The organism is Olivibacter sp. CPCC 100613, from assembly GCF_036959255.1.
Taxonomy (GTDB): Bacteria; Bacteroidota; Bacteroidia; order Sphingobacteriales; family Sphingobacteriaceae; genus Olivibacter.
On record NZ_JAWMTI010000010.1, the window covers coordinates 57,672 to 173,014 of the forward strand.

General features: G+C 39.2%; 100 protein-coding genes, 2 tRNA genes and 1 riboswitch (1 of these 103 only partly in view). Of the genes, 39 read left to right on the plus strand and 63 right to left on the minus strand.

Annotated features, from left to right (window positions below):
• Positions 1-50: 50 nt before the first annotated feature.
• The 4 genes from RYH73_RS23000 to RYH73_RS23015 all read right to left on the minus strand — a co-directional run bounded on the left by RYH73_RS23000 (position 51) and on the right by RYH73_RS23015 (position 5,953).
• Positions 51-3,329 carry a S41 family peptidase gene (locus tag RYH73_RS23000; RefSeq protein ID WP_335315839.1) on the minus strand — a complete coding sequence of 1,093 codons (3,279 nt, stop codon included), beginning with the start codon at positions 3,327-3,329 and terminating at the stop codon, positions 51-53.
• A 100-nt stretch (positions 3,330-3,429) separates the two neighbouring features.
• Positions 3,430-4,194 (minus strand): class I SAM-dependent methyltransferase, encoded by a 765-nt coding sequence (locus RYH73_RS23005; protein WP_335315840.1) that lies wholly within the window; start codon positions 4,192-4,194, stop codon positions 3,430-3,432.
• Positions 4,195-4,293: 99 nt separating this feature from the next.
• Entirely contained in the window at positions 4,294-5,379 is a 1,086-nt protein-coding gene (locus RYH73_RS23010) for a S1C family serine protease (RefSeq protein ID WP_335315841.1), read from the minus strand.
• A gap of 13 nt (positions 5,380-5,392) precedes the next feature.
• Positions 5,393-5,953, minus strand: coding sequence for an RNA polymerase sigma factor (locus tag RYH73_RS23015; RefSeq protein WP_335315842.1), 561 nt, complete (start codon positions 5,951-5,953; stop codon positions 5,393-5,395).
• Positions 5,954-6,256: 303 nt separating this feature from the next.
• Between RYH73_RS23015 and RYH73_RS23020 the strand changes: the two genes are divergently transcribed.
• From RYH73_RS23020 to RYH73_RS23030, 3 genes are all read left to right on the plus strand, one after another.
• Positions 6,257-6,514: a hypothetical protein gene (locus RYH73_RS23020; RefSeq protein WP_335315843.1), complete on the plus strand. Its 258-nt coding sequence runs from the start codon at positions 6,257-6,259 to the stop codon at positions 6,512-6,514.
• A gap of 199 nt (positions 6,515-6,713) precedes the next feature.
• Positions 6,714-8,051, plus strand: coding sequence for an adenylosuccinate lyase (purB, locus tag RYH73_RS23025; RefSeq protein ID WP_335315844.1), 1,338 nt, complete (start codon positions 6,714-6,716; stop codon positions 8,049-8,051).
• A gap of 99 nt (positions 8,052-8,150) precedes the next feature.
• A complete protein-coding gene (locus RYH73_RS23030) occupies positions 8,151-8,705 on the plus strand; it encodes a NifU family protein (RefSeq protein WP_335315845.1) in 555 nt (184 codons plus the stop codon).
• A 58-nt stretch (positions 8,706-8,763) separates the two neighbouring features.
• Here RYH73_RS23030 and RYH73_RS23035 read toward each other — a convergent pair whose 3' ends face one another.
• Together RYH73_RS23035 and RYH73_RS23040 are read right to left on the minus strand one after the other, a co-directional pair.
• On the minus strand, positions 8,764-9,558 hold the full coding sequence (locus tag RYH73_RS23035; RefSeq protein ID WP_335315846.1) for an inositol monophosphatase family protein: 795 nt from the start codon (positions 9,556-9,558) through the stop codon (positions 8,764-8,766).
• Positions 9,551-10,729, minus strand: coding sequence for a prolipoprotein diacylglyceryl transferase (locus RYH73_RS23040; RefSeq protein WP_335315847.1), 1,179 nt, complete (start codon positions 10,727-10,729; stop codon positions 9,551-9,553). The genes RYH73_RS23035 and RYH73_RS23040 overlap by 8 nt, the downstream gene beginning before the upstream one ends.
• Positions 10,730-10,841: 112 nt before the next feature.
• Here RYH73_RS23040 and RYH73_RS23045 point away from each other — a divergent pair, with 112 nt between their 5' ends.
• Positions 10,842-11,060 carry a hypothetical protein gene (locus RYH73_RS23045; protein WP_335315848.1) on the plus strand — a complete coding sequence of 73 codons (219 nt, stop codon included), beginning with the start codon at positions 10,842-10,844 and terminating at the stop codon, positions 11,058-11,060.
• A gap of 51 nt (positions 11,061-11,111) precedes the next feature.
• On the opposite strand, the gene RYH73_RS23050 is transcribed toward RYH73_RS23045, so the two are convergent.
• Together RYH73_RS23050 and RYH73_RS23055 are read right to left on the minus strand one after the other, a co-directional pair.
• Positions 11,112-12,398, minus strand: coding sequence for a citrate synthase (locus RYH73_RS23050; RefSeq protein ID WP_335315849.1), 1,287 nt, complete (start codon positions 12,396-12,398; stop codon positions 11,112-11,114).
• A gap of 120 nt (positions 12,399-12,518) precedes the next feature.
• Positions 12,519-13,049, minus strand: a complete 531-nt coding sequence (locus tag RYH73_RS23055; protein WP_335315850.1) for a DUF3347 domain-containing protein — start codon at positions 13,047-13,049, stop codon at positions 12,519-12,521.
• 196 nt (positions 13,050-13,245) lie between these two features.
• On the opposite strand from RYH73_RS23055, the gene RYH73_RS23060 reads away from it, so the two are divergent.
• The 7 genes from RYH73_RS23060 (at position 13,246) to RYH73_RS23090 (ending at position 22,558) form a co-directional block, all read left to right on the plus strand.
• Entirely contained in the window at positions 13,246-13,611 is a 366-nt protein-coding gene (locus RYH73_RS23060) for a BlaI/MecI/CopY family transcriptional regulator (protein WP_335315851.1), read from the plus strand.
• A gap of 191 nt (positions 13,612-13,802) precedes the next feature.
• Positions 13,803-15,077, plus strand: coding sequence for a M56 family metallopeptidase (locus tag RYH73_RS23065; protein WP_335315852.1), 1,275 nt, complete (start codon positions 13,803-13,805; stop codon positions 15,075-15,077).
• Positions 15,078-15,334: 257 nt separating this feature from the next.
• Entirely contained in the window at positions 15,335-16,123 is a 789-nt protein-coding gene (locus RYH73_RS23070) for an enoyl-CoA hydratase/isomerase family protein (RefSeq protein WP_335315853.1), read from the plus strand.
• 114 nt (positions 16,124-16,237) lie between these two features.
• Positions 16,238-16,810, plus strand: a complete 573-nt coding sequence (locus RYH73_RS23075) for a TetR/AcrR family transcriptional regulator (RefSeq protein WP_335315854.1) — start codon at positions 16,238-16,240, stop codon at positions 16,808-16,810.
• 32 nt (positions 16,811-16,842) lie between these two features.
• Positions 16,843-18,174, plus strand: coding sequence for a TolC family protein (locus RYH73_RS23080; protein ID WP_335315855.1), 1,332 nt, complete (start codon positions 16,843-16,845; stop codon positions 18,172-18,174).
• Between the two features lie 17 nt (positions 18,175-18,191).
• Positions 18,192-19,364, plus strand: a complete 1,173-nt coding sequence (locus RYH73_RS23085; RefSeq protein WP_335315856.1) for an efflux RND transporter periplasmic adaptor subunit — start codon at positions 18,192-18,194, stop codon at positions 19,362-19,364.
• Between the two features lie 17 nt (positions 19,365-19,381).
• Entirely contained in the window at positions 19,382-22,558 is a 3,177-nt protein-coding gene (locus RYH73_RS23090) for an efflux RND transporter permease subunit (protein ID WP_335315857.1), read from the plus strand.
• Between the two features lie 69 nt (positions 22,559-22,627).
• Here the strand turns inward: RYH73_RS23090 and RYH73_RS23095 are convergent, their stop codons facing one another.
• Positions 22,628-23,059 (minus strand): DUF2147 domain-containing protein, encoded by a 432-nt coding sequence (locus tag RYH73_RS23095; protein WP_335315858.1) that lies wholly within the window; start codon positions 23,057-23,059, stop codon positions 22,628-22,630.
• A 214-nt stretch (positions 23,060-23,273) separates the two neighbouring features.
• Between RYH73_RS23095 and RYH73_RS23100 the strand changes: the two genes are divergently transcribed.
• Together RYH73_RS23100 and RYH73_RS23105 are read left to right on the plus strand one after the other, a co-directional pair.
• A tRNA-Leu gene (locus tag RYH73_RS23100) sits at positions 23,274-23,359 on the plus strand.
• A gap of 22 nt (positions 23,360-23,381) precedes the next feature.
• Positions 23,382-23,464, plus strand: a tRNA-Leu gene (locus tag RYH73_RS23105).
• 81 nt (positions 23,465-23,545) lie between these two features.
• On the opposite strand, the gene RYH73_RS23110 is transcribed toward RYH73_RS23105, so the two are convergent.
• The 8 genes from RYH73_RS23110 to guaB form a co-directional block, all read right to left on the minus strand.
• Positions 23,546-23,935, minus strand: coding sequence for a RidA family protein (locus RYH73_RS23110; protein WP_335315859.1), 390 nt, complete (start codon positions 23,933-23,935; stop codon positions 23,546-23,548).
• A 225-nt stretch (positions 23,936-24,160) separates the two neighbouring features.
• Positions 24,161-24,676, minus strand: coding sequence for an isopentenyl-diphosphate Delta-isomerase (idi, locus tag RYH73_RS23115; protein WP_335315860.1), 516 nt, complete (start codon positions 24,674-24,676; stop codon positions 24,161-24,163).
• A gap of 7 nt (positions 24,677-24,683) precedes the next feature.
• Positions 24,684-25,430: a tRNA1(Val) (adenine(37)-N6)-methyltransferase gene (locus RYH73_RS23120; protein WP_335315861.1), complete on the minus strand. Its 747-nt coding sequence runs from the start codon at positions 25,428-25,430 to the stop codon at positions 24,684-24,686.
• 161 nt (positions 25,431-25,591) lie between these two features.
• Complete coding sequence (locus RYH73_RS23125; RefSeq protein WP_335315862.1) at positions 25,592-26,161, minus strand: gluconate 2-dehydrogenase subunit 3 family protein; 570 nt, start codon at positions 26,159-26,161, stop codon at positions 25,592-25,594.
• A gap of 29 nt (positions 26,162-26,190) precedes the next feature.
• On the minus strand, positions 26,191-27,648 hold the full coding sequence (locus RYH73_RS23130; RefSeq protein WP_335315863.1) for a Gfo/Idh/MocA family protein: 1,458 nt from the start codon (positions 27,646-27,648) through the stop codon (positions 26,191-26,193).
• Positions 27,649-27,669: 21 nt separating this feature from the next.
• Positions 27,670-29,349 (minus strand): GMC family oxidoreductase, encoded by a 1,680-nt coding sequence (locus RYH73_RS23135; RefSeq protein WP_335315864.1) that lies wholly within the window; start codon positions 29,347-29,349, stop codon positions 27,670-27,672.
• Between the two features lie 80 nt (positions 29,350-29,429).
• Positions 29,430-30,668 carry a nucleoside permease gene (locus RYH73_RS23140; protein WP_335315865.1) on the minus strand — a complete coding sequence of 413 codons (1,239 nt, stop codon included), beginning with the start codon at positions 30,666-30,668 and terminating at the stop codon, positions 29,430-29,432.
• Between the two features lie 414 nt (positions 30,669-31,082).
• Positions 31,083-32,558, minus strand: coding sequence for an IMP dehydrogenase (guaB, locus tag RYH73_RS23145; protein ID WP_335315866.1), 1,476 nt, complete (start codon positions 32,556-32,558; stop codon positions 31,083-31,085).
• Between the two features lie 213 nt (positions 32,559-32,771).
• Here guaB and RYH73_RS23150 point away from each other — a divergent pair, with 213 nt between their 5' ends.
• Positions 32,772-34,358 (plus strand): peptide chain release factor 3, encoded by a 1,587-nt coding sequence (locus RYH73_RS23150; protein WP_335315867.1) that lies wholly within the window; start codon positions 32,772-32,774, stop codon positions 34,356-34,358.
• A 10-nt stretch (positions 34,359-34,368) separates the two neighbouring features.
• Here RYH73_RS23150 and RYH73_RS23155 read toward each other — a convergent pair whose 3' ends face one another.
• From RYH73_RS23155 to RYH73_RS23195, 9 genes are all read right to left on the minus strand, one after another.
• Complete coding sequence (locus RYH73_RS23155) at positions 34,369-35,805, minus strand: COG3014 family protein (protein WP_335315868.1); 1,437 nt, start codon at positions 35,803-35,805, stop codon at positions 34,369-34,371.
• Between the two features lie 21 nt (positions 35,806-35,826).
• The gene (locus tag RYH73_RS23160) at positions 35,827-36,420 is read right to left on the minus strand and encodes a penicillin-binding protein activator LpoB (RefSeq protein ID WP_335315869.1); all 594 of its coding nucleotides are present in this window, start codon (positions 36,418-36,420) and stop codon (positions 35,827-35,829) included.
• A 31-nt stretch (positions 36,421-36,451) separates the two neighbouring features.
• On the minus strand, positions 36,452-36,829 hold the full coding sequence (locus RYH73_RS23165) for a hypothetical protein (RefSeq protein WP_335315870.1): 378 nt from the start codon (positions 36,827-36,829) through the stop codon (positions 36,452-36,454).
• A 179-nt stretch (positions 36,830-37,008) separates the two neighbouring features.
• Positions 37,009-38,130 (minus strand): YncE family protein, encoded by a 1,122-nt coding sequence (locus RYH73_RS23170; protein WP_335315871.1) that lies wholly within the window; start codon positions 38,128-38,130, stop codon positions 37,009-37,011.
• Positions 38,131-38,132: 2 nt separating this feature from the next.
• Positions 38,133-40,067 (minus strand): TonB-dependent receptor plug domain-containing protein, encoded by a 1,935-nt coding sequence (locus tag RYH73_RS23175; protein ID WP_335315872.1) that lies wholly within the window; start codon positions 40,065-40,067, stop codon positions 38,133-38,135.
• Between the two features lie 94 nt (positions 40,068-40,161).
• Entirely contained in the window at positions 40,162-41,022 is an 861-nt protein-coding gene (locus RYH73_RS23180) for a cell surface protein (RefSeq protein ID WP_335315873.1), read from the minus strand.
• Between the two features lie 102 nt (positions 41,023-41,124).
• Positions 41,125-41,313, minus strand: a riboswitch (cobalamin riboswitch).
• A 76-nt stretch (positions 41,314-41,389) separates the two neighbouring features.
• The gene (locus RYH73_RS23185) at positions 41,390-42,637 is read right to left on the minus strand and encodes a glutamate-5-semialdehyde dehydrogenase (protein ID WP_335315874.1); all 1,248 of its coding nucleotides are present in this window, start codon (positions 42,635-42,637) and stop codon (positions 41,390-41,392) included.
• Between the two features lie 71 nt (positions 42,638-42,708).
• On the minus strand, positions 42,709-43,791 hold the full coding sequence (gene proB, locus RYH73_RS23190; RefSeq protein ID WP_335315875.1) for a glutamate 5-kinase: 1,083 nt from the start codon (positions 43,789-43,791) through the stop codon (positions 42,709-42,711).
• A gap of 158 nt (positions 43,792-43,949) precedes the next feature.
• Positions 43,950-44,795, minus strand: a complete 846-nt coding sequence (locus tag RYH73_RS23195) for a universal stress protein (protein WP_335315876.1) — start codon at positions 44,793-44,795, stop codon at positions 43,950-43,952.
• A gap of 184 nt (positions 44,796-44,979) precedes the next feature.
• Here RYH73_RS23195 and RYH73_RS23200 point away from each other — a divergent pair, with 184 nt between their 5' ends.
• The gene (locus RYH73_RS23200) at positions 44,980-45,522 is read left to right on the plus strand and encodes a TetR/AcrR family transcriptional regulator (RefSeq protein WP_335315877.1); all 543 of its coding nucleotides are present in this window, start codon (positions 44,980-44,982) and stop codon (positions 45,520-45,522) included.
• Positions 45,523-45,729: 207 nt separating this feature from the next.
• On the opposite strand, the gene RYH73_RS23205 is transcribed toward RYH73_RS23200, so the two are convergent.
• A complete protein-coding gene (locus tag RYH73_RS23205) occupies positions 45,730-46,098 on the minus strand; it encodes a hypothetical protein (RefSeq protein ID WP_335315878.1) in 369 nt (122 codons plus the stop codon).
• A gap of 233 nt (positions 46,099-46,331) precedes the next feature.
• Between RYH73_RS23205 and RYH73_RS23210 the strand changes: the two genes are divergently transcribed.
• The 3 genes from RYH73_RS23210 to RYH73_RS23220 are packed head-to-tail and all read left to right on the plus strand — an operon-like array spanning position 46,332 to position 49,068.
• Positions 46,332-47,654: a M23 family metallopeptidase gene (locus RYH73_RS23210; RefSeq protein ID WP_335315879.1), complete on the plus strand. Its 1,323-nt coding sequence runs from the start codon at positions 46,332-46,334 to the stop codon at positions 47,652-47,654.
• A 32-nt stretch (positions 47,655-47,686) separates the two neighbouring features.
• Positions 47,687-48,343: a TatD family hydrolase gene (locus tag RYH73_RS23215; RefSeq protein ID WP_335315880.1), complete on the plus strand. Its 657-nt coding sequence runs from the start codon at positions 47,687-47,689 to the stop codon at positions 48,341-48,343.
• Between the two features lie 5 nt (positions 48,344-48,348).
• Positions 48,349-49,068, plus strand: a complete 720-nt coding sequence (locus RYH73_RS23220) for a tRNA threonylcarbamoyladenosine dehydratase (protein WP_335315881.1) — start codon at positions 48,349-48,351, stop codon at positions 49,066-49,068.
• A 272-nt stretch (positions 49,069-49,340) separates the two neighbouring features.
• Here the strand turns inward: RYH73_RS23220 and RYH73_RS23225 are convergent, their stop codons facing one another.
• Complete coding sequence (locus RYH73_RS23225; RefSeq protein ID WP_335315882.1) at positions 49,341-49,856, minus strand: hypothetical protein; 516 nt, start codon at positions 49,854-49,856, stop codon at positions 49,341-49,343.
• 110 nt (positions 49,857-49,966) lie between these two features.
• Here RYH73_RS23225 and RYH73_RS23230 point away from each other — a divergent pair, with 110 nt between their 5' ends.
• The 4 genes from RYH73_RS23230 to RYH73_RS23245 all read left to right on the plus strand — a co-directional run bounded on the left by RYH73_RS23230 (position 49,967) and on the right by RYH73_RS23245 (position 52,789).
• Positions 49,967-50,581 (plus strand): SatD family protein, encoded by a 615-nt coding sequence (locus RYH73_RS23230; RefSeq protein ID WP_335315883.1) that lies wholly within the window; start codon positions 49,967-49,969, stop codon positions 50,579-50,581.
• A 6-nt stretch (positions 50,582-50,587) separates the two neighbouring features.
• On the plus strand, positions 50,588-51,310 hold the full coding sequence (locus tag RYH73_RS23235) for a DUF3307 domain-containing protein (protein ID WP_335315884.1): 723 nt from the start codon (positions 50,588-50,590) through the stop codon (positions 51,308-51,310).
• Positions 51,311-51,462: 152 nt separating this feature from the next.
• Complete coding sequence (locus RYH73_RS23240; protein WP_335315885.1) at positions 51,463-52,338, plus strand: DMT family transporter; 876 nt, start codon at positions 51,463-51,465, stop codon at positions 52,336-52,338.
• A 124-nt stretch (positions 52,339-52,462) separates the two neighbouring features.
• Entirely contained in the window at positions 52,463-52,789 is a 327-nt protein-coding gene (locus tag RYH73_RS23245; RefSeq protein WP_335315886.1) for a YegP family protein, read from the plus strand.
• A gap of 122 nt (positions 52,790-52,911) precedes the next feature.
• On the opposite strand, the gene RYH73_RS23250 is transcribed toward RYH73_RS23245, so the two are convergent.
• On the minus strand, positions 52,912-54,009 hold the full coding sequence (locus RYH73_RS23250) for an acyl-CoA dehydrogenase (RefSeq protein ID WP_335315887.1): 1,098 nt from the start codon (positions 54,007-54,009) through the stop codon (positions 52,912-52,914).
• Positions 54,010-54,016: 7 nt separating this feature from the next.
• Positions 54,017-54,631 carry a nicotinamide riboside transporter PnuC gene (gene pnuC / locus RYH73_RS23255; protein WP_335315888.1) on the minus strand — a complete coding sequence of 205 codons (615 nt, stop codon included), beginning with the start codon at positions 54,629-54,631 and terminating at the stop codon, positions 54,017-54,019.
• Between the two features lie 202 nt (positions 54,632-54,833).
• On the opposite strand from pnuC, the gene RYH73_RS23260 reads away from it, so the two are divergent.
• Entirely contained in the window at positions 54,834-55,970 is a 1,137-nt protein-coding gene (locus RYH73_RS23260) for an AI-2E family transporter (protein WP_335315889.1), read from the plus strand.
• A 29-nt stretch (positions 55,971-55,999) separates the two neighbouring features.
• Here RYH73_RS23260 and RYH73_RS23265 read toward each other — a convergent pair whose 3' ends face one another.
• Entirely contained in the window at positions 56,000-57,841 is a 1,842-nt protein-coding gene (locus RYH73_RS23265) for a DNA topoisomerase 3 (protein ID WP_335315890.1), read from the minus strand.
• Between the two features lie 148 nt (positions 57,842-57,989).
• Between RYH73_RS23265 and RYH73_RS23270 the strand changes: the two genes are divergently transcribed.
• Positions 57,990-58,772 (plus strand): zinc-dependent peptidase, encoded by a 783-nt coding sequence (locus tag RYH73_RS23270; protein WP_335315891.1) that lies wholly within the window; start codon positions 57,990-57,992, stop codon positions 58,770-58,772.
• Positions 58,773-58,786: 14 nt separating this feature from the next.
• Here RYH73_RS23270 and RYH73_RS23275 read toward each other — a convergent pair whose 3' ends face one another.
• Positions 58,787-59,164 (minus strand): winged helix-turn-helix transcriptional regulator, encoded by a 378-nt coding sequence (locus RYH73_RS23275; RefSeq protein ID WP_335315892.1) that lies wholly within the window; start codon positions 59,162-59,164, stop codon positions 58,787-58,789.
• Between the two features lie 150 nt (positions 59,165-59,314).
• Here RYH73_RS23275 and RYH73_RS23280 point away from each other — a divergent pair, with 150 nt between their 5' ends.
• Entirely contained in the window at positions 59,315-59,947 is a 633-nt protein-coding gene (locus RYH73_RS23280) for a nitroreductase family protein (RefSeq protein ID WP_335315893.1), read from the plus strand.
• 224 nt (positions 59,948-60,171) lie between these two features.
• Positions 60,172-61,800, plus strand: coding sequence for an NADP-dependent glyceraldehyde-3-phosphate dehydrogenase (locus RYH73_RS23285; RefSeq protein WP_335315894.1), 1,629 nt, complete (start codon positions 60,172-60,174; stop codon positions 61,798-61,800).
• A 60-nt stretch (positions 61,801-61,860) separates the two neighbouring features.
• On the opposite strand, the gene RYH73_RS23290 is transcribed toward RYH73_RS23285, so the two are convergent.
• Together RYH73_RS23290 and RYH73_RS23295 are read right to left on the minus strand one after the other, a co-directional pair.
• Positions 61,861-63,150, minus strand: coding sequence for a M16 family metallopeptidase (locus RYH73_RS23290; protein WP_335315895.1), 1,290 nt, complete (start codon positions 63,148-63,150; stop codon positions 61,861-61,863).
• A gap of 1 nt (position 63,151) precedes the next feature.
• Positions 63,152-64,387, minus strand: coding sequence for a M16 family metallopeptidase (locus tag RYH73_RS23295; RefSeq protein WP_335315896.1), 1,236 nt, complete (start codon positions 64,385-64,387; stop codon positions 63,152-63,154).
• 114 nt (positions 64,388-64,501) lie between these two features.
• On the opposite strand from RYH73_RS23295, the gene RYH73_RS23300 reads away from it, so the two are divergent.
• A complete protein-coding gene (locus RYH73_RS23300; protein WP_335315897.1) occupies positions 64,502-65,386 on the plus strand; it encodes a 1-aminocyclopropane-1-carboxylate deaminase/D-cysteine desulfhydrase in 885 nt (294 codons plus the stop codon).
• Between the two features lie 136 nt (positions 65,387-65,522).
• Positions 65,523-66,854 carry an L-lysine 6-transaminase gene (gene lat / locus RYH73_RS23305; RefSeq protein WP_335315898.1) on the plus strand — a complete coding sequence of 444 codons (1,332 nt, stop codon included), beginning with the start codon at positions 65,523-65,525 and terminating at the stop codon, positions 66,852-66,854.
• 21 nt (positions 66,855-66,875) lie between these two features.
• Here lat and RYH73_RS23310 read toward each other — a convergent pair whose 3' ends face one another.
• The 3 genes from RYH73_RS23310 to RYH73_RS23320 form a co-directional block, all read right to left on the minus strand.
• On the minus strand, positions 66,876-68,147 hold the full coding sequence (locus tag RYH73_RS23310) for a hemolysin family protein (protein WP_335315899.1): 1,272 nt from the start codon (positions 68,145-68,147) through the stop codon (positions 66,876-66,878).
• Positions 68,148-68,251: 104 nt separating this feature from the next.
• Complete coding sequence (locus RYH73_RS23315) at positions 68,252-69,232, minus strand: GlxA family transcriptional regulator (RefSeq protein ID WP_335315900.1); 981 nt, start codon at positions 69,230-69,232, stop codon at positions 68,252-68,254.
• A gap of 169 nt (positions 69,233-69,401) precedes the next feature.
• Entirely contained in the window at positions 69,402-69,623 is a 222-nt protein-coding gene (locus RYH73_RS23320) for a CDGSH iron-sulfur domain-containing protein (protein WP_335315901.1), read from the minus strand.
• Between the two features lie 198 nt (positions 69,624-69,821).
• Between RYH73_RS23320 and RYH73_RS23325 the strand changes: the two genes are divergently transcribed.
• The 4 genes from RYH73_RS23325 (at position 69,822) to RYH73_RS23340 (ending at position 82,461) form a co-directional block, all read left to right on the plus strand.
• Entirely contained in the window at positions 69,822-70,295 is a 474-nt protein-coding gene (locus tag RYH73_RS23325) for an NUDIX domain-containing protein (RefSeq protein ID WP_335315902.1), read from the plus strand.
• Between the two features lie 555 nt (positions 70,296-70,850).
• Complete coding sequence (locus RYH73_RS23330; protein ID WP_335315903.1) at positions 70,851-77,879, plus strand: SDR family NAD(P)-dependent oxidoreductase; 7,029 nt, start codon at positions 70,851-70,853, stop codon at positions 77,877-77,879.
• A gap of 11 nt (positions 77,880-77,890) precedes the next feature.
• On the plus strand, positions 77,891-82,171 hold the full coding sequence (locus RYH73_RS23335) for a type I polyketide synthase (RefSeq protein WP_335315904.1): 4,281 nt from the start codon (positions 77,891-77,893) through the stop codon (positions 82,169-82,171).
• Positions 82,159-82,461 carry an acyl carrier protein gene (locus RYH73_RS23340; protein ID WP_335315905.1) on the plus strand — a complete coding sequence of 101 codons (303 nt, stop codon included), beginning with the start codon at positions 82,159-82,161 and terminating at the stop codon, positions 82,459-82,461. Before RYH73_RS23335 ends, RYH73_RS23340 begins: the two co-directional genes overlap by 13 nt.
• A 47-nt stretch (positions 82,462-82,508) precedes the next feature.
• Here RYH73_RS23340 and cfa read toward each other — a convergent pair whose 3' ends face one another.
• Positions 82,509-83,618, minus strand: coding sequence for a cyclopropane fatty acyl phospholipid synthase (gene cfa, locus RYH73_RS23345; protein ID WP_335315906.1), 1,110 nt, complete (start codon positions 83,616-83,618; stop codon positions 82,509-82,511).
• Between the two features lie 194 nt (positions 83,619-83,812).
• On the opposite strand from cfa, the gene RYH73_RS23350 reads away from it, so the two are divergent.
• A complete protein-coding gene (locus RYH73_RS23350; protein ID WP_335315907.1) occupies positions 83,813-85,279 on the plus strand; it encodes an MDR family MFS transporter in 1,467 nt (488 codons plus the stop codon).
• 131 nt (positions 85,280-85,410) lie between these two features.
• On the plus strand, positions 85,411-86,409 hold the full coding sequence (locus RYH73_RS23355; protein WP_335315908.1) for a fatty acid desaturase: 999 nt from the start codon (positions 85,411-85,413) through the stop codon (positions 86,407-86,409).
• A gap of 80 nt (positions 86,410-86,489) precedes the next feature.
• Here the strand turns inward: RYH73_RS23355 and RYH73_RS23360 are convergent, their stop codons facing one another.
• From RYH73_RS23360 to RYH73_RS23405, 10 genes are all read right to left on the minus strand, one after another.
• Positions 86,490-87,050: a biliverdin-producing heme oxygenase gene (locus tag RYH73_RS23360; RefSeq protein WP_335315909.1), complete on the minus strand. Its 561-nt coding sequence runs from the start codon at positions 87,048-87,050 to the stop codon at positions 86,490-86,492.
• 185 nt (positions 87,051-87,235) lie between these two features.
• Complete coding sequence (locus RYH73_RS23365) at positions 87,236-87,547, minus strand: hypothetical protein (RefSeq protein ID WP_335315910.1); 312 nt, start codon at positions 87,545-87,547, stop codon at positions 87,236-87,238.
• Positions 87,548-87,702: 155 nt separating this feature from the next.
• Positions 87,703-87,972 carry a hypothetical protein gene (locus RYH73_RS23370; RefSeq protein ID WP_335315911.1) on the minus strand — a complete coding sequence of 90 codons (270 nt, stop codon included), beginning with the start codon at positions 87,970-87,972 and terminating at the stop codon, positions 87,703-87,705.
• Positions 87,973-88,002: 30 nt separating this feature from the next.
• On the minus strand, positions 88,003-89,331 hold the full coding sequence (locus tag RYH73_RS23375; RefSeq protein ID WP_335315912.1) for a S41 family peptidase: 1,329 nt from the start codon (positions 89,329-89,331) through the stop codon (positions 88,003-88,005).
• A 14-nt stretch (positions 89,332-89,345) separates the two neighbouring features.
• Entirely contained in the window at positions 89,346-90,350 is a 1,005-nt protein-coding gene (locus tag RYH73_RS23380) for a hypothetical protein (protein ID WP_335315913.1), read from the minus strand.
• 178 nt (positions 90,351-90,528) lie between these two features.
• Positions 90,529-91,137 carry a hypothetical protein gene (locus RYH73_RS23385; RefSeq protein ID WP_335315914.1) on the minus strand — a complete coding sequence of 203 codons (609 nt, stop codon included), beginning with the start codon at positions 91,135-91,137 and terminating at the stop codon, positions 90,529-90,531.
• Between the two features lie 85 nt (positions 91,138-91,222).
• Positions 91,223-92,242, minus strand: coding sequence for a hypothetical protein (locus RYH73_RS23390; protein ID WP_335315915.1), 1,020 nt, complete (start codon positions 92,240-92,242; stop codon positions 91,223-91,225).
• 13 nt (positions 92,243-92,255) lie between these two features.
• A complete protein-coding gene (locus RYH73_RS23395) occupies positions 92,256-93,068 on the minus strand; it encodes a hypothetical protein (RefSeq protein ID WP_335315916.1) in 813 nt (270 codons plus the stop codon).
• A 42-nt stretch (positions 93,069-93,110) separates the two neighbouring features.
• Complete coding sequence (locus tag RYH73_RS23400; RefSeq protein WP_335315917.1) at positions 93,111-93,869, minus strand: HmuY family protein; 759 nt, start codon at positions 93,867-93,869, stop codon at positions 93,111-93,113.
• Positions 93,870-93,997: 128 nt separating this feature from the next.
• Positions 93,998-96,346, minus strand: coding sequence for a TonB-dependent receptor (locus tag RYH73_RS23405; protein ID WP_335315918.1), 2,349 nt, complete (start codon positions 96,344-96,346; stop codon positions 93,998-94,000).
• Between the two features lie 197 nt (positions 96,347-96,543).
• Here RYH73_RS23405 and RYH73_RS23410 point away from each other — a divergent pair, with 197 nt between their 5' ends.
• From RYH73_RS23410 to RYH73_RS23420, 3 genes are read left to right on the plus strand one after another with little or no spacing between them, the layout of a single operon-like run.
• Entirely contained in the window at positions 96,544-97,380 is an 837-nt protein-coding gene (locus tag RYH73_RS23410) for a heme/hemin ABC transporter substrate-binding protein (RefSeq protein ID WP_335315919.1), read from the plus strand.
• A 5-nt stretch (positions 97,381-97,385) separates the two neighbouring features.
• Positions 97,386-98,423, plus strand: a complete 1,038-nt coding sequence (locus RYH73_RS23415; RefSeq protein WP_335315920.1) for a FecCD family ABC transporter permease — start codon at positions 97,386-97,388, stop codon at positions 98,421-98,423.
• A gap of 11 nt (positions 98,424-98,434) precedes the next feature.
• Complete coding sequence (locus RYH73_RS23420; RefSeq protein ID WP_335315921.1) at positions 98,435-99,280, plus strand: heme ABC transporter ATP-binding protein; 846 nt, start codon at positions 98,435-98,437, stop codon at positions 99,278-99,280.
• Here the strand turns inward: RYH73_RS23420 and RYH73_RS23425 are convergent.
• Entirely contained in the window at positions 99,273-100,244 is a 972-nt protein-coding gene (locus RYH73_RS23425; protein ID WP_335315922.1) for a helix-turn-helix transcriptional regulator, read from the minus strand. The genes RYH73_RS23420 and RYH73_RS23425 overlap by 8 nt on opposite strands.
• Positions 100,245-100,419: 175 nt before the next feature.
• Between RYH73_RS23425 and RYH73_RS23430 the strand changes: the two genes are divergently transcribed.
• Positions 100,420-100,779: a VOC family protein gene (locus tag RYH73_RS23430; RefSeq protein WP_335315923.1), complete on the plus strand. Its 360-nt coding sequence runs from the start codon at positions 100,420-100,422 to the stop codon at positions 100,777-100,779.
• Here the strand turns inward: RYH73_RS23430 and RYH73_RS23435 are convergent.
• From RYH73_RS23435 to RYH73_RS23475, 9 genes are all read right to left on the minus strand, one after another.
• Positions 100,773-101,303, minus strand: coding sequence for a hypothetical protein (locus RYH73_RS23435; protein WP_335315924.1), 531 nt, complete (start codon positions 101,301-101,303; stop codon positions 100,773-100,775). The two genes, RYH73_RS23430 and RYH73_RS23435, sit on opposite strands and share 7 nt — an antisense overlap.
• A 99-nt stretch (positions 101,304-101,402) precedes the next feature.
• A complete protein-coding gene (locus RYH73_RS23440; RefSeq protein ID WP_335315925.1) occupies positions 101,403-101,942 on the minus strand; it encodes an SAM-dependent methyltransferase in 540 nt (179 codons plus the stop codon).
• A gap of 77 nt (positions 101,943-102,019) precedes the next feature.
• On the minus strand, positions 102,020-103,360 hold the full coding sequence (locus tag RYH73_RS23445) for an APC family permease (RefSeq protein ID WP_335315926.1): 1,341 nt from the start codon (positions 103,358-103,360) through the stop codon (positions 102,020-102,022).
• A gap of 89 nt (positions 103,361-103,449) precedes the next feature.
• A complete protein-coding gene (locus RYH73_RS23450) occupies positions 103,450-103,980 on the minus strand; it encodes a hypothetical protein (protein ID WP_335315927.1) in 531 nt (176 codons plus the stop codon).
• Entirely contained in the window at positions 103,977-105,275 is a 1,299-nt protein-coding gene (locus RYH73_RS23455; RefSeq protein ID WP_335315928.1) for a condensation domain-containing protein, read from the minus strand. The genes RYH73_RS23450 and RYH73_RS23455 overlap by 4 nt, the downstream gene beginning before the upstream one ends.
• Positions 105,276-105,282: 7 nt before the next feature.
• Positions 105,283-106,578, minus strand: a complete 1,296-nt coding sequence (locus RYH73_RS23460) for a condensation domain-containing protein (RefSeq protein WP_335315929.1) — start codon at positions 106,576-106,578, stop codon at positions 105,283-105,285.
• Positions 106,579-106,599: 21 nt separating this feature from the next.
• Positions 106,600-107,796, minus strand: coding sequence for a glycosyltransferase (locus RYH73_RS23465; RefSeq protein WP_335315930.1), 1,197 nt, complete (start codon positions 107,794-107,796; stop codon positions 106,600-106,602).
• Between the two features lie 21 nt (positions 107,797-107,817).
• The gene (locus RYH73_RS23470) at positions 107,818-109,017 is read right to left on the minus strand and encodes a glycosyltransferase (RefSeq protein WP_335315931.1); all 1,200 of its coding nucleotides are present in this window, start codon (positions 109,015-109,017) and stop codon (positions 107,818-107,820) included.
• Positions 109,018-109,066: 49 nt separating this feature from the next.
• Positions 109,067-109,843 (minus strand): alpha/beta fold hydrolase, encoded by a 777-nt coding sequence (locus tag RYH73_RS23475; RefSeq protein ID WP_335315932.1) that lies wholly within the window; start codon positions 109,841-109,843, stop codon positions 109,067-109,069.
• Between the two features lie 178 nt (positions 109,844-110,021).
• Here RYH73_RS23475 and RYH73_RS23480 point away from each other — a divergent pair, with 178 nt between their 5' ends.
• Positions 110,022-110,396 (plus strand): YccF domain-containing protein, encoded by a 375-nt coding sequence (locus tag RYH73_RS23480; protein WP_335315933.1) that lies wholly within the window; start codon positions 110,022-110,024, stop codon positions 110,394-110,396.
• 31 nt (positions 110,397-110,427) lie between these two features.
• Here RYH73_RS23480 and RYH73_RS23485 read toward each other — a convergent pair whose 3' ends face one another.
• From RYH73_RS23485 to RYH73_RS23505, 5 genes are all read right to left on the minus strand, one after another.
• Complete coding sequence (locus tag RYH73_RS23485) at positions 110,428-110,931, minus strand: hypothetical protein (protein ID WP_335315934.1); 504 nt, start codon at positions 110,929-110,931, stop codon at positions 110,428-110,430.
• Positions 110,932-111,117: 186 nt separating this feature from the next.
• Positions 111,118-111,705, minus strand: a complete 588-nt coding sequence (locus tag RYH73_RS23490; RefSeq protein ID WP_335315935.1) for a DUF4202 domain-containing protein — start codon at positions 111,703-111,705, stop codon at positions 111,118-111,120.
• A 208-nt stretch (positions 111,706-111,913) separates the two neighbouring features.
• Positions 111,914-112,696, minus strand: a complete 783-nt coding sequence (locus RYH73_RS23495; RefSeq protein WP_335315936.1) for a DUF4249 domain-containing protein — start codon at positions 112,694-112,696, stop codon at positions 111,914-111,916.
• Positions 112,697-112,813: 117 nt separating this feature from the next.
• Entirely contained in the window at positions 112,814-115,138 is a 2,325-nt protein-coding gene (locus tag RYH73_RS23500; protein WP_335315937.1) for a TonB-dependent receptor, read from the minus strand.
• Between the two features lie 42 nt (positions 115,139-115,180).
• Positions 115,181-115,343 carry the 3' portion of a hypothetical protein gene (locus tag RYH73_RS23505; protein ID WP_335315938.1) on the minus strand. The gene runs 146 nt beyond the window's last position, so only the last 163 of its 309 coding nucleotides appear in the window; the start codon falls outside the window, past its right edge; its stop codon occupies positions 115,181-115,183.

Consider the following 115,343-nt stretch of genomic DNA (forward strand, 5'->3'; position numbering starts at 1 on the left):
ACTTCCAGCAGTTATCTCGTGGAAGTCCTATATTTTAAAGCGAAATTAAATTACTGGAGAAGCTCTTTTATAGCTCTTTCCAATTGCGGGTCCTCTCCTTTTAGAAAAGCTTCATAAGGAAGCCTAACCATAATATCCGGTTCAACTTGAAGATTTTCAGTTGGCCGATTCTCTTTTCCGATCGTAGCGATCATCGGTATGCCAAATATTAATGTAGGATCTATTTGCGTCTCCCACCAAACGGCTGTACCCGTACCAGGTACCGGCATGCCAATCAGCTTGCCTAAACCATTTTGTTTATAAATATAAGGAAAGATAAATGCATCGCTGTAGTTCCCTTCACTCATTACGACCGCACTGGGTTTGCTCCATCGACTTCGTGGCTCACCACCTTTTAACGTATTTCCCTGTGGCGAAAATTTCAGGTATTCTTTTCCACTTAAAAATGTATTCAAATCGTCGTGCAGCCAACCGCCACCATTAAATCTGGTATCGACGATGAGTGCCTCTTTCTCTAAATTTTCACCCATTACACGATCATAAACTTCTCTGAAACTTGCATCATTCATTCCTTCCACATGTACGTACCCGATTTTACCATTGCTTACTTTGTTCACATATGCTTTCCGGCCATTGACCCAGCGTTTATACATGAGGGGGACTTCATCAGATATGCCGATCGGTTTAATCGTTTCCGTGAAGAAATTGCCCGCTTCATTTTTGCCATGAATGCTCACATACTGACCGACTTTCCTGTTTAGGAATTTGGCCCAATCCGCGCTATCATCAATAGTATTTCCATCGATCTCCAATATAATCGTTCCTTTTTCAATTTTCGATTTGGCATTGGCAACGGGCCCGCCCTGAATCACCTCTGCAACTTTCAATCCCTTTCCCATATAGGTCTCGTCATATAGTAAACCGAGGGAAGCGGTAACGTCCGGATTTGAATATCGAGGAGAGAAACGTCCTCCCGTATGAGAAGCATTAAGCTCTCCCAATAATTCGCTTAGGAGTTCTTGAAAATCAAAATTGTTATTAATATGCGGCAGGAACCGGGCATAGGTTTCATAATAGCCATTCCAATCGATACCATGTAAATTCGGGTCGTAGAATTTCTTTTTCACTTGCAGCCAGGCATGATTGAAAATATATTCCCGTTCAGCACTAGCGTTCAGTTCGAGTTCGCCTTTTGTATTAAGCGGAGTAATCTTTCCCGTTGCGGCATCAACTTTTACCAAGGCTCCACGATTTACAACGAATAGGTTTTTTTCGTCTTTGCTCATCTCAATGCCACTTGGCGAACCGGACAGTTTAGCGAGAATCTTCGTTTGATTTGTTCTCGGTTCAGTTATCCATAAATCGTATCCTTTTTCAAAGGAGGCTAAATAGAATAGTTTACTCCCGTCTTTTGTGAGGGCATAATCGCTAATGGACGAACTGTTAATGGTCAGTCTAACTTCTCGTTCGCGTAAATCCTCTATGTTTAAATGAAGCACCTCCCCATCTTCTTTCTTTTTATTTTCATCACTTTTCTTGTTGTTTTTAGGTTCTTTTTGATTGCCATCTTTTGCTGCTTCCTCCTTTTTTGCTTTATCTTCTTTTTCTTTTAGGAGGCCAAACTCATCTTTGGTTAGTTTAAATCTATCATAGTCTTCTTGGTTAAAGAAAGCACCGAAGACATCTAGCTCCTGACTCCCTTGTATAGCTAACGATTTTCTGCCATAACGACCACTTAACCAAGTGAGCATCTTTCCTTCCATCTGCCAACGGGCACCATTTTCACCAAAGCCGGTAAGAAGCGGGTACTTTATTTCTGCAGTTCCATCAGCTTTAACCAGAGCTGCATTAGAATTGAAAAAATACCCTCTTTGATCATCCACCAATAACCATTTGCTATCCGGACTCCATTCAAAACCCCAGTCGCCATCTGCATAGGAATGATTATGCCCTTGAGGAAGCAACTCAATCGTTTTTTTGGTGCTAATATTGTAAACCTTTAAAACGTTCCTTTCTTCGATATAAGCAATAGATTTGCCGTCAGGAGAGAACTTAGGGGCAAAATTATCTGTTTTACCGACAATGAGGGCCTCCTCTTTCAGAACCGTTGCGTTAAAGAAATAGGGTTCATCTTTGCTTATAATGGAGCTTTGATAAATACCCCAGCCATTTTTTCCCCGTTCAGCAGCATAGATCAACGTTTTTCCATCCGGTGACCATTTGACCATTCGTTCTTGATCAGGTGTATTGGTAATCCGTTTAGTAAAATCACCTTCAACACTTGTAACAAATAGCTCGCCCCTGCTCACGTAGGCGATCTGTTTACCGTCCGGGCTTAACTCGAATTGACTGATTTGTCCGTTTAAAGGCGTATTGCTAGCCAATGCATCACCATTATCTACGGCTATGGTAATTTCAAGTTTTTTGGGTTCAGCACCTTCTTTTAAAGTGTAAATAGAGCCGTCCTGTGTAAAAGCTAAGGTATTATCATTTGAAACACTGAGATGACGCACCGGATTTTTGGTAAAATGCGTTAACTGCTGATCAGCAATGCGTAACCGGATTCCCTTCTTATAGAGATTTAAGTTTCCGTCCTTTTCATTTAGATAATACACGAACTGTCCGTCGTTACTAAAAACAGGTTCTCGATGTTCAATTTCCTCACTTGTTAAAGCTTCATAGGTATTGCTTTTTAGGTTGTAAAGCCATATATCACGTGTTACAGAAGAGGTATGATGCTTTCTCCAAGGATCTTCGTATCCTTTTCGATCTTGAAAAACCAGCAAACTTCCGTCGCCGTTAAAATGGGCGTTTTCCATCCCTGCAGCGCTCACAAGTATCGGTCGACCGCCATTTATAGCTACACGATATAGATTTTGGAACAATCGTAGGCTTGGAAAACGCGAGCTTTCGGCAGGTGCTTGCCGAGCACTCCCAAAGATCACCTCCTTGTTATTGATACTAAAATCATAGGGATAATCGTTGGCACTATTATAGGTCAGACGCGTCGATTTCCCACCATTGGCAGGCATTACATAAACGTCAAAATTACCATTTCGATCATTTGCAAAAGCGATAAACTGACCATCGCGACTCCAGACGGGCATCATACTATGTGAGCTGCCGACAGTCAGGGCGGTGGCTGTTCCCCCACTTGCATTCACACGATATAAATTACCTTGGTATCCAAAAACAATGCTTTTTCCGTCCGGCGAAATAGCGGGATATCTGAGCCATAATGCCGCTGATTGGGCATGACTTTGATAGGAATAACTCAGAAAAAAAAGTACGACTACTAGAAATTTTAGATTGATTAAACGTTTCTCCATGTGATTCTTATATTGATTAATTAGTATCACAAACTTAGAGAAAATTGTTAAGACGACGAATTGTTAAAACGCAACTTTGTAACGTTTTTGATGTGGATAGTTATAGTAATCCCATAAACAATTTCGTTTTGTATGAAAGACTGATGATCTCGTTAGTAGAATATTTATCAAACAAAGTCTGCAACCTAGCTTTCATTTCAGGTGTTTTTTCATGATCTTCATTGGGCATGTAAGAATAGGAAAGCGTTCTACCTACTAATTGGTCAAATGTCAGGTAAGTATCATATACAAATAAGTGCTTTTCCAGGCTATTTGGACGAAAGAAATTCGCGAGGTTGTTACCACGTGATTCTCTTTTCTTAACCTCTTGATAATCTATTGAAAATTCGAGAATGAATTCTTCATACTCTTTTTCAAAAGCTGTTTCGGCACTTCGGATATTCCATATAATGGCTGCTTTTCCCTGCTTTTTCAATATTCGTCCGAATTCTCGTTTCGCTTTCTCGGTATCGAACCAATGGAACGATTGTGCACATACAATAAGATCAACGCTATGATCGGCCAAACCTGTTGCTTCCGCTGTCGAATTTTTTATGGAACAGTTTTTAAATTTTTGCAGGGTTTCGATGGCTTTCTCCCGCATTTCGTCATTCGGTTCAATTGCAATAATCGTACAGGCCCATTTCACAAGTTCTTCGGTTAGTATACCGGTACCTGCGCCAAGTTCCGCAATGACACTTTGTTTATGGAGTGAATTATGCTCGTAAATGAATCGTAATAAGGCTTGGGGATAGCCGGGTCGATATTTATCGTAGTTATCGGCGCGTAAGTTAAAACGGTCAATATTCCGATACTTTTGATCCATAAGTCTTTTATCTAGTTTTCTAATATAGGGAAAATAAAACAAAAATGGCTTTCACTCTTCATGAGGAAAGCCATTTTTGTTTTATTTTTTGTTCAGGTATTAATATACTTTAATCATGTATATATATTCCTGTACCTTTTTGATTTGCTCAGTGCGACTCAAATTAGCAAGTGTATTCTTTTTATTCAATGTTAATTTTTTTTCCAAACTATCTTCGGGGATAGATGCAAGCGCTTCCAGAACATAATTTGATTTGATCGCGAAGGCCGCACCATCGGTTTCTGTTTGCTTACTGTTGATAACACCTATTATATTACCTCTATTATCCAGTACAGGTCCGCCACTGTTACCGGGATTGACAGGAATAGAAACCTGATAAGCAACGGTGTCACCACTATATCCCGTATTACTGCTTAGATACCCCCTACCATACACCGCTTCTTCTCTAGGAAAACCGATCGTATACACATCTTCACCTATATCGGCCGCATTTTGTTTAAACGTATAAGGTAAACTTCCCGACTCTTTAAAATCTTTATCGATGATTTCCAATACCGCAATATCGTAGGCAGGATCTGTATAAATGACTTTTGCTTTATATGAATTGCCTGTGTAATTCTGTAAGTAAACTGAATCTGCGTCCTTGATCACATGAAATGTCGTCATCACATAGCCATTGGACGATAGTGCGAAACCTGTGGCACCGTAGTGACTAGGTGTGCCAATCCCGCTTTTACCTTTATTGATGTCTTTGATCAGCGCATTTTGAGCTTTAACATTTTGTCTGATACTATTCATGTCACGCCGTAAAGCAATATACTGTGAAGTACTGTCTTTTGAATAGAACCCCGTAAGCCACAAGGTTGTGAAAACAGCAAGAAGTGCAACAGAAGCAGCTACCAAGGAGTTTATCTTATATTTATCCCACAAGCGTATAATAAGTGGTTTTTTCGGAACCACCTCTTCTATATTAATTGTTTCATGAATAGCATTAAGCTTATGTTGCAAATCAACCCGAGCTCCATAATGCTTCATGTTTTCAATAAAGGCTTCATGCCCGTCAAATTTCCTACGGGCTTCCGCATCATTCAAAAGATGATCTTCGAATATTTTTTTTTCCAAAGCATTCATTTCACCCTTTAAGTAGGCTTCAGACTGATCTAGAAAATCTCGTTCACTTTTCATCGTTTATTAATAATTAACCAAAATAAAGCTTTTTTAACCGCTGTAGACATTTATATTTCTGATTCTTCGCGTTGTCGGTATTCGTATATCCAAATTTTTCGCTGATATCCTGCATGTTCATATTGTGGATATAAAAATCCTCAATTATTGTTCTACAAGGCTCACCAAGCTTCTTAAGCGCATCCTCCATCATGGAAAATTGCTTGTCCCGCTCTTTATGTATTTCGATATCTTCTTCTACAAGAACCCTTTCCTCAAAATCATCTAAACGAGTATATACTCCTTTTTTTGCAAGCTTTTTAAGCCAAAGATTTCTACTGACCGAATATAAAAATGTCTTAAGTTTGCTGTTGAGTGCAAAACTACCGCTACAGACTTTTTCATATAAAATAATGATACTTTCCTGAAATATATCTTTTGCGTCATCAATATCACCGCCATTATTAATAATCAAACGAGCAATTGTTGGGAAGTTTGTTTTGTACAAACTATCTAAAACATCAGTATCTCCTTTTAAAATCCCTGCCAGTAACTCGTTTTCGTCAGATGGTGTATGTCTTTTTTCTTTACTCACTAGTTAATACGTTAAAATGCAAATAGTAACCCAATATTCGTGTTTTTTTTGTGCGTTTTAGCGGTCATAAGATCTCGCTTAAAGCGAACCTATTTTTATAACTGTTTCATCGGTTACTTTAGTATTGGCCTTAGTGGCAGTTGCAAGATGCAAAAGTACAGAAACTAAGGAAATAAATGGCAAATAGTATTCGAAGATCGATCCCTCCGCAAATTCTATTTGTATTTTTCTAAAATATCATCATCTTTGCAGCCGCGAAAAAAGAAATATTTTTTTTTAAAATGTTGGGTTACCTTTCAACATATGCGGTATAAAGAGGTAAATAAACAATTTTTATTTAATCAGAAAAGAAAATTAACAATGAAAAATTTATTCAAATTCGGTTTTTTAGGTTTAGCTTTAACGTTAACTGTTGCTGCTTGTAACTCAAACTCTGGTGAGGGATCTACTGAAGAAACAACTGATACAACTACCGTTGTTACTCCTAGCGAACCAGATACAACTGTTATCACTACAGATACAACTGTAACTGCTGACACTACAGTTAAAGAAGCTCAGTAATTAAAACTGAAATAAAAAAACGTTCCTACCGACAAAGTAGGAACGTTTTTTTTTAAAAGGATTACCTTTCGCACCGATCATCTCAACGGCATAATTTAAATTTTCCAGACGCCTTTGCCTAAAATGTCCTGTTCTCACAAATGGACAAATGCAATATTTTTTTAACTTTGCGCTTTTTAACCCGACATATTTCATAAACATGAGTTTATCTCCACTTACAGCAGTTTCACCAATAGACGGGCGTTATCATAGCGCAACAAAAGATCTAGCCGCTTTTTTTTCAGAGGCTGCTTTAATAAAATACCGTGTATTTGTAGAAATAGAATATTTTATTGCATTAACCGATACGGGCATATCCCAATTAAGTCGTTTATCAGATAAAGTGGCTTTACGGTCCATATACGAAAATTTTTCCGAAAGCGATGCGCAGCGTGTTAAAGACTTGGAAAAAACAACTAACCACGATGTGAAGGCTGTAGAATATTTTATTAAAGAAAAATTCGATACGCTTGGTTTAGGAGATTCAAAAGAGTTCATCCATTTTGGGTTAACATCGCAAGATATTAATAACACAGCCATTCCTTATTCATGGAAAGAAGCATTCAACAGTATATATTACCCAAGTATTAATGAACTTATTAAAGAGCTTGAAGGAATGGCTGAAGAATGGAAAGCGATACCCATGCTGGCAAAAACACATGGACAACCCGCTTCACCAACACGTTTAGGCAAAGAGGTAGCTGTATTTGTTGAACGATTAGGTGTACAGTTGAACCAATTGAAAGCCGTTCCTTTTTCTGCCAAATTTGGCGGGGCAACCGGAAACTTTAATGCACACCATATCGCCTATCCCGCCAACGATTGGGTTGCCTTTGGCAATCACTTTGTGAATGATGTATTAGGCCTTCACAGATCGCAGAAAACAACTCAAATAGAACATTATGATAATTTTGCGGCGCATTGCGATGCGCTAAAGCGGATAAATAGCATTTTAATCGATTTATGCAGAGATATTTGGACTTATATTTCAATGGATTATTTTAAGCAGCAAATTATAGCGGGTCAAATTGGATCTTCTGCTATGCCACATAAAGTTAATCCGATTGATTTTGAAAACGCAGAAGGTAATTTAGGGCTAGCGAACGCCTTATTTGAACACCTGGCTGCCAAGCTTCCGATTTCCAGATTACAGCGTGATTTGACAGATTCAACCGTATTGAGAAATATAGGGGTTCCTTTTAGTCATACGCTCATCGCTTTTAAATCAATTATACGTGGATTGAAAAAGCTAATATTAAACGAAGATGTGATTCAAGCCGACTTGGAAAAGAATTGGGCTGTTGTCGCAGAAGCTATACAAACGATATTGAGAAGAGAGGGATATCCGAAGCCTTACGAGGCATTGAAAGATTTAACCCGTACAAACAATGCCATTAACCAAGAATCAATAGCGGCCTTTATTGATACCTTAGATGTCACCGATTCGCTCAAAGAAGAGCTCAAGGCTATCACCCCATGGAATTATACCGGGGTTTAGCTAAGTCAACTTTGTTATCTTACGATAATAAGTATGACGTACTATTGACTTCATGTCCTTTATATTTTTGTTAGCTTTGCATAATTAATTTAAATAAAAATGGCCACGATCAACGTATATACAGAAAGTACCCCAAATCCGGCAACGATGAAGTTTCTGGTAAATAAATTATTGTATAATGGAAGTCTGGATTTTCCCGATAGGGAAAAGGCCCAGAGTTCACCATTTGCTCGGGAGCTTTTCAAATTTAACTTTGTCAATGGCGTTTTCTTTGCCAGTAATTTCGTTACCATTACAAAATCTGAAGATAGTGAATGGGAAGATATCCTTCCGATATTAAAAGATTTTGTAAAGGGTGCGGTTGAATCTGAATTGCTAATACGTGAAGTCGAACATGATGAAAATGTAGTTTTTGAAGGCAGCGAAACTGAAAAGAAAATACAGCAAGTATTACATGACTATGTTCGTCCAGCTGTAGAACAAGATGGAGGTGCAATTGCTTACAAGTCTTTTGATGAAGGTGTAGTAACCGTTGAGCTACGTGGATCATGTAGTGGCTGCCCTTCTTCAACAATCACCTTGAAGGCGGGTATAGAAGGCCTTTTAAAACGGATGGTTCCAGAAGTTCAAGAAGTTGTAGCCGAAGCCATGTAATGGCACGAAAATGTAGATATTTTAAATAAAAAGGCTCAGTTATCAACACTGAGCCTTTTTATTTAAAATATGTTTGTACAGCGGTCAATACAAGTTTGGTTACCTCTACATTACCTGCTATGACGGATCTCTTATCGAGCATTTCCCGGCTTCCCTCAAAGTCATAGGCGCTACCTCCTGCTTCTTTAACCAGTAATAAACCTGCAGCCATATCATAGTCATTAAGATTATATTCAAAAAAACAGTCAAATCTACCCATAGCAGCATAAGCTAAATCAAGGGCTGCCGAACCGATTCGCCTAATACCACGACATTGTTGCATTAAATGTTTAAGTAAATTAATATACTGATCCTGGTACTCAAACTTGTAAAAAGGGAAACCCGTTGCAAGCAAGGAGTCGGTTAATGTTTTAGCAGTTGAGACCTTGATCGGATGATCGTTTAAAAAGGCTCCTCCATTTTCAAATGCATAATAACATTCATTACGCGTGACTTCATAAACAACTCCAATAATAGGTTCACGATTACGAGCTAGGGCAATACTGACACAATAGGCTGGAAGGTCGTGAATGAAATTGGTGGTTCCATCTAGTGGGTCTATTATCCAATTATAAACTTCGCCCCTCTTCAAAATCGTTTTCTCCTCGGTAATAAATCCAGCGTCCGGTATTAAGTCTTTTAACCTTTCTACAATAATAAGTTCAGCACCCTTATCTACGTAGGAGACCAGATCGTGAAGTCCTTTTTGTTCAATTCTACTTTTATCAAAATTTAATCGCTCTTGCCTTATAAAGGCTGCGGCTTCGATCGCTATCGATCGTACTTGTTCGGTGAGTTGAGATAGATTAAGCATATTTTTGAGTCATAGAATAAGAAGCTTTTTGCGCTTTGGATCTTGTATAAAAAATACCGATAAATCCAGTTACAATCATTAAAAGGGAAATAAATTCAGCTTGCGTGAACGATACACCCAATAAATGGTATTTGGAATTTACCCTGATTAATTCTATTGAAAAACGTTCAATACCGTTCAATATAAGGTATATGGCAAAGAGCATTCCCATTGCATGCACACGGCGTCTTATTGTCCAAAGTAGTGCAAAGAGAACACAACACATTAAAAACTCATAAAACGATGTAGGATAAACAGGTAAAGGCAACTCATGACAAAATTTACCTTCACAGTTCATGATGGGCACGCCTTCGTTCATTACATTATGAGGAAATTTAAATGTCCAAGCCCAATCGGGAATCCATTGAAGGCCTGCTGGTTTTGCATGTAAATTTTCAATGCCCCAATCACCATCGCCTGAAAGTTGACATCCCAAACGTCCAACGGCATAGCCTAACATCATACCTGGAGCACCTATGTCAAGCATGTGAAGGGGGTGTATCCCCAATTTCCTTGTATAATAAATTACGGCGAGGCCGCCAACTATAACACCTCCATAAAATGTGAGGCCGTTAAAGGACAAAAGGCTTTCTACCGGATGGCGTATAAAGTCATCCCAATACTCTAGATTGTGAAACAACTTTGCTCCCAGTAACCCCCAAATTGCAGCCCGAGCCAAAATTTTACCCATGAATTCATAGGGGTGCACATGATGCGTTTCAATTTTCTTTTCCGGAAGCTGTTGTTTTTTCTTATCGTTATAGAGCCAATAAGCAAATAGAGCACCAAGTAAAAGCCCGCCTATTAACGAACCCTTCGTGGACAATAATAAAGCTTGCGGATTGTCAACTAACTCGACATAATGAAGTGCAGCGTATATCAATTTGAAACCGATAATAAATCCGATCAACGCATTCATCAGTATCTCGATCGGCTGCGCAGGTTCTCCTACCGTTATTTCTTGCTTAACTGGCTTAATTAGGCCTTGTTGTTCTTTCCGTACAAATTCAATTTTAAAAATATAGTAGGCCAAGAGAAAGGCAAAGCCAACAAACAGGCCAAATGTTTGGACTGGTAATGGAATGTAAATTCCAAAAAGATACGTTATAAGATGAGACAAGGTAGGAAACATAAAGTTAAAGATAATTTTTTTATGCAAGATTCGAAAAAAGGAACGATATCTCCCCTAGTATCCAAACTTAAGTGCTAATTGTATGTTATTCAGTTAATCAAAACAAAAGTGAATGAAATCAATAGGGATTATACTCATAATTGTGGGTGCAGCGATGTTGATCTGGACAGGATTTAGCTATACCAAAAAAGAAAAAGTAGTGGATGCAGGACCTATAGAAATCAATGCAGATAAAGAAAAGCAGGTTAACTGGCCTCCATATCTCGGAATTATTTTAATCGGTGGGGGAATTATTGCTTTGGTTAGCCAAGTAAAAAAAAGTGGGAAATAATAAAGGGGCCTTAGCCCCTATTATTGATTTCACAATTAAACCATTGTTCATTTATCTGTTGCTCATTGCTACAAAATTACGTTTAGGGTGCCCGGTGTAGATTTGACGTGGACGACCTATCGGTTCCTTATTGGTACGCATTTCTTTCCATTGCGCGATCCAACCAGGCAAACGACCAAGTGCAAATAGCACGGTGAACATATCGGTCGGAAAGCCTAAAGCTCTATATATAATACCCGAATAGAAGTCAACATTTGGGTACAATTTGCGATCTACAAAATAGGGATCGTTCAAAGCCGTCTCTTCCAGTTTCTTCGCGATATCCAACACAGGGTCCTGTACGCCTAAACTATTTAAAATATCGTCACAAGCCTTTTTGATTATTTTAGCACGTGGGTCAAAGTTTTTATATACGCGGTGTCCAAATCCCATAAGGCGGAAAGGATCATTTTTATCTTTTGCTTTTGCAAGCCATTTTTCTGAATCACCGCCATCATCTTTTATTCGCTCCAACATTTCTATCACAGCTTGATTAGCTCCTCCGTGAAGCGGGCCCCATAGCGCAGAAATGCCTGCTGAAATTGAAGTGAAAAGGTTGGCATTGGAAGAACCAACAATCCTAACGGTTGAGGTAGAACAGTTTTGTTCATGATCAGCATGTAGAATAAGCAACTTGTTCATCGCCGATATGACAATTGGATCGATTTCAACTTCTTCTGTTAATTGACCAAAGGTCATATTCAGATAGTTGCTTACATAGTCTAACTTGTTTTTAGGATAGATAACGGGATGCCCTAAGGATTTCTTATAAATCCAAGAAACGATCGTCGGGAATTTCGCAAGAAGTTTAATGATCGTCAGGTTGTCTTCCTCCTCCGAAGCATCGGGATTAAGTGATTCCGGATAAAAGGCTGACAGCGCACCTACCAAAGCTGAAAGTTGTCCCATCGGATGGGATTTAGTGGGGAAACCTTCGAAAAATTTTTTCATATCCTCATGAATAAGCGTATGGCGGCCAACCTTATTCTGAAAATCGGTGAACTCCGCTTGCGTAGGCAATTCACCATATATTAATAAATATGCTACTTCTAAAAATGTCGATTTTTCTGCCAGTTCTTCAATTGGATAGCCTCGATAACGGAGAATACCTTCTTCACCGTCCAGGTATGTAATAGCACTTGTTGTAGCACCGGTGTTTTTAAAACCCGGATCAAGCGTTATAAATCCTGTCTCTGCTCTGATTTTTGAAATATCTATTGCTTTCTCATTTTCCGTACCTGTAATAACCGGTAACTCTACCTGCTTATCTCCAATATTTAAAGAAACTTTTTCTGACATAATGATTCTATGGTTTGTAACAAAACTAAAAAAAAATGGCTTAAAACATAGGGAAACCTATAAATATTTCAATTTATTTACGATAAATTAATTTGCGATGACACGGTTTTGTCTCTGTTTCTACTTAATTTCCTGTGTGACAGTTCCGCAGGTTAACATTTCTTCACCAAAGTAGGGATTTTTTATCTCAGAGCTTATAGAAAGCCAATCTCCCCCCTCCTTATTGTTATACATTGGGCAATGAATCACATAAATTCTACCTGCACTTAATGAAGGACGCTGGTACATGGCGATTAAATCCTTACTTATGGCAGCAAATGCCGAACGTTGTAAGGCTAAATCTGTTGAGTTGGCGAGCTCCTGCGCTAAAATGGCTGTATTCTCGCAACCATGTATTCCTTTTAAACTTTCGGAAAGTTTATCGGAAGCTTCTCCCGCCAATTTTGGATCAGAGGCAACCAAAGCGTCTTTTACTTGAATGTAAGCAGCAAAAACTTTTGACAGCGTATCGTTCTCAAGGACAATGCCCTGCTCACTGATCTTTACTGTATCAGCCTCCTGTGCATTCTTCTTATTGCTGCTATTACAACTAAGAAGTAATATGATCAGTGTTATATAAAATAGCGCGCTTATTTCTTTTCCTGGTTTCATATGATCAATTCTAGCTTAATTCCTCTATGCTCTTAACATATAGACAAGATACAAGTTTCATTTTCACTTAAAACAATTATCCCAATGAAAAAGTCAAATATAAACATTTTGCATCCGACTCGCAGATCAGTTATTTTAAATAATATTTGGAAATATCTACGAATATTTCGTAGTTTTACGAAACAAACATAATTATATGGAGAAGCTTAGTATTCAAGAAGAAGAAGCCATGCAGCTGATTTGGAAAAATAGTGGGGGTTTTGTAAAAGAATTGCTGGATAGCATGCCTGACCCCAAAATCCCTTATACCACATTGGCGTCTACTTTGAAGAATTTAGAACGCAAGGGTTTTGTTAAATCTGTAAAATATGCTAATGCCTATCGATATGAGCCGGTTGTTAGCGATCAGGAATACAAACGAGGATTTATGAACGGGTTCGTTAGCGAGTATTTTCGTAATTCGTACAAAGAGCTTGTCTCCTTTTTCGCGAAGGAGGAGAAAATTAGTGCACACGAATTGAAAGAGATTATTAAAATGATAGATGAACAAGATAAAGACTAGCTATGCCTGAATGGATCGACTATTTATTAAAAGCCAATTTATCAATTGCCTTGTTTTATACGGGCTATTACTTGTTTTTACGGAAGCTCACCTTTTATCGCCTAAATAGATATTATTTGATTGTCGGGCTCTTATTTTCTGCTCTCTATCCTCTCCTGGATCTTTCATTGTTTTTCGTTAAGGAGAATTCCATGAAAAGAAGCGAAATACAAATGATGACTTGGGATGATTTGGTGACAACAGTGCCACAGAAAGATAGTTTCTGGATGGCAGTTACCATTCTGTTTTTATCTATTGTTCTTATTCTAATATCAAGATTTTTCATTCAATTGATTAGTTTATTGAAGATTCATCGGAAATCCGAGATCGCAATTTTTGAAAGTTTTTGGTATCGCCAAATTTGGTTGAACATTTCCCCCTTTTCATTTTGGAAATCCATCTATTTGAATCAGTCGCTTCATACCGAAGATGCTTTAAGGGAAATCCTGAAACATGAAACCGAGCACGTTAGACAATTACATACTATCGATGTACTATTTGTGGAAATCCTTACCATATGTTGTTGGTTTAATCCAGCCATTTGGTTAACTCGTTCGGCAATCAAAGAAAACCTAGAATTTTTAACTGACCATAAAGTTCTTGAGAGTGGCGTAGATAAGAAAAAATATCAATATAGTCTTATTGATCTGACAAATCGGACTGTTTCTCCTGAGCTTAGCAATTATTTCAACTTTAACGCCTTAAAAAAAAGAATTATGATGATGAACAAGAAAAAATCTTCACCGCTGCACCTAGGCAAATATCTCTTCATTGTCCCTGCAGTGACCATTTCAGCGATGGTATTTACGGTAAGCAAGGCTTATCAAGAAGATGGAAATTTAATCCACTACAATTTACCCGATAGCGTGGCGCACACCGATAACATTACCTTAAAAGGAGATGCCGTCGGTATTACAATTAAAGAACCAAACCGCTCCAATAAACCAGTATCTCAAACCGCGAATGAAAAGGGGCAGGCACGGCCCTTGTATGTATTGGATGGAAGCGTAATGAAAGAAAATGAGGACCTTAGCATGATTGACCCGAATAGTATAGCCAGTGTTGAGGTGTTGAAGGATCAAACAGCAACTAGTTTATACGGTAATAAGGGTGAAAATGGTGTCGTTTTAATTACGACCAAAGTTAAAAAATCGAATGCTGATCTTGATCTTCAGGCAAAAGGCAGTGAAGTCGAACCAGCACCTAATAAAATTCAACCATCCACTATTAAAATTAAAAAGATAACTTCTGCCGATGATAGTCAGGTTAGCACTTATCCTGAAAATGTTACTTATACGATAGACGGACAACTTGCCGATAAAGAATCAGTCGCATTATTAGAATCAGAACACATCGAGTCGATAAACGTGGTAAAAGATAAAGCAAACGGGACAGGAACCATACATATAAAGACTAAAAAGAAATAGCAACAATCAGTCCTAACCAATGTCAATCCCTTAAACGAGTTTAAGGGATTTTTTGGTTTCTGTCGAGCTATTTTGTTAAGTTTGTTATTCATAAGAAAGAGCGAATGTTACGATGCGTTCTTTCAAAAAGCATAACCAATGAATTATGTATAAATAATGTTATGACAATTCTTTAGTGATTATTAGTTAGCGGAGATTTACAATACTATCCCTCATATTAATACTTGAAAAAGAGCTGTATTAAATAGAAAGACACAATGAATAAAGGAAAAGACGAACGCGGCGATATTACCATGATGGTCAATGGAAAAATAGCAACGGTGAGCTTTTACCATCCAAGTCATAACGCACTCCCTTCCTCCCTGCTTCGCAAGTTGGCTGACTCCATCAACCGGTTGGGTAAGGACAAGGCTATTCATGTTATTTTGTTAAAAAGCGAAGGAGAGAAAACATTCTGCGCAGGTGCTAATTTTGATGAATTGTTGACTATTAGTAACGAAGATGAGGGAAAACTTTTCTTTTCAGGTTTTGCCAACGTAATTAATGCTATCCGCTTAGCTCGGCAACCCGTTATTGGTCGAATCCAAGGCAAAGCAATTGGGGGTGCTGTAGGTTTGATTGCAGCCTGCGATTATTGTTTCGCTACGATAGACGCTTCCATTAAGTTGAGTGAATTATCGATTGGAATTGGTCCTTTTGTCATCGCTCCTGCTCTGCAACGGAAGATTGGGCTAAGCGCCTTTACTGAATTAACCTTTAATCCTTTAATTTTTAAGAAGGCAGGGTGGGCACTTGAAAAAGGACTCTATCAGTCGGTACTGGACAGCATTGAAGCCATGGATAATTCCATAGACGATTTTTGTAAGCAGTTGACCAATTACTCCTCCGTAGCACTTTATGAAATAAAAAAAAACCTCTGGCGTGAAACCAAACACTGGGATTTACTGTTAACATCCCAAGCTGAAATAAGTGGTAAACTAATTGTAAACAAAACAACAAAAGAGACTTTAAGTACGGTTAAATTCGGCAATAAGCCTGTTAAGTAACAGATTAACATGGCCAATTGTAAAATCAGTATCATATTTCGGTACTTATTTTTTGCATAATATCGGGGTAACAAATAATTAGTACTTTTGCTCCCGAATAAACGTTCGATTGAATTGGAAAATACATCAGAGAAGAAGCAGGTTATACTAGATAACATGCTTGAGTTGATCGAAGAGCACGGTTTGCTCGGTGTTCCGATGAGCATGCTTTCAAAAAAAGCAGGCGTTGCGGCGGGAACGATCTATCACTATTTTGATTCAAAAGATACGATTATTTTAGAGTTATTTGATTATGTAAGGAACAGCATTTCAGATGAAATCTTCAGAATAAAAGATCGCTCAATGGATAATTATAGCGAACGATTTAAAGGCATATGGATCAATTTGTTTCAGTACTTCATCAAATATCCGAAAGTACTATCTTTCATGGAGCAGTTTTTTTCCAGCCCCTTTCAGCGGATGGTACAATCGACAGAGAGTCAGTTTTATGAAGATAATTTTTCCAGTTTCTTTGCAAGCGGAATAAATGCCGGTTTTATAAAAAAATATGAAATCCATATCGTAAGTTCGGTCTTCATGGGCGGATTGATAATTGCCGCTAAGAAACAGAATAACGGTTATCATAACTTTACGGACAGTGAATTAAAAGATATGGCGACCATTATGTGGGACGGTCTTAAAATTTAGTTAATTACCAACAGATAGTTTATAAATAACATATGAAGTATACCTATTTAAGTTTATTGATTTTGTTGCTTACGGGCTTTAGTACCAAAGCACAAGATACGACGAATGTTAGTAACAACATTTCGCAAAATGCCACTTTGCAGGAATGCATTGACTTTGCTTTGAAGAATCAGGCGAGCGTTCAACAAGCTTTGATTGATGAGGAAATTGGCAAGAGAGATATTGCATCTGCTCTATCGGGTTGGTTTCCACAAATAAGTGCTAACGCTTCTTATAATTATAATATCAAGATTCCTACAAACGTAATCGGCGATCAAGTAATTCAATTTGGTCAAAAACACACTTCTGCGGCGGTTCTTCAAGCAGATCAAAAGATTTTGGATCCATCTTTATTACAAGCTTCTAAAGCAGCTAAGTATGTTAGGTTACAGAATGCGCAGAATACGGAGAACAGTCGAATTAATATCACGGTGGCAGTTAGTAAAGCCTTTTATGATGCGTTGACCAGTGAAGAGCAGATAAAAATTATAGACGAAAATATCGCGAGAACCAAGAAACAATTAGCGGATGCAAATGCGCGTTACGAAACCGGTCTAGTCGATAAAACGGATTATAAAAGAGCACAGATTACTTTGAGTAATACCGAGGCCGAGAGGAAACGTACCGTAGAAATGCTTAAATATAAATATGCCTACTTAAAAGAGCTGATTGGCGTGGATGTGAATCAACCGCTAGATTTGTCCTACGATGGAAAGACAATGGAAAACGAAATGTTGGTGGATACGACGCAGATCTTGCAGTTTGAGAGCCGCATTGAATTCCAACAATTATTGACGCAGCAGCGTTTGCAACAAATTAATACACAATACAATAAATGGACTTTTTTACCGAATTTATCAGCTTTTTATAACTATGCTTGGGATTGGCGAACCAATAATGGATTTTCTAGCTTGTATGACGTAAGCTATCCACGTTCGGTTTTTGGCGTGACCCTCTCCTTCCCTATTTTCCAAGGAACAAAACGTATACAGGAAATTAAAAAGTCAAAATTACAGGAAAAGCGTATCGATTGGGATATTACCAATTTAAGAAATCAAATCAATACACAACATCAGCAAGCGCTGGCTACCTATAAGGCGAATTTAAATGATTGGAGAACTGCCAGGGAAAATGTTGAGCTGTCTAAGGAAGTTTATAATACCATTAAGTTACAGTACGATGAAGGAATTAAAACTTATTTAGATTTAATGACCGCGGAAACAGATTTGCGTACTACTCAAATAAATTATTTAAATGCCTTATATGCAGTCCTATCTGGTAAGCTAGATGTACAACAGGCTCTTGGTAATATCTCTTATAAATAGCAATAAATCGAAATAACATGAATAGAAATTTAATACATTTTTTAGCCGTTTTATCTGGAAGTTTGGTATTATCTTCCTGTGGCAATAAGAATCAGCAAGGCCAGCAACGACCTGGTGCCGGTGGACCAGTTCCGGTTGCTATTGCATCCGTTCCTGAAGAGATTGTGAAAGGAATAAATAACTTTCCGGGAACGGTTGTAGCACTTAATCAAACTGAACTACGGGCAGAAGTGAATGGTTATGTTACAGCGATCTTAGTACAGGATGGCGCGACTGTAACAAAAGGGCAAAAATTATACGAGATTGACCGTACCCGTTATCAGGCAGCACAAGAACAAGCCAAAGCTAACTTAGCAATAGCGGAAGCTAACTTAAATAAAGTAAATAGAGATGTGGAGCGTTATAAACGCTTAGCCGAGCAGGATGCAATTGCCAAGCAGACGTTGGATTATGCAATGACTGACTTAAATAATGCGCAAGCACAGGTAATGTCTGCAAGAGCTGCCTTAACTTCAGCAAGTACTGATTTGGAGCGTTCGGTTATTCGAGCTCCTTTCAATGGAACTATCGGTATTTCGCAAGTTCGTAGTGGCGCTTTAGTATCTGCCGGTACGACACTGATCAACACCATTTCATCTACTAATCCGATTGCTGTGGATTTCGCCGTTAATGAAAGAAACATCAAACAATTTGTAGATCTACAGAACAACAGTGCAGCTTCGTTAAAAGATTCGGTTATTACCTTGCAGCTGTCCGGTAATAATACGTATGAAAAACCAGGAAGAGTAAGCGCTATTGATCGCGCTGTTGACCCCTCTACAGGAACAATCACTGTAAGAGCATCCTTTGATAACCCTAACAATGTTTTAAGAGCAGGGATGAATGCAAATGTGCTGGTAAGTAGTAATTCTACTACAAAGCTACCGGTTATCCCCTATCAAGCTGTCATCGAACAACTCGGTGAATTTAAAGTATATGTAGTTACGGACAGCAGTACCGTAATTCAGCAATCCGTAAAATTGGGTCAAAAAATAGCTGATAAAGTAGCGATTAATGAAGGACTAAAAGCAGGCCAGCAAATTGTTGTTGAAGGAACACAAAATCTTCAACCGGGTGCTAAGGTAGTAGACCAAAGCAAAATGGAGACGCAAGCTCCTCAAGGTCAAGAACAAGGTTCAAGTAAGAAATAGTTTATAATAAGCGAAACATGATATCTGAAGTATTTATAAAAAGGCCGGTAACCGCAATTGTCATTTCTGTATTATTAGTACTGATAGGTGCCATTGCGATTACTACGCTTCCTATTAGCCAGTATCCGGATGTAGCGCCCCCTACGGTTACCGTTACCGGGACCTATACAGGCGCTGACGCCGCTACGGTGGAACAGACAGTAACTACCCCCATTGAGAGTCAAATTAATGGAACACCCGGCATGACCTATTTGCAATCAAATAGTACGTCGGACGGGCGTTCATCTATTACCGTCACTTTTGATGTTGGTACCGATATCGACATTGCTACACTCGATGTGCAAAATCGAGTGGGTATTGCGGAACCAGCACTTCCTGAAGCTGTTAGACGTTTGGGAATTGTTACCCGGAAAGCCAACAACGATATATTGATGGTTGCCGGTTTGGTTTCTCCAAAAGGTACACATGATGAAAAATTCTTGTCCAACTATATTCAGATTTATGTAAAAGATGCACTTTTACGTGTAGCAGGTGTGGGCGACGTGCAAGCGTTCGGACAACCATTCAGTATGCGGGTATGGTTGGATGCGGATAAGTTATCGCGATTGAGCTTGACACCTGCTGATATCAGTGCTGCCATTCAAGAACAGAATTTACGTATACCAGGTGGTAGCGTGGGGGCAAAACCTCAATCTAATTCACAAGCTTTTGAATTTAACGTGATTCTAGATGGTGATTTGATCACACCTGATCAGTTTGAAAGTATCATTGTCAAAACAAATGCAGACGGTTCTCTGGTATATTTAAAAGATGTTGCACGTATCGAATTGGGTGAGTTTGCTTACAGCACTTCTTCGAAAGTTAATGGGCAGGTTGCATCCATGATGATGATTAATCAAATGCCCGGTGGTAATGCGGTTGAAACGGCTGAAGGTATAGAACAAGCTTTAGAAACACTTAAAAAATCATTTCCGGACGATGTAGACTATGTTATCAGTTATGAAACAATCTCCATGGTAAAAGCTTCCATCAGCTCCGTAATTCATACCCTTGTTGAAGCGTTGGTATTGGTAACTGTTGTGGTATTCGTTTTCCTTCAAAGTTGGCGAGCTACATTGATTCCTGTATTAGCAATTCCTGTTTCCATTGTTGGTACCTTTATTTTCTTCATACTTTTAGGTTTTTCTGTCAATACATTGACCATGTTGGCCTTCGTTTTGGCCATTGGTATTGTGGTGGATGACGCCATTGTGGTCGTCGAGGCTGTGCAACATTACATTGACAATGAACACCTGTCTGCTAAGGATGCCACAAAAAAGGCTATGAAAGATATTACAGCACCCGTTATTGCCATTGCGCTTATATTAGCGGCGGTGTTTGTACCAGTAGGTTTTATACCAGGGATGGTGGGTAAACTATACCAGCAATTTGCGATTACTATTGCCGTTTCTGTATTACTTTCTGCCTTTATCGCGCTTTCTCTAACACCTGCATTATGCTCGCTGATGCTAAAACCGATGAAGTTAGATAAGGATTCGAAAGGTTTGGATCGTATATTCTATTTGTTCAATTCTTGGTTTCATCGGGTTACCCAACGGTATTCCAAGGGTGTTCAGTGGTGTATAAAGAAAACGCCGTTAGTAATGATTTTGCTTATCTGTATCTTCGTTGGTACTTACGGTCTCTTCTCTGCGAAACCGAGCGGATTTATACCACAAGAAGATGCCGGCGTGTTCTTTATGGGTATTTCTTTACCTGAAGGAGCTTCTGCTGCCCGAACAAATGAGTATATGGATGAAATAACAAAGTATATACAGAAAGAAGTTCCGGAAGTACAAAATATCACGGCTATTTCGGGTATTAATATTTTGAACCGTGCATTTAAGTCTAGTGCGGCAACTTGTTTTGTGCAGTTGAAGCCCTGGGAAGAGCGTCATCGTTCGGTTACTGACATTACCGGGCAACTGATGGGAAAATATATGGCTAATACGAAAGGTAGTCTGATAGCGGTAGCCCCACCTCCAATACCAGGTTTGGGTACAACGGGTGGTTTTACGATGGAAATTGAAGAGCAACAAGCGGGGGATATTAAAGCTTTTGAAGGCGTTGTCGGTAAGTTTTTGATGGCTGCCAATCAACGTCCGGAAATAGCCATGGCTTACTCCTTGTTTAATACTAAAACACCGAATTACCGTGTGGAGGTTAATAGAGAACAAGCAAGGAAAATGGGTGTTCCAATTAATTCGGTTTATGGTACCATATCCGCTTATTTTGGTAGTAGTTATATCAATGACTTTGTATTATATGGGCGTACTTTCCGTGTGGTATCACAAGCTGACACCAACTTCAGAAAGCATATTGAAGATATCAATAATCTTTATGTAACCAATACCAAAGGGACTTCGGTTCCATTGGGGACTTTAGTTGATTATAAAATTGTTGAAAACCCATCCATTATCAATCACTTTAACATCTTCCGTGCCATTGAGGTTAGTGGTAACGCAGCACCGGGTTATAGTAGTGGTGATGCGCTAAATGCCCTGGAAGAAGTTGCGGCTCAAACGCTTCCCAACGGATATACTTATAGTTTTGCCGGGTTAAGTTTACAGGAGCTCGAGTCGGGTAATAAAACGGTAATGATCTTTGCGCTTTGTATCATTTTCGTATTCCTGCTTCTGGCAGCCCTTTACGAAAGTTGGTCAGTTCCGTTCTCGATTTTGATGTCGGTGCCTGTTGGTGTGTTTGGAGCGATTTTAGCACTTACCTTCCTTCCAAAATTGGATAATAACATCTATGCGCAAATCGGTCTTGTCACACTGATTGGTTTGGCTGCAAAGAACGCGATTCTAATAGTGGAATTTGCCAAAGAAAGGGTTGACATGGGTATGGAATTGATAGCAGCTACCATAGATGCAGTCAAATTGAGATTACGCCCTATTGTGATGACTTCGATGGCCTTTATTTTGGGTATTATCCCATTGATGCTTTCAAGTGGAGCAGGTGCTGTCTCTCGTCAAACGATCGGTTGGACTGTATTTGGGGGAATGTTAGCGGCAACGCTGTTGGCGATTTTCTTTGTACCGGTATTGTTTGTTTTGATTACGCGTTTAGCTTATGGCAAAAAGAAGCTGGCCGAATTGCAAGCAAACTATAATCCTGATGATCACAAAGACATGCTTCATTCAGAAGATTAGTTAGTAGATCAAAAAAAAGCCGGCTTCACCTAAATGTGAGGCCAGCTTTTTTTGTCTCCTATAATTTATTTACTCCACCCGAGTCCACGTTTCAGTACGACCCAATAAGCTTAAGCCTACAAAACCACGGATATCTAATTTATCGCCTTTCAACGTCATTTTACAACTATATGTTTTGCCTGATTTTGGATCATAAATGGTTCCCCCTTCATATACACCATTGTCCTTAGCGGTAAAACCTTCCAATATTTGGCTTCCCTGTATTGTCCGTGTTCTTTTCGAAGCATCTGGGTTCTTTTTGTCTTTTTTGGGTTGACCATTTTCGTCATTTGGTTCTTTTAGCCAATATAGGGTTCCAGCGTACTTTTCTCCCACTTTTTTTATCTCTATTCTACCTTCTCCACTTGGGTTTTGCCATTTTCCTATTATCCCCTTACTATCTTGCGCAAAAATGTTACAAGCTAGGAGTATAGATGCTACAAATAATGTTAGATTTTTCATGATTTAGCATTTTAGTCTTATATAAAGGTACTAATATTCAATATAAATTATGCATACATAGTAAATACTTCTTTATCGATTAACTGCATAACCGCCTATTTGTTTTTTAATATTAAAAAATAATACTTTGTATAAGAGTTTTTTACGAAAATTAGCGAACTTGACGACAAGAAAAATTTTTTGAACCAAATACAAGTACTATATTTGCAGCCACGCCCAGGTGGCGAAATTGGTAAACGTTGCGGTCTCAGAAGCCGTTGAGCTAGGCTCTTGAGGGTTCGAGTCCCTCCCTGGGCACCATGATCGTAGTTTAGTTTGATATGCGGAAGTGGCGAAATTGGTAGACGCACCATCTTGAGGGGGTGGCGCCCTAAGGGCGTGGCAGTTCGAATCTGCTCTTCCGCACAATAAAAAAGCTCTTGCGTGTGCAAGAGCTTTTTTATTTTCGAACCATGTTTCTCTTCGCCGAGTGTGGTAAAACAAAATCTATTTCACCACCGTGGCTTCCAATTCTACTTTTAATGTTTCAAATAACCTGGTAACTTCCAACATTGTAAGTGCCTGCTTGATCTGGTGCTTCCCTATCCATTCTTGTAAAATTGGAAAGTGGGGCCATAGCTCTTCTGTTGATGTCGTATAAACATTCAACCGTACAATATCCTTACATGCATAGCCAGCAGATATGATTACTTCCTCTAAATTCGAAATTGCCTGCTGAAGTTGCAATTTCATATCTTTATTGCTTGATTTGCCGTCAGGGTCAATTGCTGCTTGTCCTGAGCAATATAATGTAGCTGTCACATTCTTTACTTCAACAGCTTGCACATAGCTGCGTTCATCTTGCCATTTCCATGGACTAAAAGTTGTTTTTTCCATTGTATTAACTTCTTAATATAACATCAAAAGAATATCCTTTCAATACGTTACAAATGTATGTTTTAGTGCTAAGTGAAATGGTTGACCTAAATCACAAATATGAAGTGATTTACATCACATGATAAAATCGAGCATTCATCCGATTACCAAATGGGATTTAGCATCGGGATCGAATTAAATTTACAAGATTAGCTCCTCGTCAGATGATATCAACGCTTCGCTAACTCATTTTTTTGTATACTCTCTGAAAACGCGTTCGTAGACTTCTAAAAACCAATAGGTGAAGGACTCGGGATTTTGTGCGGTCATTTGGATAAGATTCTGAAGAGAAATCCATTGATAATCCATTACCTCTTCCTTATTTGGCACAATTTTGCCATTAAACTCGCCTATATAAATATGATCAAATTCGTGTTCAACTAAACCGTTTTCAAAAGAAGTCTCATACAAAAAAGAAAAGAGTGGCCTAAGCGTCGTTTGAAATCCCATCTCTTCTCGCAACCTGTCATTTGCCGCCAACAAAGTATCTTCGTTGGGTGCTGGGTGGCTACAGCAGGTATTTGTCCACAAACCACCGCTATGATATTTCGCCATGGCTCGTCTTTGCAAAAGTAATTCACCGAACGTATTAAAAATGAAAATGCTAAAAGCCCGGTGCAGTAAACCCTTTTGATGGGCCTCTAATTTCTCCATTCTACCGACGGCATTGTCTTGCTCATCCACTAATATCACTTCTTTCATAAGGCTTTTATCTTCGTTTATCGGAATTAAAAATAACAAAAAAGGGGTTCAAAAGGTCTTTATAGTCTTGAGAATACACCCCTCTTTCTTCGTATATCGTGAGCGAAGAAATATCTTGGATGTTCTGTAATCGATTCCCTTTTCTTAAGCATACTATCTGTCTGAATGGATCGTCCTCGCTAAAGGATTTGATATATATAGTTTTAATAAGCTGAAAATCAGTTGTTTGTTTTGCATACTCACAAACGCGGGCACTAATGATGGGCGGTAAAACAAGCTGTAAATGTCCACCTACCTGAAGCCACTTCTGTGCTTTACCAATTAATTCTTGGTAAAACGGTTCATCCGTATGCCGGGCCCCGGATTTTCTTTCATTCGGATTTTTAAGGGCATTCACGAAAAAAGGGGGATTACTAACAATCAAATCATAAAAGTTTGGTGGATTGAATTGTTGAAAAAGAGTATAATGTGCTCGAATACGGTCGGAAAAGGAGGAGTTTTTAAAATTTTTGTCGGATAACCTAGCGGCTAGCTCATCCTTTTCCAAGGCATCAATTATCGCAAAGGGAAAGCGTTGTGCCATCATTAGGGCAATTACGCCGGTACCAGACCCAATATCCAATATTCGACGAGGGGAAGGATGATCGGCAAGGGCTCCCAATAATACACCATCCGTATTTATCTTCATGGTCGCATTATCTTGCTCAACATAAAATTGTTTGAATTTAAATAAGGAAGGTGATTCTGTGTCCATAAAGTGTTACTAAGTTACTGTTTTTATTTTATTCAAGCTACTCCCAGAAGGCATCAAGGCATTAATCAGTTTAAATACCAAATCTCCATTAAACAGATATCATAAAAAAAGCAACCTTTTAGGGTTGCTTTTTTTATGATGGAGTTATTCTATTCAAACGATTAGGTCGCCCACGCCTTATCACCTTTTTTATAAGGTAAATTGCCATCATAACGACCTGGTATTTTAACATACCGTAAAGCTTTAGTGGCACCTAATTCAGATGTAAAGAAGCCAAGTAAGGTCAATTGTTTAATCATACTAAAATAATGATTCGGATCTTCATCCTTCTTGTTTTTGCCATACTCTTTTGCTTCCTTGTCAATTTCGGTCAACAAGCCGGTTCGTTCCTCTTTAGACAATTCCTGGAAACGCTTACTATACTTTGCTTTTGACGCATCTTCCAGTTTTCCCAATCCTTCCAGAAATACCTTTTGATCCTCCTTGGTATAGCAATCACGCACCATTACCGGTATAAAAGCTCCAACACCGGCTTCTTTTGCTCCAGGGCTGGATGTTTGAGGTAAAATGGTTTCGGCAATATCGCCTAAGTAATCTATTTGATCTTCTTTGAATAAGCTTTCTACATCTTTTGATGCGGGGCGAGTACAACCCTCAAGAAAGAGATTAGCACCAATTACTGTGCCTCCCATTATCCAGGCCACTCGCGTCAAGGCTTCTCTTCTATTCATGTCCTTAATTGATTAATTGAATGATTCGTTTATATTGTATATTTTACATCCCAGCCAGAACGGTAATTCCGTTTAACGAATTGGTTCACTTCGTCAAAGTTAGTTACTTTCATTGCGTTATTATCCCAAACCAACTTAATGTTACGGCCCGGATATTGATTATTGATGCGTAAATCGGCACCTCTAATAGCCAAATTAGCCATTAACAAGGCTTCTGTAAGCGGCCCTGCGATTTCAAAAGGCGAACTAACTGGTTTTTTTCCGTAACCGGCAAGGCAAGACTCTACCCATTGTGCATAATGTCCCCCCTCTTGCCCGGTAACGCGCTCATATTTCTTTGGAACATTAACCGTTGCTGTTTTTGATGTTGGAAGGAGACGTGCATTTTTTCCGTAGGTATCTGCAAGGATCTTTCCTTTAGTACCGATTAAAAGGATACCATTTCCCCCATCACCATAAATTTCGTTAGGTTCTAACTCTTCCGGTCGCTCCGGTTGAATCCCGCCATCCATCCAATGAAGCGTCACGGGGCCATTTGTTCGAGATCCTTTCGGGAAAGTAAGTGTTGCATGGCTCGAAGGAGGACAACTTTCCGGGAAATACCCACGCTTAAACTCATCGACATAGACCGTACCTACACTCGCTTGTACATCCTGTACATAACTAAGCCCCAGTACACTGAAAGGTAATTCCAGCAAGTGGCAACCCATATCTCCTAACGCACCGGTTCCGTAATCCCACCATCCGCGCCAATTGAAAGGAACCAATTTATCCACATAATCTTTTTGCGGAGCCGTACCTAGCCAAAGATCCCAATTTAATTCTTTTGGGATTTCCGCTTTTTGCGTAGGCCACTGAATCCCTGAAGGCCATACGGGTCTATCCGTCCAGCAATATACGGTATGTACGTCACCTATAATACCCGCCTCGTACCATTCACGAGCTTGCCTTGGACCATCATTTGACGCGCCCTGATTGCCCATTTGCGTTACTACCTTATATTTTTTAGCGGCATCGGTTAATACGCGTGCTTCCCAAACATCGTGCGTTAATGGTTTTTGAACGTATACATGTTTTCCCAACTGCATGGCTGCAAGCGCCTGAATGGCGTGGTTATGATCAGGAGTTGATACAGAAACAGCATCAATATTTTTATGCTCTTTATCCAACATCTCCCGGTAATCCTTATAATACTTAGCCTTAGGGAATTTCTTTACAGAACCAGCTGCTCTTCTATCATCCACGTCGCATAAAAAGGCGATATCTGCCTTTCCACTTTCAAAAAACGCATTGATATCACTTGATCCTTTCCCTCCTGCGCCAATACCGGCAACTTGCAGTTTATCACTCGGAGCAATAAAACCGGATCCTCCTAAAACGTGTCTAGGAACAATCATAAAACCGGCAGCTGCCAGCGCGCCGGCTTTTATAAAGCTCCTTCTGGATTCATTTGTTTTTGATTGGTTATTTTTATTAGTATCAGACATGATTTAAATATGTTGGTTAACTTAAATATTTCCTTTTTTCAACTCGTTCACAGCGAAATCAGCAGCGCGCGCCGTTAGTGCCATATAGGTCAGTGAAGGATTCACACAAGCTGCAGAGGTCATGCAAGCACCATCCGTAACGAAGACATTTGGAGCGTCCCAAACTTGATTATTACCATTAAGTACTGAAGTTTTAGGATCTCTTCCCATCCGAGCGGTTCCCATCTCGTGTATTCCTTGACCGAAACCATACTCACGATCGTAAGTAAAGACATCTTTTGCACCCACTGCTTCTAACATTGCTTTCGCTTCTTCAGCCATGTCTTTACGCATTTTTAGCTCATTCTCTTTAATTTCGACATCGAAAGCCAATACAGGAAGGCCCCACTTATCTTTCTTCTCCTTATCTAGGGTTATTTTATTTTCGTGATAAGGCAAGATTTCACCAAACCCACCGAATCCGATCGACCATGATCCAGGTTCGCACAGCTCATCCTTGAAATCGGCACCGATATTTAGTTCAGCGACATTTCGACTCCAGCCTTGTCTGCTAGCGCCCCCTTGATAACCAAAACCACGTAAGTAATCTCTTTTATCACCATCGACATTCTGGAACCGAGGAATATACAAACCATTTGCCCTCCGACCAAAATAATATTTATCTTCAAAGCCTTCGATTCTACCGCTAGCACCTACCCCTAAGTGATGGTCCATAACATTATGTCCGAGCTCACCACTGCTGCTACCAAGCCCTCCTTCCCAAACATCTGTAGCTGAGTTCATTAATACCCACGCCGAATTTAACGCAGAGGCGTTAACAAATATTACTTTTGCAAAGTATTCATATGTTTGATTGTTTTGTGCGTCCAACACTTCTACACCTTTTGCTTTTTTGGTGTCTTTATCATAGATAATTTTGGTTACGATCGACCAGGGTCTAACCGTTAAGTTACCTGTTTTTACAGCTGCTGGCAAGGTTGCTGATTGTGTGCTGAAGTAAGCGCCGAAATTACACCCTAACCAACATTTATTTTGGTATTGGCAATTTACACGGCCATTATGAGGTACAGTAATATTAGCTGTACGACCGATGATAAAGTGTCTTTTACCACCAAAATGCTGTTTAATTCTTGCCGCAACATCTTTTTCTACTACATTCATTTCCATCGGCGGCATAAAATCACCGTCAGGTAAAACAGCTAAACCGTCACGGTTTCCGCTAATACCTGCAAATTTTTCCGCATAACTGTACCATGAAGCTATATCTTTGTATCGAATAGGCCAATCGACTCCGATCCCATCTTTCAAATTTCCTTCAAAATCGAGGTCGCTCCAACGATAACTCTGGCGCCCCCACATCAACGAGCGTCCACCTACATGATATCCCCTGTACCAGTCGAATCGCTTTATTTCAACATAAGGGCTCTCCTTTTCATTTACCCAATAATTTAAATTTGTTTCATTGAGCGGATAGTCTCTTTTCAAAACAGGATAATCCTCGATCATTTTTTGCGTTCTACCTCCGCGATGCGGGAAATCCCAAGGGTTTTTGTTCGGGCTTTCGTAATCTTTTATGTGTTCGATGTTCCTTCCGCGCTCTAACATAATCGTTTTGAGCCCCTTCTCTGTTAGTTCTTTGGCTGCCCAGCCTCCGCTGATACCTGATCCGATTACTATCGCATCATATACATTATCTGCCATAATTGATTTAGTTTATTTGTCGTTTTAGTATTCAGTTAGTAAGGTACTATTCTTTGTTTGTTTAATGTTGCTTTAATGATTTATTCGTGAATTGCATCAACTTCTTTCTTTTCTTTAAAGAAAAGTGCGAACAATATAAATATGACAGCCGCTATTGACGCAGGTACAATCCAAACATGTTGCCACAAATTATCTACTGCCGCAGCCTTGTAGTGTTCAGTGACAAAACCTGCTACCCAGAAGCCGATTAACATCCCCACACCATAGGTTGCTAAGGTAACCAAACCTTGGGCCGAAGATTTATATTTCTCACCGGCACGCGCATCTGTATAAATTTGACCGGAAACAAAGAAAAAGTCATAGCATATCCCGTGGAGTGCGATACCGATGATAAGCATGAAAGAAAGTTCATTCGCGTTGCCATAAGCAAATAAGGCATATCTTATTGCCCAGGCAAGCATACCAAATAATATTGTTTTCTTAAAACCGAAACGGCTGAAGAAAACAGGAAGAAGCAATAGAAAAAATGCTTCAGATATTTGACCGATCGCCATTTTACCAGTCGGATTTGGTAAACCAATATCTGATAAAAATGGGTTGGCATTCTGGTAATAGAAGGCAAGCGGGATACAAATAAGAATAGCGGAGATAAAAAATATGAGAAAGTCTTTTTTATTGAGGAGTTTTAGTGCATCCAATCCCAGTATCTCCGAAACACTGCTCTTTTCATTTTTATTACGTGCCACAGGAGGAGTCTTCGGAAGGATAAAACTATATAAGCCTAAAACTAAGGAGGCTATTCCCGCCATAAGAAATGTATTTTTCAACGCACCAGCTTTCAAGCTGTCACCCGAATCCCAATGAAACACATAGCTAATCACCAAACCGGCAATGATCCAGCCGATCGTTCCCCAAACACGAATAGCGGAAAATTCCTTTTCCGGGTTTTGCATCTGCCTGAACGAAACGGAATTTACAAGTGCCAATGTAGGCATATAGCCAATCATATAAGCTAATACATAAGGGTAGAACACACCAACATCTGGGGCGCTGTACATTTGATACATCAAAAAAGCCCCGATTAAATGAAGGACCCCGAGAATACGCTCTGCATTGAAATACCGGTCTGCAATTAAACCGATGATAAAAGGCGCGATAATTGCACCAAAAGATTGTGTAGAAAAGACATTGGCGCTTTCCAATCCAGATGCATTTAAGTTAATGTTTAAAAATGTTCCTAAGGTCACAAACCATGCTCCCCAGATAAAAAATTCAAGGAACATCATGAATGACAATTTTGCACGAGTAATAGTGTTCATAAGGTGGGTTAGTATAAGATTCTGGCTGCGTTAATAAAATATTTAATTTTTATCATTTAAATAGTTGGTTTCAAATAGTTTATGTTAGCTTAAATAATTGCTTGACTTCATGCCTTCCTTCCCTTTCGGTAAAAATGTTTCAGCTAAAATTTACTAAATGTAGTCGAATTTTTAAAAAAACCAAAATGCTGTAAGATTTATTTGAACTTTATTGAAACGATAAAAGCATTGGATTTATTGTTAATAATGAAGGATTTAGCGGAACTTACTGATAATCAGCTTGTACAAAATACACTAAGTTGTTGCTTCAGCAATGAAGATTTTTTCTAACAATTTAGATATATAGGATGATGAAAAATAAAAAAGCCCCAAGCTATGCATTAGCTTGGGGCTTCTTACTGCTAAATCGTTTTTTTATTGTCGACTATTGTAATTTGGGGCCTCCTTTGTGATCGTTATGTCATGTGGATGGCTTTCCCTCATACTGGCTGCGCTTATTTTTACAAATTTTGCGTTCTGCAATTGTTCAATGGTTGCAGCTCCGCAGTAGTGCATTCCAGCACGTAACCCACCGATATATTGGTAAACAATTTCTGCCAGCGTACCTTTATAAGGTACCCGACCAACGATTCCTTCAGGAACTAGTTTGGTGACTACATCGGTTTCGTCTTGAAAATACCGGTCTTTTGAACCTTTGGCCATTGCATCAACGGAGCCCATTCCTCTGTAGGATTTAAATTTCCTACCTTCATAGATAATGGTTTCGCCGGGAGATTCCTCCACACCTGCAAACAGTGAACCGGCCATGATGGTACTTGCACCTGCTGCAATCGCTTTTACGATATCGCCGGTTTGCTTAATTCCACCGTCCGCTATTACTGGCACGTTTCTTCCCCTGAGTGCTTTAGCAGATTCAAAAACAGCATACAGCTGAGGTACACCGACACCGGCAACAATACGTGTGGTACAAATAGATCCTGGACCAATACCAACTTTCACTGCATCAGCACCGGCATCGGCCAATGCAATTGCCGCGTCAGCAGTTGCTATATTACCGGCGATTACCTGCAAATCGGGATACAGATTTTTGACACTTTTTATCATATCAATAACCCCCTTGGAATGTCCATGCGCCGTGTCTACCGTAATAACATCTACACCGGCTTTCACAAGCTCCGCTACACGCTCCAAATTATCGGCTGAAACACCAACTGCTGCTCCGACTAATAAACGACCATGTTCATCTTTTGCGGCGTTCGGATAATGCTTGAATTTCTGGATATCCTTAAATGTAATGAGGCCGACAAGTCTGCCTTCACCATCCACTACAGGTAACTTTTCGATCTTATAATTTTGAAGAATTTCTTCCGCCTTGACAAGGTTTGTTCCGATAGGAGCTACTACTAAATTATCTTTCGTCATTAACTCGCTAATTGGTCTTTCCATATCCTTCTGAAAGCGTAGGTCGCGATTCGTAACGATTCCAACCAATTTGTTTTCGCCATCCACAATCGGAATCCCGCCTATTTTATTTTCTTTCATAATTGTGAAAGCATCTTTAACGAGGGCCGCTTTATTCAACGTTACCGGATCTTGAATCATTCCGCTTTCCGACCGTTTCACCTTACGTACCTCATTCGCCTGTGCCTCCTTGGTCATGTTCTTGTGCAATATGCCAATCCCACCTGCCTGAGCAAGAGCAATCGCAAGTTCAGCCTCCGTAACCGTGTCCATTGCCGCAGAAATCAACGGAATATTTAATCGGATTTTCTTTGTCAGCTGCGTACTTGTATCCACGTCTCGTGGCAACACTTCTGAATATGCAGGAATTAATAATACATCGTCGTAGGTGAGACCTTCAGCTACGAATTTTTCTGGATCTAATTGCATGGCAAATATGTATAGGGATTACTATTTGCCAGGCAAAAGTACGATTTTTTTTTAAATCTATATGTTTTACGCCGTTCTTTTTGTAAATACAAAGTAATTTTGTCTTAAACGACGTACAGAACATATAATAATATGGTTTAGCTGCGCTAAAACCAAAAGCCATATTTACCAATATAATCCTTACCTTTGCCCACTTAAATTTCGTTGCTAACGATGAGTAATTTACAAAAAGAGATAAATAAACGAAGAATTTTTGGAATAATCAGTCACCCGGATGCTGGTAAAACGACCCTGACCGAAAAACTATTATTATTTGGGGGGGCTATCCAAAAGGCAGGCACTGTGAAAAGAAACAAAGCGGAGAAAACTGCTACATCTGATTTTATGGAAATCGAAAAGCAACGGGGAATATCAGTGGCTACTTCGGTTATGGGCTTTAACTACAAAGATCGAAAAATAAATATACTAGATACCCCTGGACATAAGGATTTCGCAGAAGACACTTATCGCACCCTCACCGCGGTGGATTCGGTTATTTTGGTAATCGATTGTGTAAAAGGGGTTGAAGAGCAGACACGAAAGTTAATGAGTGTCTGCAGAATGCGCCATATACCGGTTATGGTTTTTATTAATAAGATGGATCGGGAAGGTAAAGATCCATTTGACCTCCTAGAAGAAATCGAGAAAGAATTAAATATATCAACGCGCCCGCTAAGCTGGCCTATTGGAATCGGCAGCACTTTTGCAGGTGTTTATCATCTCTATAAAAAACAATTGAAATTGTTTAGTGGAGAAAGTAAAATGAATATCGCAGCCGATTTCATTCAGGTGGAAGATCTTTCAAGTATAGAACTTGAGCAACAGCTTGGCGAGAAGGCGGCCCAAAAACTGCGTGATGAAGTTGAATTGGTAGAAGGAGTTTATGAGCCATTCGATTTAACACTATATCGTTCAGGTTATCTAGCACCGGTCTTTTTTGGAAGTGCCATTAATAATTTTGGTATCGAAGAATTACTGGACACCTTCGTAGAAATCGCGCCGGAACCACAAGCTAGGGAAACCGACAAAAGAACGGTTCAACCCGATGAAGGGAAATTTACAGGATTCATCTTTAAAATACACGCCAATTTAGATCCCAATCACCGTGATCGTATCGCTTTTTGCCGCATCTGTTCCGGTAAATTCGAACGTAATAAATTTTATCAACATATCCGGTCCAACAAAAAATTAAAATTCGCATCCCCTACTAGCTTTATGGCCGATGCCAAAAGTCTGGTCGAAGAAGCCTGGCCAGGTGATGTGATCGGGTTGTATGATGCTGGTAACTTTAAAATTGGTGATACCCTAACAGAAGGTGAGCTATTGAAATATTTAGGAATTCCAAGCTTCTCTCCTGAAATATTTAAGGAGTTGGAGAATATGGATCCTATGAAAACAAAACAGCTGGAGAAAGGAATCACGCAACTTGTAGATGAAGGGGTAGCACAACTATTTACGCAAAATCTGGGAAGCCGAAAGTTTGTGGGTACGGTAGGTGAACTTCAATTTGAGGTGATCAAATTTCGCCTGTTACATGAATATGGCGCGTCCTGTAATTTTAGATCTATTAGTTTTACAAAAGCCAGTTGGATAACGTCAAATGACCCAAGTCAAATGGAAAAATTGATGCGCTCTCAAGCTAATCGCATCGCATTTGATAAGGAAAATAGACCGGTATATCTTTCAAACTCGAAATGGGATATCGATTCAACCATGCGCGAATATCCCGATATTGTTTTCCACGAAACCAGCGAGTGGTAAGCAACTGGTATTAACGGAGTGTTGGGTAGCTTAAAAATTGTAAGCTACCATTTCCCTTTACTTTCAGGGTATCTGTATGTGCGTTACCATCTTTTCCTTTCAATTCAAGTATAATTTTATTTTCGCCTAATGCTAAGGGAACCCTTGTATACAATATTTGATTGGGAAGGGATTGCCAATTGCGTGTGTCCGCCTTTTCGGAAAGTAAACTATATAGCTGGACTCCAAAGCCTAAACCTTCTAGCAAGGCATTGTCTTTTCCGTTCTTTCCAGCTCCCTTAGCACTTTCCTTTAGCGCATATTCAGCCCCCTTTTTAACAGCTAAACGGGTGAGTGTTTTCCCCATTTCCTTACCAAAACGCTGCTTTAATGTTTCCACCGCTAGCGCATTAACATCTTCCGCTTTTTCAAAATAGAAATTGCTGCTATCAATTTTAATCGAAGCATCGGTAAAATAGGCTGGTTTTGAAACATATTTAGGAAACGCTACCCGTATGCTATGTACATCATTCAAACTTGTACTGTTATTTCTGTACACATCGTGATCAATAGGAATAAGTATCGTTCCGGCGGCATTTGTAAATACAAAATCACCGTTGCTTCCTTTAACCAAGGAGAATACCAGGTCCTCTTGCTGCTTAATCGGCGCCAAACCATTTTCCCAAAATAAAACCAGCTCTCCTCCCGGGCCAGCTTGGTAATGCTTATAGGGCATATTGAAAACCTTCTCAAAACGTTGAAGCTCTGACTCAAAACCATTGAGGTAGGCCATGCGCATGACATCGTATTTTAACCCCGTTGGAATGGGTGTGTCATAATAAATTGTGTCCTTTTGTTTAAGATAAACTTCCGCAGCATTTCTATAGGCGATAAATGCATTATTGACATCCCGATCGCGTTCGTAAATAAGTCCCTGTAACATCAGGGAAAAAGCATCCTGAGAATATCTATTGGTCTTTTCGTTATATTTATCCGTTTGCGCCTGGGTTTGTAAGCTAATGCGTCTAGCCTCCACAATTGCTTCTTCCGTATTGTTTAAATATATATAATTGAGGGCTTTATAGTAGTGAATCATAAACTTTTCGAAATCCTCACCTTTATAATTTTGCGTCATTGGATTTACCAAAGCACCTACTATTGCATCTTTGGTATTTCCCAGACCAATTTCAAGTAGTCTATCCGCTTCGTTAAAATAACGATTACTTGCCTCATAGTTTCCATTTAACTGGCTGACTCGTCCGAGCTCCATTAGATAGAGGAGCTTGTTGCGCGGTTTCTTCAGTAATGAATTCTTGGTTAGGTCCTTTTCTGCTGCCGGATAGTCGCCATCGGCTATTTTTCTGTAATACGATGCAACCCGATCATTATAACTGGCACAACCATAAACAAATACCATCAAGCACATATACATGAATAATGTCGGTATCTGTTTAGCATATCTCTTCATACTACAGCGATGTTCCAACGACTAATTCTTAACGTATTTTGCAATCTTTTTATCACCAATCCATACAACCTCATTAGTTTGTATATCGGTTAGTTCCAAATTTACTTGATAATAAACTACTTTCTGCTTTTTATGTGAATCCACAATTGAATTGATCGAGCCTTGAAGAATATAGTCGGCACCATTTTCCAGTCCGAATTTCTTCATCGTTGAAAGTGAAGCATTGTCTTGCTGATCAGCTTTTTCTGCCCTTAATTCTTCACGCTTCTTCCCTCCTTGCACTAGACGTACACGTTGTGTCTGTATGAAAGCCCGCTCAACATCTTTCACAAAAGTTTCAGCATCAATATGTTCATGACTTTTATTCTGCATCATACCTACTATTACTACAGGCTTTTTTCCAGCATTCTTTTCAAGATGATCAGCTAACCAATCAGCTCCAAGAATCGTTTTTGTCATTTCATCAGCTACCATTCTTGAATCCGAATTGTTCCAGTTTCCGCTGATATCAATGGTCTCTTCCGGACTTACACGTGTTACTTGCCGTGCACAGGAAAATAAAGCGAAGGAAGCGGCTGTTAAAGCAGCTGAAAACAAAAAGTGTTTAAGTTTCATTTTAATTCTTTATTTTTTAAGTTAAAAGTATTTAGTACCAAAAGCTTCTGCTATTGAAGCCCACACCTACATAAGGCGACCATCCCCAATTGTTGTAACCATAATAGCCCAATCCAATCGAAGGATAATACCAATCATTATAAGAAGGATTTGCTATGCGTTCCAAATGCCGCCGCTCTCGCCGTAAAGCCTTTCTCTCCGCCCTAGCTTGGTACCAGTCGTATGCTTTGTAGGTCTGTTGAATAGTTGACCCTTGATAACGCAATAGCGAATCGCTCGTAGCTGCATAGCGTTGAAGACTTCTATTGAAGTTCGGATTTTGATCACTGAATTTTACTTCTTGGGCATTTACCGTTAAAAATGATAAAAGCAACAGGAAGAATGAGTGAAATATGCCTTTCTTGTTCATAACAAAGAAAATTTAATGTAAGCAAAGCTATTAAATTAAAATAAATGTTTATTAATAAACTTTTACTTACGAGCAATAATTTTGTGTTTCTGCTAATTTTGACAATATTTAAACACAAAGGATTAATCCACCTCTGATTTTTCACCCCAAAGTACTTGCTGTCGCAGTGATACGATCGATTAATTCCCCAAAAAAGCCATATGGGCCGGGATATCGCCTGTTTCAAAGGATCTCAATAATTTACCGGCTGCATTGAATTCATATAGCGTGCCCGGGCTAACATAGTTTTTGGCATCGGTTAGATAAATATGTTTCGTATTGGCGTCAACGGCAATGCCATAAGGAATTGTAATTCGACTAGCAACATCGGAATCTATATAAGGAAAATCATTGTTCAGATCGGTAAGCAAAAAAGAATGAAAGAGAATCGTATTTTTTTGTTGATTACTATCCCACTCCATAGCGTAGGCATACATTTTATTGTCGTCGAGCCAAAAATTACTCACAGGTTTATTAAGCTCCTCAACCATATGGTCGGTATTTGGGTCGATGATAAAAAGACCAGCATGTTTATTGTCGTAATCTCCTCTTGATGTTACATATACCCTACCCTGCCGATTTACTTTTACCTGATGTAAGTTTATTGCGACCTCAATTCTTTTTAATTCTTTGAATGAAGATAAATCAATAACGGAAAGTGTTCGTTCATAGGCATCCGGATTGTATCCTCCGGAATTGGCAACATAAAGTTTATTGTTGGAAACGGCTAGTCCTTCCGGTTGCCGACCAACAGCTACTTCTCTTGAAATATTAAGCGATAGCGTATCGATTTCAACGACCTTCCCATTTGGAGAATTGGGACCCATTGCGATCGATGCATTATAGGAACTGACATAGACCTTCCCATTGGCTGTTGTGATGTTACGACAGTTAATCAGATCGATCGCTTTAATACGCCTGGCCGTAAATGCATCCAATACTTCTATTTTATTGGATGCATTTACAGCGATGTAGAGTTTGCCACCGTAAAGTTGGATATCGTTCCCCACGTCGCCCAAACCCAATACAATGGATGGATTCGCACGTTTATATACGTCCCTTTCATAGGTTCCTGTCGTGAAATCATAAAAGTCCAAGGAGGCCTTGTTCATCGACATATTGCCTTCATTCAGCAAATATAAACCTTTGCTAAAGTGAAATGTTTCCTCGGTTGCCGGTATTGTATCCTTCCTACAAGCATTTAAAAGTCCAAAACCGAACAATATAAAAACGATATAAGCTGTTTTATCAATGTTATGCATGACTAATAGTTGAATGAGGCTCTTAACCGAAAGTTTCTTCCTGGCATAGGAAAATTTTTAACGACCTCATAGGGCTGATTAAGGGCATTATTCATTTCCAGCATCAAATTTAATTTTATTTTTTTTATGAAAGCTAGTTCTTCTTTTCCGATCGAGATATCATGCGTGTACCAAGGTTGTAAGTAATTGTCCGCTCGATTAGCCGCTTGGCTATAACGTTCGCCTGTGTAGAGAAAACTGTAGTTTAGACGATAGCCTTGATAATCCAATTGCACGACAATCGAACCGCTATGTCTTGGAATATAAGGAACCTGCTCCCCTCGGTTGAACGTTTGGTGGCCGTCTTGGTTTTCGGTCATGTTCAAGGCTTCTTCGAAGGTATAATTTAACCCGGTAGTCACGTTCAGCTTTTTAAAAGTTTGACAAATAGCTTTTGCTGTTAGGTTTACACCTTTCGTTTCCACGCGATCCAAATTGTACATAATCCAACGGAATTGATTGTTTGCAGGACTTGCGATTATTTTATCGGTAACCGTGTTATAATAAGCATCAACTTGCATGTTGAAATATTTCACGATCCCCGAAAAAGACTTTGCATAGCTTACACCGGCATTGAATTGATTGGCATTCTCGGGCTTCAACAAGGTGTTTCCTATGTCGGTATAGTATAGATCATTAAATGTTGGCATTCTAAAAATATTCTTGTAAAATGCTCTTATTCTGAAATCAGGGTACTTAAATGCCTGCCATGATACAGAAAGCGAAGGGCTAAATTTTTGTTTATTTCCCGCTGCCGCGTCATATTGCGCGTGATCTTGAATCAAAGTAGCTAATAAACTTGATTGAAAAGTAAACCGATCTGCCTTATATTGAGATACAAGAGATACAAGCGTAGTGTAGCGTGTCGGATAGGCGAAATCATCCAAATTAGCGTTCAATTTATTCCATTGCCAGTCTGTACTCAAAGCCATTCTCCATCGTCTAGTTACTTTATATTGATTAGCGAATGATAAGAAAACTTCCTGCTGTCTAAAGTTATTCGCCAATGGACCTTCTATCTTAATGATATTGGGATTTAAATAGTAAGTGTAATCATTAGCATATTTGGCATTGATCAAAAATGAATAGCGTTTAAGTTCCTTTCGATAAGAACCTTGAAAGAAGATATTCCGATCTTCTTGACGCTGTCCTTTTTCAGGACTTGTAGGCTTTAAGCGATTAGCGATAATCGCATCAGGAAGTCCCCGTTCCGATGTATAAATATAAATATGGCTTTGCCAATCGCCAGACAACCATGTTCCATTCAACATTGATTCTGCTCTGAACGCCTTTATATCTGCATTTTCCCGAAAAGCAATGGTATCATAATGGGAATCTTGCAATCGAAATTTATATTTTCCGTCCGCTTGTATATATTCAGTGCTAATTGTTGCGCTCAGCCTGTCATTAACTTTTCTCTCGACAAATAGAGATGGATTTATCAGGTCAAAAGAGCCCCCTTTTAAGCCTACGACAAGATTGGACTTTTTAGCCCCCTCAAATCGGGGTATCTTACTTTGTAGATACATATAAGAGGCCGAAGCAAAGCTTTTGGCCGGCTGTAGCAGTGTTTGCCTATCGCCATTGTAAAGGCTGATTTCTTCTATATTCTCTAACGAAAACTTTCCGAGGTCAACCTGCCCGTTTTGCATATTACCCACAGCAATACCATCTAAAAGTACTTGGGTATGATTAGAGCCCATGCTTCTAACGTTGATGGTTTTTAACCCACCAATACCTCCATAGTCCTTCAATTGAACACCCGATAAAAAACGGCTTGCATCCGCTACCGATAAACTATTCAAGCCCTTCAACTCTTTAGATGTCAAAAGTTGCACCGGTACGGATGATTGAATTAATATGCTATTTTTTGCACCATAAATTGATACGGTATCCATTTCAGTTGTTTGTGCCCTTATGTTGGAAGCAGCGAAAAACATAAAAAGGACGAACCAAAAAGAGCTGTATTGTAAATAACTATTCAACGTTCAATTAAGGGGTGTTAAGGTCTTCAACAGCGGTTACCTCGGTGGATAGTTCCCCAAGATGGCCGAGATCTGCCAGCATGCCGGTCTGTATCTTGACGAAATCAATCGAAGAAAGACTTACTTTCTCTCCTCGCTCATCAATAGCATCGGCAATATCGATTTCATCTTTAACAGCGGTATTATCGGCATAGCCGTATGTGAAAGGTTTGCTTACAATCAGTAAGGGATTGCTTTTATCAATATTAGTATTGGGAAGAAGGGAACCTTTCAGTTGATAGGATTCTTGATCAATCCAGCTTGGAAAATAGGGTTGGCTATGTCTATCATTTCTTTTGACTACGCCTTCGTTTCCTTGATTATCTTTCCATAGAATATCAGTGGCATCGTCCGCCGGTTTAAAGTAGGTAACGGTATAATCACGTAAGTATCCTGTTTTTCCGAATTCGCTTCCTCGAATCTCATACCAGGTATCATCCGGGATTCCATTTCCATTTTCATCTTTCATGACCCAAACAATGCCCGGTTCTGCAAAGTTGTTAGTGGCATTGCCGTAAATGGCTATATCCTTTTCATCCGGCACGTTAACGACGCTATGATCAAAGCCTAGAACAATGTATCCACCAAAAGCACCTAAAGAGACTATCCCTTGATTGCCGTTCAGTATACTTCTCGCGCCATTTTCATCACCTAATGACTGATTGATGAACTGCCCTGGCGCAGGAACATACTCAAAAAGAGTTGTTACATACCTGGCGGGTTCTGCATTGATTGGGGCTGTATTATTTTTTGAGCACGACGGAATAAGGAGGATGGCGCTAAAGCCCAAAAAAAATGTTCCTTTACGTATAACGATTTGCTTTAACATAGTTTAATTCGTTAAGGCAGCAAAAGAAACAAAAGATAAACATCTGTACTTAAACATAATACAGAGGACAAGTTAATCTGATGCTTCAATCCACGAAAGCCTAGATTTTTTCGTTATTCGGCAGGTATTCTGACTTGTTTCTAATCTGTTTCGCCTTCCCATACATTTTGTACAGTGGCCAATGAAACATCGTATAAATGAACTTACAGCTGCGGGACAGTTTTGGAATTGCACCAAATTCCCTTTTTCATTTCAACTATTCCGTTGAAAACCAAATAACACGACAAACATAGATAAAATGCTTGACATTCACGAGTAGCGTGCGCACTAATTCTATGTTTTTGGCAGCTAGCTAGTAGGCTTTGGCTTATTCTCGTGTTTGCCCATCCCCTCTTATTATCCATTTGTAAGAAGTTAATTCCTCCAAGCCCATGGGACCTCTTGCATGTAATTTTTGGGTGCTTATACCGATTTCGGCTCCAAGGCCAAACTGTGCACCGTCAGTAAATGCAGTAGAAGCATTTGCATACACGGCCGCAGCATCCACAACATTTAGAAATTGTGTAATTATTTGAGGATTGTCAGCGACAATAGCTTCACTATGTTTTGAACTATAACGCGCTATATGTGAAATTGCCTCGTCAATATCCTCCACCACTTTGACGGCTAGTTTAAGTGAAAGAAATTCGATTCCAAAATGACTTTCCGCTGCTTGGTGAAGTAACTGTTGAGGATAATGATCTGCCAGTTGTCGATAACTTTCCTCGTCGGCAAAGAGTTCGACCTTTTGATGAGAAAGAGGTTCCAGCAGTGCCGGCAAGTCTTTTAATCGCCCTTTATGGATTAGCACACAATCGAGCGAATTGCATACGCTTACACGACGTGTTTTTGCGTTATATATGATAGCTTTTCCCTTATCTAAATCAGCTGATAAGTCAAAATAGGTGTGAACAATGCCGGCACCGGTTTCAATGACCGGTATCTTACTTGCACTACGTACATAGTTTATTAACTGCTGACTTCCACGGGGAATAAGTACATCAATATAACCTACTGCTTGAAGTAATGCTTCCGTCGCTTCGCGTTCTGCGGGCAATAGAATCACCACCTTTGGTGATACCTGATGCTGTACCAGTACATTTTGTATAACTTTTATAATAGCTTCGTTCGAGTACATTGCATCACTACCACCTTTCAGTATTGTTACGTTACCTGTCTTAAAACAGAGTGAAAAAACATCGAGTGTTACATTTGGACGTGCTTCGTAAATAACACTTACAACCCCTAAAGGAACGCTTATTTTTTCAATATGGAGTTCATTTGGAAGTCGGCGACTTTCCAGCTGTTTTCCGACGGGACTGTCAAGCTTAACAACATGCTCTATATCTGAAGCAATCGCAGCAATTCGATCGATACTTAATTGTAATCTATCATACTTAGGATCATCGATCGACATCCGGTCCAGATCCTTTTGATTGGCTTCTAGAATAAAAAGTGCTTTATTTCTAATTTCGATCGCAAGATCCGTCAATATTAGATCAATCTTTTCCTTTGATAAGCGCAACATTTCTTGTTGTGCAGCCTTCGCATCCTGAAAGTATTGCAAATAATTCATTTTCTCGTTTTGTTATTCATATTCTTACAGCACCGGCCGCCTACGCAAGCTTTGAAATCCGGTAAAATCTTTTAATAAATCGAATATAGGTAATCATAGTGAACAAGTGGTTTTTGATTCTTTACGCCCATTCGTTCGCGTACCTTATCGGCACCATATTGCGCAATTCCCCAACCGATAGTTTGTCCTTGTTCGTCTAATATTTTGATAACATCACCTTTTTTAAATTCGCCTGACACAGCTGTTATGCCGATAGGCAAAAGACTGCTTACTTTGCCCGAAGTTAAAACTTCATTTGCTCCTTTGTTTAATTGAACGGTACCAGCTGCTGAACTTTCCGCATGGGCAATCCATTTCTTCCGTTCAGATTTATGTTTCTCAGGCAGAAAATGAGTATGTACCAAGTCTTTAAACAGTAAGTCTTTTAACACCTCATCTTTTTTACCATTCGTAATATGAACTGCAATACCTAGTTTCGCAACTTTACCGGCAATAGAGGCTTTTGTGATCATCCCTCCTCTTCCAAAAGTAGATTTTTCTGCTTTAATAATCGTTGAAAAGTTGTATTCATTATGTTTCACTTTTTCGATGATTTTACTGCTCGAAAGCTTGGGATCACCATTATAGATACCATCAATATTGGATAGGATAATAAGGGCATCTGCACTCAACATCGATGCGATTAAACCCGCCAATTCATCGTTGTCTGTAAACATTAACTCCGTAACCGAAATCACATCATTTTCGTTAACAATGGGTATCACATCATTTTGCAACAATGAACGGAAGCAATTTTTCATATTTAAGTAGTGTACTCGATCACGAAAATCTTCTTTTGTCACTAAAACCTGTGCACATAACATATCATTTTCACTGAACAATTGCGAATAGGTGTTGATGAGTTTCACTTGTCCGATGGAGGATAATACTTGCCTTATAGCTACTGAATGTTTAACTTCTTTTACTGAAGGAAGTAAGCTTCTGCCAGATGCAACTGCGCCGGAAGACACAACAATCAGCTCAATCCCCTGCTTCTTTATATAGACTAGTTGTTCTACTAAATGTTGGATACGAACGTAATCCGGCAACCCGTTGTCCTTTGTTAGTACATTCGATCCTATCTTTACAATAATTCTCTTGTAGCTTAATGCCATTTTATTAGTATGCTAATTTATTGGAACCAACAAGCGAGGCTTAGAGGTCGCCAAATTAACATCTTTTTATCTCAATAGACAAAAAAATGATAATAAATTATTCGAATGGCCGGTTTCTTATTATTATTTGAATAATATCACCAATGCAACCTATTGAATCACGCTTTATTGATGACCAGCATCGGCACAATGGCATGGAAAGCCAAATCTTCTGCCAGATCAGATAAAAACAGTTTATGAAAGAAGGACTTATGTCTTTTGGTAAATAATACAAGAATAGAAGGTTTCATCAGTATTAGCTGATCTCTTAGATTTTTTAATAGCGTATGAACCGGATTTGTTTTTTCAAAATGAAAAGCAATGCCATAGTCGTATTTTTTATCTATTTCCTGCTGATTATATCGATCCGGTATAAGGGCCAGATCTGGAACAAAATGAAGTACTTCAATAGGTATTTTTAGTTTAGAAGAAAAATCGATGACTTTTTCAATTTCCGAATCAAAATCTTGTAAGTCTGATGCATATACGATTTTAGTAAAAGGTTGGATTGTATAGTCCAGTGGCACTACAATTACCGGAACATCGGATTTCGCTACCAAGTTGCCTGTATTTGTCCCGAAAAGTCGATCAATACTACCGGCACCCTTTGTGCTCATACATACGTAATCAAAGCCCGGATTTTTTGCACAGTAATTTAATAGTGCACTGTCTGCTCGAAGCCCCCTAATAATTTCTAAGGAAAACTCTTTCGGTTGGATTTCAATCTCATTGTATATACCCAAAATGAATTCCTCAAGCTTTATATGGTATTCTGATTGATCCTTGTCCTCCGTGAGATAAGTTTGAAGGGTAGGTGTTTCCTTTGACGCGGGTATTGCTGACAAATTATTGACATGTATGAACTTCAAATGAACTGCTGCGCTGCTTCGATTTGCCAAATGCATGGCAAAATGAATACCCGCAAGGGAGTTCATTGAAAAGTCAGTGGGCACCAAAATCTTCATAATTTCTATTTTTTTCTAATTATGGCAACATTTAGTTAAAGTTACTGCTAATTCTTCAATATTTTAATGACTTAGATCATCTTTCCTTTTTAGGGCATGCAGCGCTATCAATTAAGACAAGATAAATGTGTATAAAGAATAATATCTTTGCAAATAATCTGAACACAAGCATTGAGATTGCTTTATGAAGAAACAGGGGGCTAATAGAAGAGAAAAAATAATGGAGGCAGCACTTTTGCTATTTTCAGTAAAAGGCTACGCAGATACGTCTACCAAATTAATTGCCAAAGAAGCACATGTTTCCGAGGCACTTATATTTAAACATTTTGAAAATAAAGACAAGTTATTGTTTCACCTTATAAGATCGGGCTATCGCAGAGTACTTTTACAGAACAAAGGAATGTTAACATATCATGACCCCAAGTCGTTTTTAGGCTATATGATTGACCTCCCCAAGAAATTAGTAAGTGAAGAGCCACTTTTCTGGAAATTACAGGAACGGCTTTCGCATCACGAATTTTCAAAACAGCAACATATCTTATTTATGAAACCGGTTTATACCGTTGTTAACAAAGCCTTCACTGAGCTAGGCATAGAAAACCCGATACTTGAAACACAGTTCCTTCTGTTGTTGATTGATATGCTCTGGAAAAAGGAAGCGACAGGAGATATTGAAAATATTGATGAGATAGCAACATTGATAAAAACAAAATATGATTTAAAGTAAAAGAAATTTGGATCATTAAAAGGTAAGTGTTTACTCACTTAATTTTCAACTTTTTTTTTGGTTTTACTTTTTAAACGCTACATTTGTTTAACTAATCAATTATAAAACTAAGAATTTTACATAGAGCATTCGTGAGTTTTACAAACCCTTGCAAAACTCACGTTTTTCCCCTTAATACTTTATATTAGTAACGAATTATTGAATGTATTATTGCTTGATTGAGCGTATTTTTCCTTCGAAATCAGTGACATGCTCTACCTGATTTTTTTCAAGGTCAAGCGAATTCATTTGATGTTCAAATGGGTTTAAGCTCTTTGTATCTTGATCCAGCTCCCTTCTTGTTTGAATATTTCCTACGTTCCTTATCGAGTCTAAATGTTGAAAAAAACCTTCCAATGCTTTGTAGATATTTCTCAAATATTTTTCGTTCGTAGAGCATAAGTCGCTACTTGTGAGATCACCCATATCTTGAAAATGAAGCGCGGTAATTTTTCCATTAGTAATAACGGCATAAAATTCGTTTGTATCCGGAAAATCCCATTTAAGCTGGTGTATTGTAGTTGTTGTAACCTCCATAGTAATATGTTTTTATTCAAGAAAATATACAATTTCAATAGACAGTATTGATAATGTAGTAGTTACCAATTTTTATACCAATTCAGATTCAAAAAAAGAAGGTTTCGACAGCCTATTAAATATTTAGACGTTTTGCACAATAAAATTGTTCTTTTTTTGTTATTTTAATACATTATTTAGATTTTAGTGCACAAATTTTGATGCGTAATAGTAAATCGCCCAAACCGGACAATATGAAATTCAATAAGTATACCCTTAAGATCCTTGTCGTTTTATTGTTTATATTAGGGTCAGGTATTGTTTTCTTTTCTGGATTCGAGATAAATAGGGCCCCGCAACAACTTTCCACCAAAGATTTACGTACTCAAGAAAAAGTATCTGCCCCACTTCCCAAGCAGTTTGATCTCCGCGTGGATTCTTTTGAAGTTCATACATACCAAGTTGAGCGAAATCAATTCCTGTCCAACATCTTGTCGGCTTACCAAGTTGATCCTACTACAATCAGTAAGCTCGTTGATAAGTCGAGGCCCGTATTTAATGTCCGTAAGATTTCTGCCGGGAATCCATATACCATCTTTACCTATAAAAACGATCCACAAAAAGCAGCATACTTTATCTATCAACCCAATCCAATAGACTACATTGTATACGATCTCCGTGACACCCTGAATGTGTATGCCGGTAAGAAAGATGTTTCTGTTAAAGTGGAAACCGTTGCCAGTGACATCAATCATTCTCTTTACGAAGCGCTACAGCGCAAAGGAGCAGATCCACAACTAGCCATCAAACTGGCAGAAATTTATGGATGGGCGATCGATTTTTATAATATAGGTGAAAATGATTGGTTTAAAATTCAATATGAAAGACAATATGTTGACGATAAGCCAGTGGATGCCGGGCATATTGTGTCTGCCGTATTTTCGCATAAAGGAAAAGAACTGTCCGCCTTTTATTTTGAAACGGATAGTACCGCTAAAGGAGAATATTATGATGAGGAGGGGAATAGTGTAAGGAGGGCCTTTTTAAAGGCGCCTTTAAAATTTAGTCGAATAACTTCCCGTTATACGAACAGGCGGCTGCATCCTGTTCAAAAAGTTTGGAAAGCCCACTTAGGGACAGATTATGCCGCACCGAGAGGCACACCGATTATTGCTACCGGCAACGGTGTTGTTACGGAGTCGGCTTTCTCTAAATTTAACGGCAACTATGTCAAGGTAAAGCATAATGGCACTTATACCACCCAATACTTACATATGAGCAAGCGGGCTGTCCGTCCCGGACAACGCGTTCAACAAGGTCAGGTAATCGGTTATGTAGGAAGTACAGGTCTGGCAACAGGACCCCATGTTTGTTATCGTTTTTGGAAGAATGGAAAACAAGTTGATGCACTAAAGCAAAACTTTAGAGAAAGCACTCCCCTTCCGGCAAAATTCTTAACAGCTTTCAAGACTGTCGTTTTAAAAGAGCAAGAAGTGCTAGCTTCATTGATCCCGAGTACAGGAGATGAATTAGCAGCTTCCAATGAGCTTGACGATCGTGAAGGAAAAACCTTGTAAAAATAAAAATAGACCCTATTTAACGTAAATCTTTGCAAAAGTTTATCGATATCCACACCCATCATCAGCGCGGAACAAAGGGAATAAGTGTCTTTAATATTGAAGAAAACTTCAGCCAATGTGTAAATTTCAATCCTTGCTCCATCGGGATCCATCCATGGTTTGTGACCTATGACTCTTTCGAAGTTCAGTTAAAGGAATTAATACGAAACAGCACCAGTGACACCGTTTTTGCCATCGGCGAATGTGGTTTAGACAAATTATGCAAAACGGAGTGGTTTCTCCAAGAGCAGGTCTTTATGAGTCAGATAAAGCTTGCCAATCAGATCGATAAACCCCTACTCATTCATTGCGTAAAAGCTTTTAATGAAGTTGTTCAATGCTTAAAAAAAAGTAAAAACCATGTACCTGTGATATTTCATGGCTTTAATAAGAATACAAACATTACGAAATCGCTGGTAAAGGAAGGGTATTACTTGTCATTTGGTGATTCAATTCTAAAGGATCAACACTTGGAATCGTTGAAAGCTTGCCCACTTTCCCAACTTTTCCTGGAAACAGATAATGCAGATCTAGAAATAGAACGGGTTTATGGCAAGGTTTCGGAAGTGCTTGATATCTCCATAGATTTGTTAACCGTCCAGCTCCATCTAAATTACGATCATATAAGAAAAAACAATAATAGATAATACACATGCAAGACGTAGCGTGGCTGTCGAGAACAGAAGTTCTCATAGGCAAGGAAAAATTGAATAGATTAATTAACAGCCATGTAATGGTTTTGGGTTTGGGAGGTGTCGGTTCCTTTGCAGCTGAGTTTTTATGTAGAGGCGGCATCGGTAAAATGACGATAATCGATGGCGATGTGGTGGACCCGAGCAATCGAAATAGGCAACTACCTGCACTGGCAACTACCCACGGGCAATCGAAGGCAGCGCTGATGGCCGAACGCTTGTACGCTATAAACCCCGAATTAAAGCTGCAAGTGATTAATGATTTCATGACGCCCGAGCGTATTGAATCGCTAATTGATATGAACCCCGACTATGCAATCGATGCGATTGATAGCATAACCCCGAAGTTGTCTTTTATTAGACATGCCTATACAAAACGAATCCATTTTGTTAGCTCTATGGGTGCCGGTGGCCGAGTCGACCCCACAAAATTGGAGGTCGTGGACATTTCACAAACCTACAATTGCCCTTTGGCACAACATATTCGTAAAAAACTAAAAAAACACAGGATTTATAAGGGGATCAAAGTTGTTTTCTCTTCCGAACTACCCGACAAAAACTCATTACTCTATACAGATGGCAGTAATTACAAGAAGTCTGCCTACGGAACGATGTCATATATACCGGCTACATTTGGAGCAGCCGCCGCTTCTGTTGTTATAAGGGACTTAATAAAATAACATTAATTTAAAATAGCATTAATTTCTTATTGAATAATAAGGCCTCCAGGGAGATTGGAGGCCTTTGTTATTATTAAAAAACGGCCGGATGGCCTAGACATAGGACTACAAATATACTGAGAAAGTCCAGCATTATTTCATAATTCTATTATTTTTTTCATATTTATAAAATAACATCTATACAAAAGGTCTATATCTCATATTTTTAAAGATTCAATTACCGCTTTGTTTAAGAATATCTTAATAGTTAATATTTGCAATTAACCCATAGATCATTGAACGATCCAACCATCCTTTGTAAAAGTCAAATTAGCCTGGTGCTTTTTTGTTTGGGTATAATCTTTCTTGTCGAGTTTTGCAAAGGGATTAACATGAACATATTTTGAGCTATAGTTAACCACGGCTGTTTTTTGTTTTTCATTCACCTGTATCGATAAAATGGAATCAAGCACCTCTTCAGCAACTTTAATCTTTTGCACAGAGTTTAACTGACCTTTATCCGGCGGTAGCAAAAATTCACTCGCTTTATCCGTGAATTCTATGATAGCCTTCTGGTTTTCGCCTGTTTTATGATGACGTTCTACACGTACCAATCCGTCCTTTTCTAACCCTACGTCCAATACGCGACGCCCATCTTCAGCGTCTTTCGTATAAATTTGATAGCTCTGGATTTGCGGGTAATTTTTATGCTGCTCAATCAGTTTATAGGCATCTTCTTTTGTTAAGCTTATTTTATTGCAAGCGCTTAATATAAACATCGCAAAAATTAAGGTTGTGAAAATCTTCATCTTATATCATTTTATACGGTAAAAATATAGGTTTTATAAACGAAAAAAAATCTTTATAGATTATTTATCCGATATTTTTTAATATCGGATAAAAATCCGATATTGCCCATATGATAGCAGTATTAACGGGCGATATAATTAATTCACGAAAAGCGAAATCTACAAAGGAGTGGAATAATTTACTCAGAGAAAGCCTCTCTAAAATTGCTGAAAATGATTCAGATTGGGAAATCTTTCGAGGTGATAGCTTTCAAGTGGAATTAAAGGATGCACCTAGCGCCTTAAAAAAGAGTCTATATTTGAAAGCAAGCTTAAAAACCATAAAAGGTCTCGATATTCGAATTTCAATAGGTGCGGGAGAGAAAAGCTTTACGGGAAAGCGCATCACCGAATCATACGGCGAAGCTTATTTTTTTTCAGGAGAGCAGTTTGAACTGCTGAAAAAGAATAAACAAACACTTTCTGTTCGAACAACAAACGACACTTTTGATGAAGATTTTAATTTATTTTTTAGACTTGCCTTAACGTTCATTGACAATTGGACGCCAAATTCGGCTATGTTAGTACGAACTTTTTTCGATAATGAGACTTTATCACAAAGAGAACTGGGAGAAATCCTGGGAATAAGCCAATCCTCTGTTAGCGAAAGATTTAATCGCGCTTATCTTACTGAAATAAAGGACCTTATTAATTTGTTTGAAAAAAGGTTAACATCAATTTTATAGTATACAATGGAGCTGTTTTTAAGATTGTTACTCGCACATTTAATAGGCGATTTTTTTTTACAAAGTGATAAATGGGTAAAGTCAAAGGAACTGAAAAAGGTAAAATCTCCCTACTTATACTATCATTGCATGCTTCATATTGTTTTGGTGATGCTTGCCGCTTGGGACCTCCATTTTTGGCCCTACGCACTTTTGATCGGCTTGAGCCACTATTTTATCGATTTGGCAAAACTATATCTTGAACAAAAGAAATGGCGTGTAGAGGCGCTAATAATTGATCAAGTTCTCCATGTTTCGATGATTGGCATCAGTGTGGTTATAATGGAAAATGTAGAGATGCTATCATTGAAAGAATACGTTAACCCAAAAAACTTACTTCTGTGCTTTTGTTTGTTATTTCTTACTAAACCCTGCTCAATCTTTATTAAGTCAGCGATTTCTAAATGGACACCTCAAACAGATGAAAAGATAGACAATTCATTGCAAAATGCAGGAAAATGGATAGGCTATTTGGAGCGGATATTGATTTTTGTTTTTATTATCATTGGGAAGTTCGATGCTGTTGGATTTCTGTTGGCCGCTAAATCAATTTTCAGATTTGGTGATTTGAAACAGGGAGACGACAGGCGACTTACTGAATATGTACTTATCGGGACGCTGCTAAGCTTTGGTATTGCTATCCTGATCGGCTTATTTTACCTTAGCAGGTACGCCTCATTCATCAACTGATTTTGAAGCATCACCAATGCAGCATGAATGCACCTGTCAAGTAGGTTTAATGTACCTTTTAACGAATGCATTTATGCGGTATTTATATTTAATAAGTGGCGAGTCTATCTGACGATTGACGGGGCTACCTAAATAAGTTAACCTATAATAAAATGTTGGCAAAACAACTGCAATATGTATTGACGGGTATTATCTTCGCCATATTATGGTCTTCTGCATCCATTGCTACGAAGTGGGGTTTAAAAGTTTCGCAACCCTTTGTGCTCGCAATTGTCAGGTTTTGCCTTGCAGGCGGACTTATGTTATTTATTTCTCACGTTATTTTGAAACATCGCTTGCCATCAGGAAGTGAATGGAAACAGCTACTCGCCTATGGTATTCTCAATATTGGGGTATATTTAGGCTTATATGTACTTGCTATGCAACATGTTTCGGCAGGTCTTGGGTCGCTTTTTCCTGCAACGAGTCCCGTGTTTGTAAGCGTAATTTCTGCGCTGTTTTATAGGCAAAAGATGACAGTTAGCATACTGCTGAGTTTGAGTTTATGTCTTATCGGTATTGTTATTGCCGCATACCCGCTCTTATTGAAAAGCTATGCGTCTCCTTTCGGACTTTTTTTGTTGTTGTTAAGTATGTTATCTTATTCATTGGGATCTATTTATTTTTCAACAAAGAATTGGCAAAATCTAAACATATTAACCATAAATGGTTGGCAAACCATATTGGGTGGTTTATTACTTGCACCCTTCATGATCTTCTACTACGATCATTCCCTGAATATATACAACGCAACTTTTTGGAGCACCGTAAGCTGGTTGGCATTTGTCGTTTCAATAGGTGCCGTTCAGATTTGGCTATATTTGATAAAGCAAGACGCCGTTAAGGCCTCCTTTTGGCTTTTTTTGTGTCCGATATTCGGTTTTTTGATTGCATGGTTACTTGCCAACGAGCCAATTGATGCCTATACCTGCGTTGGTGTCGTTTTTGTAATAATAGGATTATCCCTGGTATTAAAAAGAAGAAAGTAAACGGCTTTCAACTTAAGTGGTATATAACCGGTTTCTTTTTTCTTGCTTCAAAAGAAAAATGGGCAAAACCATTGTTATTAAATAACTTAATTATTATGTTTGTTTAGATATTAAACTTATTGTTATGGGAAAATTTGTTATTAAAACAGCTAAAAACGGCCAGTTTCATTTTAATTTAAAAGCAGATAATGGCCAGGTGATTTTATCAAGCGAACAGTATACAACCAAGTCAGCTTGCAATAATGGTATATCCTCCGTTAAGGAAAATGCAAAGTTAGATGAGCGATTTGATAGCAAGGAGTCTAGCAATGGAAAGTATTTTTTTAACCTAAAGGCAAGAAATGGACAAATTATCGGTACTAGTGAGATGTACGAATCAAGTGCCGGCCGTGATAATGGTATTAGTTCCGTTAAAAAAAATGCACCTGACGCTACGATTGTGGAAGAATAAGCAACAGCAGATAAACATTCATTAACCTTATGGTTGGGAATAGCAAGCGTTGCATACCATCCCGGTTATCGGGAAGTATGCAACTTTTTTATTTATACGCAAGCTAGCGTACGCGTAGATCGTTAATTATCTACTACAGGTGTTATTAGTAAGCTATGTTGACTAGCAGTAAATAAATTTCTCCATACACGATTAATTTCTTCCGACGGTTTAGCCGCTTTCATTCCACAATATGGATACAGCAGCGATATCCATTGCTGAGCCTTTTGTACCAGTTGACGACTGCTTACACTTATTTCCTTAAGTATGAAGGGATTAATAGAATTAGTGTCATTCAACTGCCCCCATGAAGTTTCAACTAAATTATAAAGATGATATTGCAGATGCTCCATCTCCCGTTTTGCATTTGACAAATACCGACATGGTAATAGTTCCCGAAAATCAGTTGCTGTGCACTTATATCGCTCATCGAAGATTTGATTGCATAGATCGAGAAACCTCATGGTCATACCGAGTGAATTAACACATAAGGTAACTTCGGCAAATTGCTGGAAAGGATAGCGGAAAATTGGATTTTTTAATACCGTGTATTCCGGATCGATTTTAAATGCCCTATGTTTATTTACATGTAGCCTATTTACCTCAAAACTATGACTTGCAGTTGCTTTTAAACCCATCGTATCCCATTCATGTATAATCACAACTTCTTCACGTAAAAAGAAGAAAGAACTTACGGTGGGTTCTTTTACTTCATTCAGCACAGGCCTTCCGTTTTGATAAATTTCACAATTTGCCGTGAAAACCGTGTTATGTGGGGCCCCGGTTGCAAATTGCCATTTCCCTGAAATCAAATAACCTTCAGGCGTAATTTCTGCGCGACCACTCGGCCGTCCGCTACCGCCAAAACACACTTTGCTGTCATTGAATAATACTTGCGCGATATCTTGATCTAGAAAGCCAACAAACATATTGGCCCCACTGCAGAGGGTAACCGTCCACCCCAAACTCCCGTCGATCTCCGCTAGTAGCTGCTCTACCCGAAGTGCTTCTATTAACGAAAGGTTCAGTCCGCCAAGACTTTCCGGCACAAAAAGATTGAAAAGTCTATTAGCATAAATATAGGTTAACTGCTTATCCGTTAAAACGCCGGTTAATTCGGCTTTATCGCCCTCTTCACGTAACTCCCCGGCTATTTTTTTTAATTCTTGAAGAAGCTTCATTTTTTGACTATTGAGGCTGCATTATCTGACTGCTAATTTTTCTTTTCCATGCTAAATAACCAAAAATGGCCACAATAAAAAGAAATAAAGTTAAAATAGCATATAACATAAGGTTCTTATGAACATAAAGCGGGATGGCAAGCGCATTGCTTATGTTCAACAGCAACCAGTTTTCTATTTTTCTCTTTGCCAACAACCACATTCCTGCCCAAGCGGTTACACTTACCGCGGTATCCCATAAAGGAACAGTAGAGTCCGTATAGTGAATAAGAATTTGATACAAGAAAGGCGTTCCCAATAAAAGAAGACCGGCAACTATTAACCAATCGCTCATAGAACAAGTTGTAATAAGCACCTTTTCGCTGCTGCCTTTTCTGAGCCAATAATACCAACCATATACACTCATTACTAGATAATAGATGTTCAAAAGAATCTCTGCATACAAACCCGCTTCATATAAAACAAACATGGTGATGAGAATGCTGATAATACCGCAGGGATACAGTGCGACCTTGTTATATCGGGCCAATAATACTTCCGCTACTCCAAAAAATACGCCAAGCCATTGAATCAAAGGGGTGTGAATTAGTTGTTCTTTAAAAATCCTTAGCCATTCAGCCATGTTATTCAATTTAACGAGTCATTCATCTATTTATTCTGCAAAGAGCTGCGAAGTTAAGGTTAATTTACGCCAAAATTGAAATATCAAAACACTTCTCCCCTCATTGGGTAATAGACTCGATTATCGTCAAATTCAACACAATGAAAACAATTGTTTTCGTCTATTGTTAAGTGATGGATTTATTGAGAATTCATTTATTCATATGCCAAATTCCACAGAAAAAAAACCGTATTCTTTTGAGCTGGCTTCCAGCTTATTGTCGCTGGTGCTAATTATTACTGTTCTCTATGTTTTACAGAGCGTGTTGGTTCCACTTATGTTTTCTATTCTAATTGCTATTTCCCTTTACCCGGTAACGAGATTTCTTGAAAGGTACAATGTCCATCGAGCGCTTTCATCTATTCTTTCTGTCATCTTGGCTATACTAATTATAACCGGGTTAATCTGGTTTATCGTACACCAGGTGATTGTTATCGGCCATAATGGAACCGATCTCCAAAGTAAATTCTTGACTATATTTAATACCATCCAGCAATGGATAACTGCTAAATTTGGTGTAGAACCCGGCGAGTTGACAGCCAAGGTGAAGGAGTTATCTAATCGAGCTTTATCGAACGCAGGCAGCTATCTTTCAGCCGCCTTTGGTTCTGTAGGTGGTATTTTAGCGGGTGTCATCATCGTGCCGCTTTTCTCCTTTTTTCTTCTTTACTATCGAGACTTTTTCCGCGAATTTTTCTTTCATGCGTTTCGTAGTACGCCACAGGATAAGGTTCATGAAACACTTAATCGTATTTACAGTGTTGTTCAAAGCTATCTGTTGGGCTTAATTACCGTGATGGCTATTGTTGCCATTTTGAATACCGTCGGGCTATTGTTAATGGGCGTTGAATATGCATGGTTTTTCGGCACATTGGCATCGCTTTTAATGTTACTTCCTTACATAGGTATCGCAATTGGATCGATATTGCCGGCCGTATTTGCACTTGCTACCAAGGACAGCTATTGGTATGCGATTGGGGTCATCGCTTGGTTTCAGGTTGTCCAATTTCTGGAAGGCAATGTCATTACGCCTAACATTGTGGGAGGCAAAGTAAGTATTAATCCATTAATGGCCGTTATTGCCATTTTACTTGGAGGCATGTTATTTGGTTTGGCAGGTTTAATATTGGCATTGCCACTAACTGCGGTCATTAAAGTCCTATTTGATGCCATTCCCTCCATGAAAGCTTTTGGTTTTCTTATTGGAGAACCTGAAAAATATCATCTTAAAAAGCATTCAACCATGGTGTTACTGAAGAGATGGAAATTAAAAGATAAATTGGATAAAGACAATAAATAGTTTTTTCCAAAAGGGATAAGCAATGTTATCTATTCTCGGTCTTCCAACGTGAGCTCAAGTTCTTTTCCGGCTATTAACAACTCTTGTGTAATTTTTTGTGTATACTGCTTAATTTCTTCTTTGAAAGTCTTGACAGAAGCTCCAGAACGTATTTCCTCTAATCGTTTTTCCCATTGACCGGTTAGCTCAGCTTGCGCAATTAATTTATCTTTTACGATGTCGTACACCGCGAGCCCTGTGTCCGTTGGAACTAGATTCTTTTTCTTCCTTATGATGTAGGATCGTTTTATCAAAGTCTCTATAATTGATGCACGGGTAGCGGGAGTTCCTAAACCGCTCCCCTTCATCGCATAACGTAATTCCTCATCTTCAATCTCCTTACCTGCCGTTTCCATAGCCTTTAGTAAGCTGGCTTCGGTGTAAAGTGGTTTAGGTTTTGTTTGTTTTTCAGCCATGCTTTTTTCAATAATAGCTAGGCTTTCCCCTTCATTCACTTTCGGTATCGTGTTGTTTTCAGGTTGATCTTGGTCCCTTTCTTCCGGTTCATTATAAACAGCACGCCATCCGGCAGATCTAATCACCGTCCCATTTGCAATAAAGGTTGATCCTGATTCGATGGTAATTTTAGTCAAATCTTTCACGCAGACTTCATGGAACGCTTCCAACATTCTTCCGATAATCATGTCATAAATCACCTGTTTATCAGGTGTCAAATTACGTGGTATCTCTCCGGTCGGTAAAATAGCGTGATGATCAGTCACTTTTTTGGCATTTACGCTTCTCTTGTTGAGTTTGTTTTCGGCTAAAACTGCCGCCTGCCTAGCAAAGAAGGAATGATTTTGTTGCTTTTCAATGAGTTGCGGAATAGTTTCGAAAACATCATCTCCTATATATTGACTACCTGTACGTGGGTAAGTAATTAATTTTTCCTCATAAAGACGTTGTAGAATTGCAAGCGTCTCATCCGCGGTGTATCCCTTCCTTTTGTTCGCTTCCTGTTGCAAGCTACTTAGATCGTGCAGCAAAGGAGGTTGTTCTTTTTTTATTTTTGTTTCGACTTTATAAACATCACCTCCGGTAGCAAAGCCGTCGGCTACACTTTTAACAGCTTGCAGAATTTCTTCCGCTTCCTCCCTTTTATGATAGTTTTTTTTGGAAACAGCCTTAAAGTTTTGACCATCTTTTTCTATTGCAATGACAACTTGAAAGTAGGTTTGTGGTACAAAATTTTTATTTTCCAGATAGCGGGCACAAATCATCGCTAATGTGGGAGTTTGAACCCTACCTAAGGATAGCACCGTTTTCGATCCTGCCGATATACTCAAAGCCTGCGTTGCATTCATCCCTACCAGCCAATCCGATTCCGAACGGCAGTGGGCAGAGTAAAATAAGGTATCATAGTCCTTGCCCGATTTCAGATTCCTGAATCCATCTTTAATGGCGGCGTCAGTCTGAGAAGATATCCAAAGTCGCCTGAATGGCTTTTTGCAATGAAGATAATGGTAGATATATCGGAATATAAGCTCACCTTCCCTACCGGCATCCGTGGCTACTATGATTTCCGTTGCTATATCGAAAAGAGCTTTGATGGTATTGAGTTGCTTCCGTACCGATGGATCTTCAATCATCCCTTCACTTGTTCTGATTTTACGCACACTTAGTCTTAGCTTTTGCGGGAGCATAGGCAGATTTTTGATTTTCCAGCCAATATATCCATACGCTTGCGGTGGGGCCAATTGCAACAAATGTCCAAATGCCCAAGTAAAGGAATACCCTTTGCCCTCTATATAACCGTCTCTTTTCGTTGTAGCTCCAAATACCTTTGCCAGATCACGTGCTACAGACGGCTTTTCTGTTATGATGATCTTCATTAAGATTGCTTTTGGAAGCGCTAATTTAGGGTATAATAACCTTAATTTTTTTCTTTTTTTTAGATACCTGAATATCTTTTGTTTAGCAAAATTTAAACGAAACATAAATATTCACCATTATTTGTATTTTAGTTTCTTTAATAAAAAGATGGAGATTTTATCATATGTCTTCTTTGCCATAACGATGTCAATTGTATTACTATTCATATGGTCAAAGAGGAAAAAGCAACAGGATGGTGTATCCGAGTCGTCGGAGGCTTATAAAGTGATCCTCAATCAGCACGTTTCCTTTTATAGGGAACTAAATGAAGTAGACCGGAATCGCTTTCTTGAAGAAGTCACGAGCTTTTTAAAAGATGTGCACATTGAGGGTGTTGGTACGGAGGTAGACAACGTGGATCGGGTGCTGATTGCTTCCAGTGCTGTTATACCCATTTTTAATTTCCCTTATTGGCATTATAAAAACCTGAGCAACATTATTTTATACCCCGACACCTTCAATAAGGATTTTCAGTTTGATGGTATGCATAGAAATACGTTGGGTATGGTTGGTGAAGGTTTTATGAATGGCCAGATGATATTATCGAAAAGTGCCTTACACCAAGGGTTTTCAAAAAACGGAGGCGAAAATAATACCGCTATCCACGAGTTTGTACACTTGATCGATAAACGAGACGGCAGTGTTGATGGTGTCCCTGAGCTTCTTTTGGCTCGTCCTTATGTAATTCCATGGATCAAAATGATGCATACGGAAATGAATAAGATCAAGACAGGACATTCAGATATCGACCCTTACGCCTTAACAAATGAAGCAGAATTCTTAGCGGTTGTATCCGAGTATTTTTTTGAGAAACCAGATAAGTTCAAACAACATCATCCTGAGCTTTATGAACTCCTTACAAAGATGTTTGGCAAGTCGGTCATCGAATAGAATAATCCTTCCCTTTATGTAGATTGTTCATGACATTGCTCTTTAATACGCTCACGGTGATTTATTCCCCAATTGATCATTTCATTAATGATATTTTGTAACGTTTTCCCATATACTGAAAGTTCGTACTCTACGGTTATGGGTTTGGTATTACAAACATGACGTGAAATCAGTCCGTTGATCTCCAATTCTCTTAATTCTTTTGATAGCATTTTTGCTCCTATCCCTTCTACTTCACGTTGTAACTCCATAAAACGCAATTTTCCAAAACTTAACGCACTGATGATCGCAATTTTCCATTTACCCCCTAATACATCCAATGTATCCTGTACGGCACGTAGCTTTTCTTTACAGGTATCGCTTGTTAGTGTTTTTTCTCTTGTTTCCATCATTTCTACTATAGTTTCCAAAAGGAAAGTACTATCTATAAGATAAATACTTTCAAAAGTAAACTATATTTTTAAACTTTGCAAAGATTTTAGAACAATGGAGAAAATCCTCATTCAGGATAAGATTCCACATTCGTAATAAATTAGATTAAAATGGAATTATTAACAGCATTAAAATGGCGTTATGCCACTAAAAAAATGAATGGACAGGTTGTCCCACAAGATAAAGTAGAAGCCATATTGGATGCCGCTTATCTTGCGCCTACCTCATCAGGTTTGCAACCATATGAAGTTATTGTGGTAACAAATCCTATATTAAAAGAAAAAATAAGAGAAGTTGCTTATGACCAAAGTCAAATAACGGACAGTTCACATTTACTTGTTTTTGCAGCTTGGGACACCTATACGAATAAACGTATTAACGATATCTTTCTGCATACGGTGACAGAGAGGGGTTTACCGAATGATGCGATGGACGATTACAAAAATAGATTGATTGCTTCTTATACAAGTCGTTCTGATCAAGCAAATTTCGAACATGCAGCTCGTCAGGCTTATATTGGCTTCGGTTTAGCAATTGCTGCAGCCGCTGTTTTGCAAGTAGACGCTACGCCAATGGAAGGGTTTGACAATGCAGCCTTAGACCGACTACTTAACCTAGAAGAGAGAGGGTTGAAAAGCGTTACACTTCTACCCCTTGGATATAGGGACGAGTCAAATGACTGGCTTGTCAATTTAAAAAAGGTAAGAAAGCCAAAAGATCAATTCATAACGGCTATTGCTTAATTGATAGCCCATTAAATGAAAAAAGGCTTGCAGATTTAACCTGCAAGCCTTTTTTCATTTGTCAACATAAAGCCTTTAAAATTAATTAACTGTTTATTAATATGTGCTTTTATTATGAAAATAATAAATAAATAGCTATTTTCACCAAATCTAAACAGAAGGGGAAAGGTATAAGTTGCAATAGCATTATACTGACTGTTTCACAATCAATATCAAAACAAAAAATGAAATTTAACGATCAATTAAAATCTTTATTTGTACCGGAAAGCGAAATACCGGAGGAGTTCGCCATTCGCGAAGAGTTACATCAACGAACCTATCTATGCGATGGTGAGATGCGTAACTGGACGGGCCCTGTTAGTGAAGTCTACTCGGCGGTTTGCATACCGGATGAACAGGGTGTTTTACATCGCAAATTTATTGGTACTTATCCTATTTGTACTGATAAAGAGGCTATGGAGGCTCTAGATGCTGCTGTAAATGCATATGACAACGGTCGCGGTGAGTGGCCTACAATGAGTATTGACAATCGAATAAAATGTCTGCAAAAATTCGTTTTCAAGATGAACGAGCAGCGTTCACTGGTGGTCAAGTTGATTATGTGGGAAATTGGAAAATCACATACCGACGCTGCAAAAGAATTTGATCGAACCGTCGATTACATAAATGCGACGATTGACGCATTAAAAGATATAGACCGCCAGTCCTCTCGGTTCGAGATCGAAGAAGGCGTGGTAGCGCAGATAAGAAGATCACCTATTGGGGTTGTTCTCTGTATGGGGCCTTTCAATTATCCATTAAATGAAACCTTCACCACCCTGATTCCGGCAATAATTATGGGAAACACCTTGCTTTTTAAACCACCTAAGCATGGTACCCTATTACATTATCCTTTATTGAAAGCCTTTCAGGAGTCTTTTCCAAGGGGTGTGGTTAATACCATTTATGGGCGAGGAGCTACCATTACACCTGGTTTAATGCAGACCGGAAAAATTAATGTATTGGCTTTTATCGGTTCAAGCAAAGTAGCCAACGATCTAAAAAAACGCCATCCAAAAATTAACAGATTGCGAGCAGTGCTCAGTTTGGACGCCAAAAATGCCGCAATTATTACCAAAAATGCGGACATTTCGCTTGCGGTCAGTGAAACGGTATTGGGAGCCCTATCTTTTAATGGACAACGATGTACGGCCATTAAGATTGTATTTGTCCATAAAGATATAGCCGATGATTTTCTTCACAAGTTAGGGGAAGCTATTGCGCAATTGAAGTTCGGTATGCCCTGGATTCCAGGTGTTAGTTTAACGCCCTTACCGGAACCCGGGAAACCGGAGTATTTAAAAGAATGCATCGATGATGCGCTGTTCCATGGTGCGAAGGTTGTGAATGAAAACGGTGGCGCTCATCTTGCTTCCTTTGTCTATCCTGCCGTGATTTATCCAGTGAATGAAAAGATGAAACTTTACCGGGAAGAACAGTTTGGACCGATTATTCCCGTCATTCCTTATGACTCCATCGAAGAGCCAATCAACTATCAAATAGATTCTCCTCATGGTATGCAGGTTAGTATTTTCAGTAATGATGCGCAGGAAATAGCCTCCTTAATCGATCCTTTTGTCAACCTTGTCAGTCGAGTGAATATCAATAGCCAATGTCAACGAGGGCCGGATAAATTTCCTTTTACAGGTAGGAAAGATAGTGCAGAAGGTACGCTCTCCGTCGTAGATGCCTTGCGTTCTTTCTCCATACGGTCGTTGGTAGCTACCAAGATGAATGATAAAAACAAAGAACTTATTAATGAAATCGTGAATCACCAAGATTCCAATTTCTTGAGTACTAACTTTATATTTTAACAGTAATGCGAGTCAAAGCTGGGGTTTTGGCTCGCATTACCGGTGTATTTATTGTTATGTTTAATTCTTCATTTTGCCAACCACTACTTTAACCATATTATTATAGTCAAGGTATTTATTTGCACAGGCCATAATGGTTTCCGGTGTACTTTCCTTTACAATCTGCAAATGTCGATTATAATACGTCAAATCCAATCCAACGAAGTGTACATTTTTAAATTTGTCCACATGGGAGAAAACATTTTCCAACGAACCTAAAAAAGCACCATTAACATAGTTTTTTACCAAATTCAGCTCTTCCATAGAAACAGGTTCGTTTTTTAAACGATTGACCTCTTTTTCGATTTCTATCAACGTTTCGTTCGTTACATCAATTCCAACCTCTGTGGCTATCGTGAAGAAGGCTCCATATTTTAATGATGCGATGCCCGATCCAATACCGTAAGTAAAGCCCTTTTCTTCACGAATATTAGCCATTAACCTAGACCCAAAATAGCCTCCTAAAATTGTATTTAACAACTGAAATGACGAAAAATCAGGGTGCTTCCGATTAATTGTTTGGTAACCTATGCGGATAGCCGACTGCAAAGCTTCTGCCCGTTCTACAAGAATTAAACTTCCGTTTTTCGAGTTTGTACCAACACCATTCTTCGGCAGTTGATTGAAAGAATGCGCATCCCATTGATTTCCAAAAATTTCACTGACGGTTTGGCGTATTTGTTTTGTTACGTTACCCGATATAAATATGGTACAATTAGCGGCATTTATTTGGTATTCATATAGTTTTAATAAATGTAAGCGATCTAATCGGTCGTAATCTTCTATTTCGGGTGCATAGGCATATCGGTTGCTATCAAAAATAGCTTTATTGAAAACCCTTCTTGCAACAAAATCGTTCTTCTTTAAAGATACGGAAAGATTTTGCTTGTTGTTGCGAACATAGGTATCAAGCTCTCTTTCAGGAAAAATGCTTTCTGTCAGTATGCTTTTTACGATGGGCAATAATTTGCCAACATGTTTACCAAGTGCATACAAGGTAAGGGACGTATGATCGAATGAATACTCGGGTTGCAAAAACGCGCCGTAGAAATCTATTTTTTCGGCTATTTCTGCGCTCGTATACTGTTCAGTACCTTCTAAAAACATACCCGCTAAAGCGATATTGAGTAAGGGTAGCTGGAGCTCATCTGCGTTCAAATTTTGGAATACCCATTCGATTTTCACTAAATCCTGTGCTCCTGAATGAAAGATAAAGAGGTCTACTCCGTTCGATAACAATTCCTGTTCCGGTTGCAAAAGTTTCACATCTTCTACCAGATTAAATTTGGGTGCCTTGGTTCTATCGATCATATTAATCTGCTAAATAAACTAACGTGGATGAATTTTCTAATTGAAATAGTTGTTGGGCCGTTTCCTGTATTGCTTTTGCTGACACATTTAAGTAATTTGCTATTTCTTCATTAAGCATATCTGCATTTCCCAACAACTCAAAATAAGCCAGATTCATAGCCTTATCTAAAATTGACATTTCTGCAAACACCATGGTGGATTCTATCTTATTTTTCACTTTTTCAAGCTCGTAGTTCAATACCGGCACCTGCTGTAAATCACCTAATTGCTCCCATATAGCTTGTTCAGCAAGCTCCATGGTTGTACCGGGTAAAGGTTTTCCTTCTATTAAAAACAAACCATTATCTAAACTACCTAATAAATAAGCATTTATTTCGCTAAAAAGCCCTCGCTCTTTTACCAATCGACGAAACAATCGGGATGAGTTTCCTCTTGACAATATATCAGAAATCAAGTCGCAAGTATAATACGCTTTTGAACGTCTATCATTCATATGAAATGCTATGTAGAGACTGTTTACAGGAACATTGGCCTTGATAACTTCTCTACGTGGCTCCGACTGTTTTGGTTCAGGTAAAATATGGCGAATATATTTATTGCCGGCAGGAATGGAACCGAACCACTTTTCAGCTAGACTTTTAACCGCATCCAATTCCACATCTCCGGCAATAACTAATATTGCATTCTGCGGCGTATAATGCTTGCTGAAAAAGGCTTTTACATCTTGCATTGATGCCAATTCGATATGAGAAATCTCTTTTCCGATAGTTGCCCATTTATAGGGATGTTCTTTGTATGCCAATGGTCTTAATCTGAGCCATACATCGCCGTAGGGTTGATTCAGATAACGTTGCTTAAATTCTTCCGAGACGACCTGTTTTTGTGTCTCCAGACTTTTTTCGTTGAAGGCCAAACTCAGCATACGATCGCTCTCCAACCAAAAAGCAGTTTCCAGATTGATCGCCGGAAGCGTTATATAATAGTTTGTAATATCATTACTTGTGAATGCATTACTCTCCCCTCCCACCCGCTGCAAAGGAAGGTCAAACTGCGGAATGTTAACAGATCCACCGAACATCAAATGTTCAAAAAGATGGGCAAAGCCTGTTTTATCAGGTGTTTCATCCCGCGCACCAACATCATAGAGTATATTGAGCACCGCCATTGGTGTAGACTTATCTTCGTGTACTAATACTTTTAGGCCATTGTTTAAAGTGAACCTTTCATATTTTACCATAGATTGTTGTTTTATTTTGGGTTAGCAAACCTACTATAATTTTTAGAATAAAAAACCTAATAAGCTATATTTGCAAGTTTTCCATGTAGTTTTGTACCGTAAAAATCATACAGTATGTTTCCTTTTCATTTTTCCAGCCCTACAGAACGCCTAAGGTATGAACTTCTAAATGAAAAGGACTATCTAGTCGATATCAAACGGGACGACTTGATCCATCCTTTTATATCAGGTAATAAGTGGAGAAAGTTGAAGTATATGCTGCAAGACGCTCGGAAGAAAGGAAAGAATCACCTAATAACATTTGGGGGCGCGTGGTCTAATCATTTGCTTGCTACAGCTGCCGCTGCTGCCTCCTTTGGATTTAAAACTACCGGTTTTGTTCGCGGTGAACCTGTTGAAAACACGAATTTAAAACTTTGTCAGTTATTTGGCATGCATCTCCTATACGTTACAAGAGATGCCTATAGAGACAAACAGGAATTATTTAATCACCATTTTGGAAAGGATGGTGACGCATACTTCATAAACGAAGGTGGTGCTTCTGAACTCGCTCTACTCGGTTGCGCAGAAATAATAGCAGAGCTAGCAACAGATTATGATCATATGGTGTGTGCCTGTGGAACAGGTACTACAATAGCTGGTTTAAGCATGGGCTTAAATCAGCGAAATAGCCAAACAAAGCTCCATGGTATTTCCGTACTTGCCGGTGGTGATTTTCTTTCAGAGGAAGTAAAAAAATTATATAGCGATGCGGATAATATCACCATCCATACCGAGTATCATTTTGGGGGATATGCAAAAACAAAACCTGAATTAGTTGACTTTACCAAGTCTTTTGTACGCCAAACGGGTATTTTGGTTGAACCCGTGTATACCGCTAAAGCATTATTTGCATTAACAGATCTGGTCAAAAAACATCAGTTCGAAAAAGGTTCAAAAATTCTATTTATACATACCGGTGGATTAATAGGCATTTTAGGAAAACTGGATGGATTCTAGGTATGTTTTGTTGAAATGATAATTTTAAGTCACAAAATAAGGTTATCTATCAAAACACAAAACAAATATTTGGCTTTAATTGCGTTTTTTGAAATTTTATCTTATGTTTGATGATAAACCAATTAAGTAGCGTTTCATGAAAAAGATCTCCGTTACCCCAGCGAATGCCCAAACCATTATCGGTAGACATGTTCTTACTGATGGTTATGACTTAACACTCGATTTAAAGAAAAGTCAAGGTGTTGTGATGTATGATTCGAAATACAACAGGGAGATTCTGGATTTTTTCACTTGCTTTGCTTCTGTCCCGCTGGGTTATAATCATCCCAAAATGTTAAGCGATGAGGCTTTCAAAGAGGATTTATTCTTAGCTGCACTAACGAATCCATCCAATTCGGATATCTATACGATGCAATATGCTAAATTCGTCGATACCTTTGAGCGTGTTGGGATTCCCGCCTACCTACCGCATGCTTTTTTTATTGCAGGAGGTGGCCTGGCAGTTGAAAATGCCTTGAAAACAGCGATGGACTGGAAAGTGCAAAAGAATTTTCAAAAGGGCTATATTAAAGAAAGAGGGCTTAAAGTTATACATTTTCAAAAAGCCTTTCATGGTCGCACGGGTTATACAATGAGTTTGACCAATACCCAACCGGAAAAAACGAAATGGTTCGCTAAATTTGATTGGCCACGAGTGAGTGTACCCTCTATTGAATTTCCTTTTACCGATCACGGCTATGAAGATCTTCTTAAAAGAGAGGAACAATCGTTGGCTCAGATCAAGCAGGCTTTTGCCGATAATCGAGACGATATCTGTGCAATTATCATCGAACCGATACAATCTGAAGGCGGAGACAATCATGTAAGAAGGGAGTTCTTAGAACAACTACGTATTTTGACAAATGAGAACGATGCACTCTTAATTTACGATGAAGTACAAACAGGTGTTGGTTTAACCGGTAAATTTTGGTGTCACGAGCATTTTGGCGCAAAGGCAAGGCCCGATATTATTGCTTTTGGAAAGAAGATGCAAGTTTGCGGTATTTTAGTTAGTGAAAAAATTGATGATATAAAAACGAATGTTTTTAAAGTTCCATCACGGATTAACTCGACTTGGGGCGGAAACCTAGTTGACATGGTCAGGGCAACTAAGATTTTGCAAATTATTGAAGAGGACCATTTAGTTTCACAAGCAGAAGAAGTTGGTGAGTATTTACAGCAAAAACTTTTAGATCTTGCGGATACCCATTCTATCGTCAGTAACGTTAGAGGTCGCGGTTTATTAGCGGCTTTCGATTTTCCAAACAAAGAAAGTAGAAATCACTTTCTGAAGAGAAGTCTTGATAAAAATGCATTATTTTTAGGATGTGGCGAGAAAAGCATCCGTTTCAGGCCGGCTCTTATTATACAGCGTGAAGATATCGACAGGGGTATCGCAGTAATGAACGATGTAATCCGATCGCTCTAAAACAGTTTCTCGCAATGGGCTTTACTCGATACGTGTAATAAGTATCTTATCAATACGCATGCCGTCCATATCTACAACCTCAAGTTCAAAATCATTCCATCTCACTTTTTCGGTCAGGGTAGGAATGTGATCCAATAGTTTTAACAGTAAGCCTCCTAGTGTAGTAAAGTTATTTGCTTCGGGGGCATCCGACAAATTGAAGTACTTAATAAATTCAAAAATAGGCAATTGGCCGTCGGCTAACCAGGTATTTTCCGTGCGTTGTACAATTTGGTAATCATTCGCGGGATCTCTTCTGTCGCTTATCAATTCATCTAATATGTCGTTTATAGAAATCAAACCTTGCAGATCGCCATACTCATCTAAAACAATTCCATAGCGTTGTTGCGCACTTCGTAATAATTCTAAAACCCGATAGGCTGCCGTATATTCCGATACAAACAAAGCCTTTTTTATATATCGCTTCAGATCCGGCGAGGAGCTTTGCGTTTCTTCCAAAAAGAGCTCTCTAACGGATACAAGTCCAAGTAATTTATCTAAAGATCCTTCGCATAAAGGATAAACTGAATGCGGGTAATTGCTAATCTTTGATTTTATGACATCCAAACTATCTGTTACATCAATCCAAACAAGATCCATCCGGTTTGTCATTAACTCACCGGTCCTTCTATCTCCTAGTGAAAAAACACGTCTAACGAGATCTTGTTCTATTGGCTGTATCTCCCCTCCTTCCGTGCTATCTTTGATTATCGCATTGATTTCCTCCTCTGAAACAACCTCCTCGTGATGTTCCTTTATACCAAATAAATTAAAAAACAGATTACTGGTTTTAGTTAATATCCAAATAATTGGTAAGGAGATCTTGGAAAGCAAAATCATGGGCATAGCAATAGTCATTGCGATAGTTTCCGGATAGTGCAAACCTATCCGTTTAGGAATTAACTCCCCGAATACAATCGTAAGGTAGGTGATTAATAAAACAACTAAAAACACGGCGATCGACTCAGCATAAGGGGCAATTACTTCAATATTGCTTAAGTAAATACCAACGGTTTGTGTTAGACCTTTGCCACTAAAAAGCCCCGTCAGAATACCGATCAAGGTAATACCTATTTGAACGGTCGACAAAAATGTTGTAGGATTATTAGCCAATGCTAACGCTTTGGCAGCTCCCTTATCTCCCTTTTTTATGGAAGCTTCCAATTTGAATTTTCTGGTCGAAACCAAGGCTAGCTCGCTCATTGAAAAAAGACCATTGATAAGAATGAGTACGATGATGATGACAATTTCCATTAGTTTATCCAATAAATATAAAGCTTCTGTTATTGCTGCTATATTTAACTAACAAGGGGGCGCTTTATTGGTTTTATACGCCTTGTCATGTTCCCGGTTCTGATTTAAACGGCGACCTGCCTGCTGTACTTACTCTTGTACTGCATAGGGGAAAGCCCTGTTATGCGTTTGAAGGTTGTTCGGAAGGATTTAGAATCACTATATCCCACGTTATACATAACCTCATTCACATTCTCGTTACTCGTTTCAAAACTTAACTTTGCTGCTTCAACGCGAACACGCTGTATATATTCTAAAATCGTATTCCCTGTTGCCTTCTTAAATCGTCGTTCAAAATTCCTTCTACCTGTAGCAAGTTGCTCGGCAAGATCTTCCACCGTAATACGTTCATGAAAGTTCTCTTCAATAAGCTCTTGTGCCCGTCGAACCGTTAAATCTTCATGATCTTTTTGTCTTTGAAAGATGATGAACTGGGACTGATTGTTTCTTTCGATATCAATTTCAAACATTTTTGACGATCGAATGGCCATTTCGCGTCCCGCGAACTTCTCTACCAAATATAAAATCAGGTTCAGTGATGAGTAGGCTCCGCCACTTGTATAAATTCCTCTTTCGTCTGTAATGATTTTATAGGGCATCAACTTTACCTCCGGAAACCGGGTTTTAAATTCGTTAGCTGACAACCAATGTGTTGTACAGCTACGTCCATTTAACAAACCGGTGGAGGCTAGTAAAAAGGCACCAATACATAGGGAAGCTATCTCAGCACCAAGTTGATATTGCTTCTGAATCCAAGGTACAAATTCTCGATTTATAGACAAGATATCTTCCATATTACCGTGAATAGCCGGAATAACGATAAGATCTGTCTTTCGTAGTTGGTGAATCGTGATGTCAGAACGTATGCTAAAGATCCGTCCCGACTGGACGGCTTCATCCGAAAGCCCAACTATTTGAATGTCGAAAATAGCTTCCTTTCCAGCGCTTTGTAACGCTTCGTTAATTTTAGAAAACATCTTATAAGTTGCTTCCATGCTGCTCAAGCTCGTTTCACCTATAGGATTAAGTAATGAGATGTGTTTCATTGTAACGAAATTTTACGTTAAAATAGAAATGAGAAGATACGTTAATCAAATAACAAATTTACCCTAAAAGGATGTCGCAAGCAACACCCTTTTATGACGCAATTTGCCAACAGCAATAGGTTGACAAATTCATTCCTCGATTTAATTCATTTACTATAAGATTCCCTATTTATTTCTTCGGCGGTAAATCAAAAGCAAGTGCCTCATGTTCAAAATGTCCCTTATGTGAACCATCGCAAAAGGGTTTCCTTGACGATAGCCCGCAACGGCAAATTGATACCAGTGTGCGTCCATCCAAACCGTATGGGGTACCGTTTTTGTCAACTATTTCAAATTCTCCTTCTACTTTGAGCGACCCGTTTTCGTTGATTGTTAATTTAGTTTTAGTCATAAGATGTAATTTGCACAAAAATATAAATATGCTGTAGCTTGTTTGAAAATATGGGTAATTCAGATTGATTCTTTGAATCTTTCCATGAAGAGCTGTTTTAATCTATTAAAAGCGCTATCTTTATGAAATAACTGGATAGATAAATGTAATATCCATTTAACTCAGCTATCCTCATACTTTAACCGTTAAATTTAGGACATGAAAAGAAGTGCAGGTATTTTACTTTACCGTGTTAAGGAAAAAAGCGTAGAATTCTTTCTTGTTCACCCGGGTGGGCCATTTTTTGTAAAAAAGGACAAGGGCTTTTGGACCATTCCAAAAGGAGAATTCGAAAATGAGGAATCCGCCCTTTCAGCGGCAAAACGTGAATTTGAAGAAGAGACCGGACATAAACCCAAAGGTGAATTTATGGCATTGGATTCCGTAATCCAAAAAGGAGGAAAGAAAATTCTTTGTTGGCTGTTAGAAGGTGATATCGATTTACGCACAGTACGCAGTAACACATTTGAAATGATATGGCCTCCAAAATCAGGAAAAATGCAACGCTTTCCTGAAATAGACAAAGCGGGCTGGTTTTCGGCAGAAGATGCAAGGCAAATAATCAACGAACGGCAAAGCCCTTTCATTGATCAAGCTTTGTCTTTTATCCGTAATGCAGCCAATGTAAAATAAGCACTTCTCCACCTCAATTCTTAGTTATCATTTAATCTTATCTTGATACAAAATACACTCCTGTATTTAGCCAATGATTTTTTATCAGTTATTTACTAAGGGCACAAGTTTCTTTCATATTTTCTTAACAAAAAATCAACAAATCGGTGCTTTGTGATTGAAAAATGCAGAAAATGACGTCAAATCGTTTTAAAAAACCAATGAACAAAATGAACAAAAGAAAAAAGTCTGTCATTTGCTAATTTGCATCAAAAATAATTAGACGGAAATGCTTTGTTATTGTCCTACTCTATCGAAGACAAGTATAAAAGAACAATGATTGCATACAATAATTTAAAGACACCTCTTTCATCTTTTTATTTGTTTTGGGATTTATGCATAGTCAAAGCAATTTAGTCAGACGGATGTCCGAACTTTTGATATGCGTCCGGAAAGATACCGCACATAAAAACACAGTAAGTTTATGAAACAGAAGAACAAGCAGATTCCTTAAACGAAAAAAAAATCCAACCAACTATTTTTTTATCGTTTACTACACTTATAATTATCAACATCATGAAAACAGCAAAGTTGATTGGTATAACCCCTTTCGAGCTCCCTGATTTAGCTTTATTGAAGGCACTTAGCAAAACTCCCTTTATACCTGTTTTACATATCGGTAGAAATCCCCATCAAATAGAGCACATATACAACGCCATTACACCGTATAAACCGAAATCTATCGGCCTTTGTCTTCCAAATTCTCAGATTTCACTAAAAGACATCCCGTCATCTGTCGCCTATATCATTATACCCTTTTGTAACGAGGTATCAAATGAGGCCGTAGATGCGGAGATTATTTTTCAGGTACATTCTGTCGAAGAGGCAAAGTTGGCAAAGGCTAAAGGGGCCAAAACCGTTATCATTAAAGGAAACGAATCGGGTGGAAAGGTTGCCTACGAAGCGAGTTACATTTTATTTCAACGCGTAATTCACGACCCGGACTTGCAGGATTTGGCTATATGGGTTCAGGGTGGTATTGGAATCCACTCCGCTGCCGCACTTATCGGACTAGGAGCGGAAGGTATCGTGCTGGACAGTCAATTCTCATTATTTCCCGAATGTACGGTGCCACAAACACTGAAAGATGTTATTGAAAGATTAAATGGCACGGAAACTAAGTTGGTCGACAATTTTCGCGTGCTGAATCGACCGAATGCACCACAACTTCCGGAAGGAGCCCTGTTTTCGGATTTGCTTCCGTATTTAAAAGACAGCTATGCACTTGAAGAATCTTACCTGCCTATCGGGCAGGATATTATCTTATCAAAAGGGCTCGTTCATACTTATAAAACAATCGACCGACTCTCATCGGGTCTGCTTGAATCTATCAACGGTCATATAAGACAGGCCAAATTAGATACGCCCATAAGAGCACACAACTCCTTAGCGCAAGAGCTTAAAATACGCTATCCGATAGCGCAAGGCCCCATGACACGGGTAAGTGATCTACCAAGCTTTGCTGATGCAGTGGCTACCAATGGTGCACTGCCTTTTGTGGCACTTTCTTTAATGACCGGCGAAAAAGCAAAAGAGTTAATAGTAAAGACCAAGGAAACACTTCATGATAGAACGTGGGGAATCGGAATTTTAGGTTTTGCGCCACAGGATCTAAGAGAAGAGCAATCCCGTTATATCTTAGCTGCAAAACCTCCTGTCTTGCTTATAGCAGGTGGCCGTCCCTCACAAGCGACCCCATTTGAAAAAGAGGGTATTAAAACGTTCTTACATGTTCCTTCACCTACTCTTCTTGATTTATTTATTAAGGAAGGTGCCAGAAAATTTGTGTTTGAAGGAAGAGAATGCGGTGGCCATGTTGGGCCCTTGTCCTCGCTTGTACTTTGGGAACTTCAAATTGAACGGATTCTACAAGAGGAACAACTACAATCTTTTGAGCTCTTTTTTGCAGGTGGTATACATGATAGCTTCTCCAGCGCTTTCCTCTCCATCATGAGTGCTCCCTTAGCCATAGGTGGAGCTAAAATCGGTGTACTTATGGGGTCTGCCTATATTTATACAAAAGAAGCCGTTGAGTCGGGCGCCATTTTACCGGGCTTCCAAAAACAAGCCTTAGAACAAAGCGAAACCGTCCTTTTAGAAACAGCTCCAGGTCATGAAACCAGGTGTTTGCAGTCGCCATTTACTGCTTATTTCAAGGAAGAAAAACGTAGGCTTGAAAACGAAGGGACCGATAAAAAACTGATATGGGAATCGTTAGAGAAGCTAAACGTAGGGCGACTACGTATTGCCAGTAAAGGGATCGAAAGAGTGTCCGATAGCCTGACACCCTTGAATGAAAATATGCAGTATCAGAAAGGTATGTATATGATCGGACAAGTTGCCGCATTAAATAATAAAATCAGAACAATCGCCGAACTGCACGAGGATGTGGCCAACAATAATTTTAACTATATAGAGGATGCTAAAACCTTTACCTTAACAAATACGGATGATAAAGCAATAGATATTGCCATTATCGGAATGGCCTGTATCTATCCAGGTGCAAAAGATGTGGATGCCTTTTGGCGAAATATATTAGATGCCAAGAACTGTATAACAGAAGTTCCCGACGAAAGATGGAATAAAGAAATTTATTACGACCCAACGGATACCAATGGCCGCAAATCTCCATCAAAATGGGGCGGTTTTATACCAAAAATTGAATTTGATCCACTGGAATTTGGAATCCCTCCTCAGTCGCTGGCGGCTATTGATCCTACACAACTACTAAGTCTACTCGTCGCAAAGCGGGCACTTGAGCATGCCGGTTATGCTGCAAAAGAAGCCAATAAAGAGAATGTATCGGTTATCATAGGAGCAGAAGGTGGCAATGATTTAGCAAACAATTACAGCTTCAGAGCACTCTTTTCACAGTTTTTCGGCGAAATACCACAGGAAGTTGACGCATCCTTACCCAAGCTCACGGAAGACTCATTTCCGGGCGTGTTGGCCAATGTGATTGCCGGTAGAATCACCAACCGTTTAGATCTTGGTGGCCGCAACTATACGGTTGATGCCGCCTGCGCTTCATCTTTAGCTGCCATAGATTTAGCATGCCAGGAGCTTATTCTCAATAAATCGGATATGGTCATTGCAGGTGCTGCAGATCTACATAATGGTATTAATGATTATCTCATGTTTGCCAGCACACATGCTCTTTCAAAGAAAGGTAGATGTGCCACCTTTGATGCAGATGCCGATGGCATTGCGCTAGGAGAAGGTGTCGCAATGGTTGTACTTAAAAGATTAGAAGATGCCAAGCGCGATGGTGATGAAATTTTTGCAGTGATCAAAGGAGTCGGTGGTTCCAGCGATGGAAAAAGTCTCGGATTAACTGCACCACGATTAGCTGGACAAACCAAGGCATTGGAGCGCGCCTATTCGCAGGCCGGCCTATCGATATCGTCCGTGGAACTCGTTGAAGCACATGGCACCGGAACTGTTGTTGGAGATCGTACTGAATTAAGCGCCATAACGCAGGCAATGGTTAAGCGCGGTGCTGTTCCTCAACAAACTCATCTTGGTTCGGTTAAAACACAAATCGGACATACGAAATGTGCCGCTGGTATGGCGGGTTTGATTAAGAGTGCATTGAGTGTATATTACGGGGTAAAACCACCAACTATTAATTTAAAAGAACCTAATAGCTTCTATGATGAAAAAACGAGTCCGTTTGTATTTACCGATAAAGCGGGCTTATGGACGAATCAACAAAGAGTAGCAGGGGTGAGCGCTTTCGGCTTTGGCGGTACAAATTTTCATGCTGTTGTTTCCAATCATGCCGCGACTCCCTTACCTTTTTCTATCACAAAGCAATGGCCTGTTGAACTTTTTGTTTTCAAAGGGAACAATTATGAAGAAGCAACGTTGCTACTCAAGAAAATAAAGAAGCTTATTGATTTCAACGACACGGTAAAACTCCGTGATCTTGCGTTTTCCCTTGCTACTTATAATGATTCGCCCGTGCAGCTATCCATTATCGCTGATTCGATAGCAGATTTGCAGTTTAAAGCAGATTTGGTATTATCAGGAACCCATGCTAAGGATACCTATATTACAAAAGAGATGAAGGGCAAAACGGCTTTTCTATTTGCCGGACAGGGAAGCCAGCGGATTCATATGGCCAGAGAACTATTGGTGAATTTTCCAAGAATGAGATCACTTCTCAATCGTTATCCCGAATATGAAAAGGTACTCTTTCCTAATAACACCTTTAGTGAGGAGAGTTTAAAGAAGCAAAAAGAGGCTATTAAGGATACCCGTATGGCGCAGCCACTTTTAGGACTAATAGACATAGCCATTGCCAAACTATTACAGGAGTTCGGAATTATGCCCGATATGCTCGCAGGACATAGTTATGGTGAGCTTCCTGCACTTGCATTTGCCAACGTGTTTGATGAGGAAGCGCTATTTATTTTAAGTAAAGGGAGAGCTGAAGCAATTTTAGCCTCTACTGAAGCGGACAAAGGCATGATGGTGGCGGTAAATGGCGACAAAGAGGTGATTGATCATTTACTCTCTTCGCATAAAAATGTCTATGCCGTAAATCATAACTCGCCACAGCAATGGGTTTTAGCAGGAGAAACGATTGCTATGGAAAGTCTTATGCAGTTTTTAAAGGAACAGAAAATTTCCTATCGACCATTGGAAGTGGCCTGTGCTTTCCATAGTCCACTAATTGCAAAAGCCGAATCGCTATATGCGGATTTGCTGAATGATTTTTCCTTTAAACAAGCGACTGTTCCGGTTTGGTCAAACACAAGTGCTTCCTTATATCCTTCAGATCCGAATGCCATCAAAGAACGTTTAGCAGCTCATATCGTTAACCCTGTACGTTTTTCTGATGAGATCGAAGAAATGTATCGTGATGGCGCCCGGATTTTTATCGAAGTCGGACCAGGTAAGACCCTGACAAGCTTGACGAAATCTATTTTGGGCAAGGACGAAGTTTTGATCCATACAGAAGAAAATGGAAAACATGGCATTACGCAACTATTAGTGGCTTTGGCACAGTACATGGCTACAGGAAAAACCCTTAAAGTGGATGTTTTATTTACGGATCGACAAGCGATAAAGTTAGATCTCGATAATCCTGAAATACTTAAAAAAAGTTCCTCAATATGGCTTGTAGATGGTCAAATGGCAACACCTTTACACGGCAAGCTACCAGCTTACAGTGCACCACCTGTAACAAAACCAATCATCAATTTTAGTGAACTAAGCGTGCAAAATACAACAAAAAACGAAGCTTCACCCGTACAAGGATCTGCAGAACAACTGACATTGGAATATTTATCGGGTATGAAGATGCTTATTCAGGCGCAACGAGATGTTCTTCTTGCTTATTTAGGTCAACCAAATACAAGCAATCCTATTCTTCCAACACCTTTCCCTCCGTCAAAACAATTATTGACAGAAAAACAAGAACCCCCTTTCGCTCAAGTTGATAAAAAGCTAAATGAAAATCTTTCCGGTACACCAAGCCCTGAACCGGTTAAATCCCTTTCTACTATATTAATAGAAGTAGTGAGTGAAAAAACAGGTTATCCGAAAGATATGCTGGGAATGGATCTCGATCTTGAAGCAGATTTAAGCATTGATTCCATTAAGAGGCTGGAAATCATTGGCGAGTTGCGCGTACAGTTAAGTAGCTTTCAATTCAAAAATAAAAGTCAGGATGAAATGGTAGAACAATTAGCTTCCATTAAAACACTGAATGGTTTGTTGGGCTGGTTTGACATGAATTTAATAAAGGATATTCATGAAAAGCCAACAGCAGAAATGACGCAACAGCACCCTGCACTTCAACGAACAGATATCCAAGAGATGATTCTAGGGATCGTAAGCGAAAAAACCGGATATCCAACAGAGATGCTCGGTCTTGATTTGGATTTGGAAGCCGATTTAAGCATAGATTCCATTAAAAGAATCGAAATTATCGGTGAGCTCAAATGTAACTTAGCAGCGATTATACCCAATGTCGAAGGTCATGAGGAGGACATGGAGAAGCTATCTGCGTTTAAAACCTTAAACCATCTGATCGAATGGATTACTGCAAAACTCCAGGACGGTAATGCGCCAAGTGACGAGAAAAAAATATCGCTTGCAGACAACTTACTCGAAAATAAAGCGATAAACGACACGTTAAAGCGTATCAAGTTTGAGTTGACAGATGTTCATGCTTTACTTAAGCAAGAATATCCCAATACCTTAGCTGGTGCAAAAGTTGCGATTACCCGCGATGGAAGTCTTGGTTTCCTCATTAAGGAAGCGCTGGAAGAACGCGGTGCAATAGTCGATATTGTCTCACAAGAGAAAGAATTAGCAGACTACGATGGGCTGATCATTTTGGACATGGTAGCTTCTAACTATCGGTTAAATATCATAGATGCTGTTCGCATGGTAAAATCGCTGGATATGAACCATGTAAAATGGGTTTATGTAGTGTCTGATCATGCCGCCCACGTTGATAAGAATGAAGATCCTAAATTCTTGAGAAGTTACCAAGGATATACAGGCTTTATTAAGAGTTTAGACAAAGAATATGAACAGGTAAAATGCCGAACGATTCATTTTATGAATGAAACGGCAGAAGAGAAAATTTCTCACTTACTGATTGACGAAATGCTTTGCCTTGATGAACCTTCGGTTATCTATTACAAAGATAATTTTAGGCATGCTGTTAAAGAAACGAACGATCCGCTACAAATCGAAAACAAGCATCCCTTTGCTTTAGATAAAGATGCCGTTATTCTTGTTTTAGGAGGCGCGCAGGGAATAACCGCTGCTTTGACCACCCATTTAGCAAAAGAATACCCTTGTAATTATGTATTAGTAGGTCGATCATCTTGTCCCGACCCGATCGATTCAAATCAAATCATCCGACAAAGTAAGGAAGAAATTAGAAAGGGGCTTATTGAGCAAGGCTATTCTAAATCACCAGCTGAGATTGAGCAAAGGACGATACAATTGTACAAAGCCCAGCAAATCCTAAGCAATATGAACGCTATTCAGGAACACGGTGCAGAGGTAAGTTACCGGGCCGTCGATGTCAGAGATGAAAATGCATTGATACTCCTGATTCAGGAAATTTATAAGAAATATGGCCGAATTGATGGTGTTATTCATGGGGCAGGTATTCTCGAGGATAAATTATTTGAAAATAAAACTCCAGATTCTTTTGAAAGAGTTTTTAATACCAAAGTTACTCCCTTGCGTGTTCTAGCTGAGCAGTTGAGAAATGACACCCAATTTATTGTGTTCTTTTCCAGTATCGCTTCTGTTTATGGAAATAGAGGACAGACAGACTATGCAGCTGCGAACAGCGTACTGGATCACTATGCAGAAGTGTTGCGGAGAAAAATGAAAGGCCGGGTGATGGCTATTAACTGGGGGCCTTGGAAAGGCGCCGGAATGGTATCCTCAAGTCTCGAAAAAGAATATGAACGCAGAGGCATCTCCTTAATTCCACTGGAAAGAGGGAAAGAAACATTTGCCAATGAAATAAAATATGGAAATGAGAGTCGGGTTTTAATTATGGCATAGTTGTTCAGAAAATGAATAAAAGAGATATTGCAATTATCGGGATGTCTGCTGTATTTCCCGGCGCTCCTGATCTTCATTCTTATTGGAATAATATACTGCAAAAGGTAGATGCTACCGGTCCAATACCTGCGAATAGAATCAACGAACGCTATTTCCGTCCCGACAGTGGAGCATATGATCGTTTCTATTGTTCGAAAGGTGGATTTATTGATGATTATGCATGTTTTGATCCCGTTACTTTCGGAATTCTACCGCTCGCGGTAGAAGGTATGGAACCCGATCAGTTACTGACGCTGCAATTGGTTCATCAAGCACTGGAAGATGCCGGTGTTTGGAAAAAAAAATTTAAACTTGATAAAACTTCCATCATCATCGGAAAAGGCAACTATGTAGGTCCAGGAGCAACACGCGCGGTTGAGGTAGTACATGTTGCTGAACAATTAGTGAATGTGTTACAGGAATTAATGCCCAATCTGAAAGATGACGAGTTAGAACGGATAAAAAAAGAATTTCAGAAAAAAAAGGGTCGTTTTACTCCTGATACAGCAATGGGGCTGATTCCCAATCTCGTTGCATCCTTGATCGCAAATCGTTTTGACCTTGGAGGAGCCGCTTATACCGTTGATGCGGCCTGTGCAAGCTCTTTGTTAGCAATAGATCATGCTGTAAACGAACTAGTAAGCAATCGATCCGATATGGTGATTGCCGGAGGTGTACATGTAGGTCAAAATGCAACTTTTTGGAGTATATTTCATCAACTGGGGGCGCTTTCTAAACGACAACAGAGTAGACCATTTGATAAAAATGCAGATGGGTTGATTATTGGTGAAGGTTGTGGTTTTGTAGTTTTGAAAACGCTTGAAAAGGCCTTACTGGATGGCGATCGAATTTATTGTGTTATAAAGGGCGTAGGTATAAGCAGTGATGGCTCGGGAACGAGTGTTATGAGCCCATCCACAAAAGGGCAAGTAAAGGCTATCGAACAAGCTTGGCAACAAGCAGGTGTACCACTCAATGATATTGGATATATAGAAGCCCATGGTACGGCAACTTCCATTGGTGATCGTACGGAGTTGGAGACACTTAAGCTCGTATTTGGTTCGGCCAATAAAGGACATAAAGCAAAAATTGGAAGTGTAAAATCCATGATCGGACACGCAATGCCCGCTGCCGGGATTGCCGGCATCATAAAAACAGCATTAGCGCTTTATAAGGATGTAATTCCTCCTACTCTTCATTGCGATTCGCCTATCGACACCATGGCGGAGACACGGTTTGAACCGGTGAGAGAGCCCATAAGTTGGTCTGCCAGCGGTTTACCCCTAAGAGCGGGTGTAAATGCTTTCGGCTTCGGTGGCATCAATGCACATGTGGTGTTAGAAGCTTTTACATCGGGTATAGCGCAAAAAGTTGAAGTAGTGACCGAAGATCAAGTCCGTTTGTTGGCACGTGACAGTCGGGACGAATTAATCTTAGCATTAGAAAGTGGAAGCAATGAAATAGGAAATGGTGATTTTAGGATAGCTCTTTTTAATCCAACAGAAGATCGAATAAAAAAAGCAATTAATATTGTCACAAAGGATAAACCATGGCGCAATAGGCAGGATATATGGTATACGAACTCGCCTTTATTACATGGTCAAAAGAAAATTGCTTTTTTATTTCCCGGTCTAGATGGTTTATCGTCCGGTGAAACCGAGACCATTTCCCACTATTTTAAAATTGAGCAAGAATTCAGGTTGGAAGATTCCATGCCGAAGACAAACGTTTTTCTTTCCGCATTGAAGCAACTTCAGAATAGTCGAACAATTGATTTGGCTATGAAAAAACTTGGTATCGAGCCTGATGTCAATGCGGGACATAGCATGGGCGAATGGTTGGCTGCTATGTCGGCGGGTTTGGTTACAAGTGAGTCGGTAAAACACCTAATAACAAAACTCGATCCCCATCTCTTTGAGGTAAACTACGCTCGATTTATTGCTATCGGTTGTAGTTACGAACGCATTAAAGATCTTTTAGCACGAATACCTTCACTCTATTTAGCAAACGACAATTGCCCGCAACAAGTAATTCTTTGCGGTACTTATGCGGCGATTGATCAACTTGTTAATGAATTAAAAGTGAAACAAATTTTTCATCAGGTTTTACCCTTTCAATCTGGATTTCATAGTCCATTTATTAAAGACCGAGTGCCTCAAATATTGGAAGGTATTGAACAAATCGATTTTCTAAAAGTAAAAATCCCCATCTGGTCTGCCACCAATCTTGCCCCCTATCCTGATACGGTAGAGGAAATAAAACAACTAAATGTTGAACATTTAATACAACCGGTTAGATTTAGAGAACTGATTGAAAAGCTGTATCACGAGGAAAATGTGCGCGTCTTTATCCAGGTCGGTGCCGGTGGGATAACTGGTTTTGTAGACGACACGCTTAAAGGGAATCCATATAATGCATTATCTGCTTCCTCTTCACATCGTAATGGTCTATCGCAATTGCGAAGAATTCTTGCTGCATTGTATGTGGATGGTAAGGAGATAGACTTTAATTTTCTAGGCTTACAGATAAAATCACCAAATAAGAACGCCATTAAGTTGAATCTTGGCATACCACTGATAAACAAATGGAATTTTCCGGTATCAGTAACTGCGAAAGCGAATACAGATCTCCGTTACCGAAGCGTAAAGCGTTCCGTTAAGCATCCACTGGCCATGGCCGTCATGGATAATATGGAAGAGGCCGTGAATATGTATTCGGACTTGATTGATCTAATCGAAACCAAAGGGCTTCCAAATTCAACGCAACAGCATTTTCTTACCGGCAGGAACGTATCCCCTGTGGCTGATCATTTTGAAACGCCTCTAAATATCTCATTAGATCAACATTCTTATCTCATTGACCATGCGTTGGTAAAACAAAAGCCTGGTTGGCATTGCCCGGAAGACATGGATCCTGTGATTCCGATGACGATGATTCTGGAATTATTAGGGGAGGCCGCGTTCAATCATCAAGGGCAGCATAATTTGAGTCGTATTCAACAAATTCGTGTTTTTCAATGGATGAATGTAAGCAAGCCCTTTCAGGAGAAGATAATTGGAAGAAAGAAAAGCGATCATACCTGGTTGGTACATATTGATAAATACGCTGAAGCAGAAGTTGTATTGGCCCAAAACCTCGATAGACCGTCGGTACAAACCTTACCGATTGGCAATCTATTGGATATACAAACGAATCCAACGAACATCTACGATCGGCATATGTTTCATGGACCATCCTATCAGGGTATAAAATCTGTCGACTCGATCGGCGATCAGGGAATAAAGGGAATAATAGTTGGCAGTGGCGGAAAGGGTTCCTTACTTGATAATGCCGGACAGTTATTTGGATTATGGCTACAATTAACCTTAAAAGTAAATAAGGTGGCATTCCCTATCAAGATCGGAGAAATTATATTCCATGAAGACTTTAAGGATCAGCATGGAGAATTTGAATGCACCTGTTCGCTTACGGAAATAAATGAAGAAACAGCGACGGCTGATTTTCTCTTAAAAAGAGATGGCAAAGTTTGGGCATCTATTAATGGATGGCAAAATATACGCTTGGAATTCGATGAACGTCTATGGCAAGTATCTATGTCACCGGAATTCAATATATTATCAGACGAAATATATCCGGGAATATTTAAATTTCACAAGGCTTACCAAAAGGTCATCTCCTGGGATTTCATCGCAAAGCGTTATTTACCATTTGAAGACCGAAACTACCTAAATACCTTGGCCATTAATAAGCGGAAAAAGTGGTTGATTAGTCGCGTAGCAGTGAGAGATGCCATTCGGTCGCTGCTTTTAAGGGAAAAGAAAGAGGCGTACTATCCTATCGAGTTTACGATTGCCAAACTCGCCAGTGGTCAACCGGTGATACAAGGATCCATAGCGCGTGACATTCAGATCTCCATTGCCCATAAGAATGACGAAGCTGTTGCTATAGCTCGCTTTGGCGATCCTGTTGGAATCGATATGGAAGAGATAAAACCAAGAGGAGCGGGTTTCGAAGAAATTGCGTTAACGACTGACGAACGCCTCTTACTAAAGGGAAAAGAAGACCGGGACGAGTGGGTTACACGCTTTTGGGTGGCAAAGGAAGCTTATGGAAAATCCATTGGGAAGGGATTGGCGGGTAATCCCAAAACTTATCAAGTAAGTGCGCTAATAGAGGGCGGGGAATTAATCATTGAAAATATAAAAGTTAAGACAATAAAGTATAAAAATTATATCATAGGATGGACATCGTAGAAAATTATAACACGTTAAAAAGTGATGAAATCTTTAGCTTATTGAAGCAGTTCATAACGGATATCATCGGAGAAGAATTTGCGGAAGAAATGGATATTACTATGGAGAGTTCTTTCACCAAGGACTTAGAGATGGACAGTATCGAAATTGTATCGTTTTCGGAGAAAGTAAAATTACATTTCGGTGAAGCCATTGATTTTACCGGTTGGCTTTCTAGCTTGGATTTGGATCAATTGATAGATCTGAAGATAGCGGACATCGTGAATTATATACTCACTTCCCGACATTAATATTCCCCTGGCACCGGTCCCCGTATATCAGGGACCGGTGTAATCAATTACCGTATAGATGAATAGTGAGGCAGCATTCCTTTGTTTGATAAAACCAACTGCCAAACGTTATTGTGCCGAGCTTTAAAGGAAGCTGCACTTACATTTAAATAATATAACCACATACGATAAAAGAGCTTATCATACTTGTTCTTTAAGTGGTTCCAACAGCGTTTAAAATTGTCCTGCCAGGCATTTAAGGTCAGTTCATAGTCGGGACCAAAGTTGTGCCAGTCTTCCAACGTAAAGTAAGGCTCAATGGCAGTAGTTAATTGCTTAGGAGAAGGTATCAGTCCATTTGGAAATATATACTTATGTATCCATGGGTCGGTAGCCGTTGAGGTTTCGTTTCCACCAATGCAATGTAGCAAGAAGAGCCCTTCTGCTTTTAAACATTCGTGTACTTTTTTCATAAAGATAGCATAGTTTTTATAGCCAACATGTTCGAACATGCCGATGGAAACTACACGATCAAATTTTTCATCTAGATCGCGATAGTCTTGTAATCTAAATTTCGCTGATAAGCCCTTGCACCATTTTTTTGCAAACGCAACCTGCTCGGCGGAAATAGAGATTCCCGTCACTTCCACCCCATAATTTTCACTTGCAAACTTGGCAAAACCGCCCCAGCCGCAACCAATATCCAAAACAGTTTGGCCCGGTGATAAGTTAATTTTTTTGCAAATAAGATCTAATTTGGCCTCTTGCGCTTCTTCCAGGTTTTTTGCATCCTTCCAGTAAGCACAGGAATACATCATTGTTTCACCAAGCATGTATTGATAAAGCTCATTACCAATATTATAGTGTTTTAACGCTACATCAATTGATCTTGTCTTATTTTGCAAATTAAATATCTTTGATTTTAAGTAATACCAAAATATGCTTGGATTTCTTTTAAAGTAATCACTTGCATTTGCTTGAATCAAACGGTATAAAAGTTCCTCAACATCATTTGAAATCCACCATCCCCGCATGAATGATTCCCCCAAACCGAGGGATCCTCGTTTTAAAACCTCTTTATAGAATCGGCCATCAACCACTTGTAAGTCATGTGGACGGGTGCCGTTAATTTGGATATCACAGGGTGCTAAGAAGTCGTCCAGTAAATTTCTAAACATAGTCTTTGCGTTAAAATAAGTTTAGTTAAGTAATTTCACTTGTAACAGTTAAAGGAGCCAAGATGTTCATACTTGTTAAGAAGTTCTTCCAAAATAAAACCCCTACATCAATCTATTTAAGAAAACACCATTTACGCGAGATATCAAGCTGATCAACTAAGAGATTGCATACGATTTGAGTATCTTTGCAAAACATGTTAGTAAACAAGTCTCTAGTGCTCGTTACGTTAATGATGGCTACATCCATGGCCGCCATTGATAGCAGCATCGTTAACGTTTCTCTGCCGGTAATGCGAAATGATTTCGGAGTTGATCTCAATCAGATCGAATGGGTAATCACGGCCTATATGATTTCATTTTCACTTTTCATCCCATTAACAAATTGGTTAAAAAAACGTTTCGGGTACTATTATTTGTTTCTCGGAAGCATTATCATCTTCACCGTTGGCTCCTTATTATGTAGCCTCTCGATCAGTCTGGATATGTTGGTTATTTCGAGGGTGATACAGGCAATTGGCGGAGGCTCCTTATCCCCCACCTCGCTCGCCATTTTAAGTGAAACCTTCCCCAAAGAAGAACGGGGTACTGCGATTGGCTGGTGGGGAATGGGCAATGTAATGGGGCCGGCCTTAGGGCCGACGCTCGGAGGTGTACTGACACATTACCTCGGCTGGGAATCTATTTTTTACATCAATATACCTATCGGAGCCCTAACGATCTTATTTGCGGTACGCTATTTAAGCTTCTTAAAACGTAAAGTAGACAGAGAGAGCAAATTTGATATTAAAGGATTTATATTCTTTTCAATCTTTATTATCATTTTACAGTACACCATATCGACTATCGGTGGACAAGGCTTTTTATCGTTTTCATTTTTCTGTGGCTTTTTCATTACACTTTTAATGCTGTATTTATTTATAAAATCTTCAAAGAAGCCGCAATCATTACTCGATTTAGAAGTTTTTAAATTAGCCCAATTTAACGTTGCTGCCATGATCACTATTATTCGATCATTGGCATTATATGGCGGAATGTTCTTTCTACCTTTTTTACTCCAAGGTCTATTAGGTTATACCGAAATCGAGTCAGGTCTGCTCATGTTACCAAATGCCTTGATTATGTTGGTGAGTAGGCCCTTATCGGGAAGATTAGCGGATAAAGGAATGATTCGCAATATATCTATTGCCGGTATCGTGATCGTATCCATTTCTTTTTTTATGTTGGCTCGAATTGATATAGGAACGTCCATATGGTTCATTCTTTTTACCATGGCTATAAGAGGTCTGGGAATGAGTTTATTAGTATCACCCGTTTCTACAGCGTTACTCAATGCCGTTAAACCAAGTCAAACGCAAACTGCGACAGCCTTAAATAGTTTGTTTTTACAGGTAGGAGGTTCCATTGGAATAGCCGTGAGTGCAGTTATACATACGTTTATTTATGATCAATATTTGGAAAATCAATACCAGACACAAGCCGCAGAACATTTTGCTTTGCAAAACAGCTTTTTGATTACCGCGGTGATTATTCTGTTGGCTGTAGTACCTGCACTTAAATTGCCACAAAAATCGAGTCTCATTTACATACTGCGTAATAGAAATAGAAACAAAAAGGGCGATGTAAGTGCTGAAGAAAAGGCCAATTTGTTGAACAATAAATAATTATCTTGTTGTGCGGCAGTATATAATTCCGTAACGAAAAATAATTTTGCAAATTTTTACAAAAAAATTGCAATTGCGATACTTTTGAGATATCTTACACGTTATTAAGAACAAAACCCTAACTTCTATAAATGAGTAAGAAAAAGAGCTTTAGTTGGTCGGAAAAGTGTGAACCACATAAACTTAGAACCAAAGAAATCATCTCTAATCATCCTGAAATTCGGCACCTAATCGGCAGAAACCCCTATACATTTTTTGTTATAACACTTTGTGTAGGGATACAAATTGCCATGTCCTGGATTCTATATGATGAATCCTGGTGGTTTATTTTCCCATGTGCTTATTTAATCGGCGCCTTTGCATGTCATACCTTGTTCATTTGCATTCACGAATGTTCTCATAATTTAATTTTCAAGAACAGGGTGCTCAATACACTGTCGGGTATTTTTGCAAACTTACCTTTGGTATTCCCCAGTTCGGTATCCTTTCAGAAATATCATCTAAAGCACCATGCATTTCAAGGTATTGAAGAATTGGACGCCGATATGCCTAGTGAGTGGGAGGCGAGGTTAGTCAATAACTCTACCTTCGGAAAGGCGCTATGGCTATTATTATACCCCTTAGTACAAGCATCTCGATTGGGACGAATGAGTAAGGAAATCAAAATGTTTGATAGATGGGTGATCTTAAATTACCTGGTGCAACTGGTTTTCATGGGATTAATCTTCTATTTCTGGCAATGGAAGGCAGTAGTTTACTTAGTTGCCAGCTTCTTCTTCTCTGTCGGACTTCACCCGCTTGGTGCCCGTTGGATTCAAGAACACTTTTTAACGCATGATGAAGATCAGGAAACAAAAAGTTATTATGGTGTATTAAATGTCGTCAATTTAAATGTAGGCTATCATAATGAGCATCACGATTTTCCCTCTATTCCGTGGAACAATCTACCTAAAATCAAGAAGATTGCCGGCCCTTATTATGATTCACTCGGTTCTCACAAATCCTATACGCGTTTACTGTTAAGATTCATCTTCGATAGAAAATTGTCGTTATATTCGAGGATGGCACGTGACAATAGAGGAAAAACTAAATCAACATCCAACGCAAGTTCCGTTGTTAATGCGGAATAAGTTTTTATAGTTATTTTATTAAAAAAGGCCGAAGAAACATTTTTCGGCCTTTTTCTTATATTAAACAGTTCTTTTATTCTTTAGGCGACCTCTTCTCGTTTAAAAGTTTCTCCAAATAGCTCAAAAGTACGACAGGCGGCTTTAATCGCTAACTCTTCTTGTTCAGGAGTTGCAGCTTTTTCGTTTAAAATGTTTATAAAAATACGCCACTTATCTTGTGTCTGCTCCCCATAACCGGAAAAGAAAGACAAGCCTTTTGTTATACCTAATTTTTCAAGCATTTTTACAATAATGCTACCCCCCATAATGGATCCTTCCAGTACATACAACGCACCAAGAGCCTCTTGAACTGTTCCTACTGCCAGCACTTCCACATCCGGTAAGTTATCTGTATTTTCTCCTAAGCTTTCTATATCCTTTCTTATAAAGGAAGAATTTCTTCTTTCATGGTAGTCCGATAGAACAGCGGGAGTAATGTAAGGTTTGATAGCTCTTTCGACCGCATTAAAATACATGTAGAAAAATTTTAAAAATTCTGCATAATCTTTATCACTGCTAATAGTCTTTAGTTTTCTTACTACTACACCTTCCAATTGTTGATGAGGCACTTTTGTAGCCTCTTTTATTTTGGTACTTAGCATATTTTGTTATTCGTTATTTGTTGTTTGTTATTAATATGACCGATAACCAGTAACTAATTAAACGATCGAGCCTAACAAAGATTGCAAAATTTAAAAATAAAGTCTGTATGCAATCCGCTTAATTTTGTATCAATTTCGCCGACGGTTGGTCTGCGATTTTAAGCGAAAAAAGACGTTGATCTTCGCTAATTTATAACTACCTCAAGTAAGACGGAAGTAAATTCATGTAAGTTTTTAATATCTTTAGGTAATATTAAAGCAACTATGGGCAACTTTGCAGTAAGTTTTTGTACGTTCGTTATAAACGCACGCACTTTTACCGTAAACAGTACTGCTCTTATTGTAGACGTACTTGCATTTGTTGCAACTTTACCTAAAGTTGTCATAAGCTCACCTGATTTTATTGCAACCATCCGTAAGTTTGTTGTAGCGGTAACCATGTTTATAGGAGCTTCATGGAACACGATAATAAACTTGCGAAACTTTGCTATAGACATAACTAAGTTTTTTGTAACTCAACGAAAATTGATGACAAAGACGAAGGCTTTTCTAACAAATGCAGCCACTTTTGTTGCAAATTAGGTCAAAACTGTTGTAAAGCATTCGACTATTGCTGTAAACTTACACGCATCTATCTTAACCGTCGTTGTGTTTACTTCAACACATTCGCGATATACTTGTCCCCATCTTTCATTACAAAGCCCATGTCAATCAACAGCCTCATATTAGCGTAAACTGTTGCCCAAGAAATACCGTGACTTACCCGTAAGGCCATCCAAAAAGACTCGATATTATCAATTTTTCTTTGCTCGCAAAGTGCTTCTATAAGTATTTTCCGCTGCGCACTAATCATATAGCCATGGTTTACCAAAACCTTAAAAATTTTTTCGCATTGTCGTTTTGTTTCCGGGGATGTTTTCATAAAATAGATCTTTGGATTAAGCAAGCATAACTATTTCAGCTTAAAATGCTGTTTATATATTGGGAAATAACCGCTGGCGGAAGATCCACCTGTTAATGGAATGTTTTGTTTTTTTATCGATTTCCGGGAAGGTATTGAAGCCTGTTGGTTGGGGCGACCACCTGTAGCATCTGTGTCATTTATCAAGTTGAGTGCGGTATGCAATCCCATTTCTTGAAGATCGCCTAAAGTAGCTTGCGTGGAAAGTACGGTCTGCCGGTCCGGCTGCATACCTTCAAAATAATCATACCAACCTGCTGCGTTCTGTAGAATAAAACTGCTCAGGTATAAAGTGTAAGTATCTATATGGATGCCAAAGAATCCGACGGGTTTGCCATATGTCCTCTCGCCTACTAGTTTTACATCGAAATAAGGCTTCATACAGCTGATCAGCAACTCACTTGCAGAAGCTGTATGGCCCGAAACAATAAAATAGATCTGCTTGACGGTTTCTAAGATTCCCTTTTTTTCAAATAAGACTGTATTGGCTTTTTTACTAAAATTGACGTCGGCCATGGTGGCTAAGCGCCCGCGATAGTTTATGGTGTTACCATTTGCATCCCGATACAATTGATTTTTCAGTAGTGTCGCCTTCCCTTCTTGCATCAAGGAATTAAACGCTTCCGTATACATAACCTTGCCTGTCAAACCAGAGGATGCGATTAAATTAGCTACGTACTCGGCCGTTCCGACATAACCACCGCCATTTGATCGAAGATCAACAATAATGTCCGTAACTTCAGCCTTGGCAAATGAATGGAAAATAGCATCCAACTGTTCTTTAATAGCTATAAGTTCCGGAAAAGATGTTAAAGAAATATAAGCTATTTTCTTGTTATCATTTTTAATAAGCTTATATACTGGAATTACATCGGATGAAGTATCTGAAAGGGTTGCCTTTTCCATGGTAGGAATACTGACACTTCCTTGTTCTAAATAAGAGTATTTGGGACTACCTGCATATACCGGCGACTCATAAGGATTGCCGGTTTGCAGGTTGATATTTAGCTGTGAAATATCATACAGCTCCGTTTTATAAGCGCTTAATTCAGGTTTAACAGATCCATAGCGTGTTCTTGGATTAAATTCAGTATAAGTGGGCAAAACGTCGCCCCATAGATAGACCTGCTTTGCATAAAGAAAAATCGAATCCAATGTGAACTCCATGCGGGTACCTGTTGCGGGAGACATCATTTCATCAACCGGTACTGGTTCCTCTCTTTGGCAGGATGGCAATAAAAAACATAGGACACAAAATAGCCAAAGAGCATCAGAAAGTCTCCATCTATTATAAATACGCTTATGTAGCCAATATGTCATCCGAAAATTGTCTATTACTCTATAATACGCGTAGTATAAGGTGTTAAATAAGAAACTGAAAACCTGACAGCTGAAGCACCGTTGCTTACTAATTGTCCGTAACCAATGCATGTTGTTATTTTTCCCAAAGGAGCATCCTCCCCTATTTGATAGGTTAACTTTGTATCCGTCACGCTTAGTAATGTGGCATTGAAAGGAATTTGCGAATTAGTTTCTTCATCCAAAACATATAGTTGAAGATCTCCTTTATAATTAAAATAGTGCTTATCAAGATAAGAAGCTTCGTAGCTAAAACTAATAGTTGCACCTCTTTTGATACTCGTACCTTCCTGATCAAGTTTGTAGCCAATGCTGGAAAGTCCCGAACCTCGAGCTCTGGACTGAAAAGGTCCGTAAAGAAACGTTTGTGTACCCGAAATAAATTGAATTGAATACGCTTCATCAGGTAATACCGATCCATCTATAGGCAATGGTACTTCCACAAATACCGAACTTAAATTTTCCGGCTTTAACTTTAGCGGAATTACATGATTATCTTTATCGATCAGATTGATGGCTATTCGATTGGTATCGGTACTAAAATATTGTCCTCTAAAGCTAAGTACACCTCCTAGAGAAATATTCCTCGGATTGCTTGTAATCGCCACTATTGGTTCATTAACTGCCGCCTTTAGGTAATAGGTTTTGGATAGACCACTTTCCGAGGTTACCGTGTACATGGTCCCTGTATTAAAGGCTACTTTTGCACCCGAAGCAGGACTAATGGTAGCATTTTTGGAGATACTGATCACTGGACTGATGCTATCGGGTACTGCTTGAAATGGAGGCCAATAAATCCAAATACTGTCGCCTACCAAAGCGGCTTCCAAATTATTGCCCACCTCATCAGTCACTGTAAATTTTTCAATCGTGTGATAAGGATAATCTTCATATTCCTTTTTGCAGGAACTTATTCCAATAAGAGCTATTATCGAAAGCCAAATAAGCATTGGCTGGGCAAAAGTAGAGGTTGCTTTCATTGTGTTAAACCGTTTCGTTCGAATAAGACAGCGCATATCGCTATATTAAAATATTTTTAAATAATGTATCTTTGAAAAAAACAGCCCAGCCGGCATCGTTACATGGACCGGGCTGTTCGGGTTTGAAGTCCCGTAGCCTATGAGCTACGGGATAAGAGCCTAAAGAATTATTCTGATCTTAGTTAATTACGGGGCCATAACTAAAGGTATATACGCCCCTATTACCTGTGTCATTTCCCTCACCAACAGCGTTCGTTGCTTGAAAGGCGTAGGTGTTTGTACCATTACTTACATACATTACAAAGTTATTTACTTTGCTTACGGTATGGGTTGTAATATTGTAATTCAACCACCCATTTTCCGCGCCTGTGCCAGCCGTATTTAAACCTAAAGAGCTTGCTGTTGTGGCATCGTCATAGTTATCCAAATTAATGGTAGCTAAACTACTGGTATAACCCGGCGTATATTTTAGCGTATAACCGGACGCAGGATTAATCGTCAGGTTGTTTGTTCCTGAAAAACGCACATGCCAAGTACCCGTTCCGGTAGTATTTGTAGTCCCTGTTGCCAAGTTCAAATAAACGGTTCCAAACGAACTCGGTCCGGAAGCAGGATTACCGTAATTACCGGTTACTACCGTTGAATTGACGGGACTGACATCGGCCGTTTCATTATTAAGGCTTAAATTTGCAGCATCATCATTCTTCTTGTCGCAAGAAACAGCTATAAATGCTAGTATACCAAGGCATAAACCTTTTGTCAGGTTACTTATTGTTTTTGTTTTCATAAAATCTTTATTATTATTTTTAATTTATTTGTGCTGTGTTCATCTTTAGGCTCTTATATTTTTATAGATGAATCATTATTTTCATTTACCGGGCATTAATGGTAAGGGGGACATTCAGTTCGATCACCGACCACTCACCAAACTGAAAGGTAAACGGCACAACACCGTGTTCGCCTCTTGGAAAATCCTCCGGTACTTTTAGGACCAGGTTTCTTTTCGTGCTACTGCTTTGAATCGCAAATTCAAAGGTTTTTCCATCCAGTATTGTTGTAGCCGATTTTGGATCAATAAATAGATATTGAAAGGGAGCGGTAGCGGCCGCAAAGTTGATCTCACCCCCAGGTGTAGCAACCTTGGCACTCCAAAGCGGTGCAAATATAGGGGCATGGTATTGTACGTGTAAGGGTGCAGGAGCTAATTCTTTATGCCCTAAAAAACCCACTTCTACATCATAGTAACCACTGTCGACATCGTCAGGAACTGTAATGCCATTCAATAAATAGTCAGCTATCAGCGGCAAAGAAGAACTATTATTGGCCATTATTTCTGCTGTTGCCAGACTTGGGCGTATAGTATCTCCCGTAACTTTATTAATTAAGGCAAAAGTCAACGTGGACGTGTTAGTTGATTGAAAGTCGCCATATAAACTGGCGAAGAATGGTGCATCATAAGGCCCCATTTGTACGATCTGATTACCCGGAGCAGCGGTCGGTTGTCCAGTTGACCAGACTAAAGACAAAAACGGGGTGTTTTGCTGGATAATATGCAGTTGATAAATGCGACTGCTTCCGTCTGCTCCCCGCACTTTATAACTTTGCACAGTATTGTCCAATTCTACCGGAAGCACTTCCGTTTCAAGAGCGGCTCCGGTTTCTACGGTTATTTCGGGTTGAATAACAGCCATACCCAAGTAAAAAGGCACATATACGGTGATGGTATTATTTTCATTGTCAATGGCTCCGTATATGACCGTATCTTGTAGATTAACCACTTTGTATTCTATCATCCTGTTTGGTGCAATCACCTCAAAATGTTCTGTTTTTGTACAGGAATGGAAACCGATGGCTATGAACAAGAGCAATAAGAATAGGTATCTATTTTTCATTCGTTTAATAGAGTTATCGGATTTCAAATTCGGTGCTGCCGGCAGGTACAATTACATATTCAAAAGTGAAGAACATATGAGGCGTATCTTTAAACATTTTGTCCCGTGTAAAGGCATCTTTATAACAGCTAATCATTTTAATCTTTACATAATCACCTTTCGCTGTACGCACGATAATTGTACGAGCCGGGATATTCTTGGTCGTGCCATTGGTCTTTATAGTAATGGGCTCTCCTAGTGCGTAAGCTACGTGTTGCTTATCTTCACTTCCATCGCTAACAAGTGTTCCTCCAAAATCATATAGGTACCAGCCGATTCCTTCGCCGAAGGCACCATTATCATCTGTACCCACTATGCCTGCACCTGTTTTAAATACTTCCTCCGTAGGTATCTCCACAACCTCATCAAAGGCTTTTTCCACAATGGTTATCCCCCCCTTCCCTGGTCCCTGGAAACCGAAATTGTTATTATCCGCTGCATTGTTTCCAGCTAAAAAACTATTGTAAAGACCGGTAAAAGAAATATCCCAAAAGCTTGTTTTAGCATAATTTAAGGGCTGCTCCTTTTTGTATTCAAGGCTAAAAAGCACGGCGCTTTTTTCTTCTATTGGGTTTTCATCATCCGTTTCCACGGCTAAGTTTTCTACCCTTTGCAAGGTATAGTAAGGCACTTTGGAACCGGTTTCTTCAGGTACTTCTTCCTCGGGTCGCAGATCGTCGTTTTTATCCGAACAGGCCGCAGTAAAAAGAACAAGCATCCAACAACATAAAACTATAGCTGTTTTTATGTCTGTAATGCGTTTGATTTGATTGCTTATTGTATTCATTTTATTCTATTATTAAGATGATTAAATTCATTACTTTACCGGTTATTGCGTGTTAAGATTTCTACTGCCATCCTGTTGCACGAAATACCGGAAGGTAAAGTAAGGTGCAGGCCAATTAAGGTCCGTTACCGTTGGCGGATTACCTTTGTATACATTGATGAGCTCCAGTTTGGCGTATTTACCATCAGCAAGGCGGATAGCATATACCCTGTTTTTAATAGGGATTACTAGATGTGTATTTAAACTGTAATGGAACCAACCATTCGAGTTTTCTCCGGATGCCCAACCTATTTTACTGACTTCGCTTTGACTAAATACATCATCAGATGGGGCTTCGTTTAAAGAAGTGTAGGGTCTGTCATACTTTACAACAGCCGTTTGTGTAGCAGGGCTTCCAAAACCGGGGTTAAGTTCGTCATGACCGTTGTTTACATAAATTTCACTGTTATAGGGTCCTGTAAAAGCTAAATCCCATTCCGTTGTTCTTAAATACTTGGCAGAATCAGCGGCGTTACGAATCCAGATTTGCCTTTTGTCACTGAAACGGTATAAAAAGATATAAAATGGACGTTTTTCTTTTCCGTCTACCCCATCGGACATCGAAGCATCTGTATCTCCAGCCAAATCCTGTATGACGATACTCTTACCATCCTCATAACCTGGTGTTATTTCGCTCTCTTTTTTGCTGCATCCAATTACCAGCAATGTGCTAACGGCAAGACCTAGAAATAACCTTCTATCTGCATCAAACAGCCAGTTTAAATATCGCAGCCAGCAACATCTTGATCTTCTTGTTTTCATCTGTAAATAATTTTTATCCATCCATCAGATGGAGTTTACCATGTTATTATTTAATCATTAAGTGTTAGTTATTCATAACTCATCGTTCATCATTCATCGTTCATCATTCAACATTCATCATTTCCATTTCAGTCTTTAAAGAAGCGATAGGTTATTCCCGTTAATATTACACGCCCCAACTGCCCAGGCATGAGATAATCAGTGTAATCAGCTATATTTTCGGCAGTAACCTGCAAGGCCAAATGCTTTTTAAATAGCTTTTTCTCTATCGAAGCATTGAATAGAAAGAAGCCGTTTACAAAAGTGTCATATCGGTCTATATAGTAGTTTCCGTTGGCATCTTCAAAGGGGTATTTGCCGCGATAGTTTACCCTAAAGGTGAGTCCTAAATCCCATGGACTATAATTATAGAAGAAACGAAGATTGGCCATGTGCCGCGAGCGATTTTCCAATCCCCAGTAGTCTGAAGGCTCCGATCGAAAAGTTTCACCTGTTGCCGGATTGCGAAGATTGTAATAGGGCCAATTACCCGCCAGAATGCTGTCTTTTACACTCTGATCTTTCGAAATCAAGTACTGATAACCAATCGAAAGATTGAAGTCCGGTAAAGGCTTATAGGAAAATGAAGCCTCTAAACCTTTATTATTTACTTTCGGAAGATTTAGATAGGAATAAATCATCTGCCCATCGGTTGCTGTCGCTACTTGAAAACTGTTAATCTGGTTCTTAATATGGTGATAAAAAGCACTGAACTCTACTTGCCAGCTATTGGAAGGGGTTACTGTAGCCGTTAAATTGAAAGTATTGCTTTGTTCCGCCTGCAAACCCTCTTGCTGTAATTTATTAAAGGTATAATTCCGTAGTTCACTCAGCTGCCCAGCTTCTTGCATAGCCAGTAGTCGTGTTCTGGCGATGTCTGCTCCTAACACCGTATACCCAACCAAGGGATTCGTAAAAACCTGAAAACGTTGCCGAAAGTCGGGTGTTTTAAAGCCGGTACCAAATGCTGCTTTAAGAGCTAAAAAGCTAATCGGGATATAAGTAAGACCTAGATTGGGATTAAAACGTCCCCCATAATTCGCATGATAATCATACCGGCCACCTCCCAATAATTGTAGTTTAGTATTCAATCGCCATTCAGCTTGGCCGTATACAAATCCGTTTTTCATTGAAGGAACGCCTCCAAGTGCTTGGTCATCCATCGTCTCCAACGCACCACCAAATCCACCCGTTAAGGATAAATCGCTAATCCGATTGTAAGCAAATTGCTGCTCTAATCGAAAGATGGACTGTAAAAAATTGCTTTGCTCACCAAGAGCGCCATTGTCCCATTCAATTTTTGAATTCCAAGTATAATGCGTAAAATAAAAGCGGCTGAGCGATTGCAGTCCATTATTGTAGGTAGTATTTATATACGCACCCGCGTTTACATCTCCCTCATCCATATGGTCTTTATAAACATCATTACTATAACCACGTGTCATTATCGATCTTCGTAGTCCGTAACGTCCGCTTACCCCCAGGGTGGTATTTTTACTTAAACGATAGCGGCCGCGCCCCTGTAGGGTATAATTGTCTGATGGAGGTACTGTAGTGCCACTTGTCTGATACCGGTTATTGACGTTGAACCCGTCACTACGGTAAAAGTTTGCAGAAAGGTTCGCCTCCCCCCGATTGGAAGCAAAAGGAGTTTCACCTTCTAAAGTAGCATCTAAAATATGGAGCGATCCATAACGGACAGATGCCAGGCCTTGAGCTTGCAAGGCACCATGACGGGTGACGATATTAATGGCACCTCCCATGGCTTCACTTCCGAAAAGACAGGAAGCAGCACCTTTGATGATTTCAATGCGTTCAATATTTGTCACACTGATACGTGATAAATCGAAGCTTCCGCCATTGCGTCCAACCATGGGTTGACCGTCAATTAAAACCATCACATACTCGGAAGAAAAACCCTGAAGCTGAACCCCCACTGAACGATTTCCTCCGGCAATGTTATTGACAATAGCGATGCCTGTTTGTTCTTTTAGCACCTCATCCAACCGTCGGCTTCCCATTAACTCAAGCTGTTTACGTGTTATTATGGAAACAGGCATGGCTGCGTTCGTTACGGAGATAAGGTTGTCATCTTGAATACGTTTGTCATTAATCGCCACTTCGTGTAAAGCATGGGAATTTCGTATCAGTTTGATTTCGACTCGTGTCGTTTGGCCCGCTGTTACTTCTATCGCTTGTTCATATGTTTGATAGCCAAGATGGTTAACTATGAGCGTGTAAGTCCCTTCAAATAAATTATTGATTTTGAAGGATCCATCACTTTCGGCCACTACAAAATGATTATCTGGATGCAGGCTTATGTTCGCGGTAATGGCTTGGCCTTCTTCGCTATAAACCGTTCCCCGCAAAGTTCCTTTGGTTTGACTGCATACGACTATGGGAAATAAGCAAAGCATGAGCACGTAAAGTTTAAGCATTCATTAAGATATTATTTTTAATCATTCTAAATAATGATACAAATGTTGAGATAATCTCCCAAAAAGGTTGTATGCGAAACGTCTTATTTTGTATGAATTCCGCCATATAACCAAGAAAGTGCTGAAAATTAAGCGGTAGTATTTTGTAATTATTCTAAATAAGCTTTGTTTTGCACGATAGTTTGCGTATCATATTTATGAAGAGAAGTTTTTTTTTGGCAGCGTTGGGGTGGTTAATAATCAGTTGCTGCTTTGCATCCCCTAACAGAATTATAACACTGAGTGGCGCGTTAACAGAGACTGTAGATGCCCTCGGTTTTGGAAATAAAATTGTAGCAACGGACGTAACTAGTATATATCCTCTATATGTTAAGCAACTACCGAAAGTCAGTCGCAACCGGTCTGTCTCTGCGGAAGGATTAATATCCTTCGCACCGGATCTAGTCCTTGCGCCTGAGGGACACATAAACAAGGAGCTACAATATCAATTAAAGGCTTCGGGGATCCGTTTGGTTATTATTGATCAGCACTATAGCTTATCAGGTGCGATAGCTTTTATCCAAGCAGTAGCTAAGGCGATAGGTGTACCGGATAAGGGTAAAATGTTAGCAGAACGAACGGACGAACGGCTTCAAGTGGCTATCGCGAAAGTGAAAACAGCCAAACAAGAGAAGAAAAAAGTATTGTTTATTTATGCACGAGGCACCGGTACCATGAGTGTAGCGGGGAAAGGCAGCAGCATCGATGCCATTATTAAACTCGCAGGAGCGGAAAATGCCATTCAAGAGTTTTCTGACTTTAAACCTTATACAACCGAAGCCATGGTAAAGGTTAATCCTGATCTTATATTAATGTTTGATTTTGGATTAAGCAGTCTCGGCGGAAAAGCTTCTGTTTTAAAAATGCCGGGAGTGAGACTAACGAAAGCGGGCAAGGAGGAGCGAATTATCGATATGGACGGTCAATTGCTCACCAATTTCAGTGTGCGTTTGCCTGACGCTATTTTAGCACTTCATGGAGAATTAGTGAAATAAGCATAATGAGAAAGCTAATCACATACTCTTTATTGATCGGCGGCTTGATGCTGGTAATTTTTTTTTCGTTGACCCTGGGTGCGATTCATATTCCGATAAAAGAAGTAATATTAATTTTAGGAAAATTCGTTGGATTTTTTAACGGTGAAGTGAATGAAACCTACGAGGGAGTTATCCATATCATTAGGCTTCCGCGCTTGCTGCTTGGCTTACTTGTTGGAGCCGCGTTGGGTATTTCGGGAGCCGCCATTCAAGGGATATTTCGTAATCCGCTTGCTGAACCGGGGTTGATTGGCATTTCAGCAGGCGCCTCTTTAATGGCGGTGGTTGTCATTACATTAGAACTAAGTCTTCTTGCTGGTTTAAGTAATTTATTTGGGTACTATTTATTGGCATTTGGTGCTTTTATCGGAGCAGGTATTGTTGCATTTATTGTATACAATATTGCGCGGACCGATGGCCGGATTAACGTCGCTACTATGTTGTTGGCGGGAATAGCGATCAATGCTTTTGCCGGCGCATTGACAGGATTAATGACTTATTTAGCCGACGAACAACAACTGCGTACAATTACTTTCTGGATGCTCGGGAGTTTGGGCGGGGCTACTTGGCAAACCGTATGGAGTGTTATCCCCTTCATTTTAATCCCGCTAGCACGCTTACCTCTCTTAGGAAAACCATTGAATGCCTTTGCATTAGGTGAAACACAAGCAAGTATACTTGGCCTACGCCCTAATAGCGTAAAACTTCAAGTGGTGGTACTGGCGACTATGGCTGTTGGCGCCTCCGTAGCTGTATCTGGAATAATTGGTTTTGTCGGATTGCTCGTACCGCATATTATTCGTTTAGCCGGCGGTGTTGATCATAAATTTGTATTACCTGCATCTGCGCTCCTCGGCGCATTAACATTAGCCTTGGCCGATGTGTTGGCACGGAACCTTGCCGCTCCTATTGAACTACCCATAGGCGTAATTACTGCGCTCTTAGGTTCGCCTGTTTTTTTATATATACTTATTAAGGAGAAGAAGAAGCTCTTTAGATAATAGGATTCAATATGCTCACTGCTACTGCTTTAAACTATAAACTTGGAAAACATTATTTGGTTCGTGATATTAGCTTTCAGATACGCCCTGGTGAGCTGCTAGCTGTTCTCGGCGCAAATGGCGCAGGTAAATCTACATTGATAAGTATGTTGAGCGGGGAAAAAACAACAACATCGGGTAAAATATTACTTTTTAATAAGGAATTATCGGACTACTCACCTCAAGAATTATCAAAAAAAAGAACAATTCTCCAGCAACACAATAGTGTACATCTTAGCTTTTCTGTCAAAGAGGTTCTCTTAATGGGTAGGTATCCACATTTTAAATATCATCCAAGCAAAAAAGATCTAATTGCAATAGAGGAAGCGATGGAGGTATGTGGTATTAGCCACCTTATTGATCGTTCTTATCCGTCGCTTTCCGGCGGAGAGCAACAACGGGTTCAATATGCGCGTGTATTATGTCAAATCTGGGATCAACCTGAAAGCCTTCTATTAATGGATGAGCCCGTGGCAGCTCTAGACCCCCAATACCAACAACAAACAATGGCCATTGCGAAAGCTTTTAGTCAAAGAGGGTTCATGGTAATCGCTGTATTACATGAAATCAATTTAGCGGCCCAGTATGCGGATCGCATTCTTATGTTAAAGGGAGGCAGAAAATGGCTGGATGGAACACCTATGGAAGTTTTGACACCAGCGCATATTTATTCCATTTTCAATGCAGAAGTTGATGTTATTGTTAATAAACGGACGTTGAAACCTATAGTTGTTCCAAAACAAATCAATCTAGATATCCATAATTTTAACACGTTACTTCGCCCTATCCCCACATGTGATCAAGAAATTGTCATCTAACGTCGCTTGGTGCCACACCATAATATTTCTTAAAGGCTGCACTGAAATTTTGTTGGTGATTATAACCAGTTGCGTTAGCCACTTCGGCAATACTTTTTCCCTCTTCGATTAAAAGTAAACGCGCCCTTTCCATTCGAACTCTGGTTAGATAGTCATATATTGTAATCGAAAAATAATCTTTAAAGGATTGGCGTAGTTTAGATTCACTCATACCAATCTCTTCTGCCAAGGTCCTCTGCGTCGGAGCTTGGGCGTAACGTTCATCGAGAATGGTCCTGGCTTTAAGCAACTTGATTACATCATCACCCGCTAAGGGGTCTCTGTCTTCTACCAGTGTGTCATTTAACTGTTCTAACTGATATACGAGTAATTCAGATATTTTGGACTCCGTATGAATTCGGCGTAACTCTCCTGTACGTTTATTGTCTTTAAGCTCTGAAATGACCTTGAGCATCTCGTGCGTAACAAACATATCATCATGGGCAAAAGAAGTAAACTGCCCCTTATTGATCTTTTGTACAAAGCTTTCGTGTAAAACAGATTCCGGTGCTATTAGTTTAAAATAGAAATCTTTTGATAAGACCACAAGGAAATAATCGTATTCAGTACCGGATTGGAGTTCATAATCTTCAACAAAAGAAGGTATATACCGTACATTGTGCCTACCCCTGCCATGATAGGACGTTTTAATTTTTTTACCTTCCTGATGACGATAGAATACAAATTGACTGGTGACGGTTTCTCCTTGAACTTCTGTATGTATGCGCACGGGTCCGTTGAAACTCATTTCCGAATACAGAATAAATAAACCACCCGTCGAAAGCTGATAATTAACCATATGAATAGGATGACGTTCTATGACGGTCTTCTTTTCATTCAAGGGGCTATTTGGAAGACAGGTATCGGAGATGTCCTCTATAAATAACCAATCTTGCAAGCCTTCAATTCTACTTTTTACAATCATGATTTGGCTATTATTTTCACAAATATAAGGTATTGATTTAATTTATACTTATTCTAAATAACATTTATTAACTGTAATATTTGCTAAGCTATTATGGTCAGCTTGGAAGATCTTCGTTTTAAAGTCGCAAACGTTTTTTGACTAGCATTGTTCTTAATATTACAAAAATCAATTTATGAAAACACTTGGAATTGCCACCGTTATTCATGTAAAAGACTTAAATCGATCCATCCCCTATTATGTCGATATTTTGGGCTTTTCGTTGGATTTTCAATATGGTGAGTACGTCGGAATAAAACATGGGGATGTATTTCTTCATCTCAGCAGCTCGCTGAACCCCGGAAGAAAGAAGGCACCCGGGTCGGGTCATGTCTGTATAGAATGTGACGAAGTGAATACGTATTATGAAGATCTTATAAAAAGAGGAGCAACAATATCTGTTCCCTTAGATCAACGACCTTATGGTATGAGCGATTTCGCCGTGGATGACCCTGATGGTAATACTTTGGTGTTTGGTAAAGCAATTACTTATTGATCCGTATTCACTTTTTTCCACCAATGCAGCAGTCTTTCATCCTCAAGATCTTCTTTCTCCGATAAATCAATGCTTTTATTCACCATATACAGATTATTTTCACGGAGAGTATCCGGTTCAGGAAAGGGTGAACTGTAATTTTTGCTTATTTTAATTTTTCCGGAAAGCGATTCCACGGATTGACCTTGGTCACGATCATAAGCCGTTATTCTAAAGGTAGAGGGTTCCATTACCTCCAATTTCATTAAGCTGGTATAGATGTAAACAGGATACACCTTTCCATCGATTTTAAAGAACATATCTCCATTTACTTTCCAATACCGTCCTTCTTCTATAAGGGTATCTCGAAGTGTACTCTCTTTATCGAGCATATAGAGTTTATCTGTCGTGTTCAGATTTCTAACCGCTACAGGTAGCGGAATATTATCAGTGGTATTTGTCGTATTTTCTTGACGATCGTCCTTTGGCTGTGTACATCCATTGGTTAATAAGGCAAACAAAAAGGAAAAGATGGCAATTCGCATACTTAATTTGGTTGAATAGGTATGCAAAATAATTAATCAAAACCTGATTGTCAATTTATTTATCACATTGTCTGTTCAAAAAGTATTAGCACCGTATAATTACTGCACGTCGGGTACCGTCCACAAATAAATAGTGGAATTTCCTACCACCATTTGTTTATCCGGCTTCCAGTCACCCATATCGAAAGCATGTGAAACGATGCGCGTTCCAGGTTTTAACTGAAGTAATTTTGGGCGTAGTTTCATATTGACGGAAGGTAACAGGTAAAGGGATACAACCGAGGCCTTACTGAAATCTGCTTTAAATAGATCCTGCTGTAAAAAGGCAACCTGATCTTCAACATCAGCCTGCTGGGCATTTTCGTGGGCTTCTTTAATGCGTTCCGGATCTATATCAACCCCAACAGCTTTTGCTCCAAATTTCTTAGCCGCTGTCACTACTATACGCCCATCTCCGCAGCCCAAATCATATAGCATGTCGTTCGGTCCTACACTCGCCAAGGTGAGCATTGCTTCTACCACATCCTGTTTAGTAGGTACATAGGGGACATCTTTGTCGAGCAGTTGCTGTGCCTGTACATCACTTGGAATCAGGTGAGCGAATAGTAACACAGCGTAAAAAATTGCAATAGCCTTCATCGTATTATTCTTTTTCGTTAACAATCTGATTTTCTTAACGTTTTGTTAAAAAAATAGTTTTTGTTTTTTCAAAATTGTTACCTACGTAAAACTATAAAAACAAGAAACCCGACCAATAGCACAAATACCCCGAATACTGCTCCAATACCGGTATATACTAAGCTACTATAGAGAAGAAATGTGCTGCTTACACAGAAAACAGCTGGGAGAATTGGATAAAATGGCACTTTAAATGGACGAGGTGTTTCGGGATCTTTTTTTCTTAATATGAATAAGGCTGCACCTACTAACAAAAAAAAGAACCAGAATACGGGGGCAGTATAATCCACTATTGTTTCAAAGCCTCTCCGTGTCATGAGGCCTAACAGCACTAAAGTGGTCGCTAGCAGCCCTTGTACGATAAGGGCTTTAACGGGAGAAGAGGTTTGGTGATTCCACTGGCTCAAGCGTTTAAAAAATGGAAAATCTTGTCCTAATGCATAATTTGAACGAGCTCCTGTAATAATTGTAGCATTTGCCGATGTTAACGCGGAGATAGCGACGAGCAAGCCTATAAATTTTGCTGCATTTTCTCCCCACGCATAACGCATTAAATCAGCTGCAACCGCATCAGACGAAGCCATTTGCTCGTGTCCTAAAACACGAATATAGGTGTAATTAACGAGTAGATAAACAATTGTAATGATCAAAATGCTCCATAGCAATGCACTGGCCATACCTCGTGCACCTTTTTTCAATTCAGCTGAAATATAGGCTGCTTCGTTCCATCCGCCAAAAGTTAAAAGAACGAATACCATCGCCATGCCTAAAGAGCCTGAAATGGACACAGCTGGTTTCGTAGGAGGCAGCGAAGTTTCGGATATAGGTGTAAAGAATAAACCAACAACAATTATTAAAAGAATACCACCAACCTCTAACAGTGTAAAAAGCTTTTGTGCCGTCGCCCCGAACGTGAGTCCAAGTATATTGATAAAGGTTAATATGAGTACGATAGCAAGTGCATATATTCCCTCGGAATAAGGACCAATCGGGTAAAACTGTGTTGCGTAATCGCCAAAAATAAACGCAAGCAAAGCAATCGACCCAGTTTGAATAACCACCATCCTTGTCCATGCAAACAGAAAAGCAACGGGCCTTCCATAGGCACGGTATAAGAAATGATAGTCTCCTCCTGTATGGGGGTAAGTGGCACACAGCTCTGCATAACTCAAAGCTCCCACAAGGGAGATGCCTCCCCCTGCTAACCAGGCGAGCAGAAACAGGACATCATTACTGGTATTGAGTGCGACTAAAGAAGGTGTTTTAAATACACCTGCACCTATTACAATGCCCACGATGATCGCAATTGCATCTATAGTACTGAGCGTTTTTTTGGGTTGGTAGCTTGGATCGGATTTGTTTACTGATTTTTGAGGCACGTATTCAACAAATTAGGACTGTTAACCATATCGCTTTGTTTTAATACAATTTTTGCCTTCAATTGTTTTTGAAAAGAGAATACCCTACATTAAACATTTGACTCAGTATCCTTCTTTTTTATAAGGGTATCAAGTTTATGAGCACTCCAAAATGTATAATAAACGGCTATCAAGCAAGCTAGTATTCCATTAAAGGACGCCAGAAGCATGCCATTAAACGTGTATTTTTGAGGAATTAACCAGTGGATAACGAGTAATCCGATGAAAGTAATTAAAAATGATGTTAAACCATTGTAAAGCCCTAATCGTAAAAATAAAGGCGTGTTCAGATGTTCGAAGTTTCCTTGCAACTCGATGGGGGCAGTTAGGATAAATTCAGTGGTTTTTTTCATCAAATCGACGGTAATTGCCAAAGGAATAAACAAAGCCATGGGTAAGATAAACCGAGCAAAGCAGAATTCTCCCTTAAAGAGCGAAACGGAAGCCGGATTTTCAAAGCTATAATATGGAATAAACCCATTGAATAGTAGATTTGGTAATATATACCAAATGAGTTTTTTACGAATAAATATTCGAACGGCTTTATATTCGCTTATCTTTTTTATTTGATATGCTGTCATAAAGTAGCCGTATTAATGGATGATTGAACTCTTTCCGCTTCAATCAGATCTCGAAGTCGTTGAATAACTTGCTTCAAAAAGCGTTTGGCATCTTCTTCACGTAAAACGGCTTCATTTGACGTGAACGTCATATCAAGCACATCGTGATAAGTACTTATGACCATTGTGCTGGGGTTTTTCCAGGGAAATGCGACAGTTGGACTATAGATTTGTTCAACCTTGAAATTATCAAAATGCGATGGAATTGCCAAACTGCCCATATTTGAAAATGTAAAATCGTGTGAGCCCTCATTTGTTCGTAAATGGTTCAACAGCTTGGGAACAATGGATTGCAAATGCTCGTTTATATATATAATTTCATGCGCGTCAATTTTAGCTAAACCGATCTGTAGTTGTTTTTTTAGTTTTTTTGCCTGATCCCAAATTGATGTTTCTTTTTCTACTTTTAAGTCGATAATAGGTGCAAAAGCAAAAAGTTGATCCTCTTTTAAGCTGGGAATATATTTTCTGATATCTACCGGACATATTAACTTTCCCTTAGGTTTTGGAAAGATGCGCGCAACTTCATCAAAAAAAATGGCAGACATTAATGCATACAACGAAACCTGATGTTGTCTACAACAGGTGAGTAGATTTTGCATATCGACTGATGGTAAACGATAACGAACCATATAGGTATCGTCTAGGTTAATCGTCTTGTTACTAGCTAAACGTTTTGGTAAAAACAACTGAGCGGCACACTTTCCTATTAAAGCTTTCAAACCTATTTTAACCCTTTTCGTTAAAGAAGCCGTATACGGCATCAAAGCACTTTCAATTAAAGTTTGCGGTTCACCGATGTCGGTGTTAATATCATTCAATAAAAGGAGAAACTCTCGTAAAATGGCTGTAATGCTGGCCCCGTCAGCTATGCAATGAGGGCAAATAAGTATAAAATCAGATATCAGGTTGCCACGTATCCATATCAGTTTAGCGAGGGGTCCCTCGCGGAGGTCTATATGGTCTTTCCAGCTTTGTTTAACTAACAGCAACCAGTGCTCATCATCAAGGCGATCATATAGGGTAATCGGAATAGACGGTGCATCTTCTTTTAAAATGAAGGATGGATATCCATCAATCTGCTTGATAAGCGCACGCAAAAGCGGATGTTTTTGCTGCAACCTGTTAAGAACAGCTTGCAATTGATCGGGGTTGAACGAACCAGCTATACGAAATGGAAAAATACAATTGATCGCTTCACGCTCGGCCACAAACATAATTCTTTCTCCAACGGAAAGTCTACGTTGTTTAATCATGGTTTCTTTATGCTAATGCTATTAGTGAATTCATTTCATTTATTAGATATTCAACGATTTCTTTTGCTGTCTTTTGTGGTAGAAAATCTTCATTTGATATGAAAGAAAAGTCCAGTTCATTGTTGAATGTTGAACAAATAATGGTTGACGGATTTGCGAAAGGTCCAACAACCATCGGACTAAATACAGTCTCCAATGTGAAACGCTGATAATCATTTTGCAAGGGTATACGTCCAATGTTTGAAAACATCAAATCGTTTCCAACTTTTCCATAGGTCAACATTTTTATCATATTGGGTAAAGCACCGTGTAGTTTTTCGAATGTCATCAGAAACTCATAGGGTCTTAACTCGTTCATTTGTTTATCCACTCGCGCTTGGAGCATTGACGCTTCCTGCCAGAACGACTGGTGGTGATCTGTTTTCTTTTTCGTTAGGGTTAGCACCATTCCAAAAGAGAAGAGCTGGTCATCTTTTATTTGCCGAGCAAACTTTCTAATATCCACCGGACAGGAAACTTTATTTTTTGATTCAGCTCCGACTACTTTTTCATAGGCTTTTAATAATAGCAGGCCGATAGCTGTATTTACCGTAACTTCGTGTTTTTTACAGACAGAAACCCAAATTGATGTCTTTTTACTATCTAATTTTGAATGAAGTAAATAATCGTGTTTTCTCGTTAAAACCTCTTTATGCTTGGCAGAAGTAAAAAGTGTAGATACAGACAGCGCAGTTTTCAGTAAACCGGACAAGAAAGATGTTTTTAGTTGGTTTATTTTGTTTCTACGGATTTCAGCGGGAATGATATCCTCGATAAGGAGTAACCTTGTTTGCTTATCGATGCTGGATTCTCTACCGTCGAGAAAAGTAAGCAATTCACGAATTAGAAGGACCCCTCCTCCTCCATCACAAATACAATGGTGGAAAGACAAAATTAAATCTGACCTTGTGTTATTTGTCAAACAACTTACATGAAACATCGGCCCCTTTGCAATATTAAACTGAAGACGAAGCCCTTTCAGCGCCTCTTCCTGCCATTGATCTGGATGTTGCCATTCCTTAACTACCAATGGAATGGGGTCGATTGTGTCTGGTATATAAAAATAGGGTTTTACTGAATCTATTTCCGCTATTGCCATTTGAAGCTGAAGGTACTTGGCTTGCAACATCGCTAAGGCATTAGTTAATAACTGCTGGTCTATGATGCCTTTTAATCTGATAGCGAAGACGCCATTAAATGGATCACTTCCATCGCCGACAAGTGTTCGTTCTAAAAAAAGAAGAGGTCGTTCTTTCCTATACATTTTGGATGTCGGAATAATAGGTTAATTATAAATAAACTGTTCAGTTCTGATCATTTGCTCTAACAACGTTACTGCTCGATTATTACTACCCGCATCGAGGAAACTTTGTTTAACGTAACCAGCCTTTTCTTTATAACTTGAATTTTGAATGAGTTCCCATACGGTAGTTCGAAGATCCGTAATACGCATACGTTTGTAGCGAATTTTCTTCCCGCAACCGGCCTTTTCGACGAGATCAGCTGTATGAAAATGATCATAGGCAATTGGTGTAATTAATAGCGGCAGTTCGTTCAGAATGGCATCATTCACTGTATTAAATCCCCCATGACAAATAACCATGTCCATTTTCTTCATCACTTCTGTTTGCGGAACAAATCCCTGCACGATAAAATTCTCCGGCCAATTTTCAATGATTTCCGGTTTTGTAGCCGCAACGATAGTCAAAGGTTCATCTTTAAAAGCTTCAATAACTTTTAAAAAGAATTCTTTTCTAATGTCTTCCAACAAAGTTCCTAAAGAAACAAAAACTTTTGGCCCCTTGCTTTTTTCCAATCGGTTCCAGTCAAAATTGACGACGTTCGGACGTCCTTCAACCGGACCAACAAATTGCATATGAGGTTCTGGATTTGCAATAGCCGCAAAATGCTGAGAAGTAAAAACAAGATTAAGCTTTTGAGAGTGAAAGATCAATTCGCTATGGGTTACGCCAAGTTCTTTTTGCAAGTTGAACATCAAATTCTGTTGCCATGCCCATATCTTTGGGCTATTAATGGCATTTGCTCCCAGGTCGGGCGGTACGGGCGTTGTAGTAACATAAGGTATGCCATGTTGGTATGCACAAATCCCACCTACAAAAGTAATACAATCGCTAACGATGACATCAGGCTTAAAGGTATTGATGACTTCGTTCAATCCTTGGTACATAATCTTACAGAAGGGTATGTACGTGTCCTCCAGTGCTAATTTCCAAGTTTCTACACCGGAGAGAAGCGGACCTTCATCCTGTCTTATTAAAATTTGTTCGATTTCCTTACCATACCTATCCCAATAAGTTTCAGGGACTGTAAAAATACCCCCCTCCGGGATTTGTTCTTCTTTTATACGAATTAACGATACCCATTGTACCTCATGACCGCGCTTTAAGAGACTCGAACCTACACTTAGTGTTGGACTAACATGTCCAAAAAATGGGGGTACCACAAATAGAAATTTCGACATAGTTGCTATTTAAATTGTAACCTAATCGGCCGTTAGGGGATTATAAGAAAAGTCTTCTAATAATTGTGCTGCAAATGAAACACCTCCTGCTAATTGAAATGATTTGCTGAGTTTTTGAGCTTCTTTTTGAAACGAGGTTTCTGTTAAAACACGCTCCAGAGCTTCCAGAAGGTGGACTGATTTAAACCGTTTGTAATTGAGTCGTAAGCCACTTCCTGTCGCCACTACCCTTCCGGCTACATACGATTGATCGTACGCAATGGGCACCACAACTAGAGGAACTCCTTGCATCAGTGTTTCACAAACCGTATTGTGGCCGCCATGACAAACAACTGCATCCATTAATGGAAGCAGTGAAAGTTGAGGTATTTTCGAAGCTACGATAAAATTAGGGGGCCACTTATCAAATAGTAGAGGGTCGGAAACAACGATTACAGACAGATCACGATTTCCAAGGGCTTCAATAACTTTTGCAAAAAAATCACGTTTAAAATGGTGATCAAATGTTGTTCCTATCGAAACTAATACTTTTTTCTGATGAGTTTTTGCGCGTAGTGTTTCCCAATCAAAATCAAAATTCACCGGTCTTTCCAATATGGAAAGACCAACAAATCGATAGCCCTTCTTCAACTCCATGTCGCCGAAGAAATCGCCTGATGTGTAAATGATGGTTAATTTTTCGGAACAGGCAATTGATCGATCCAGGTAAAGACCCAATTCTTGTTGAAGAGAAATGACCTGATTATCTTCCCATTGGGAAACACCGGGTAGATCTTGTTGCATTTTTAAGGCTGCAGGGGCAGTAACGGATGTAGCGTACTTAATGCCTTCTTGCGTTGCCACAATAGCAGCACTAAAAAGCTGATGATCATTAACGATTAAATCAGGTTCATAAGCTTTTACCCAATCACGAATACCCATATACATATAGCGATTAAGTGGGATAAGTACATCTTCGTATAAAAATTTGACACTTTCTATCCCTGTCACATTCTTCTCAGAAATTTTAGTCAGGTAATCTCCGTGTCGCGTGCGTTCGGCATCGGTGGTCTTGTATTTAAGTGACAAAAATTCACCACCGGCCGGTAATAAGGTGCTCAAATTATCATCAACACTTAACCAGGCTACTTTAAAACCTTTTGCTAACAAAGCGCTGCCCAAGCTTAATGTCGGGTTTACATGTCCCATAAGAGGAGGTACAACGAATAAGATTTTTTTCATGGAATTATTCTTTTCTGATCTGTGTCCAATTTCATTTTCGGATGCCCTATTATACGGGTAAATGTTGTTTAACCAGAAAGTCAAGTACTTTATCAGCAACTAATTCAGGTGCTTGCATGGGCAAATTATGGTCTCCTTGCAAAGTGGTAAATTCGGCATTCCCTATATGCCTTGCCAAATATCTACCAGCTTCAAGGCAATTAGATTCACTACCATAGATTAACAATGTTTTCTTCATAATGCTGTTTAGCGGGGATTTTGAGAAATAATCAACCTCCCTCTCCATATCTTTTTTGATACTTGTACGATCAAATAAGTATTGATACATTCGGTGGTTTTTCTCTAATTGCCGTTTTCCCATTTTAACTTTGGTCGTATCTGTAAAGTTCTGAATATAATGTTCTAGAAATTCCTTACTATAGATATCGATAATATCCATCGTTTTACGATCACCTGGATCCGGCGCTTCAATCAGGCTTAAACTATTAATTCTGTCAGGATGCGTTAAGCATGTATTTAATGCTACCAATCCTCCGAAACTATAACCAACCAGGTGTATATCCTCAAGCTTTAAGGCGTCTAATAAACCGATTAAATCATTAGACATATCATTGAAACGGTAGCCGCTGTCAACCTGGGAAGAAAGGCCATGACTTTTCAAATCGTACATGACAACATGAAAGTATTTCGCTAGAAGTGGCGCTATTCTAAAATAGTATACCGAAAGGTTACTGAACATACCATGTATTAATACGATTGTTTGAGGGGAAGTTTTGTTCAGCTCTTGTATGTGTATTTCTCTATTCTGAATCTTGATATGTGGCATCGGCAACAAATTATAAACTCGCTGCTGCTAAAATACATGGTCTTCAATTGAATTATGCATGGGGAACACAAAGCATTTTGTTCACTTTTTATGCGTTCTTAAAAAACAACTTTTGATTATTGTAACAATTTTTCGAAAAAATAATCTATAAGGTTAAAAAAAAGAAAGAATTTGATTCATGAACCTTATTGGTAACTTAATTTGGCTCCTTTGTGGCGGTTTTTTGGCAGCCCTAGGTTATTTAATTGGCGGAATAGTATTATGCTTAACTATCATTGGTATTCCTTTTGGCATACAATGTTTTAAATTGGCAGCCATTGTCTTATTTCCTTTCGGCAAGCGCGTTGTCAACAGCCCGAGCTCGTCCGGTTGTTTAAATTTAGTAGCCAATTTAATTTGGATTCTGTGCGGAGGCTTATATACGGCACTCAATCATCTATTTTGGGCCTTTATTCTGGCGATCACGATCATTGGTATCCCATTCGCGAAACAACATCTCAAACTTCTGGAAATATCGCTCTCTCCGTTTGGAAAGAAAGTAGTAGAAAATTAAGGGGTGGATTAACCTCTCTTATTGCGTAATGCTATTTGCCAGAAGAACAATTCCTTATTTGATCTAGTATTAATTGGGAATAAGTTTTTAATTGTAAAATGTGGTGATTTAAACCATTGTATAGAACAAGAAAGATAAGCAACCAAGCGGAAAGCACACCCACGATAGAAATAACCTGTATTCCAAACAAATAGAATATATAGAACGCCAGAACCAGCAAAAACAAGGTAAGGGAAATTATCCCTTTTATTATCGTCGGTTTACTACACAACTGCACACCATAGACTATTTTCGTCCCACGCTCAGTAGAAAACAATTTAAATGACACTTCCCCGGCTCCTCTAAAGCTTTCATATACTGATGGTTCTCGCTTAATTTGTATAAGGTCCTCATGAACTTGCATCCATGATCGGATCGCTACTTGTTGATTGTCATAATTCGTTATATTGCTGCTACGTAAGTGGTCAATAATGTCGTTTTTCGACAAGTTGAGGTATATTACACCCGTTGGAAAAACATTCTTTACTAGTTTCATAACTGATTCACAATATGCTTGTATTCAAACCAAAGCTCAATAGCTCTAATATACGCATTTGTGATAATTTCACAATTATTATGTGAATATTTGTTTATCGAAGAGAAATATGGGCAAATTTCTGTCTACATAAGTGGTTTAGCTTAGCACATGGAAACATGAGCTATCTATTCATTTACCTTGGGATCAACGGATTAAATTTAATGCTTCTTTTATATACACCTCCCCTTCGGCATCATAGGATAAGGAAAGTGCGAAACGATGCCCATGGGCATCCATTTTTAACAGCGATTTCTTTAAGATATTTACAATTTTATCGCGATGTTTGGGGTAAAACTCTTCATATTGATAAGCTAAGAAAACTAAGCAAAGTGCGTTTTCCATTGTTTGAACCGCCGAATTTACTTTGATTTTCTTCTTAAGGATCATATCTTCAACTGCATGAACCTGATCGGTGGAGTAACCAACCTCTTTTAGTATTTCGCCTGCTTTATTTGCGTGATAAGAGGCCAGTTCTTTCCGCCATTTTAAATAACCTTCTCTACCGGGTGCGTATTGCTCGCGCGGAATCTCCCATCGGCCGATATGCTGGCATCTGGAAGCAAGAAGGAGCATTTCGTCTGCTTCCGGATCTAATTGCCTTACCCAATCGTACAATTTGATTGCGAGAAAATACTCCTGGGGAAAAGATTCCCCATTCCAGGTAATTTGATTTGGATCTTTTTTGTTATAAGCGTCAAATAAATCAAATGCTTGTTGCAGTTTATTGTTCATATATCCCAAGGATAAGATGAAGTAAAAATAAGATATTGTCCGCGATGTAAATAATTTTTTATCAATTAAAGAACACTATTTCTGTGAAGAACGACGGATTGCCTTCTCAGATCAATTCTCAAAGGTCGGTTTAGACGAAATGGCCTACTATTGAAGAAATCGATTTCTTCAATAGTAGGCCATTCATACTAAATTATTTCGCTTTCGCCTAGGGGACCCTGATTTCTTTACTTTGTGAATTATGAGCGCTAAAATACCCCAAAGCATTCCCTTTTATATTACTAACCGGGTTAGCTGGAGTAGCGGATTGATTATCACCTGTTGCGCTATTATCTAAACTGAAGAAGTACTTATATACACTTTGATCGATACCTAACATCTCCACCCGCACAAGATCTCCACTCCTAATCCGTCTATTCTCCGGATTATCTTCATCCTCACCAACATCAGCGTATAACCGGATTGAATTTGCCTTTCCATTAGACAATTCATCGTTTATGACAAATATCTGTTTCTTTTTTACGTCATTTACAAATAATAGAAAGCGATAATTATTCGCGACATTTCCCGGATCTTGGAAATCTACCGTAGGCAGTTTATAATTGTCACCGAATATGAGATCGTCTACAATATAAAGACTGTCCATTTTAACTAATGCCGGCATCGTTGACGTAGAAGTAAATGTTTCGGTGCCTATCTGGACATCCAGCTTATAAGTGTGGCCTTCAACACCTTTTAAAGTAGGTGAAGTATAGGTTCCGGCTGCTGTCTCCTGTAGCTCGTAGGTTTCTGTACCTTCGCTGATAACTACCCGCGCACCGGCAACGGTTATTCGGCTATTATCTTCGTTAAAATCTTTCGTTTTGCTTATTAGCACTTTACAGCCACCTTCCTGATCCGTTATTATTCCTTCTATTACATAACGTTGATCGGCTCCTTTGAGCTCAATATCAATTTCCTTTTCGCAAGAGGAATTTAATAATACCCCCATCGCAAGGCATATGATCGTTAATGACCTATTCCAGTATTTTTTAAAGACCGCATAGACCCTAAAATTTGAACAATGGTTCATCATAAAGTATATATTATTCGAATGCATGGCAGTAATTTATTTAAACTTAAAATTGTAAGACACTGAAGGGATAAACTTAAAAAGAGCGATTTGATTAGCAACCGTCTTATTTGGATCGTTTTTGCTATCCATAAACTCAATGGTATAAGCGTTTTCTCTGCCATAGGCATTGTATAAACTAAAGCTGAGCTCCGAGCTCCATCTCTTTTTCTGCTTTAATTGCATGGTGGCCCCTAAATCTAAACGGTGATAGTTAGGCATACGATAACTGTTACGTGCTGTATAATAATAAACTGTACGATCGTCTATGGTATACTTTCCTGCCGGAAATGTAACAGCGTCACCTGTATAAAACACCCAATTGGCAGACAGGCTCCACTTCTCGTTTAGTTGATACATCGCTACAATAGCGATGTCGTGTGTTCGATCTTGTCGGGCATTATACCATTCATTATTATTGATTCCATCGATCTTACGTTCTGTTTTTGACAAGGTATAGCTTACCCAACCTGTTAATCTTCCAGTACTCTTCTTTAGCAGCCATTCAATCCCATATGCCCTACCTTTTCCATATAGTAATTCAGTTTCTATCGCATTGTTGCTATTGTAAACATCGGCACCATCTCGATAATCAATTTGGTTTTGAAGCGTCTTATAGTAGGATTCAACGCTAAGTTCATAACGGTTATCGGCCAAATTTTTGTAATAACCGATGGAGAATTGATCGGACAGTTCCGGTTTAATAATATTTGTACTTGCGATCCATTTGTCTGTTGGGCTGGTACTCGTACTGTTGGAAATTAAATGAAGATATTGCGCATTACGGACATAAGAAGCTTTTACCGAATTCGTGCTGTTCCATTGATAACTCGCCGCCACGCGAGGTTCAAGATTCATATAGGTTTTGACAAAATCACCTTTGCCATAGCTTGTGGTATCGACAACTTTACCTTCGCTGTTTACATTGTAAAAATCGCCCGCTCCTAAAATACTGAAGGTACTCAGTCGCAAACCGTAAGTTAAATTAAACTTGTCCGAAACTTTCCAGGTATTACTGGCATAGAGTCCATTTTCCCAAGAGTATCGATTCTGCATGCGGATATCGTTAATCGAAGACTCTGCGTTTCTGCTTCTTACTTCACCAGGTTTAATATTGTGATACACAGAATTCAACCCCACTCTTATACTGTTACGGTTATTGGGATACCACTGAAACTCTTGCTTGAAATTATAATCTCGTATATTTGATCGAATATCAAAATTATTAGTTCCACTGTTAATAGAAATATTATAGTCGTAGTTACTGTAGATCAACGATGTATTTGAAAATAATTTGCTATTAAAAACGTGATTCCAACGCATGGTCGCGGTTTTATTACCCCAATCAAGCCCGAATAGATCGCCAACACCAAGATGATCTTTTCCTAAATAGCCAGAAAAATAAATACGATCTTTTTCACCTAGCTGGTAGTTTAGTTTCGCATTTAAATCATAAAAATATAAGGAATTACTATTTATACTTGAATCATTTGATAACTTTAAGAACATATCGGCATAAGTTCTTCGTCCTGTTAAAAGGAAAGAGGATTTACCCGTTTGTATGGGACCTTCCACATTTAGTTTGGCAGAGATGAGCCCTACGCCTCCGCTAACGTTGAAATCTTGATTATTACCATCATTCATCTTAATATCAAGAACAGAGGATAATCTCCCCCCATACTGTGCAGGCATCCCGGATTTATAAACTGATACATCTTTTATTGCATCTGAATTAAATGTTGAGAAGAAACCCAATAAATGCGAGGCATTGTATACATTAGCTTCATCCAACAACACCAAGTTTTGATCGGCTGCACCACCGCGAACGTACATGCCGCTGCTGCCATCTCCTGCAGACTTAATACCTGGCAGCAACTGCAACACCTTGACGACATCTTTCTCTCCCATTAAAACCGGGACTTTTGCAATTTCGCTTGGTGTAACCCGTTCCATGCCCATCTGCGGACTGCTTAAGCTTCTACCTCTGCTCGAAGAAATTACAACTTCTTCCAGCGCTTGTGCACCGTCAATGAGTTCAACATGTAAGGTGATATCCTTATTAACATCAATCTGTTGATTATAGGCTGCAAATGATACGTTGGAAATGGTGAGCTCATAGCTACCTGCCGGTAAGGTTAACGAATAAAAACCATATTCGTTAGTTTGTGTAACATACCTCCCCCCCGCGCTTATAGTCGCGCCAATAATGGTTTCTCCTTTACTGGCAGATTTAACCGTGCCACTTACGGTGAACTTATTTTGAGAAAAACATGGATGAGCAAACAATGCTCCGATAATAAAGAATAGAAAAGCTTTCATCATGCATCTTATTTTAATGCATGACAACATACTTCGGCTATACCCCTATTTGTTTTTCAAAGGTTTTTTCTTAAAGGGAATATTTCCTTGTGAAGACAAAAAGGCATTTACTTCATCTTTACTATAAACAATTTTACCTTTTTTGGTCCCGTAATTAATAACTGCAGAGGTAATATGAGACGGATCGACCTGATTTCCATACCTTTTG

Bases quoted from the DNA above. Each gene is read 5' to 3' on its own strand.
- RYH73_RS23185 (WP_335315874.1), bottom strand. From the start codon at position 42,637: ATGAATTATTTGCAATACTTTCAGGATGCGAAGGCTGCACAACAAGAA.
- RYH73_RS23455 (WP_335315928.1), bottom strand. From the start codon at position 105,275: ATGATTAAACAACGTAGACTTTCCGTTGGAGAAAGAATTATGTTTGTG.
- RYH73_RS23195 (WP_335315876.1), bottom strand. From the start codon at position 44,795: ATGAAGATTTTGGTGCCCACTGACTTTTCAATGAACTCCCTTGCGGGT.
- RYH73_RS23070 (WP_335315853.1), top strand. From the start codon at position 15,335: ATGAATAAAGGAAAAGACGAACGCGGCGATATTACCATGATGGTCAAT.
- RYH73_RS23385 (WP_335315914.1), bottom strand. From the start codon at position 91,137: ATGAAAACAAAAACAATAAGTAACCTGACAAAAGGTTTATGCCTTGGT.
- purB (WP_335315844.1), top strand. From the start codon at position 6,714: ATGAGTTTATCTCCACTTACAGCAGTTTCACCAATAGACGGGCGTTAT.
- RYH73_RS23235 (WP_335315884.1), top strand. From the start codon at position 50,588: ATGGAGCTGTTTTTAAGATTGTTACTCGCACATTTAATAGGCGATTTT.
- idi (WP_335315860.1), bottom strand. From the start codon at position 24,676: ATGAAAGAAGTGATATTAGTGGATGAGCAAGACAATGCCGTCGGTAGA.
- RYH73_RS23250 (WP_335315887.1), bottom strand. From the start codon at position 54,009: ATGAAGCTTCTTCAAGAATTAAAAAAAATAGCCGGGGAGTTACGTGAA.
- RYH73_RS23155 (WP_335315868.1), bottom strand. From the start codon at position 35,805: ATGAAGAGATATGCTAAACAGATACCGACATTATTCATGTATATGTGC.
- RYH73_RS23085 (WP_335315856.1), top strand. From the start codon at position 18,192: ATGAATAGAAATTTAATACATTTTTTAGCCGTTTTATCTGGAAGTTTG.
- RYH73_RS23200 (WP_335315877.1), top strand. From the start codon at position 44,980: ATGAAGAAACAGGGGGCTAATAGAAGAGAAAAAATAATGGAGGCAGCA.
- RYH73_RS23180 (WP_335315873.1), bottom strand. From the start codon at position 41,022: ATGTTAAAGCAAATCGTTATACGTAAAGGAACATTTTTTTTGGGCTTT.
- RYH73_RS23325 (WP_335315902.1), top strand. From the start codon at position 69,822: ATGAAAAGAAGTGCAGGTATTTTACTTTACCGTGTTAAGGAAAAAAGC.
- RYH73_RS23500 (WP_335315937.1), bottom strand. From the start codon at position 115,138: ATGATGAAAGCTTTTCTATTCTTTATTATCGGAGCATTGTTTGCTCAT.
- RYH73_RS23045 (WP_335315848.1), top strand. From the start codon at position 10,842: ATGAAATCAATAGGGATTATACTCATAATTGTGGGTGCAGCGATGTTG.
- RYH73_RS23435 (WP_335315924.1), bottom strand. From the start codon at position 101,303: ATGCGAATTGCCATCTTTTCCTTTTTGTTTGCCTTATTAACCAATGGA.
- RYH73_RS23240 (WP_335315885.1), top strand. From the start codon at position 51,463: ATGTTGGCAAAACAACTGCAATATGTATTGACGGGTATTATCTTCGCC.
- RYH73_RS23335 (WP_335315904.1), top strand. From the start codon at position 77,891: ATGAATAAAAGAGATATTGCAATTATCGGGATGTCTGCTGTATTTCCC.
- RYH73_RS23490 (WP_335315935.1), bottom strand. From the start codon at position 111,705: ATGAACAATAAACTGCAACAAGCATTTGATTTATTTGACGCTTATAAC.
- RYH73_RS23425 (WP_335315922.1), bottom strand. From the start codon at position 100,244: ATGATTGTAAAAAGTAGAATTGAAGGCTTGCAAGATTGGTTATTTATA.
- RYH73_RS23485 (WP_335315934.1), bottom strand. From the start codon at position 110,931: ATGAAACTAGTAAAGAATGTTTTTCCAACGGGTGTAATATACCTCAAC.
- proB (WP_335315875.1), bottom strand. From the start codon at position 43,791: ATGGCATTAAGCTACAAGAGAATTATTGTAAAGATAGGATCGAATGTA.
- RYH73_RS23415 (WP_335315920.1), top strand. From the start codon at position 97,386: ATGAGAAAGCTAATCACATACTCTTTATTGATCGGCGGCTTGATGCTG.
- lat (WP_335315898.1), top strand. From the start codon at position 65,523: ATGAAAAAGATCTCCGTTACCCCAGCGAATGCCCAAACCATTATCGGT.
- RYH73_RS23165 (WP_335315870.1), bottom strand. From the start codon at position 36,829: ATGAACAAGAAAGGCATATTTCACTCATTCTTCCTGTTGCTTTTATCA.
- RYH73_RS23495 (WP_335315936.1), bottom strand. From the start codon at position 112,696: ATGGGGGTATTATTAAATTCCTCTTGCGAAAAGGAAATTGATATTGAG.
- RYH73_RS23440 (WP_335315925.1), bottom strand. From the start codon at position 101,942: ATGAAGGCTATTGCAATTTTTTACGCTGTGTTACTATTCGCTCACCTG.
- RYH73_RS23450 (WP_335315927.1), bottom strand. From the start codon at position 103,980: ATGACAGCATATCAAATAAAAAAGATAAGCGAATATAAAGCCGTTCGA.
- RYH73_RS23020 (WP_335315843.1), top strand. From the start codon at position 6,257: ATGCGGTATAAAGAGGTAAATAAACAATTTTTATTTAATCAGAAAAGA.
- RYH73_RS23120 (WP_335315861.1), bottom strand. From the start codon at position 25,430: ATGGACACAGAATCACCTTCCTTATTTAAATTCAAACAATTTTATGTT.
- RYH73_RS23290 (WP_335315895.1), bottom strand. From the start codon at position 63,150: ATGATCGATAGAACCAAGGCACCCAAATTTAATCTGGTAGAAGATGTG.
- RYH73_RS23090 (WP_335315857.1), top strand. From the start codon at position 19,382: ATGATATCTGAAGTATTTATAAAAAGGCCGGTAACCGCAATTGTCATT.
- RYH73_RS23130 (WP_335315863.1), bottom strand. From the start codon at position 27,648: ATGTCTGATACTAATAAAAATAACCAATCAAAAACAAATGAATCCAGA.
- RYH73_RS23005 (WP_335315840.1), bottom strand. From the start codon at position 4,194: ATGGATCAAAAGTATCGGAATATTGACCGTTTTAACTTACGCGCCGAT.
- RYH73_RS23270 (WP_335315891.1), top strand. From the start codon at position 57,990: ATGGAGATTTTATCATATGTCTTCTTTGCCATAACGATGTCAATTGTA.
- RYH73_RS23410 (WP_335315919.1), top strand. From the start codon at position 96,544: ATGAAGAGAAGTTTTTTTTTGGCAGCGTTGGGGTGGTTAATAATCAGT.
- RYH73_RS23330 (WP_335315903.1), top strand. From the start codon at position 70,851: ATGAAAACAGCAAAGTTGATTGGTATAACCCCTTTCGAGCTCCCTGAT.
- RYH73_RS23365 (WP_335315910.1), bottom strand. From the start codon at position 87,547: ATGTCTATAGCAAAGTTTCGCAAGTTTATTATCGTGTTCCATGAAGCT.
- RYH73_RS23395 (WP_335315916.1), bottom strand. From the start codon at position 93,068: ATGAATACAATAAGCAATCAAATCAAACGCATTACAGACATAAAAACA.
- RYH73_RS23205 (WP_335315878.1), bottom strand. From the start codon at position 46,098: ATGGAGGTTACAACAACTACAATACACCAGCTTAAATGGGATTTTCCG.
- RYH73_RS23065 (WP_335315852.1), top strand. From the start codon at position 13,803: ATGAAAAGAAGCGAAATACAAATGATGACTTGGGATGATTTGGTGACA.
- RYH73_RS23295 (WP_335315896.1), bottom strand. From the start codon at position 64,387: ATGGTAAAATATGAAAGGTTCACTTTAAACAATGGCCTAAAAGTATTA.
- RYH73_RS23400 (WP_335315917.1), bottom strand. From the start codon at position 93,869: ATGAAAACAAGAAGATCAAGATGTTGCTGGCTGCGATATTTAAACTGG.
- RYH73_RS23285 (WP_335315894.1), top strand. From the start codon at position 60,172: ATGAAATTTAACGATCAATTAAAATCTTTATTTGTACCGGAAAGCGAA.
- RYH73_RS23125 (WP_335315862.1), bottom strand. From the start codon at position 26,161: ATGAATAGAAGAGAAGCCTTGACGCGAGTGGCCTGGATAATGGGAGGC.
- RYH73_RS23360 (WP_335315909.1), bottom strand. From the start codon at position 87,050: ATGCTAAGTACCAAAATAAAAGAGGCTACAAAAGTGCCTCATCAACAA.
- RYH73_RS23140 (WP_335315865.1), bottom strand. From the start codon at position 30,668: ATGAACACTATTACTCGTGCAAAATTGTCATTCATGATGTTCCTTGAA.
- RYH73_RS23035 (WP_335315846.1), bottom strand. From the start codon at position 9,558: ATGCTTAATCTATCTCAACTCACCGAACAAGTACGATCGATAGCGATC.
- RYH73_RS23340 (WP_335315905.1), top strand. From the start codon at position 82,159: ATGGACATCGTAGAAAATTATAACACGTTAAAAAGTGATGAAATCTTT.
- pnuC (WP_335315888.1), bottom strand. From the start codon at position 54,631: ATGGCTGAATGGCTAAGGATTTTTAAAGAACAACTAATTCACACCCCT.
- RYH73_RS23350 (WP_335315907.1), top strand. From the start codon at position 83,813: ATGTTAGTAAACAAGTCTCTAGTGCTCGTTACGTTAATGATGGCTACA.
- RYH73_RS23110 (WP_335315859.1), bottom strand. From the start codon at position 23,935: ATGGAAAAAACAACTTTTAGTCCATGGAAATGGCAAGATGAACGCAGC.
- RYH73_RS23460 (WP_335315929.1), bottom strand. From the start codon at position 106,578: ATGTATAGGAAAGAACGACCTCTTCTTTTTTTAGAACGAACACTTGTC.
- RYH73_RS23245 (WP_335315886.1), top strand. From the start codon at position 52,463: ATGGGAAAATTTGTTATTAAAACAGCTAAAAACGGCCAGTTTCATTTT.
- RYH73_RS23095 (WP_335315858.1), bottom strand. From the start codon at position 23,059: ATGAAAAATCTAACATTATTTGTAGCATCTATACTCCTAGCTTGTAAC.
- RYH73_RS23320 (WP_335315901.1), bottom strand. From the start codon at position 69,623: ATGACTAAAACTAAATTAACAATCAACGAAAACGGGTCGCTCAAAGTA.
- RYH73_RS23225 (WP_335315882.1), bottom strand. From the start codon at position 49,856: ATGAAGATTTTCACAACCTTAATTTTTGCGATGTTTATATTAAGCGCT.
- RYH73_RS23160 (WP_335315869.1), bottom strand. From the start codon at position 36,420: ATGAAACTTAAACACTTTTTGTTTTCAGCTGCTTTAACAGCCGCTTCC.
- RYH73_RS23040 (WP_335315847.1), bottom strand. From the start codon at position 10,729: ATGTTTCCTACCTTGTCTCATCTTATAACGTATCTTTTTGGAATTTAC.
- RYH73_RS23480 (WP_335315933.1), top strand. From the start codon at position 110,022: ATGAACCTTATTGGTAACTTAATTTGGCTCCTTTGTGGCGGTTTTTTG.
- RYH73_RS23080 (WP_335315855.1), top strand. From the start codon at position 16,843: ATGAAGTATACCTATTTAAGTTTATTGATTTTGTTGCTTACGGGCTTT.
- RYH73_RS23060 (WP_335315851.1), top strand. From the start codon at position 13,246: ATGGAGAAGCTTAGTATTCAAGAAGAAGAAGCCATGCAGCTGATTTGG.
- RYH73_RS23375 (WP_335315912.1), bottom strand. From the start codon at position 89,331: ATGACATATTGGCTACATAAGCGTATTTATAATAGATGGAGACTTTCT.
- RYH73_RS23135 (WP_335315864.1), bottom strand. From the start codon at position 29,349: ATGGCAGATAATGTATATGATGCGATAGTAATCGGATCAGGTATCAGC.
- RYH73_RS23405 (WP_335315918.1), bottom strand. From the start codon at position 96,346: ATGCTTAAACTTTACGTGCTCATGCTTTGCTTATTTCCCATAGTCGTA.
- RYH73_RS23260 (WP_335315889.1), top strand. From the start codon at position 54,834: ATGCCAAATTCCACAGAAAAAAAACCGTATTCTTTTGAGCTGGCTTCC.
- RYH73_RS23275 (WP_335315892.1), bottom strand. From the start codon at position 59,164: ATGATGGAAACAAGAGAAAAAACACTAACAAGCGATACCTGTAAAGAA.
- RYH73_RS23475 (WP_335315932.1), bottom strand. From the start codon at position 109,843: ATGCCACATATCAAGATTCAGAATAGAGAAATACACATACAAGAGCTG.
- RYH73_RS23220 (WP_335315881.1), top strand. From the start codon at position 48,349: ATGCAAGACGTAGCGTGGCTGTCGAGAACAGAAGTTCTCATAGGCAAG.
- RYH73_RS23315 (WP_335315900.1), bottom strand. From the start codon at position 69,232: ATGAAACACATCTCATTACTTAATCCTATAGGTGAAACGAGCTTGAGC.
- RYH73_RS23210 (WP_335315879.1), top strand. From the start codon at position 46,332: ATGAAATTCAATAAGTATACCCTTAAGATCCTTGTCGTTTTATTGTTT.
- RYH73_RS23280 (WP_335315893.1), top strand. From the start codon at position 59,315: ATGGAATTATTAACAGCATTAAAATGGCGTTATGCCACTAAAAAAATG.
- RYH73_RS23300 (WP_335315897.1), top strand. From the start codon at position 64,502: ATGTTTCCTTTTCATTTTTCCAGCCCTACAGAACGCCTAAGGTATGAA.
- RYH73_RS23230 (WP_335315883.1), top strand. From the start codon at position 49,967: ATGATAGCAGTATTAACGGGCGATATAATTAATTCACGAAAAGCGAAA.
- RYH73_RS23470 (WP_335315931.1), bottom strand. From the start codon at position 109,017: ATGAAAAAAATCTTATTCGTTGTACCTCCTCTTATGGGACATGTAAAC.
- RYH73_RS23355 (WP_335315908.1), top strand. From the start codon at position 85,411: ATGAGTAAGAAAAAGAGCTTTAGTTGGTCGGAAAAGTGTGAACCACAT.
- RYH73_RS23465 (WP_335315930.1), bottom strand. From the start codon at position 107,796: ATGTCGAAATTTCTATTTGTGGTACCCCCATTTTTTGGACATGTTAGT.
- guaB (WP_335315866.1), bottom strand. From the start codon at position 32,558: ATGCAATTAGATCCAGAAAAATTCGTAGCTGAAGGTCTCACCTACGAC.
- RYH73_RS23050 (WP_335315849.1), bottom strand. From the start codon at position 12,398: ATGTCAGAAAAAGTTTCTTTAAATATTGGAGATAAGCAGGTAGAGTTA.
- RYH73_RS23030 (WP_335315845.1), top strand. From the start codon at position 8,151: ATGGCCACGATCAACGTATATACAGAAAGTACCCCAAATCCGGCAACG.
- RYH73_RS23150 (WP_335315867.1), top strand. From the start codon at position 32,772: ATGAGTAATTTACAAAAAGAGATAAATAAACGAAGAATTTTTGGAATA.
- cfa (WP_335315906.1), bottom strand. From the start codon at position 83,618: ATGTTTAGAAATTTACTGGACGACTTCTTAGCACCCTGTGATATCCAA.
- RYH73_RS23170 (WP_335315871.1), bottom strand. From the start codon at position 38,130: ATGCATAACATTGATAAAACAGCTTATATCGTTTTTATATTGTTCGGT.
- RYH73_RS23010 (WP_335315841.1), bottom strand. From the start codon at position 5,379: ATGAAAAGTGAACGAGATTTTCTAGATCAGTCTGAAGCCTACTTAAAG.
- RYH73_RS23420 (WP_335315921.1), top strand. From the start codon at position 98,435: ATGCTCACTGCTACTGCTTTAAACTATAAACTTGGAAAACATTATTTG.
- RYH73_RS23430 (WP_335315923.1), top strand. From the start codon at position 100,420: ATGAAAACACTTGGAATTGCCACCGTTATTCATGTAAAAGACTTAAAT.
- RYH73_RS23000 (WP_335315839.1), bottom strand. From the start codon at position 3,329: ATGGAGAAACGTTTAATCAATCTAAAATTTCTAGTAGTCGTACTTTTT.
- RYH73_RS23055 (WP_335315850.1), bottom strand. From the start codon at position 13,049: ATGAAACCAGGAAAAGAAATAAGCGCGCTATTTTATATAACACTGATC.
- RYH73_RS23265 (WP_335315890.1), bottom strand. From the start codon at position 57,841: ATGAAGATCATCATAACAGAAAAGCCGTCTGTAGCACGTGATCTGGCA.
- RYH73_RS23380 (WP_335315913.1), bottom strand. From the start codon at position 90,350: ATGAAAGCAACCTCTACTTTTGCCCAGCCAATGCTTATTTGGCTTTCG.
- RYH73_RS23370 (WP_335315911.1), bottom strand. From the start codon at position 87,972: ATGAAAACATCCCCGGAAACAAAACGACAATGCGAAAAAATTTTTAAG.
- RYH73_RS23310 (WP_335315899.1), bottom strand. From the start codon at position 68,147: ATGGAAATTGTCATCATCATCGTACTCATTCTTATCAATGGTCTTTTT.
- RYH73_RS23175 (WP_335315872.1), bottom strand. From the start codon at position 40,067: ATGGATACCGTATCAATTTATGGTGCAAAAAATAGCATATTAATTCAA.
- RYH73_RS23390 (WP_335315915.1), bottom strand. From the start codon at position 92,242: ATGAAAAATAGATACCTATTCTTATTGCTCTTGTTCATAGCCATCGGT.